The organism is Terrisporobacter petrolearius (assembly GCF_020748185.1).
GTDB lineage: Bacteria > Bacillota > Clostridia > Peptostreptococcales > Peptostreptococcaceae > Terrisporobacter > Terrisporobacter petrolearius.
On record NZ_JAHZMO010000002.1, the window covers coordinates 1 to 115,343 of the forward strand.

General features: G+C 27.5%; 115 protein-coding genes, 2 riboswitches and 1 other annotated feature (1 of these 118 running past the window's edge). Of the genes, 26 read left to right on the forward strand and 89 right to left on the reverse strand.

Annotation, left to right across the window (positions count from 1 at the left end; translation table 11 throughout):
- Positions 1-212: 212 nt before the first annotated feature.
- The 6 genes from K0040_RS01350 to K0040_RS01375 all read right to left on the reverse strand — a co-directional run bounded on the left by K0040_RS01350 (position 213) and on the right by K0040_RS01375 (position 7,259).
- Positions 213-1,106, reverse strand: a complete 894-nt coding sequence (locus K0040_RS01350) for an SH3 domain-containing protein (RefSeq protein ID WP_228107185.1) — start codon at positions 1,104-1,106, stop codon at positions 213-215.
- 140 nt (positions 1,107-1,246) lie between these two features.
- The gene (gene lysA / locus K0040_RS01355) at positions 1,247-2,542 is read right to left on the reverse strand and encodes a diaminopimelate decarboxylase (protein ID WP_228107186.1); all 1,296 of its coding nucleotides are present in this window, start codon (positions 2,540-2,542) and stop codon (positions 1,247-1,249) included.
- A 14-nt stretch (positions 2,543-2,556) separates the two neighbouring features.
- Positions 2,557-3,753, reverse strand: coding sequence for an aspartate kinase (locus K0040_RS01360; RefSeq protein WP_228107187.1), 1,197 nt, complete (start codon positions 3,751-3,753; stop codon positions 2,557-2,559).
- 84 nt (positions 3,754-3,837) lie between these two features.
- Positions 3,838-4,076: riboswitch (Lysine riboswitch) on the reverse strand.
- 82 nt (positions 4,077-4,158) lie between these two features.
- Positions 4,159-4,764 (reverse strand): hypothetical protein, encoded by a 606-nt coding sequence (locus K0040_RS01365; RefSeq protein ID WP_228107188.1) that lies wholly within the window; start codon positions 4,762-4,764, stop codon positions 4,159-4,161.
- Between the two features lie 131 nt (positions 4,765-4,895).
- Positions 4,896-6,578 (reverse strand): hypothetical protein, encoded by a 1,683-nt coding sequence (locus tag K0040_RS01370; protein WP_228107189.1) that lies wholly within the window; start codon positions 6,576-6,578, stop codon positions 4,896-4,898.
- 117 nt (positions 6,579-6,695) lie between these two features.
- A complete protein-coding gene (locus K0040_RS01375; protein WP_074916490.1) occupies positions 6,696-7,259 on the reverse strand; it encodes a hypothetical protein in 564 nt (187 codons plus the stop codon).
- A gap of 329 nt (positions 7,260-7,588) precedes the next feature.
- Here K0040_RS01375 and K0040_RS01380 point away from each other — a divergent pair, with 329 nt between their 5' ends.
- A complete protein-coding gene (locus K0040_RS01380; protein ID WP_228107190.1) occupies positions 7,589-9,253 on the forward strand; it encodes a glutamine--tRNA ligase/YqeY domain fusion protein in 1,665 nt (554 codons plus the stop codon).
- A 434-nt stretch (positions 9,254-9,687) separates the two neighbouring features.
- Here K0040_RS01380 and K0040_RS01385 read toward each other — a convergent pair whose 3' ends face one another.
- The 12 genes from K0040_RS01385 to K0040_RS01440 form a co-directional block, all read right to left on the reverse strand.
- Entirely contained in the window at positions 9,688-10,572 is an 885-nt protein-coding gene (locus tag K0040_RS01385; protein ID WP_228107191.1) for a YegS/Rv2252/BmrU family lipid kinase, read from the reverse strand.
- An 11-nt stretch (positions 10,573-10,583) separates the two neighbouring features.
- Positions 10,584-11,225: a lactate utilization protein gene (locus K0040_RS01390; RefSeq protein WP_228107192.1), complete on the reverse strand. Its 642-nt coding sequence runs from the start codon at positions 11,223-11,225 to the stop codon at positions 10,584-10,586.
- 121 nt (positions 11,226-11,346) lie between these two features.
- Complete coding sequence (locus K0040_RS01395; protein WP_228107193.1) at positions 11,347-11,562, reverse strand: hypothetical protein; 216 nt, start codon at positions 11,560-11,562, stop codon at positions 11,347-11,349.
- Positions 11,563-11,864: 302 nt separating this feature from the next.
- Positions 11,865-12,857, reverse strand: coding sequence for an ABC transporter substrate-binding protein (locus tag K0040_RS01400; RefSeq protein ID WP_228107194.1), 993 nt, complete (start codon positions 12,855-12,857; stop codon positions 11,865-11,867).
- Positions 12,858-13,098: 241 nt separating this feature from the next.
- Positions 13,099-13,407, reverse strand: coding sequence for a DUF4387 domain-containing protein (locus tag K0040_RS01405; protein ID WP_074916477.1), 309 nt, complete (start codon positions 13,405-13,407; stop codon positions 13,099-13,101).
- Between the two features lie 18 nt (positions 13,408-13,425).
- Entirely contained in the window at positions 13,426-14,799 is a 1,374-nt protein-coding gene (locus tag K0040_RS01410) for an acyclic terpene utilization AtuA family protein (RefSeq protein ID WP_228107195.1), read from the reverse strand.
- Between the two features lie 4 nt (positions 14,800-14,803).
- Positions 14,804-16,051, reverse strand: coding sequence for a methylaspartate ammonia-lyase (locus K0040_RS01415; protein ID WP_228107196.1), 1,248 nt, complete (start codon positions 16,049-16,051; stop codon positions 14,804-14,806).
- Positions 16,052-16,083: 32 nt separating this feature from the next.
- The gene (locus K0040_RS01420) at positions 16,084-17,541 is read right to left on the reverse strand and encodes a methylaspartate mutase subunit E (protein WP_265588775.1); all 1,458 of its coding nucleotides are present in this window, start codon (positions 17,539-17,541) and stop codon (positions 16,084-16,086) included.
- Positions 17,528-18,910, reverse strand: coding sequence for a methylaspartate mutase accessory protein GlmL (gene glmL, locus K0040_RS01425; protein ID WP_228107197.1), 1,383 nt, complete (start codon positions 18,908-18,910; stop codon positions 17,528-17,530). The genes K0040_RS01420 and glmL overlap by 14 nt, the downstream gene beginning before the upstream one ends.
- On the reverse strand, positions 18,888-19,328 hold the full coding sequence (gene glmS / locus K0040_RS01430; protein WP_228107198.1) for a methylaspartate mutase subunit S: 441 nt from the start codon (positions 19,326-19,328) through the stop codon (positions 18,888-18,890). The genes glmL and glmS overlap by 23 nt, the downstream gene beginning before the upstream one ends.
- A 12-nt stretch (positions 19,329-19,340) precedes the next feature.
- A complete protein-coding gene (locus tag K0040_RS01435) occupies positions 19,341-20,255 on the reverse strand; it encodes an alanine-tRNA synthetase second additional domain-containing protein (protein ID WP_228107199.1) in 915 nt (304 codons plus the stop codon).
- Between the two features lie 551 nt (positions 20,256-20,806).
- Entirely contained in the window at positions 20,807-21,016 is a 210-nt protein-coding gene (locus K0040_RS01440; RefSeq protein WP_148556709.1) for a cold-shock protein, read from the reverse strand.
- 175 nt (positions 21,017-21,191) lie between these two features.
- On the opposite strand from K0040_RS01440, the gene K0040_RS01445 reads away from it, so the two are divergent.
- Entirely contained in the window at positions 21,192-21,887 is a 696-nt protein-coding gene (locus K0040_RS01445; protein ID WP_228107200.1) for a CPBP family intramembrane glutamic endopeptidase, read from the forward strand.
- Positions 21,888-21,977: 90 nt separating this feature from the next.
- On the opposite strand, the gene K0040_RS01450 is transcribed toward K0040_RS01445, so the two are convergent.
- From K0040_RS01450 to K0040_RS01480, 7 genes are all read right to left on the reverse strand, one after another.
- On the reverse strand, positions 21,978-22,778 hold the full coding sequence (locus K0040_RS01450) for a TrmB family transcriptional regulator (RefSeq protein WP_228107201.1): 801 nt from the start codon (positions 22,776-22,778) through the stop codon (positions 21,978-21,980).
- Between the two features lie 295 nt (positions 22,779-23,073).
- A complete protein-coding gene (locus K0040_RS01455) occupies positions 23,074-23,286 on the reverse strand; it encodes a tautomerase family protein (protein WP_074916460.1) in 213 nt (70 codons plus the stop codon).
- Between the two features lie 35 nt (positions 23,287-23,321).
- A complete protein-coding gene (locus K0040_RS01460) occupies positions 23,322-24,308 on the reverse strand; it encodes an ornithine cyclodeaminase family protein (RefSeq protein ID WP_228107202.1) in 987 nt (328 codons plus the stop codon).
- Between the two features lie 548 nt (positions 24,309-24,856).
- Positions 24,857-26,032: a CD0519/CD1768 family membrane protein gene (locus K0040_RS01465; RefSeq protein ID WP_228107203.1), complete on the reverse strand. Its 1,176-nt coding sequence runs from the start codon at positions 26,030-26,032 to the stop codon at positions 24,857-24,859.
- A 383-nt stretch (positions 26,033-26,415) separates the two neighbouring features.
- On the reverse strand, positions 26,416-28,041 hold the full coding sequence (locus K0040_RS01470; RefSeq protein WP_206923581.1) for an ABC-F family ATP-binding cassette domain-containing protein: 1,626 nt from the start codon (positions 28,039-28,041) through the stop codon (positions 26,416-26,418).
- A 218-nt stretch (positions 28,042-28,259) separates the two neighbouring features.
- On the reverse strand, positions 28,260-28,985 hold the full coding sequence (locus tag K0040_RS01475) for a cell division protein (protein ID WP_228107204.1): 726 nt from the start codon (positions 28,983-28,985) through the stop codon (positions 28,260-28,262).
- A gap of 23 nt (positions 28,986-29,008) precedes the next feature.
- Positions 29,009-29,509, reverse strand: coding sequence for a QueT transporter family protein (locus tag K0040_RS01480; RefSeq protein ID WP_228107205.1), 501 nt, complete (start codon positions 29,507-29,509; stop codon positions 29,009-29,011).
- Positions 29,510-29,728: 219 nt separating this feature from the next.
- On the opposite strand from K0040_RS01480, the gene nhaA reads away from it, so the two are divergent.
- The gene (gene nhaA, locus K0040_RS01485) at positions 29,729-30,886 is read left to right on the forward strand and encodes a Na+/H+ antiporter NhaA (RefSeq protein WP_228107206.1); all 1,158 of its coding nucleotides are present in this window, start codon (positions 29,729-29,731) and stop codon (positions 30,884-30,886) included.
- A gap of 203 nt (positions 30,887-31,089) precedes the next feature.
- On the opposite strand, the gene K0040_RS01490 is transcribed toward nhaA, so the two are convergent.
- The 12 genes from K0040_RS01490 to K0040_RS01545 all read right to left on the reverse strand — a co-directional run bounded on the left by K0040_RS01490 (position 31,090) and on the right by K0040_RS01545 (position 43,372).
- A complete protein-coding gene (locus K0040_RS01490) occupies positions 31,090-31,401 on the reverse strand; it encodes a hypothetical protein (RefSeq protein WP_228107207.1) in 312 nt (103 codons plus the stop codon).
- Between the two features lie 133 nt (positions 31,402-31,534).
- Positions 31,535-32,479, reverse strand: coding sequence for an L-lactate dehydrogenase (locus tag K0040_RS01495; RefSeq protein ID WP_228107208.1), 945 nt, complete (start codon positions 32,477-32,479; stop codon positions 31,535-31,537).
- A gap of 200 nt (positions 32,480-32,679) precedes the next feature.
- Complete coding sequence (locus tag K0040_RS01500; protein ID WP_228107209.1) at positions 32,680-33,546, reverse strand: methionyl aminopeptidase; 867 nt, start codon at positions 33,544-33,546, stop codon at positions 32,680-32,682.
- 27 nt (positions 33,547-33,573) lie between these two features.
- The gene (locus K0040_RS01505; RefSeq protein WP_228107210.1) at positions 33,574-34,812 is read right to left on the reverse strand and encodes a peptidase U32 family protein; all 1,239 of its coding nucleotides are present in this window, start codon (positions 34,810-34,812) and stop codon (positions 33,574-33,576) included.
- 253 nt (positions 34,813-35,065) lie between these two features.
- Entirely contained in the window at positions 35,066-36,496 is a 1,431-nt protein-coding gene (locus K0040_RS01510; RefSeq protein ID WP_228107211.1) for an MATE family efflux transporter, read from the reverse strand.
- 224 nt (positions 36,497-36,720) lie between these two features.
- On the reverse strand, positions 36,721-38,097 hold the full coding sequence (locus K0040_RS01515; protein ID WP_228107212.1) for an NCS2 family permease: 1,377 nt from the start codon (positions 38,095-38,097) through the stop codon (positions 36,721-36,723).
- A 277-nt stretch (positions 38,098-38,374) separates the two neighbouring features.
- Positions 38,375-38,971, reverse strand: coding sequence for a TIGR04100 family radical SAM protein (locus K0040_RS01520; protein WP_228107213.1), 597 nt, complete (start codon positions 38,969-38,971; stop codon positions 38,375-38,377).
- A 23-nt stretch (positions 38,972-38,994) separates the two neighbouring features.
- Positions 38,995-39,528 (reverse strand): TIGR04002 family protein, encoded by a 534-nt coding sequence (locus tag K0040_RS01525; protein ID WP_228107214.1) that lies wholly within the window; start codon positions 39,526-39,528, stop codon positions 38,995-38,997.
- A gap of 144 nt (positions 39,529-39,672) precedes the next feature.
- On the reverse strand, positions 39,673-39,909 hold the full coding sequence (locus tag K0040_RS01530) for a hypothetical protein (protein WP_228107215.1): 237 nt from the start codon (positions 39,907-39,909) through the stop codon (positions 39,673-39,675).
- Between the two features lie 60 nt (positions 39,910-39,969).
- The gene (locus K0040_RS01535; RefSeq protein WP_228107216.1) at positions 39,970-41,223 is read right to left on the reverse strand and encodes a sensor histidine kinase; all 1,254 of its coding nucleotides are present in this window, start codon (positions 41,221-41,223) and stop codon (positions 39,970-39,972) included.
- Positions 41,195-41,875, reverse strand: a complete 681-nt coding sequence (locus K0040_RS01540) for a response regulator transcription factor (RefSeq protein ID WP_228107217.1) — start codon at positions 41,873-41,875, stop codon at positions 41,195-41,197. The genes K0040_RS01535 and K0040_RS01540 overlap by 29 nt, the downstream gene beginning before the upstream one ends.
- Positions 41,876-42,013: 138 nt before the next feature.
- Entirely contained in the window at positions 42,014-43,372 is a 1,359-nt protein-coding gene (locus tag K0040_RS01545; protein ID WP_228107218.1) for a M20/M25/M40 family metallo-hydrolase, read from the reverse strand.
- A gap of 270 nt (positions 43,373-43,642) precedes the next feature.
- On the opposite strand from K0040_RS01545, the gene K0040_RS01550 reads away from it, so the two are divergent.
- Positions 43,643-44,164, forward strand: coding sequence for a 2'-5' RNA ligase family protein (locus K0040_RS01550; RefSeq protein WP_228107219.1), 522 nt, complete (start codon positions 43,643-43,645; stop codon positions 44,162-44,164).
- A gap of 180 nt (positions 44,165-44,344) precedes the next feature.
- Entirely contained in the window at positions 44,345-46,177 is a 1,833-nt protein-coding gene (gene typA, locus K0040_RS01555) for a translational GTPase TypA (RefSeq protein ID WP_148556694.1), read from the forward strand.
- Positions 46,178-46,259: 82 nt separating this feature from the next.
- Here typA and K0040_RS01560 read toward each other — a convergent pair whose 3' ends face one another.
- Complete coding sequence (locus K0040_RS01560; protein WP_228107220.1) at positions 46,260-46,460, reverse strand: DUF1450 domain-containing protein; 201 nt, start codon at positions 46,458-46,460, stop codon at positions 46,260-46,262.
- A 550-nt stretch (positions 46,461-47,010) separates the two neighbouring features.
- Positions 47,011-47,236 (forward strand) — a binding site (T-box leader).
- A gap of 58 nt (positions 47,237-47,294) precedes the next feature.
- Here K0040_RS01560 and thrC point away from each other — a divergent pair.
- The 3 genes from thrC (at position 47,295) to K0040_RS01575 (ending at position 51,047) form a co-directional block, all read left to right on the forward strand.
- Positions 47,295-48,776, forward strand: coding sequence for a threonine synthase (gene thrC / locus K0040_RS01565; RefSeq protein WP_228107221.1), 1,482 nt, complete (start codon positions 47,295-47,297; stop codon positions 48,774-48,776).
- Positions 48,777-48,784: 8 nt separating this feature from the next.
- On the forward strand, positions 48,785-49,681 hold the full coding sequence (gene thrB / locus K0040_RS01570; protein WP_228107222.1) for a homoserine kinase: 897 nt from the start codon (positions 48,785-48,787) through the stop codon (positions 49,679-49,681).
- A 430-nt stretch (positions 49,682-50,111) separates the two neighbouring features.
- Positions 50,112-51,047: a magnesium transporter CorA family protein gene (locus tag K0040_RS01575; RefSeq protein WP_228107223.1), complete on the forward strand. Its 936-nt coding sequence runs from the start codon at positions 50,112-50,114 to the stop codon at positions 51,045-51,047.
- 109 nt (positions 51,048-51,156) lie between these two features.
- Here the strand turns inward: K0040_RS01575 and K0040_RS01580 are convergent, their stop codons facing one another.
- A complete protein-coding gene (locus K0040_RS01580) occupies positions 51,157-53,010 on the reverse strand; it encodes an SEL1-like repeat protein (RefSeq protein WP_228107224.1) in 1,854 nt (617 codons plus the stop codon).
- 248 nt (positions 53,011-53,258) lie between these two features.
- On the opposite strand from K0040_RS01580, the gene K0040_RS01585 reads away from it, so the two are divergent.
- Positions 53,259-53,411 carry a hypothetical protein gene (locus tag K0040_RS01585; RefSeq protein WP_228107225.1) on the forward strand — a complete coding sequence of 51 codons (153 nt, stop codon included), beginning with the start codon at positions 53,259-53,261 and terminating at the stop codon, positions 53,409-53,411.
- Between the two features lie 302 nt (positions 53,412-53,713).
- Here the strand turns inward: K0040_RS01585 and K0040_RS01590 are convergent, their stop codons facing one another.
- Positions 53,714-54,874 carry a ComEC/Rec2 family competence protein gene (locus tag K0040_RS01590; protein ID WP_228107226.1) on the reverse strand — a complete coding sequence of 387 codons (1,161 nt, stop codon included), beginning with the start codon at positions 54,872-54,874 and terminating at the stop codon, positions 53,714-53,716.
- Between the two features lie 214 nt (positions 54,875-55,088).
- On the opposite strand from K0040_RS01590, the gene K0040_RS01595 reads away from it, so the two are divergent.
- Both K0040_RS01595 and K0040_RS01600 read left to right on the forward strand, forming a co-directional pair.
- Positions 55,089-55,949 (forward strand): YitT family protein, encoded by an 861-nt coding sequence (locus tag K0040_RS01595; protein WP_228107227.1) that lies wholly within the window; start codon positions 55,089-55,091, stop codon positions 55,947-55,949.
- An 81-nt stretch (positions 55,950-56,030) separates the two neighbouring features.
- A complete protein-coding gene (locus K0040_RS01600; protein WP_228107228.1) occupies positions 56,031-56,333 on the forward strand; it encodes a PTS sugar transporter subunit IIABC family protein in 303 nt (100 codons plus the stop codon).
- A gap of 26 nt (positions 56,334-56,359) precedes the next feature.
- Here K0040_RS01600 and K0040_RS01605 read toward each other — a convergent pair whose 3' ends face one another.
- From K0040_RS01605 to K0040_RS01660, 12 genes are all read right to left on the reverse strand, one after another.
- Complete coding sequence (locus K0040_RS01605) at positions 56,360-56,584, reverse strand: hypothetical protein (RefSeq protein WP_316720050.1); 225 nt, start codon at positions 56,582-56,584, stop codon at positions 56,360-56,362.
- A gap of 23 nt (positions 56,585-56,607) precedes the next feature.
- Complete coding sequence (locus K0040_RS01610) at positions 56,608-57,189, reverse strand: TetR/AcrR family transcriptional regulator (RefSeq protein WP_148556685.1); 582 nt, start codon at positions 57,187-57,189, stop codon at positions 56,608-56,610.
- 98 nt (positions 57,190-57,287) lie between these two features.
- Positions 57,288-57,920: a thiamine phosphate synthase gene (gene thiE / locus K0040_RS01615; protein ID WP_228107230.1), complete on the reverse strand. Its 633-nt coding sequence runs from the start codon at positions 57,918-57,920 to the stop codon at positions 57,288-57,290.
- 10 nt (positions 57,921-57,930) lie between these two features.
- Entirely contained in the window at positions 57,931-58,548 is a 618-nt protein-coding gene (gene thiT, locus K0040_RS01620; protein WP_228107231.1) for an energy-coupled thiamine transporter ThiT, read from the reverse strand.
- Positions 58,548-59,210, reverse strand: coding sequence for a thiaminase II (gene tenA / locus K0040_RS01625; RefSeq protein WP_228107232.1), 663 nt, complete (start codon positions 59,208-59,210; stop codon positions 58,548-58,550). Before tenA ends, thiT begins: the two co-directional genes overlap by 1 nt.
- A gap of 16 nt (positions 59,211-59,226) precedes the next feature.
- The gene (gene thiM / locus K0040_RS01630; RefSeq protein WP_228107233.1) at positions 59,227-60,030 is read right to left on the reverse strand and encodes a hydroxyethylthiazole kinase; all 804 of its coding nucleotides are present in this window, start codon (positions 60,028-60,030) and stop codon (positions 59,227-59,229) included.
- A 17-nt stretch (positions 60,031-60,047) separates the two neighbouring features.
- Positions 60,048-60,842 (reverse strand): bifunctional hydroxymethylpyrimidine kinase/phosphomethylpyrimidine kinase, encoded by a 795-nt coding sequence (gene thiD / locus K0040_RS01635; protein ID WP_228107234.1) that lies wholly within the window; start codon positions 60,840-60,842, stop codon positions 60,048-60,050.
- Between the two features lie 106 nt (positions 60,843-60,948).
- A riboswitch (TPP riboswitch) is annotated at positions 60,949-61,043 on the reverse strand.
- A 38-nt stretch (positions 61,044-61,081) separates the two neighbouring features.
- A complete protein-coding gene (locus K0040_RS01640) occupies positions 61,082-61,387 on the reverse strand; it encodes a GIY-YIG nuclease family protein (RefSeq protein ID WP_228107235.1) in 306 nt (101 codons plus the stop codon).
- A gap of 100 nt (positions 61,388-61,487) precedes the next feature.
- Positions 61,488-61,676, reverse strand: coding sequence for a ferredoxin (locus K0040_RS01645; RefSeq protein ID WP_228107236.1), 189 nt, complete (start codon positions 61,674-61,676; stop codon positions 61,488-61,490).
- A gap of 83 nt (positions 61,677-61,759) precedes the next feature.
- Positions 61,760-62,275 (reverse strand): flavodoxin family protein, encoded by a 516-nt coding sequence (locus K0040_RS01650; RefSeq protein ID WP_228107237.1) that lies wholly within the window; start codon positions 62,273-62,275, stop codon positions 61,760-61,762.
- 61 nt (positions 62,276-62,336) lie between these two features.
- Positions 62,337-62,945, reverse strand: a complete 609-nt coding sequence (locus K0040_RS01655) for an NUDIX hydrolase (RefSeq protein WP_228107238.1) — start codon at positions 62,943-62,945, stop codon at positions 62,337-62,339.
- A gap of 128 nt (positions 62,946-63,073) precedes the next feature.
- The gene (locus K0040_RS01660) at positions 63,074-63,235 is read right to left on the reverse strand and encodes a hypothetical protein (RefSeq protein WP_228107239.1); all 162 of its coding nucleotides are present in this window, start codon (positions 63,233-63,235) and stop codon (positions 63,074-63,076) included.
- A 418-nt stretch (positions 63,236-63,653) separates the two neighbouring features.
- Here K0040_RS01660 and K0040_RS01665 point away from each other — a divergent pair, with 418 nt between their 5' ends.
- Positions 63,654-63,881 (forward strand): hypothetical protein, encoded by a 228-nt coding sequence (locus K0040_RS01665; RefSeq protein ID WP_228107240.1) that lies wholly within the window; start codon positions 63,654-63,656, stop codon positions 63,879-63,881.
- A gap of 78 nt (positions 63,882-63,959) precedes the next feature.
- Here the strand turns inward: K0040_RS01665 and K0040_RS01670 are convergent, their stop codons facing one another.
- The 3 genes from K0040_RS01670 to recQ form a co-directional block, all read right to left on the reverse strand.
- Entirely contained in the window at positions 63,960-64,682 is a 723-nt protein-coding gene (locus K0040_RS01670) for an EcsC family protein (RefSeq protein ID WP_272491575.1), read from the reverse strand.
- A 163-nt stretch (positions 64,683-64,845) separates the two neighbouring features.
- Positions 64,846-65,094: a hypothetical protein gene (locus K0040_RS01675; RefSeq protein WP_074916374.1), complete on the reverse strand. Its 249-nt coding sequence runs from the start codon at positions 65,092-65,094 to the stop codon at positions 64,846-64,848.
- A gap of 46 nt (positions 65,095-65,140) precedes the next feature.
- The gene (gene recQ / locus K0040_RS01680; protein WP_228107241.1) at positions 65,141-67,618 is read right to left on the reverse strand and encodes a DNA helicase RecQ; all 2,478 of its coding nucleotides are present in this window, start codon (positions 67,616-67,618) and stop codon (positions 65,141-65,143) included.
- 253 nt (positions 67,619-67,871) lie between these two features.
- Between recQ and K0040_RS01685 the strand changes: the two genes are divergently transcribed.
- Together K0040_RS01685 and K0040_RS01690 are read left to right on the forward strand one after the other, a co-directional pair.
- Positions 67,872-69,131 carry an ArsB/NhaD family transporter gene (locus K0040_RS01685; RefSeq protein WP_228107242.1) on the forward strand — a complete coding sequence of 420 codons (1,260 nt, stop codon included), beginning with the start codon at positions 67,872-67,874 and terminating at the stop codon, positions 69,129-69,131.
- Positions 69,132-69,147: 16 nt separating this feature from the next.
- Positions 69,148-69,612 (forward strand): hypothetical protein, encoded by a 465-nt coding sequence (locus K0040_RS01690; RefSeq protein ID WP_228107243.1) that lies wholly within the window; start codon positions 69,148-69,150, stop codon positions 69,610-69,612.
- A gap of 51 nt (positions 69,613-69,663) precedes the next feature.
- Here the strand turns inward: K0040_RS01690 and K0040_RS01695 are convergent, their stop codons facing one another.
- From K0040_RS01695 to K0040_RS01745, 11 genes are all read right to left on the reverse strand, one after another.
- On the reverse strand, positions 69,664-70,035 hold the full coding sequence (locus tag K0040_RS01695) for a NifB/NifX family molybdenum-iron cluster-binding protein (RefSeq protein WP_228107244.1): 372 nt from the start codon (positions 70,033-70,035) through the stop codon (positions 69,664-69,666).
- On the reverse strand, positions 70,032-70,403 hold the full coding sequence (locus K0040_RS01700; protein ID WP_228107245.1) for an ArsR/SmtB family transcription factor: 372 nt from the start codon (positions 70,401-70,403) through the stop codon (positions 70,032-70,034). Before K0040_RS01700 ends, K0040_RS01695 begins: the two co-directional genes overlap by 4 nt.
- A 168-nt stretch (positions 70,404-70,571) precedes the next feature.
- Entirely contained in the window at positions 70,572-71,462 is an 891-nt protein-coding gene (locus K0040_RS01705) for an NAD(P)/FAD-dependent oxidoreductase (protein WP_228107246.1), read from the reverse strand.
- 25 nt (positions 71,463-71,487) lie between these two features.
- Complete coding sequence (gene trxA / locus K0040_RS01710; protein WP_228107247.1) at positions 71,488-71,805, reverse strand: thioredoxin; 318 nt, start codon at positions 71,803-71,805, stop codon at positions 71,488-71,490.
- A 122-nt stretch (positions 71,806-71,927) separates the two neighbouring features.
- Complete coding sequence (locus tag K0040_RS01715; protein ID WP_228107248.1) at positions 71,928-73,157, reverse strand: sensor histidine kinase; 1,230 nt, start codon at positions 73,155-73,157, stop codon at positions 71,928-71,930.
- Positions 73,147-73,818: a response regulator transcription factor gene (locus K0040_RS01720; protein ID WP_018591104.1), complete on the reverse strand. Its 672-nt coding sequence runs from the start codon at positions 73,816-73,818 to the stop codon at positions 73,147-73,149. Before K0040_RS01720 ends, K0040_RS01715 begins: the two co-directional genes overlap by 11 nt.
- An 82-nt stretch (positions 73,819-73,900) precedes the next feature.
- Positions 73,901-74,731 (reverse strand): hypothetical protein, encoded by an 831-nt coding sequence (locus K0040_RS01725; protein ID WP_228107249.1) that lies wholly within the window; start codon positions 74,729-74,731, stop codon positions 73,901-73,903.
- A 37-nt stretch (positions 74,732-74,768) separates the two neighbouring features.
- The gene (locus K0040_RS01730; RefSeq protein ID WP_228107250.1) at positions 74,769-75,377 is read right to left on the reverse strand and encodes a DNA-binding protein; all 609 of its coding nucleotides are present in this window, start codon (positions 75,375-75,377) and stop codon (positions 74,769-74,771) included.
- Between the two features lie 183 nt (positions 75,378-75,560).
- On the reverse strand, positions 75,561-76,349 hold the full coding sequence (locus K0040_RS01735) for a metal ABC transporter permease (protein ID WP_228107251.1): 789 nt from the start codon (positions 76,347-76,349) through the stop codon (positions 75,561-75,563).
- Between the two features lie 2 nt (positions 76,350-76,351).
- Positions 76,352-77,038, reverse strand: a complete 687-nt coding sequence (locus K0040_RS01740; RefSeq protein ID WP_228107252.1) for a metal ABC transporter ATP-binding protein — start codon at positions 77,036-77,038, stop codon at positions 76,352-76,354.
- Positions 77,039-77,063: 25 nt separating this feature from the next.
- The gene (locus tag K0040_RS01745; RefSeq protein WP_228107253.1) at positions 77,064-77,996 is read right to left on the reverse strand and encodes a metal ABC transporter substrate-binding protein; all 933 of its coding nucleotides are present in this window, start codon (positions 77,994-77,996) and stop codon (positions 77,064-77,066) included.
- Positions 77,997-78,219: 223 nt separating this feature from the next.
- Here K0040_RS01745 and K0040_RS01750 point away from each other — a divergent pair, with 223 nt between their 5' ends.
- Positions 78,220-78,636 carry a Fur family transcriptional regulator gene (locus tag K0040_RS01750; RefSeq protein ID WP_228107254.1) on the forward strand — a complete coding sequence of 139 codons (417 nt, stop codon included), beginning with the start codon at positions 78,220-78,222 and terminating at the stop codon, positions 78,634-78,636.
- A gap of 52 nt (positions 78,637-78,688) precedes the next feature.
- Here K0040_RS01750 and cysS read toward each other — a convergent pair whose 3' ends face one another.
- The 13 genes from cysS to K0040_RS01815 all read right to left on the reverse strand — a co-directional run bounded on the left by cysS (position 78,689) and on the right by K0040_RS01815 (position 92,337).
- A complete protein-coding gene (gene cysS / locus K0040_RS01755; protein ID WP_228107255.1) occupies positions 78,689-80,107 on the reverse strand; it encodes a cysteine--tRNA ligase in 1,419 nt (472 codons plus the stop codon).
- 353 nt (positions 80,108-80,460) lie between these two features.
- Positions 80,461-81,228, reverse strand: coding sequence for an ATP-binding protein (locus K0040_RS01760; RefSeq protein ID WP_228107256.1), 768 nt, complete (start codon positions 81,226-81,228; stop codon positions 80,461-80,463).
- Between the two features lie 146 nt (positions 81,229-81,374).
- Entirely contained in the window at positions 81,375-81,683 is a 309-nt protein-coding gene (locus tag K0040_RS01765) for a nitrous oxide-stimulated promoter family protein (protein ID WP_228107257.1), read from the reverse strand.
- A gap of 12 nt (positions 81,684-81,695) precedes the next feature.
- Positions 81,696-83,369, reverse strand: a complete 1,674-nt coding sequence (locus K0040_RS01770; RefSeq protein ID WP_228107258.1) for an amino acid ABC transporter ATP-binding/permease protein — start codon at positions 83,367-83,369, stop codon at positions 81,696-81,698.
- The gene (locus tag K0040_RS01775; RefSeq protein ID WP_228107259.1) at positions 83,362-85,134 is read right to left on the reverse strand and encodes an ABC transporter ATP-binding protein/permease; all 1,773 of its coding nucleotides are present in this window, start codon (positions 85,132-85,134) and stop codon (positions 83,362-83,364) included. Before K0040_RS01775 ends, K0040_RS01770 begins: the two co-directional genes overlap by 8 nt.
- Positions 85,127-85,513 (reverse strand): DUF454 family protein, encoded by a 387-nt coding sequence (locus K0040_RS01780; protein WP_228107260.1) that lies wholly within the window; start codon positions 85,511-85,513, stop codon positions 85,127-85,129. Before K0040_RS01780 ends, K0040_RS01775 begins: the two co-directional genes overlap by 8 nt.
- Before the next feature lie 11 nt (positions 85,514-85,524).
- A complete protein-coding gene (locus K0040_RS01785) occupies positions 85,525-86,298 on the reverse strand; it encodes an ABC transporter ATP-binding protein (protein ID WP_228107261.1) in 774 nt (257 codons plus the stop codon).
- A complete protein-coding gene (locus tag K0040_RS01790) occupies positions 86,292-87,290 on the reverse strand; it encodes a FecCD family ABC transporter permease (RefSeq protein WP_228107262.1) in 999 nt (332 codons plus the stop codon). Before K0040_RS01790 ends, K0040_RS01785 begins: the two co-directional genes overlap by 7 nt.
- Entirely contained in the window at positions 87,280-88,158 is an 879-nt protein-coding gene (isdE, locus tag K0040_RS01795) for a heme ABC transporter substrate-binding protein IsdE (RefSeq protein WP_228107263.1), read from the reverse strand. The genes K0040_RS01790 and isdE overlap by 11 nt, the downstream gene beginning before the upstream one ends.
- Positions 88,159-88,196: 38 nt before the next feature.
- A complete protein-coding gene (locus K0040_RS01800) occupies positions 88,197-88,760 on the reverse strand; it encodes a class D sortase (protein WP_228107264.1) in 564 nt (187 codons plus the stop codon).
- A complete protein-coding gene (locus K0040_RS01805; RefSeq protein ID WP_228107265.1) occupies positions 88,757-89,383 on the reverse strand; it encodes an NEAT domain-containing protein in 627 nt (208 codons plus the stop codon). The genes K0040_RS01800 and K0040_RS01805 overlap by 4 nt, the downstream gene beginning before the upstream one ends.
- Positions 89,384-89,393: 10 nt before the next feature.
- Positions 89,394-91,418 (reverse strand): NEAT domain-containing protein, encoded by a 2,025-nt coding sequence (locus K0040_RS01810; protein ID WP_228107266.1) that lies wholly within the window; start codon positions 91,416-91,418, stop codon positions 89,394-89,396.
- A gap of 148 nt (positions 91,419-91,566) precedes the next feature.
- Entirely contained in the window at positions 91,567-92,337 is a 771-nt protein-coding gene (locus tag K0040_RS01815; RefSeq protein WP_228107267.1) for an arginase family protein, read from the reverse strand.
- A gap of 197 nt (positions 92,338-92,534) precedes the next feature.
- On the opposite strand from K0040_RS01815, the gene K0040_RS01820 reads away from it, so the two are divergent.
- The 3 genes from K0040_RS01820 to K0040_RS01830 all read left to right on the forward strand — a co-directional run bounded on the left by K0040_RS01820 (position 92,535) and on the right by K0040_RS01830 (position 94,942).
- Positions 92,535-93,578: a hypothetical protein gene (locus K0040_RS01820; protein ID WP_228107268.1), complete on the forward strand. Its 1,044-nt coding sequence runs from the start codon at positions 92,535-92,537 to the stop codon at positions 93,576-93,578.
- A gap of 104 nt (positions 93,579-93,682) precedes the next feature.
- Positions 93,683-94,093, forward strand: a complete 411-nt coding sequence (locus K0040_RS01825) for a hypothetical protein (RefSeq protein ID WP_228107269.1) — start codon at positions 93,683-93,685, stop codon at positions 94,091-94,093.
- A 102-nt stretch (positions 94,094-94,195) separates the two neighbouring features.
- Complete coding sequence (locus K0040_RS01830; RefSeq protein ID WP_228107270.1) at positions 94,196-94,942, forward strand: DUF6873 family GME fold protein; 747 nt, start codon at positions 94,196-94,198, stop codon at positions 94,940-94,942.
- A gap of 105 nt (positions 94,943-95,047) precedes the next feature.
- On the opposite strand, the gene abc-f is transcribed toward K0040_RS01830, so the two are convergent.
- On the reverse strand, positions 95,048-96,586 hold the full coding sequence (gene abc-f, locus K0040_RS01835; protein ID WP_331476262.1) for a ribosomal protection-like ABC-F family protein: 1,539 nt from the start codon (positions 96,584-96,586) through the stop codon (positions 95,048-95,050).
- A 454-nt stretch (positions 96,587-97,040) separates the two neighbouring features.
- Between abc-f and K0040_RS01840 the strand changes: the two genes are divergently transcribed.
- Together K0040_RS01840 and K0040_RS01845 are read left to right on the forward strand one after the other, a co-directional pair.
- Positions 97,041-97,430 carry a GntR family transcriptional regulator gene (locus K0040_RS01840; protein ID WP_228107271.1) on the forward strand — a complete coding sequence of 130 codons (390 nt, stop codon included), beginning with the start codon at positions 97,041-97,043 and terminating at the stop codon, positions 97,428-97,430.
- Positions 97,423-98,526 carry a DUF1648 domain-containing protein gene (locus K0040_RS01845; RefSeq protein ID WP_228107272.1) on the forward strand — a complete coding sequence of 368 codons (1,104 nt, stop codon included), beginning with the start codon at positions 97,423-97,425 and terminating at the stop codon, positions 98,524-98,526. The genes K0040_RS01840 and K0040_RS01845 overlap by 8 nt, the downstream gene beginning before the upstream one ends.
- Positions 98,527-98,571: 45 nt before the next feature.
- Here the strand turns inward: K0040_RS01845 and K0040_RS01850 are convergent, their stop codons facing one another.
- The gene (locus K0040_RS01850) at positions 98,572-100,167 is read right to left on the reverse strand and encodes a putative ABC transporter permease subunit (RefSeq protein WP_228107273.1); all 1,596 of its coding nucleotides are present in this window, start codon (positions 100,165-100,167) and stop codon (positions 98,572-98,574) included.
- Positions 100,160-100,870: an ABC transporter ATP-binding protein gene (locus K0040_RS01855; RefSeq protein WP_228107274.1), complete on the reverse strand. Its 711-nt coding sequence runs from the start codon at positions 100,868-100,870 to the stop codon at positions 100,160-100,162. The genes K0040_RS01850 and K0040_RS01855 overlap by 8 nt, the downstream gene beginning before the upstream one ends.
- A 236-nt stretch (positions 100,871-101,106) precedes the next feature.
- On the opposite strand from K0040_RS01855, the gene K0040_RS01860 reads away from it, so the two are divergent.
- Positions 101,107-101,880 carry a sulfite exporter TauE/SafE family protein gene (locus K0040_RS01860; RefSeq protein WP_228107275.1) on the forward strand — a complete coding sequence of 258 codons (774 nt, stop codon included), beginning with the start codon at positions 101,107-101,109 and terminating at the stop codon, positions 101,878-101,880.
- A gap of 75 nt (positions 101,881-101,955) precedes the next feature.
- Here K0040_RS01860 and dhaK read toward each other — a convergent pair whose 3' ends face one another.
- From dhaK to K0040_RS01885, 5 genes are all read right to left on the reverse strand, one after another.
- The gene (gene dhaK / locus K0040_RS01865) at positions 101,956-103,707 is read right to left on the reverse strand and encodes a dihydroxyacetone kinase subunit DhaK (RefSeq protein WP_228107276.1); all 1,752 of its coding nucleotides are present in this window, start codon (positions 103,705-103,707) and stop codon (positions 101,956-101,958) included.
- 106 nt (positions 103,708-103,813) lie between these two features.
- Positions 103,814-104,944, reverse strand: coding sequence for a glycerol dehydrogenase (locus K0040_RS01870; RefSeq protein WP_228107277.1), 1,131 nt, complete (start codon positions 104,942-104,944; stop codon positions 103,814-103,816).
- A gap of 390 nt (positions 104,945-105,334) precedes the next feature.
- On the reverse strand, positions 105,335-106,357 hold the full coding sequence (locus tag K0040_RS01875) for a PocR ligand-binding domain-containing protein (protein ID WP_228107278.1): 1,023 nt from the start codon (positions 106,355-106,357) through the stop codon (positions 105,335-105,337).
- A gap of 51 nt (positions 106,358-106,408) precedes the next feature.
- Positions 106,409-107,188 (reverse strand): M48 family metallopeptidase, encoded by a 780-nt coding sequence (locus K0040_RS01880; protein ID WP_228107279.1) that lies wholly within the window; start codon positions 107,186-107,188, stop codon positions 106,409-106,411.
- Between the two features lie 14 nt (positions 107,189-107,202).
- Positions 107,203-109,188: a GTP-binding protein gene (locus tag K0040_RS01885; RefSeq protein ID WP_228107280.1), complete on the reverse strand. Its 1,986-nt coding sequence runs from the start codon at positions 109,186-109,188 to the stop codon at positions 107,203-107,205.
- Between the two features lie 276 nt (positions 109,189-109,464).
- On the opposite strand from K0040_RS01885, the gene K0040_RS01890 reads away from it, so the two are divergent.
- The 3 genes from K0040_RS01890 to K0040_RS01900 all read left to right on the forward strand — a co-directional run bounded on the left by K0040_RS01890 (position 109,465) and on the right by K0040_RS01900 (position 111,982).
- Positions 109,465-110,187, forward strand: coding sequence for a helix-turn-helix domain-containing protein (locus tag K0040_RS01890; RefSeq protein ID WP_228107281.1), 723 nt, complete (start codon positions 109,465-109,467; stop codon positions 110,185-110,187).
- Positions 110,188-110,308: 121 nt separating this feature from the next.
- Positions 110,309-111,511, forward strand: coding sequence for a sodium/glutamate symporter (locus tag K0040_RS01895; RefSeq protein ID WP_228107282.1), 1,203 nt, complete (start codon positions 110,309-110,311; stop codon positions 111,509-111,511).
- Positions 111,512-111,673: 162 nt separating this feature from the next.
- Positions 111,674-111,982: a DUF1540 domain-containing protein gene (locus tag K0040_RS01900; protein WP_228107283.1), complete on the forward strand. Its 309-nt coding sequence runs from the start codon at positions 111,674-111,676 to the stop codon at positions 111,980-111,982.
- A gap of 32 nt (positions 111,983-112,014) precedes the next feature.
- Here the strand turns inward: K0040_RS01900 and K0040_RS01905 are convergent, their stop codons facing one another.
- Entirely contained in the window at positions 112,015-112,755 is a 741-nt protein-coding gene (locus K0040_RS01905; protein WP_228107284.1) for a lysophospholipid acyltransferase family protein, read from the reverse strand.
- Between the two features lie 147 nt (positions 112,756-112,902).
- On the opposite strand from K0040_RS01905, the gene K0040_RS01910 reads away from it, so the two are divergent.
- A complete protein-coding gene (locus K0040_RS01910) occupies positions 112,903-113,175 on the forward strand; it encodes a hypothetical protein (RefSeq protein WP_228107285.1) in 273 nt (90 codons plus the stop codon).
- A gap of 44 nt (positions 113,176-113,219) precedes the next feature.
- Here K0040_RS01910 and K0040_RS01915 read toward each other — a convergent pair whose 3' ends face one another.
- Positions 113,220-114,827 carry a Na/Pi cotransporter family protein gene (locus tag K0040_RS01915; protein ID WP_228107286.1) on the reverse strand — a complete coding sequence of 536 codons (1,608 nt, stop codon included), beginning with the start codon at positions 114,825-114,827 and terminating at the stop codon, positions 113,220-113,222.
- A gap of 369 nt (positions 114,828-115,196) precedes the next feature.
- Between K0040_RS01915 and K0040_RS01920 the strand changes: the two genes are divergently transcribed.
- Positions 115,197-115,343, forward strand: the 5' portion of a protein-coding gene (locus tag K0040_RS01920) for a hypothetical protein (RefSeq protein ID WP_228107287.1). It continues 45 nt past the right edge of the window; only the first 147 of its 192 coding nucleotides appear in the window; its start codon is at positions 115,197-115,199; its stop codon lies off the right edge, out of view.

The following is a 115,343-nucleotide window of genomic DNA, read 5'->3' on the forward strand; positions in this document are numbered from 1 at the left end:
AAGGTGTACTTGACATGCAATTAAATTGGAATTACATTCAAATTAAGGCATGGATACATAATTTTCATATCCATGCCTTAATAAACTTATCATAGAAAGCTATTTACAGAAAAAACTTCACAGTCTCTCCTAAAAATAAAAGGACTTTATTTAGTTAAAAACTAAGTAAGGTCCTTTTATTAACATTAATATTAATTTTTTTGTTTTATTGATTATTTAATCTCAAGAATAATCCCATCAATTACAGGACATAAATAAACACTTCTACCATCCATTTTAATTCTTTGTTCTTTAAATGAATTATTTACAATAGTATTGTACAATTCATTACCTTTAGTTGGTAGTAGTAAGTTTAAAGATTCTTTAATAGCTTTTTTAAAATTTCCTGAAACAGAGCTAATAGCGTAACAAGCTTCGTTATCTACAACTCTAACTCTCGCACTACTATTTCCATTTGCATCATAATAATATCCGTTACTGTTAAATCCATTTAACAATAACCATTTATTAAATTCTTCCATTGATATCCCTGTTGGGATATTAGTATTATCGTCTGGTTTAGTTGTAACCTTTAAGTAACTGCCACTAACATAGCCTGTTTTACCATTGTACTTAATTTGATACCAATTATTACTCATTTTTTTTAGTACATCTACTTTAGTGTTTTTCTTTAACTTAGCAACAATACTTTGCTTAGTAGAGTAACCTTTTCTCATGTTAAGAGAACTTGTAGTTGTAGTACCTGCTTGGTTTTTATAAGTCTTCACAGTTGTAACAGTATTAGTATTAGTGTTTGTGCTTGTAAGTTTTAAATACTTGCCACTAACATAACCTGTTTTACCTTTGTACTTTATTTGATACCAATTATTACTCATTTTTTTAAGTACATCTACTTTTGCATTTTTCTTTAACTTAGTAAGTACTTTGTGCTTAGTCGAATAACCTTTTCTCATGTTCACTGAATCTGTTGTTGATCCAACTTGCTTAACTGCAACAGATGTGCTAACTGTTTTAGCACTACTTGAAAATATAGTTGTAGAAAATAAACTAACCGATAGAAATCCAACTAATAATAGCGAGCCTATTTTTCTAGACTTATTTACCATATATTTACCTTCAATTTCATTTTATATAAAGGAATAATTTCCCATCAACTTCATACTATATTCTTTTAACAAATTAAGCAACCAATATATTTTTAATTTTATGTAAAAATATATTTAATAAGCATTTAACCTTTTTTATATTATAACTCTAAAGACAGTAGATCTTCATAACTTTGTCTTTTACATATTAATTTATCATTTCCCTTATTTACAAATACAACTGGGTTTTTAGGTATTTTATTATAGTTTGATGCCATAGAGTATCCATAAGCTCCTGTAGACGTTGTTATTAATACATCTTCACTTTGTATATCTAATATATTAGTATTTGATATTAAAATATCCCCACTTTCACAACATTTCCCAGCAATAGTTACTTTATGCTCAGATTTTTCATTATTCATTTTATTTACTATAGCACATTCATACCCTGCTTGGTATAAAGAAGGTCTTATATTATCTGTCATTCCACCATCTACACTTACATAAGTTCTTACATCTTTAATATTTTTAATTGATCCAATAGAATATAGCGTACTTCCTGCATTTGCAACTAAAGACCTACCTGGTTCCAATATAAGAGTAGGGGTATTTATATTTAATTGTTTGCATTTTTCATTGCATTTATTTATAATTTTCTCGCAAAACTCTTTAATGCTTCTTGGTTTGTCTTCCTTAGTGTAGTAAACACCGATACCACCACCAAAGTCTACTTCTTTTATTTCTATATCATAGTCATCTTTTAATTTTTTTACTAAATTTAACATAACATCAACTTCTTCTTCATAAGGTTCCACCTCAAATATTTGAGAACCAATATGAGCATGAATCCCAATTAGTTTTACATTTTTATATCCTTTTAACCTTTCTACTGCCATATAAAAATCCCCATTTGTCAATGCAAAACCAAATTTAGAATCTATTTGACCAGTTCTAATATATTTATGAGTATGTGCATCAATTCCAGGCGTTACTCTAAAATATATATCTTGTATCATATTTTTTTCTTCACAAAACTTTTCTAATATATCTAATTCATAAAAATTATCTACCACAAATACACCTACACCCAGGTCAACACCCATTTTTATCTCGTCTATTGTTTTGTTATTACCATGGAATAATATTTTCTTCGTTGGAAAATTAGCTTTGTAAGCTGTAAACAATTCTCCACCAGATACTACGTCTAAATATAACCCCTCTTCATCTATTAAAGTACACATATACTTAGGTAAAAAAGCTTTACCAGCATATGCAATTTTATTATTATTTTCTTTAACCTTAAAATACTTATTATATTCTTTGCAATTATTTCTAATTAACTCCTCATCAAATACATAAAGAGGTGTATCATATTTTCTTGCCAAATCTAGCGTATTTACACCACCTATGTATAAGCTATTATCTTTTATTCCCATTGTGCCATGTAGTTTCATATTACCCTCCTATTTTATAAATTAAATTCTTTCGCTATTTCTCTTATTGCCACTTCTTTACAAGAAGAATTTATTGCACATGTAATTCTTATTTCAGATGTTGTAATTAATTTTACAGCTATGTTGTTATCACTGAATATTTTAAATACTTTTGAAGCAACACCACTAGTATTTTTCATTCCAAGACCTACTAAAGAAAACTTTGTTATTTCTTCATCTATAATGATACTTCCTTTTGGTACAAAGCAACCTACGATTTCTTTACATTCCATTAAATCATCCTTTGGTATGGTAAATGACACATTTACCTTACTATTAAATGGAGCTGTCTGACTTATCATATCAATACTAACTCCATCTACGGCTATTTTTTCAAATAATTTAGATACATCTTCCATATTTATATCTACCACTGTTATGGCTGCATCTTCATCACAAGTGGCAAGGCCAGTAATAACTTTATCCTCTAATTTCATTTCTTTACTCCCCCTTATATATGTTCCTTCAATATCGCTACAAGATAAACCTACATATAACTCCACATTATATTTTTGTGCTAACTCCACACTTCTCGAATGCATTACTTGAGCACCTAAACTTGCTAACTCCAGCATTTCCTCATATTCAATTTCTTTTATTTTTTTAGCTTCAATATATTTTCTTGGATCTGTAAAATAAATACCATCTACATCAGTATATATCTCGCATATACCATCCAGTTTTACAGCTAAAGCCACAGCTGAAGTATCTGAGCCTCCCCTTCCTAAAGTAGTTATATCTCCTTCATCATTTAAGCCTTGAAATCCTGTTACTATTACAATCTTACCACTGTCTAAACTTTCATCAATTTTACTAACATCAATATCATCTATTAATGATTTCCCATGAAGTCCACTAGTTTTAATATCTAATTGATAAGCATTATAACTTACTGCTTCACATCCTAAAGATTTTAAACTCATTGATAATAAAGATGCAGATATCATCTCTCCAGTAGACATTAACACATCCAGTTCCCTTTTATCTGGAGCTTTAGTTATGTCTTTTGCTAAACTTATAAAATCGTCTGTTGTATCTCCCATAGCTGAGACTACAACAACAATCTTAGGATTTTTCTTTTTTCTTTCTATTAATTTACTTGCAATAAGCTTAATTTTTTCAGTACTAGATACAGAACTACCACCATATTTTTGAACAACTACTTCGCTCACTATTACCACCCCTTAAATTATGAAATTGCATAAAAAAAATAAAACGCCCAAAGGTATACTTTGGACGTTGAAATTAGCCATAGTAAACCTTGTAGCTCAACACTTAGAAAAAATTCGCTTAGTTCATGTGACCAACAGCCTTAAAAAACAGACCTGTTGATCCTCCTTCTTGCGAATAAAAGTGACAGCCTTATACATGTTTTGCATAAGTCCAGATAGCGTATATGCCTATATGCTACCTTCGGCTGCAATTCCTTTCCTAACATATAATTGCTCGCCAGCTATATGTTAGTACTATTAAGTACAGCGCCTCTACCTTAGGTTCTTATATTTTTTTATTAATAATATATTAATAACATAACATACTTTAATATGCAATAAAAATCATAAAACTATTTTTATATTTTACAAATAATTAAACAATTTATTCAAAGATGTATCTAAAAAGTATATATGCTCATTAATATTACATTTATTATACTTTTGTTCCCTAGAAGATATAACAATAACTTTTGGTACCATAAAAAATGGTATAGTCGAGTTATCAATATCATTATAAATATTGCTATACTTTGAACATCTAAAGTTTTCATCTAGTTCAATGTCTATTAATACTTGCAGTCTTTCTCCACAGAGATTTATATATTCTATAAATATATCATAAGTTTCATCTCCTACTTTTGCATTTCTATAAAATCTAACAGTTTCATATCCTGCACTATTTAATCTAATTGCAATTTCAGAACCTAGCAACATTTTTGTTAAACTTTTCCCCTTTTCAATATTACTTCCATTTAGATAATAAACTCCTGAATTATCTTTGAAATTTGTATAGTTAATATTACATGGAAACTTTCTCAAAGTATAATCATTACACATTTTTCTCAATGTCCTCTTTAGGGATTTTTTACCATTTCTTTTTTTACTATTAAATACTTTTCCTACTTGATTTTCTGTGACGCATCTTACTCTACTTACCAAATACAAAATATCTTTTTCTAATCCCACCATAGTCAATCTCCTTGAAGCTGTTTTTACCAAGTTGTACTATATTATATTAAAATCACTTAATAAAATTTACAAATAAAAAAAGGAAGATTAAAATTTTCTTCCTTTTTTTTATTAATATATTCTATTCTATATTACTTAGTTTTTTCTTTATTATCAATTTTTTCACTTTTTTCTTCTTTATCTGCAGTTCTTTCTGCTTTTCCAATATTAATATTATCAAAGGCTGCAATACTTATTATATTTGAATCTGCTTTCTCATAAGAAATACTTACTTTGTCTCCTACCATTGTTAAAGGTAATTCTGTAGATATTTTTGATGTTCCTGTAAATATTAGTTCTTTATTATCTTTTAATGTAATGTAATAAGTTGTGTTTCCACTTTTTACATCTTGATTTACTCTGGATACAGTTCCTTCTACTTTTTGTAAGTTCTCACTAGAGTCAAAATCTATATCATTCCCTTTAGATTCTAATGCTTCTTTGTAATTTCTATAAGCATCCTCTTTTGTGTCTCCCATTCCTATTATGCTATAATCTTCAACAGATACAAATGCTACCATTTTTACAAGGTCTGCTTTATCCTTTAAACCTAACACATATGTTGGCTTTCCAAGAATATTATAAGTAACTGGGAAAGTTGCTTTATAATTTTTCTCTTGTACTTTTCCTTCCGCAGTTGTCATAGCTGCAGTTTCTGTTGCTCCAGTTTGCATATACAGTTTTGATTCCTTTGTTCTAGAATCAACCAACATAAATCCTACTGTAGATTCATCTCCTCCTGCTGAAGTAATTCCTGTATACCAATATGATTTCCCATCTTTTCCATATACTAATGAAGTTCCTTCTGAAGGTAATAACACACCCTCTTCAGATATTACTGAGTTTAAAAATCCTTTAACATATAGTCCCCAGTTATTTATTTGATCTACTATAAAGCTTTCTGGTTGTATTCTATCTACCCACTTGGGTGTATCTTCAATTGAGTATATTTTAACCTCTCCACTTTGAGCATCAACAATAGCTGTTCCAACAGCATCTGATCCTCCATACCCTATAGCATGCTCATATAAAGTTACAACCCAATAAGGCTTTCCATTGTCATCGACTTCAAAATTAAAATCAGTCATACCATACTTCATACCACCATTTAGGTAAACATGTCTATGTAAATCTTGTAAGAAATATGCTTCTTCTTGATACACTATTTTAAGTTGTTTTCCATCAAGATTTTCAACTAATCTTACGTCTTGTGGGTCGCTTGCCGATACCATAATATAACCATTAGTACCCTCTAAATTAGTTATCCATTTTATAATATCTCTATGAACAAGAGGTGCAACCCAATATAATTCACCATTCACACTTTGTATTGAGTACTCACCAACTTTAGATATACTTCCTATTGCTGGTATTTCACCAAGTTTTTTTTCTCCCAGTTTTATTGCCATATCTTTGTCAACAATTCTTATTTTATCCACACTTACCGGACTTACATCTTCTGTAAAAACACTTTCCTCTACTTTCCCAAGCAAGTCTTTATAAGAACTAGCTCTAAAAATAGGAGATGTTACAAAGAATGGAATAATAATAATTACAACTAACAAAACCCCAGCTATTAAAAAGTTATTCTTTGCACTTTTAGATGTTCTCTCTCCTCTATCAAGCATCATGTCAAGAACACCAGCTAATACAAAGAATAGAATTAGCATTATAAATCCTGATGTGAAATCAAACCTCAGTACTGGTAATTTTACAAATGCATAAATAGCCGCTATTAATAGGGCTATCCCATAAGATTTAAATATTTTTTTCATATTTTCTCCTTTCCATTATACCTCTTATTACTATTATAACCTTTTTTTTACATGTTTAGATTAATAAATAATATATAATAGAAAATAAAAAATTACCATAGTAATATATGGTAATTTTTAACAAGTCATATGACTTAGCATATTTCTTCCACTTTTTATATTATAATTACATAATAATCCTTCGTATTCTAAATTAAGATTTGGGTTATTATAAAAATCCTCCGGCTTTACTAATGATGGTGACTTTTCAAATATGTCAATACCACTTTTATAAAGCATATCTGCCACAAAGTGCGAACATACATATCTATATTCTTTTTCTCTTGATTTATTAAATGATAAATATACTAAAGCTTTAACATCATAATTATATCTATTTCTATTGCTATTTACTTTCATTATATTTTGTACTAATTTTCCATAACTAGAATAATCAACATCTAATGAGTATACTCGGCATAATGCATTTTGCTTTATTTCATATAAGCCTTCATTTATGTGTTCTTCTACAAAACCTGCAAATATAGGTGTTTTAGGATTTAGTCTCCCAAATGAATACATGGGTGATAAATCTTCATTTAAAGATAAAGAAATATGAGCATAGGGACTTTTACTAACTTTTCTTATTAAATAAGATAGAAGAGTTCCTGTATAAGTTGTTACTATATAAATTTTTCTCATTTCTACACCCCCAATTTTCTTACCTTTTGATTTTATCATAATATTCAAATTCATTCAATTCATATTTAGATTTATTATTAATAATGGACAAGATATGTGTACTTTTATACATACTTTTTAAAAAAATTGGAAATATTATATAATTTTTTTTATATTATCTTAATAAAAATATTGATTTTGTTCAATAATGTTAAATATAATAGTTATTAACTAGTAAAATATATAAATATACTTTATTTTTTTTCCATATTGAATTAAAATTAATAATATGATTATGATAGAACTTATTACATATTAAAATTAATAAAATGAATAGAGAGGTAAAAAATATGTCAAACGAAACAATTTCAAATAATTTTATAAAAAACATAATAGTTGACGATTTAGAATCAGGAAAACACGATCATATAATAACTCGTTTCCCACCAGAACCAAATGGGTATTTACATATTGGACATGCTAAAAGTATTTGCTTAAACTTTGGATTAGCTAAGGAATTAAAGGGCACAGTTAATATGAGATTTGATGATACAAATCCATTAAAAGAAGATGATGAGTATGTTAATTCAATAAAAGAAGACGTAATGTGGTTAGGATTTAATTGGAATAATTTATACTTTGCATCTGATTATTTTGATGAAATGTATAAAAGAGCTGTCATTTTAATAAAAAAAGGTAAAGCATATGTGGACGATTTATCTGCTGATGAAATAAGAGAAACTCGTGGTACTTTAACAGAGCCAGGGTTTGATAGTCCATATAGAAATAGATCTATAGAAGAAAACTTAGATTTATTTGAAAGAATGAAAAATGGTGAATTTGAAAATGGTCAAAAAGTTTTAAGAGCTAAGATAGATATGTCTTCTCCTAATATAAACTTTAGAGATCCTGTTATATACAGAATTTCTCATGCATCTCACCACAACACTGGAGATAAATGGTGCATATACCCGATGTACTCATTTGCGCACCCACTTGAGGATGCTATAGAAGGAATAACTCACTCTATATGTACTCTAGAGTTTGAAGATCAAAGACCTTTATACGACTGGGTTGTTAGAGAATGCGAAATGGAAAATGTTCCAAGACAAATTGAGTTTGCTAGACTTAACTTAACAAATACAGTAATGAGTAAAAGAAAATTAAAATTATTAGTTGATGAAGGAATTGCTGATGGATGGGATGACCCTCGTCTTCCTACTATCTCAGGGGTTAGAAGAAGAGGATATACTCCAGAATGTATACGTAACTTCTGCGCTGAAATAGGTGTATCAAAAGCTGATTCTAAAGTTGATAGTAGATTGTTTGACCACTTCTTAAGAGAAGACTTACAACCAAAGGCTCAACTTGCAATGGGAATATTAAATCCTTTAAAATTAGTTATAACAAACTATCCAGAAGGTCAAAGTGAAATGATAGAACTTGAAAATATAGCTAAAAATGAAGAAGCTGGTACAAGAGAGGTTCCATTTAGTAGAGAAGTTTACATAGAGAGAGATGACTTTATGGAAGAACCAATACCAAAATACAGAAGATTCTTCCCAGGAAATGAAGTTAGATTAAAAGGTGCATATTTTGTTAAATGTAATGATGTTGTAAAAGATGAAGATGGTAATATAGTAGAAATCCATGGTACTTACGACCCAGAAACAAAATCAGGTTCAGGATTTACTGGACGTAAAGTTAAAGGTACAGTTCATTGGGTAGATGCTAAAACTGCCGTTCCTGCTGAATTTAGATTATTCGAGCCACTAATATTAGATGACGCTCCAGAAAATGAAGGTAAGCACTTCTTAGACCAAATAAATCCTAATTCACTTACAATACTACAAGGTTTTGTAGAACCAACTGCAATAAAGGATGCTAAACCTTTAGATAAATTCCAATTTGTTAGAAATGGATTCTTTTCAGTAGATACTAAGTATACTACTCCAGAGAAACTTGTATTCAATAGAATAGTTCCTCTTAAAAGTTCTTTTAAACCAGGAAAATAATTAAATATAATAAAAAGACTATGATTTTCATAGTCTTTTTTTATTAAATAATATATTACACAGATTTTAAATAAAAAAGAAAAAGCACTATTTTGGTGATTATAGTCTCCAAATTAGTGCTTTTCCCAGGACAAAAGTTTTCACTTAGGCCCTTACCTCAATTATTTCATCAAACATAGTTTGCAAACTAGTCACTGTTCCAATCCCTGGGTTTTGAATCATAACTATCTGCACGATAGTAGCTGAGGAATCTAGTATCTTCATTATATTTGATGGATATTAAAAAATATCAAATATACTTAAGCTCCCAAGGAAATCACAAACATACATATTTATGATTAGATTAAGTTGGATTGATCTTCATCAATCTCTACATATATATTAACCTTTTTCTTAATAATTATGCATTTTATCAAAACAACTTTACTTAAATTTTAATATCCTAATAATTGAATTCCATCTTTAATACACTCAATTTCCAAAGGAAAATCTGGACCTTTTTCTCCGTCAATATCAGTAATTAAGTTGTCTTTGCAATCTATTTTTAATTTATTTGTTTTAAAGTATAATATTTCGTCTTTGTTATATCCTTCAAGATGCTCACCTTTCAATATACTTCTAAGCAATGGCAAAATATTAGGAAACATAACATTTTTAACTATAATTACATCTAATAATCCATCATCTACTTTAGCTTTATATGCAAGATTAATATTTCCAGCTGTTTTTCCATTAAAAATTAACATTAAGTACATGTCTCCATCATAATTTACTTCCTTTGACTCCACTTCAATACTAAACTTTCTCATATATAAGGCTTCTTCAATACCTTTTAAGTAGTATGAAACTTTTCCAATGGAATTTTTAAAGTCTGGATTAATTTTTTGAGATACATCTGTAAACATTCCTGCACTTGCAACATTAATAAAATATTTATCATTAATTTTCCCAATATCAATTTTTTTAGGTCTTGTATTAACAATTCTTTCAATTGCATCCTTTACATCAAAAGGAAGATTTACGGCTTTTGCAAAATCATTGGCAGTTCCACATGGTAAAATTCCTATAGGGATGTTTATATTTAGAGCTTTTATAGCATTTAAAATCAAATCTACCGTTCCATCTCCACCTGAAATTAATATGTGGTCATAATTAGATTCTATGTCAAAAAAAGCATCGTTTACTGATCTGTTTTTGCAAAGTCTAAAAGGTACTACAACATAGCCGTAATGTTGATATACTTTTATTATCTTATCAAGTTCATGGGAAATTCTTCTTTCTCCTGAATTTGGGTTATAAATAAACTTAACTTTTTTCATATTTCCTCCAGTTAAAATCCTAAGACATCATTTATAAATATAACATACATTCTATTTTTTGTTCTTTGTCTTTTTATAATTGTATATTCACAGCATATTCTGTCATCGCTTTTGCAGTCCATACAATATCCTACTTTTGCACAAGGAGTAGCTGTATTTAGCCTTTTTGCATTTGCAGGACCACTTATATTTTTATTACGATTTAGAGCTTCTTCTATGTTTTTTACTATTTTATTTACTCCAACTACAAGTACAACTTTATCTGGACCATATAACATAGCAGCTACTCTATTACCATTTCCATCTACATTGAAAATTTCTCCTTCTTCAGTGATAGCATTTGTAGATGAAAAATATGTATCTGCATAAAAAGATTTTCTATAGATTTCTTTCATATCAGCAGGTGTAAGGTTTTCTTCATATCGATCTAAAAAATTATATCTTCCACTTCTAAGTAAATCTATTACTTTAGTTTCGAAAAGAGTCATAGAGCCCCCAACAGACACCATTTCACCTTCTTTAGCTATGTCTTTAATAATATTTATAACTTCTTCATTATTTTTAGCATAATAACCTTTAATATTATTTTTTTGTAAATTATTTATAGTTTTTTCTATTTTTTTTTCATTTACCCATTGTACACACTCATTCATATTAAACAATCTCCCTATTCTTATTTTCATTATTATTTTAGCACAAATCATTATACTAATATAAGCCAATTTAAAAATACTTTATTGAAGACAACAAAGTATTTATTTAATAACTTATATACTACTTATATTTATTTTGCTTAAATATAAATCCTTTTTTTTGTGGAAATGAGTACCTTTTGCTATTTTCATTTTCATAGTCATCATTAACTGGCGCATAGTCATCAAACATCATAATATCATCATTATTCCACTCATAATTACTAAAATTGTCTTCATAATCATTAGTCAAATAAGAGTGGTTTTTTTGATTAAAATTAATCATTTTATTATTCATCTCATCACCTCAAATTTATTATATTGTAATTATTTTCCCCAATACCCAGGTAAATTATTTAATAACAATTAATATATTCTTTTTTATACTTAAATAAGCATCTATCCTTAAATAAATGCTTATAGTAAATGACTACTTTACAATACTTTCTACGTATTTTGAATTTGCCGTAATAAAGTATCCTGATTTTAGTTTATACATATAACTATTTTCTACTTTTAACTTTAATCTACTTAAAATTAATAGGAAGTAAATAATAAAAAAATTCCTTACTATATATTAGAAAGGAATTTAAAATCTATTTATTTTTGTGTATAATATATATTTTCACCTGGCACTTTTCCACCTAAAACCTTAGGATTAAAAGAATATAAACTATTGTAATAATTAATATAGTCATCTTTACAATCATCTATAGCTATAAATTTTAGATTCGTTCTATCTATAGCTTTTTCTAGTAAAGTTGCTTTTACATTAACACCAAATTTTGCAGCAAACTCTCCTGCTTCTTTAGGGTTCTCATTTGTATACTTTATATTTTCATCTAGTGTTTTTATAAAATTTAATACAAACTCAGGATTTTCTTTTGCAAAAGATGATTTAACAATTAAAGTTGATTGTGGATATCCATTTTCATTTTTAAATACATCTTTCCAAGTATCATTTACACCACATATAACCTTTAAATCTGGATTTTTTGTAAGTAATCCACTAAGTGCTGGTTCTGGCACTATAGCTGTTGATAATTTATTTGCTGCTAATAATGATACTAAATCACTAGTTTCATTAGAATAATTAAATTTAATAGCTGATGAATCAACTTTTTGTTCTTTTAACAATGCTTGCACTGTTATATCTGGAGTCAATCCTTTACCTATGTTTCCTACTTCTTTCCCTTCTAATGATGAGTTTAATCCATTTACATCTTTATCACTACTTACTAGATAAAAAGATCCCATACCTACTGTTCCAGCAATTTGATAATTTGATGTTTTGTTGTAAGCAATTGAAGCCATATTCGATGGTACTATGGCAATATCTAGAGCTTCCTTCATTACATCAGTTGATAAAGCATCAGAAGTTGCTTCAAGAGTATATTTAGATTTGTAGCCTTCTTTTACTTCAGGATTTTCTTGTGACAATTTTGCAATTGCTATAGCCGGTAGTCCATCTGGTGCTCCAACATTTACTGTAACAGGTTCTTTGACCTCTTGTTCATTATTCTTAGAAGCACAACCTGCTGCAAGACTTAAAGTAATTAACGATGACATAAGTACTGCAAAAATTTTTTTCATAAATTTACCCCCAATAATATTTATTCAGCTGATAAATATTGACATTTTAGATGCCTTTTCATAAGAAAATACTTAAGAAATTAGAGATATTTAACACTAATCCCTTTCCCTTTAGACCATGTCTTTAGAGTCAGCTTATATGTAAATGTTAGCATATATGTATAAGATTATCAATTTCTATCTTATAGATAAAAAATAAAGACAATTACTTATAATATATAAATAATCGTCTTTATTTTAATTAAAATTCTATGCTTAGAAGTGGTGCATGTTGTTGAGCACCATAAACATCAGTTTCACCTAGGTCACCTGATGCAATAGGTCTTTTTATTGTTATTTTTATTGCATTAGCTGGCTTAAATTCTATAATATTAATAATATCTTCTTTGTTTATTTTGTATAATTCACAAATTAACTTTTCGTTAATTATCTTACTACTGCATACATTTTCATAGTCCTGTAAAGTTTTAAACATTATATCCATAGTTAATTCATAGGGACCAGAATTTTTGCTACGAATAATATTTGTAATATCAACTAACTTTGTCATTAATCATCATCTCCATTTTTATAATTCTTCATAGTCTATAGTAAATAAATCACATCCATTATCAACTTCCATCAAATGATAAACACTGAAATTATATACTTTTCCCGCATGAAAATCACTTGGAGAGTATGGAAAAGCTAAATTTCCGGCTGTGGCTTTTCTGTTTTCGTATCCAAAATGAAGCATAGATGAACGAGCAAATGCACATATTGTATCTGCTTTTTTTTGATCATTAGCTACTGCTTCAATTACCACTCCTATTTCATGAGAATTTTCTGTAGAAGGATTCGGCTCAATATTCCCCATTACACCATTTTTACCGTATATAGAAATATTAAGATAGTACTCCCACTGCTTTGATTTAAAATTATCTTCAACTCTTTCTTTTACACCTTCAATTATTTCATCAATTTTTTCAATCATAATAGGATCTCTCGCTCCTGCAATAGACACAGTTCTGTAGCCTATTAATTTTGCCCCTTCTAATTTCACCGTATATTTTGGTGACTCAATAAATTTGCTACCTGATACTTTAACAATATTTTCACTATCTTGAATAAATTTACACTCTGTTAGATTTAAATGACCTCCAGGACCAGGTAAAATATATGGATTTGTTTTTTCGTATAACGTATGAGCTGCCACAGAAACTGTAGTGCATTTCCTTATATGATTAAGTGGTTCTAGTCTAAAATAGTCTTCTCCTAAATATCCAAACATACAATCTGAACCGCTTCCTGGTGTGGCACATATAGCAGCACACTCTAAAATTTTGCCAAGATGAAGCGCAAGACCTTTATCATAACCTGCTTTAATAGCTGGAGCAGCAAAAACAGATGGGTCATAAGTTCGGCCGGCTAATATTATATCAGCACCTTCATTTAATGCTTCTATAAAAGGTTCAACTCCCATTTGGCCTACTATTCTTGTAGTTTGTTCTATATCTACTTCACTTAGCTGAGGCACTGGTCCAAGTGGTGAAACCTTTCCATTTTTTAGCGCTTCCTTCACTTTGTCTTTGGAAATTTCTGAATGTATTAGAGCTAGTTTAAAATTATAGTTGTTTTCTTTTGCTATTTCATATATTATTTCTTTGCACCAATTTAAATGAACTTCTCCTCCACTACCTCCTGCTGTTCCAATAATAACAGGAATTTGATTACTTAATCCACTTTTAATCATTATCTCCAAATCTCTTTTTACAGCATCTCTATCAGTAAATGATTCTCCTGCTCCAAGATAATAAGGACCTGGATCTGTTGAACCTGCATCTACTGCAATAACATGAGGCTTTCTTTTCATACCTTCTATAAATGATTCTTCTGGAAAACCATATCCAAGTATTGCTGTAGAAGATAATATTTTAAATTCTTCTTTCATCTTATTATCCATCCCCTTAATTATTTATTACTTTATTTAAAGCTAAAATTCTTTGCATTTCGTTATAAACAATCATGTAACCTTCGTCAACACCCATGCCTGGTTTTGCTAAAATTTGATCAGGTCCACTTGCCATAGCAATATGAGCACAAATTTTAGCCGAGTTATCTGTTTCGTTGCATGTTCCACCTTGATAAGCTCCTATATTTTTTTGCTTGCAATATAAAACAGCTTCAACTATATTATTTATTCCTCCTAAATCCGGAGTTTTAATCTGAATAATATGACCTGCTTTATTATCAGCAAAATATTTAATATCTTCCAGTGTATTGCACCATTCATCCGCTACAATCTCCATATTAATATTTCTTTCATCTATTAATTTTCTAATTTCTCTTAATGCTAACATTTGCTTTTCTCTCTCTTCCACATCTACAGGACCTTCTATACGAAGTTTAAATGGTTTAGCTATATGACATAATTTTTCCATATAACTTACTATTTGTTCATAATTATCATTGCCAAATGCAACACCTAAAGTTCCGTATACATCTATATGAATAACAGGATTATAAGAATTATCATCTCTTAAATTTATTATCCTATCTCTAAGCCAAGCAACATATTCTTCTAATTTTTCTCCATTATAACCTAATTTTTCGCTTACATTATTAATCAAAGCATGTGGAAGAACCTGTGCTCCTTTTATAATCATTTTATCAGCATTTTCATAGCGACTATCCCCACTTTGTGTGAATATTGGAACGATTTCATCTAGAACTTTAGTATTATATTCTTTTGCAATAACTTGACACATTAACATATTATTGGCTTTTGCCACAGTATCAAGTAGTGCTTGTGTTACTCCATATCTAATAGCTGTATGAAGCTTTTTATTATCAACCCTTATATCTTCTATTAAATCACAAAGTTCTTTAAAACTTGTTATTTCTCTTCCTATTAATCTTGGTGCTACTTCTTTTTCTATAATTGGAATAAAATCCTTAGCTAAAAAGAGAGGGTCACGTCCTCCTGCACCACTGTATTGTACTGCTGCACAATCACCAAGGGCGATTTGATCATCTTCCAAAATTATCATTACAGATATGGATTCTCCACTTTGTCTTACTCTAGTAAATCCTTTTGTGACAGGTTTTCCAATATAAGTTGAGCCGTCACTTATTGCTCCATTTTTTATTGCACGTTGATCATCAAAGTAAAAACCCGTACGACCTGCTGAGCAAACTACATTTTTTATTTTCATTGAAATATCCCCCTTGTTTTACTTTTGTAAAATTATTTATTTCTAGGACGACCAATAAGTGTTCCTTTACTTATGGCATAAACATCATCAATTACCATTTGGAAAGATTTTTCTCTATTTTCAAACTTAGCACGTTCTTCTATTTTCTTATTATTAAATTCTAGTATTTCAGGTGTAAACGGTAACTTTCCTGCATTAAGAATTCTTATAGCTCCATGATTGTCTCTTGCTGGTAACAATTTTCCTAAAGTATGAATGGACGGTGCAAAAGGAATATCTAAAATACCACTCTTAAAAGCTCTAATCACACCCACAGCAATGTCATTTTCACCTATTTCAAAACATTTATCTATTATGCAACGTGTTTCTCTTTTTATAATTTCTTTTTCTATATCAACCTCATTTGTTTTAAATTCTTGATCTTTTAACATTGCTAAAATTTGTTTTGTACAAAGTAATCCTTGTGCATTTGCTTCCATTGTTGGTACACCTATGGCTTCGTGTGGTGTTTTTACAATAACTTTAGTTGCTTTAGAAAGAGATGCTAGGGTACTTCCTAAAGAAATTACACTAAATGCTTTTGCTTCATCTTGAGGAAAGCTTCCCATCCATTGATGAAGTACTGTTGTTACAATAACATCATCATGTCCTGATTTTATTAAATATTCATTAGTAAGTTCTTCCAACGCTCTAATTGCTGCAATATCTTGAATAAAGTTTCCACATTGTCCATATCCTACAGAAATATTTTTTACACCTTGCTTTGCAGCTAATAAACTTTCTATAATTGCGACTGAGTGAGATATACATGGAGGTACTAAAGTTCCAGTTAAAGGTCCGTAAGGTTCACGATTTATTGATATACCCTCTTCTTCATATAGACCTGTCAGCCTATCAACATATTGCCAATCTCTAATAGTTTTTTCTAAAGATACGTTTTTTGCATAAGGTATATTATAAGAAATACCTCCACCTTCATAGCTAGTAAATCCTCCCGCATAAGTTATTTCACTTAGAAGTCTAGCATCTGGCGTTCCATGTCTTACTTGTACTGGTGTGTCTAGAGCATTTATAATCCTACGACAACTTTCTACTCCATGATTAACAGCTGGAAATCCATTTAACATAGATTTATTATTTTTTATTGACTCAACAATTCCTTTTTGTGCATCTTCATAACAATTTTGTCTTGTATAGCTATCTATGGTCGTAGGTAGTAAGTCTGCTTGACCTACATTTTGCAAATAAGTTAATAGCTTAATTTGGTCATCTACTAAAGCCACACCGGCTCTTGGTTGTATTAATGTTATTCCTTCTTCTTTTGCTTTTACAAGTTTAACCGAGAAAATCTTATTTTCGGGAAGAGATTTGTGAAATTCAAACGATTCTTCTAAGTTAACTTCTTTTCCTGTTGGCCATAAGGAAAGAACTTCTTCTCTAGTATGATTAAATTCCTCCTTAGAAATCTTTTTATTTCTAATTTCCACCATATTTTAACTCCTTTTTCATAATTCGAATTGCAATCTTTGGATATGATTTTGATAGTAGACCCATTGCTTGTAAGATATATTTTTTATCTACTAAAATTTCAGCTTCTTTAGGTTTCATAGATTCCTGACTTTTTTCGTTAAAGCATACATATTCTAAAATATTTTCTAAACAAGGTAAGTTAATCAAAGCACCTCCAGTTAAAATAATTTTTTTTACGTGGGTTAAATCTTTACCTTTTTGTAAATATGCTATTCCATTTGATGTGTATATTTTTTCTCTTTTACCACAATGTCTAGTTATTGCTATTTCAACAGCTTTTGCAGCAAGTGCAAAATCTAGGTCTTGGACACTTTTTTCATTTGGCAATGTTTGTGGATTAAGTTTAACATACTCAATTATCTCTCTTACTCTTTCTTCACTTAGATTAGATATTTGGGCAATTTCTTCAATTCCCACTTCATCAATAATTCCTTGAGCGCTATATCTCATTCCAATATCGCCTTCTACTGTTCTTTTTATAAAGGGTTCTTCAATTCCTTTATAAATAACATTTGACTCCTTTGGACTTCCATCTGAAGCAGAATATACATCAGTAGTTGCCCCACCTAAATCAATAGCAATGAGTTCTCCTATCCCTTTTTCATCTTCGTAACCGCTTGATAAAAGTTCAATACCACTCATTACAGCTGATGGCGTTGGCATTATTATTTCTGATATTAATTCACTTGCTTTAGTAATACCTTTTGCATTTATAATTTTTTGTAAAAATATTTCTCTTATTTTATTTTGTGCCGGTACTATATTTAATTCACCAAATACAGGCATTACATTTTCCACAATATATGCTTCTTTATTATTCAATATACTCATACACTTATGACTTACTTCTTTATTACCTGCTATTATTATAGGGAAATCTATCTTACACTTTGATAACATTTTTGCATTATGCAATATGCATCTTTTGTCTCCTCCATTAGTGCCACCTGCAAGTAAAAATATTTCTGGTTTATTTTTTTCTATTTCTGCTATATCTTCTTCATTCATTTCAAAAGAGTATACCTTTATAACCTTTGCTCCAGCACCTAAACAAGCTTCTTTTGCTGCAGTAGCCGTAACACCAGGAACTAAACCACTAGCTATCATTTTTAAGCCTCCTGCTGCTGAAGAACAGGCCAAGTACTGGCTATATTCTAACTTTCCTGTTCGTTTTTCTAAAGATTTTATGGCTTTATTGAGTCCTTCATTTATGTCTGTTCTTATAGTTGTAAAACTAGACTCAGTTCCAATAATAACTTCTCTTTCCACATCAACAGCAGTTATCTTTGTATAGGTACTACCAAAATCAATTAGTAGAACTACTTGCATTTTCTTCACCAATTTTCAAATCTTGCTTTAAACAAGCTATTGTAGTATCCGGGTCTGTTCCTGGTGGAAATACTCTATCAAAACCCATTTGTTTAAATCTTTTCTCAACTTCCTCAAAAGGTTGTTTGCCTACTACTATGTTCCCCCCCACATATAAAAGTATATTTCTTAACCCCCATTCTTCACATCTTTCTCTTAAACCTCTGCAATCGATTTCCCCATGGCCATATAAAGAAGAAACTAAAATTGCATCTGCATTAGATTCTATAGCTGCTTCTACATATTCTTCTTGAGAAACCATTACTCCAAGGTTAATCACATTAAATCCTGCTTCCACAAAGCAATGATATAGAATTTTGTTACCTATTGCATGCACATCAGCTCCTATAACACCAATAACTAATGTTTTCTTCTCCATATCAACTCTCCTTTAAATTTTATTTAAATCCTTATAGCTATGATCCATACTATCACCTACAAGTCCTACTAACATATATACTTTTTTGGTAGAATCATAATAAAACTCTGGTAATAATTTGAAGTTCTCAATTTTAGCTGTGCTCTCAACATGTATTCTTGGACCACTACAAGGATGTATATATTCCCCTATTTTTACATGCTTTTCATCATAGTATTGAATTGGTATATCTTTTTCTATTATTTTATTAACTTCTTCCTCTAAGATTTTAATATCAAAATTTGGTTTAGAATGAAATAATATTAAAAATCCATTTAAAACATCCCCATGCTCACAATTAAATCCAATATCTTCAGGTAAAAAATGTTCTACTAGATCTTCTGCTGAATGAGCCATTTTTCTTATACTTATAGAGTGAAACACTCTTTTTGCAATATCTCCTGGCTCTGGCCCAAAAATAGTTGGTCTTGTAACAATAATCTCTCCACCAACGCCAATTAATAAATCTGCATTTTTATTCATTAAAGGATAAATAAGCTCAAAATGTTCTACTATTACTCTTTTCCCATATTCAACAGCTTTATTTATTGCATTTACTAGTTCATACATTTGATAAAATGCTGACTCAAATCTTATGTCAATATGATAAGTATGAGGAGAAAAAAAACCTTCGTCATCCACATCCATAATCGGCAATGGTCTTACATTTAGCCCATCATCATCGTTAGTTAGTTCAAGTCCTGGAAACATACCTCTAATTAGCATGCTTTTTCCCGATCCTGGCTCTCCTATTACTCCAATTAATTTGTCTGTAGGAGTTAAATATTGTTGTGCTATTTTAATTCCAATTTCATACATTCTAACTCTACCTCTAGGAGCAAAAAAAACACTATAAAAATGATTTCTAACTACATAGTCAACTGGCATCTCAACCCACCCTTCATATTTGTTATTAGTCTAAAAATAATTCCTCCTATAATTTTATGTTTTTAATTATATTTCCTTATACCTAAATTATAGGTTCATTAAAATTCATTAGTCAATAATTTTCTTTCATTTTTTTTTATATTTGCAAGTTTTGTTTCATTGTATGTGTATTATACCAATGTGTTTATTATTCTAAAATTATTTTAATATTTATATTCGATTGAAATTTTTGTTATAATTTTAACTAAAGTGGATGCATTATAATTTATAAAAAGCTCCTTTAGGTTATAATTTTTCATTATAGCCATAAAGGAACTTTTTCATCTAAATTCATTTTATCACCACCTTTTAATTTTAAATAACAAAAAAAGTCCATTAAATGATTTTTCATTTACTGGACTGTGTTTACGATTAATGCTTTAGGCATCTAAATAAACATAGAAGTAATTTCTATTTTTATTTAGTTATATATTTTTATTATAGTTTAATTATTCAAAATAATCAATCATTATTTAATTTAAAATAATTATAAAAAATATATTTATTGCTAATTAAACTTTTCTAACATTGATAGCAGAAGGTCCTCTGTCTGCCTTTGCAATATCGAATGTAACACTTTCTCCTTCATGCAAATCTTTATTATTTCCTTCTTCTTTTACATTTGAGAAATGTACAAAAACATCTTCTCCATCTTCACTGCTAATAAAACCATATCCTTTTTCCACATTAAACCACTTAACTGTACCTGAATAATTTGCCATTACATAAGTCTCCTTTTATAAATAATTACCTCTTTATATTATTTCAATTAAGAATTTCTTTAATACTAAATTTTCATTATATTTTCTAATTATATATATTTATTTAAAAAGTAAAATTTCATATGGTATAATTTAAATAACTTTTTATTTAATTTGAAAGGAAATATTAATAAATATGAAAAGTAAAGAAGTAGAGTTTAAAGTCAATAATGTATTTTTAATTACCATAGTAATATCAGGATGTCTTATCATGGCTTTTGTGGATGGCGTTCTTTCTCCAAGTTATATGACAAAATCAATTTGTAAGTTACTTATTTTTTTGTTACTTCCCTATATATATTATTCTAAAAACTATTGTTCAATAAGTTTAAAAAGTTTATTTAAAATAAACAAAGATCATATTGTAAAATCACTTGCTTTGGGTATAGCTGTATATATTTTAATATTATCTGCATACTTTACCATAGGCAACCTATTCAATTTTTCTAGCGTAACAAAGTCTTTAGAAAATAATATAGGCGTAAATAGTAGTAACTTTGTATTTGTAGCATTATACATATCTTTTATAAATTCATTATTAGAAGAGGTTTTTTTTAGAGGGTTTGCATTTATAACATTGAAAAATATTTCAAGCAAAAAATTTGCTTATCTTTTTAGTTCTATTTCCTTCTCTATTTATCACGTTGCAATGATGTCTACTTGGTTTGATATATTGTTATTGTTATTACTAATTTTATCACTTTTTATTGCAGGAATATTTTTTAACTATTTAGATGATAAAAATAACAATATTTATAATTCTTGGTTTGTACATATGTTCGCCAATTTTGCTATCAATACTATTGGATTTATTCTATTTGGAATAATATGATTTTCCACAAAAAAATGATAAATATCAGTTATTAGACTGATTTTTATCATTTTTTAAACTTATTATTTTACCCTTATAAGCTATTTTTATCTAAAATATTTCTCTTATTTTTTCTAAATCATCACCAAATTGTCGTTTCATTTCATTTGGCAATGTAGTAGCACTCTTGTAGAAATAAACATCATGTCTAACATATTCTCCAGCCAACATAACCATTGGCTTACTTTCTGTCCAAATAACTTCAGCAATAGATTTACTAATAATTTGTCCAAAAACAACTTCTTTAGAGTCAGAGACAAGCGTAATCCATCTGCCACCCATTTCTTTCTTTTTTTCTGCACCCATTCCATGGAAATATAAATTTTTTAGCTCTGGTATTTCCATATCTTTAGGGGCTCCAAATATAACCACTGCAATATTATTACTTTTCTTTTGAAATTCAACTATTTCCTCTAAAATATTATTTAAATCTTCGTACCATATTTGAATAAGAATCTCCTTAGTACTATTTTTTATTATATTTCTGCACTTTTCAAAAATATTGTCATAGTTTTTTATATGCCATATGTTATCCATATTTGTTCTTAAAGGAAAAATACTAAAACTTTCTTCTAATTGTCCTAAGTTATTTGACATTTCCATTTTTATTTTATTTGATACTTCACTCATAGGAACTGCTACGTATTTATTATTGCTTTCATATTGAGTATATAATGCAAATCCCTTATCTATTAAGGATTGCAGTGTATTATATATTTTTGATCTAGGAACGTTAGCTATTTTGCTAGCCTCATAGCCTGTTAAGCTTCCATTTTGAGATAAAGTTAAATACACCTTAGCTTCAGCATCTGTTAGTCCTATTTTATTTAATAAGTTTAATTCATTATCCATTGTAGATCCCTTCTATATTAATATTATAAAAATTTCACTTTTATGTTTTTGATAGTTCGTATTTTATCATAAACATATTTAATTGTAAATCTTAACCATATCACTATATGAACAGTCTATATTCATTAAAAAGTGCAAAGGAAAAACCTTTGCACTTCATACTTACAATTATAATATTACCAAGGTTGCATTGCTCCACCTTCTTGTTCAGGTATTCCAAATTCTACAGGAACACCACCAGCTACCCATATACCTTGTTTTACCATTCCAGTAACTTTTACTCATTTTGACCTTCCTAGAAATTTGGTCTTTCGTATAATTCTTCATCTTTGATTTTATCCATAACTTCAGATTGCCAATTTTCTTTTTCTATTTCTTCAACAGAAACAGAAATAAACTTTTCTTCCATTTCTAGTTCTTTAATCATAAATTCTTTAGTATGTTTAGCTAATTTTGATTTTACTTCTTCACTTCTACCTGGATACATTTTAATATTGATATGTGGCATATTCCATTCCCCCATTTTTATAATTTAATTTTTTGTTACTCCCAATTAGTTCCTACTTCTGCTTCTACAGCTTTTAAATATATGGCTCTTGCTGTCATCAAATCTAAGACACCTATGCCAACGTTTTCATAAACAATAATTTCCTCATCATTTTCACGTCCAACAACTTTACCAAGTAACACATCTCCTATATCACCTGTAAAATCGTCTTTTGTTATTATCCCTTGTTCTAAAGGTATTAATATATCTCCTGCTTCTGATAAAACTGCTTCTTCTGAATCGAAGTATATTTTTGAAGCTCTTGGCAATATTGCAGGATCCATCTCTTGCATATGATGTTGATATGCTCCTACACAACTTACTATTGCACCCTTTTTAACTTTTGTTCCATCAAATACAGGTTTAGTTGAAGGTGTTACTGTAACTATTATATCTGCATTTTCTATGGCATTATCTGAAGATGTAGCTTCTACTATTTTAGTATTATAACATTTAAGTTCTTTTTGCATTTCACTTACAAATGCCTGTCTTCTCTTTTCATCTAAGTCAAATATTCTAACTTCATCTAATTCTCTAGCAACCATCATGGCCTCTAATTGTGTAGCTGCCTGACCACCAGTTCCTATCAAAGCACCTATTTTAGCATTTTTTATTGCAAACAAATCAAATGCCGCACCTGAAGATGCACCTGTACGTAATTGCGTAACATATGTTCCATCTAATATAGCTGTAACTATTCCAGTTTTTCCATCTATTAATAATACCTGTGCTGGAGCTGTAGGTAAATTTTCCTTAACATTTTCAGGGAATATATTAACTACTTTTAATCCTGCTGCATCTAACTCTTCAACATAAGATGGCATAAATAAAAACACTCCATTATGATTTGGTGCTTGTATAGTAGTTCTTAAAGGCACCTCACTTTTACCTTCTGAAAATAATTTAAAACATTCCTTGTTTGTTTCTATAGCATCTTTCATAGTAAACACTTTCTTTATGTCTTTTCTTGATAATAATAACATCTCATACCTCCATTTATATTTTTATAACTCCTTTTAGTAGCTCCCTTTAGTAACTATTGTATTTTGCTGTTATTATTTTGTCAATGCAATTAGTGAAATTTCCTATTTTATTTTAATTTTTATTGTTTTACTCTATTTTTATTGACATATGAATTCAAAAAAGATATCATGATATCACGTAGCTACTAAAGGTTACTACTACTCCTAATTTGTAACTCCCTAAACTACTTTTAGGAGTATAAATCTATGGTTTTATTTCTACGTTAGCCATTGTAGTCTGGTGTGGTATATTCATATTCTATTTAATTAAGGATTGTATAAATCATAAAGAAGATTTAAAAAAGGACATTTTGTTATTTATGGAATAATGGTGGGTATATTAAACTTTCTTAATACTTTAGATTTGGGAAGTAATGATGAAAATCAAGTACGAAACTAAGTAATATAGTACTTTAAATATAAATTAAAAACTGACTCCTAATTTTTTAGAAGTCAGCTTTTAATTTATATTTATTTATAATTTTTATTTCTAATTCTAATATTTATTACTAAGCAAGTAGCATAAATATAAAGTGTGCTGACATACCTGCACAAAGACCACCAATTGTATGTGAAAGAATCGCTTTCCCTGTTAAAGGTCTTGCATCTAATGCATCCATCATACCAACATGTGTACTTAAATATCCACTCCAACACATTCCCATTGCTGTAAATACTGCAATATCATTTGGTGTTACTATACCATCAGTTATAAATTTAGGAACTAAACTCATTGCTGCTCCAACTGCACCTAAAGATGTTATAGGGAATGCTATAGCTTCTGGAGAAGTAAATCCAAATAAAGGTTCTAATATGAAGCTTAGTTTATCTCCTAACATAGGAAGTAATCCTATACCTTCATAAGCAACTCCTGTATAAATAGCTTTTCCTGTTTCTGGATCAGTTGATGGTCCAAATGTTAAAATCATAACTAGCGTACATACAATTAACACTCCTGGAATTATTGCCATACCAAGTTCTACACCATTTTTACCACCTTCAAGCATTGCTTCTAATGATCTTTGGAATACATTTCCTGATCTAACTTGACGTACTTCTTCTATTTTTTCACTTTTGTGTAAAGCATCTTTTGTTCCATCATATTTGTAGTATTTTTTTGTAAAGTGAAGCATTATTCTAACACTTACAATACTTCCTACTATTGCACCTAAGTTACCTACAAGTGCTGGTAGAACAAATTCACTTCCTTGTGAAATCATAAACGTTGTAACTATAAGACCCATTCCAAATGCTGTACCCATATTACATAATGCAGGTATTTGATAATTTTTAAAGTATTTTGTGAAAGACTTATCTTTTGCGAAAGCAATTATAGCTGGGTTGTCAGATAAGTAAGTAGTAATAGCTCCTGCTATACTAGCTCCTGGCAAACCATATAAAGGTTTCATAAACATTGCAAACACCTTATTTAATAAAGATATAACTCCAAATTCAGATAAAAGTGCACTTAGAGCTCCTGCTAGTACTGCCATAGACATGATTAGGAATACAGTATTTAAAAGCAAATCATGAGCAGTGGCCATAATTACTTTAAACATAGTTCCTGCACCCATGATACTACCTACATATCCAAATCCTCCGATTAATATAGCTAAGAATACGAAGGTTTCTAGGCTTACATTTTTTTTCTTTTGATTTAATTCATTTTTCGATACAACTTCCATTTAGATGTTTCCCCCTCTAAAATTTATAAAAATTTAACATTTAACGTAATTATACCGAAAATTTGTTGAATTTGCAAATATATTAAAATATGTTTGAATTAAAAATAAATTTTAATTTTTCTAAATATTTACATTACAAGAATTAAATTTTATCTAATATTCAATTATCTCTATATTTAAGCCTCATATATTTTGTTTTTCTATAAATATATATAGTTTATACAATACTTTAAGTACATAATACAGCTATTTTTATTTTCATAATATTGCATATATTGACATTTATTTTTCATGTGATTCATATAATTTTTTCTAAAAAAAACATTTTTTTTATAAAAAAAAGAACAAACTAATATATTATAATTCGTTCTTTTTATTAAAAACTATCTTTCAACAGCATACATTTCTTTTAATTGTTTTTGTATATCTTTATTTTCTAAATACTCTTCTAAAGTAGTTTTTCTATCCATTATTCCACCAGGAGTAATTTCTATTATTCTATTAGCAAGAGTTTGTATCATCTCGTGGTCATGAGAACTGAATAGCATAACTCCAGAGAATTTTTCTAAACCTTTATTTACAGAAGTTATAGACTCTAAGTCTAAATGGTTAGTTGGATCGTCTAATACTAATACATTTGAGTTTGAAAGCATTAATTTCGATAGCATGCATCTAACTTTCTCTCCTCCTGATAAAACATGAGCTTGTTTTAAAGCTTCTTCACCACTAAATAACATTCTACCTAAGAATCCTCTTATGAATGATTCTGATTTTTCTTCTGAGAACTGTCTTAACCAGTCAACTAGTGAGTATTCACATCCTTCAAAGAAGTTATTGTGGTTCTTTGGAAGATAAGATTGAGAAGTAGTTACACCCCATTTGAATGTACCAGCATCTGCAGTTTCTTCTCCCATTAATATATTGAATAAAGTTGTTATAGCTATTTCATCTCCCATGAAAGCAACTTTATCTTCTTTATCAAGTCTAAAAGATACATTATCAAGAACTTTCACACCATCTACAGTTTTAGTTAATCCTTCAACTTCTAAAACTTCGTTTCCTATTTCTCGCTCAGGAGTAAATCCAACATAAGGATATCTTCTTCTTGATGGTTGTATATCTTCAACTTGTAATTTGTCTAATTGTTTCTTTCTTGAAGTAGCTTGTTTTGCTTTAGAAGCATTTGAACTAAATCTTGCAATGAACTCTTTTAATTGAGCTATTTTTTCTTCAGTCTTTTTATTTTGGTCTTTTTGTAATTGTAATGCTAATTGACTTGATTCATACCAGAAGTCGTAGTTACCTACATACATTTGTATTTTACCAAAGTCAACGTCAACTATATTTGTACATATTTGGTTTAAGAAGTGTCTATCATGTGATACAACTATAACGATAGAATCTTCTAAGTCCATTATGAAGTTGTTTAACCAGTTTATTGATTGGAAGTCTAAGTGGTTAGTAGGCTCATCTAGTAATAATATTTCTGGTTTACCAAATAAAGCTTTAGCAAGTAAAACCTTAACTTTTTCTCCACCTTCTAATTCTTTTAATTGCTTGTAGTGTAAGTCTTTATCTATTCCAAGACCCATTAATATTTTTTCTGCATTTGTTTCTGCATCCCATCCATCAAGTTCAGCAAACTCTCCTTCAAGTTCTGCAGCTTTTATACCATCTTCTTCTGAGAAATCTTCTTTCATATATAAAGCATCTTTCTCTTTCATTATTTGATATAATCTTTCATGCCCCATTATAACAACGTCTAAAACAGTTTCTTCATCGTATTTGAAGTGATCCTGCCTTAAAACAGACATTCTTTCTTTTTCTGTTATGCTTATAGATCCTGTGTTTGGCTCTATATCACCAGATAATATTTTAAGGAAAGTAGTTTTTCCTGCACCATTAGCTCCTATTATCCCGTAGCAATTTCCTTTAGTAAATTTTAAGTTAACATCTTTATATAATTCTTTATCACCGAATCTAAGTCCAATATTAGTAACTTGTAACATATATATCAATCCTTTCTCTTATAGTCATTTATAAAACACAACATTCTAATCTTATAATAAATAATCACTTTAGTCAATAAGTCTATGACTAGAATATATAATATTTTTTTATAAAACAACTACACTAATTTAAATACCATATAATTTTATTAAAATATAAAAATTGCAAACAAATTTATTTGCTTGCAATCTTATTAATACTACTTAAAATTTCAATATTATTTACTTATTAAACATATTTTAACTTTGTCATTGTTATACTTAGTAGCATTATATGAAAACATAATATCATAAGTATTTCCTAATATTTCATTTATTTTCATATTAACGTTATTTATAAATATTAATTCATTTTCTATTAAATTTTGAGACATTTCATAAAATACTAAAGCTTTCTTTTTTACCTCTTGGCCTTCAGTAGTATAAGTTTCTTCTGTAAGTAGTTTAGCTATTTCATCAACAGTTGCATCTTTTTCAAATTCTTCTATAGAATAAGATATAGCAGAATCTTTATCAAAAATTTCTTTTAAATCAGTATAATCTATGGCTAAAAATAAATTTTCATCAACAGCTTCTACTACTATGTTCATTAAGTCTTGCACTTTTTCACTATTGTATTTATTTATTTTTATTTCTTTATCTAGACCCATTTCATCTTTATTTTCTTTTAGTGAGCTGTCCAAACCTATACAAATTACTCTTCTTTCATTTGCCATAAAAGAAATAGCTTTTACTATATCTTTTACCTTTGCCTCTTCACTGTTATAAGATATAAATAAAATTTCTATACCATCTAATAAAGCTCTAACATATTCTTTATCCACATCTTGGTTTAAATTTATTTCTTCAAAACTAAAGTTTTTTTCTAATTTATTTTCAAATGAATTCAGAGTTTTTATCCCCTCAATACCTACTCCTATAAACTTAGAATATTTCTCCTCCATAAGTTGCCTCCTTGCAAAATTAATTATTTTAAATTTTTTATTCTATTGCCATATTTATTATTAACCATTTTGAAAACTGGTAAACCTACTATAGTTATAACTACAAATTCTCCAAATCCAACTTGAAGAAATCCTAGAACAAATGGCACTCCAAAGAATTTGTATAATTCCCATCCTATAATTAATGCATTTATTATTGTTGGCCAAAGAGATGCAATAAATAATGTATATTTATTGTTCTTTATAAGTTTTGGCGTGTAATATACTAAAATAGAACTTATTAAAGTTGCCAGCGTACCAAATATTATATCAGGAACTCCAAATGGTCCTACTACATTTGCTAAAAAACAGCCTAGTGTTAAAGCTATTATGTATTCTTTACCAAATAGAGGTAAAAACATTAATATTTCTGAAATTCTAAATTGAATTTGTCCATAACTAATAAATCCAAGCGCTAAAGTTATTACAGCATAAAGTGCTGCTATTAATCCAACTATAGCAATTTGTTTATTTTTATTTGTCATACTTCCCTCCTAAGCATAAGTTATACTTCTTTTAATTATTATGCAACATGAACGATTATATTATAAATCTATAAATATCTCAAGTAAGATAATTACTAAGATTTAATATTTATTTTATTTATTAATCATATAGATATATAAGTAATTTTAATTTCTACTCCTTTTTACTATTAAATTTATATAGTAACAAAAGATTAGTTTTAAATGTGAGGTGGTAATATGAAAAAGAAATATAGAACATTGTTTAAATTTGATATAGAGCCTATAACAAGTATATTACTTATCTTTTCTACAATTGTTGCTCTTTATATATGCAATAGTCCCTACAAATACTTATATGATAACTTATTTTATAATACTTACATTATAAATGACTTTAATTTACATAGCTTTGTTAATGACTTTTTAATGTCCATATTTTTTTTATTAGCAGGGTTAGAAATAAAAGATGAAATTTTATATGGAAGTTTATCTTCTTATAAACAAGCATCTTTTCCTGTAATTGCATCTATAGGTGGTGTAATAATGCCTGCAATAATTTTCACATATTTTAATTTAAATACAAATTATATTAATGGAATTTGCATACCCATATCAACTGATATCGCCTTTTCTATGGGTATTTATTTTTTGTTTAACAAGTATTTAAATCCATCAATAAAAATGTTTTTATTATCTTTAGCTGTAGTAGATGATTTGGTTTCCATAATATTAATAGGCACAGTTTATTCATCAAAAATTAATTTATCTTTTTTTATTTTCTCTCTTTTTTGTTTAATTATAATTTGCATTGCAAATAAAGTTTTTAAAGTTGAAAACATATTTTTCTATCTACTAATAGGACTATTTTTATGGTATTTTATTCATCTTAGTGGTATTCATTCAACTTTAAGTGGAATACTTTTAGCTATAGGAATTCCTGCAAAATCATATAAACGAAAACATTCAGTATCTCATTTAACAAGAAGACTTTTTAGTATTTTTAATAATTTTATTATAATACCATTGTTTGCATTTGCTAATACAGGAGTAAGTATTGACTCTAGTTTAAATTTATCAAAATATCCAACTATATTTTTAGGTATATATCTAGGCCTTTTAATAGGAAAGCCACTAGGAATAATGCTTTTTACCTATATTACCAATTTAATAGGATTATCAAAAAAACCTAAGGAGTTAAACTGGACATCCGTATTTATTGTATCTCTAATTTCTAGTATTGGTTTTACTATGTCAATATTTGTTTCAGAGGTCGCTTATATTGGCAATGCAGAACTTATAAGTATATCTAAACTTTGCATATTGATTAGTAGCTTAACCTCTATAATACTTTCATCTTTATTTATAAAAACATTTAAAGAATTACATATTATATAATAAAAAATTTGCTTCCCTTAAGCCACTGCGTGGGCGCCATGAAATTTTAGGCAACGACCTTGCTCAAAAACACATTTTTTACATTTTCTAAATAAATTGATAAAACTTAATTACAGAGCTATCAACAGCGCAAATCAAACTATGATTTCCTAACATGCAAAAAATAGCTATTCACAAATTTAATGTGATAGCTATTTTTATTTTTAGTCTATTTTCTCTTCTTCTGATTTAACCTCTTCTTTATTAATAGTAGTAGGATTTAAGTTATTTAATCTATTAATTATATATCCTATGGCCCAAACTACTATTGCATAAAATACATATGGCATTGAAGTACTTACATAGTAACTTATAACGTCTGCTAATTGATCTTTTATAACTATACTACCTGCTGCTACAAGACTAGAAATATATGTATGTGAAGTATATATTGTAAATATAGAATATACTGCTATAAGAGCAGCAACCACATATAATACTATTGGTATAATAGCTTTTTTGTTCCCTTTTTTCATTTAGTTGTCTCCTTTTCATTTTTTCTACAATAAAATATTACCAAATCCATATGAATTACATATGAATTAATCATGTACTTTGTATGTATTAATTATATTATAACAAATAAGATACTTAATCATATCCTATTTGTTATATATCTAATTTTTCTATATTTTCTTTCATTATTTCTATTGAATCATCAAGCTTAACTTTTTCTTTCTTCTCCAAAGGAAGCTCTATCACTTCTCTAACTCCGGTTTCATTTACAACACTTGGCACAGCTATAAATACATCTATATGCCCATATTTATTATCTAAGTATGATGATACTGTTAGTATACTGTTTTCATTTTCTAATATTGCTTGTGTAATTCTAGCTAAAGCCATACCTATTCCATAATAAGTTGAATTCTTGCACTCTATTATTTTATAAGCTATGTTTCTAACTTCATCTTCTATCAGTTCTAAATCTTCAAATTTAACCTTTGCATCCTTCTTTGAGGCTACTTGATATATTGGTTGAACTCCCATTAACGCATAGCTCCATGCTACAAATTGAGAATCTCCATGTTCTCCCATTACATAGGCATGTATAGATTTTGGGGTAACTCCCAATCTTTCACCTAAGCCAAATCTTAGCCTTGCTGTATCAAGAGTAGTTCCTGATCCCATTATTTTTGATTTATCATATCCTAATATTTTCCAAACAACATAAGTCATAATATCTACTGGATTTGAAGCAACTATAATTATTCCATCAAAACTAGTTTTCTTAATTTCTCCCACTATTGATTTCATTATTTTAGTATTTTTATGTAATAAATTAAGCCTTGTTTCTCCAGGTACTTGAGTAGCTCCTGCTGTTATACAAATTATATTTGCATCACTACAGTCACTATAATCACCTGAATATATTTTCATTTTTCTAGGTGCATAACTTAACCCATGATTTAAATCTAATGCCTCACCAACAGTTCTATTTTTATCTATATCTATTAAAACCAACTCTTCACATGTTCCTTGGTTTACCATTGAATAAGCATAACTCATACCAACCATTCCTGCTCCAACTATAACTACTTTATTCTTTTTCATATTGTCCCTCCTGAAGTCTGTTATATTTTGTAAAATATATTATATATATTAATTTTTATCAACGTCAATATATATTTATTATATATTATTAATTTTTATATTTATTTAATTCACTTAACAATTAATTATTATTTGTTATACTTATAATATTTAATCATTTAACACATAAAAAAGAACACCCTTAAAGGTGTTCTTTTTTATTAATAAGCTAAAATTTCGTATCCATCTTCAGTTACAAGTATCATATTTTCCCATTGTGCAGAAAGTTTTCCATCTTCTGTGTATGAAGTCCATCCGTTATCTGCATCTATATATAATTCATGATGACCTTCATTTATCATAGGCTCTATAGTAAATATCATTCCAGGTACCATAAGCATTCCTTCATTTCTAGTTCCATAATGGAATACAAATGGATCTTCATGGAACTCTAATCCTATACCATGACCACCAAATTCTCTAACTACAGAATATCCATTTGCTTTTGCATGTTGTTCTATTATATATGCAACATTGCCAAGTCTAGTCCAAGGTTTAACAGCTTCTATACCTTTTATCATACACTCTTTTGTTACTTCTACTAATTTCTTAGCATTATCGCTTACTTCACCTATCATATACATTCTAGATGCGTCTGAATAATATCCATTTAATATTGTAGAAACATCCACGTTTATTATGTCACCATTTTTTAAAATATATCCATCTGGTATACCATGGCATATTTGGTCATTCACTGAAGTACAACAACTCTTAGGAAACCCACTATATCCAAGAGGTGCTGGTATAGCTCCTTGTGATACTGTATAGTCATGTACTATTTGATCAACTTCTTCAGTAGTCATTCCTGCTTTAATTTTTTGTCCAACTAAATTTAAAATTTCATTATTTATTTTAGCACTTTCTTTTATTTTTTCTATTTGCTGTGGAGTTTTTATTAAACTTCTATGTGGCACCTCATAACCTTTTGACTTAAATTCTTTTATTTTTTCATCAAAATTCATATGGCACTTTTTATATTTTTCACCACTACCACACCAGCATTTGTCATTTCTTCCTATAATCATTTATACTCTCACTTCCTTAATATATATCTATAATATTCTTGTTTTTTCTATAGGCTTTCTTAATATATAATTTTTCTCTAACTTTATTCCAACCTTCATTTTCACTATTTGTCTAGCATGAGGTGCTGACTCTATTGGGTTACCTTCTTCATCATACATTTCTTCTATTGTAGTAAACATCGTATCTTTGAAAGGCCCTATAACTTCAATTTTATCTCCCACATACATTTTATTTCTCTGCTCAACTATATATAATCCCGTTTCTTCTTCATAATCTTTAACTAATCCTATAAAGTCATAATTTCTTATATAAGAAGCTGATTCATAGTTATTAGAATTTTCATCAGGTCTATTTAAGAAGAACCCCGTTGAGTAATCTCTATGACTTCCTTTTTTTAGTTCTTCTAGCCATACTGGATTGAATTCCCAGTTTTCAGGGTCTTTGTAATACTCATCTATTGCCATTCTATAAGCTCTAACTGTTGTTGCTACGTAATATGCTGTTTTCATTCTTCCTTCTATTTTTAATGAAGTTATTCCACTTTCAAAAATTTGTGGGATATATTTTATCATACATAAATCTTTTGTATTAAAGAAGAACTCTGGATCAATATCTTCTACGACAGGAGTATATTCACCCTTATTTTCTTCCATTAAAGTATATTTCCATCTACAAGATTGAGCACATGATCCTTTGTTTGCATCTCTTCCTGTTGTATAGTTGCTTATTGTACACTTTCCTGAATAAGACATACACATTGCACCATGAACAAAAGCCTCTATATCCATATCTTGTGGAATATGTTCTCTTATCTCTTTCGTTTCCTCAAAGGACAACTCTCTTGCTGTTACTATTCTTTGAGCTCCTTTGTTATACCAAAAATTAGCAGCAACATGATTTGTTGTACTTGCTTGTGTACTAATATGAACTTCCATGTTAGGTATAGTTTCTTTTACTATTTTAAATACACCAGGGTCTGATACTATTACAGCATCCACTCCTATTTCTTCTAATTCTATTAAGTAATCTCTAAGTACTTGTAAGTCTTCACTTCTTGGTATTATGTTACAAGTAACAAAAACTTTTTTACCTTTTTCGTGTGCAAAGTTCACACCTTCTATCATATTGTCTTTAGTGAAGTTTTTTGCTGCTGACCTCATACCAAAAATTTCTCCACCTATGTAAACAGCATCTGCTCCATATTCAAAAGCTATTTTTAGTTTTTCTAAATCACCAGCGGGGGCTAATAATTCTACTTCTCTCATTTCGTCTCCTTTGTTTTTATATATTTCTAGTAATATATACAATTAATATATTTTAATTATTAAATTAAGATATTATAAATATGTTCTATTTGAACTTTTACATACTTATTATACCACAATATCTTTCTTATAAATTAAAATTACCCTTAGAAATTATTTTTAAGCATATTTTAAGCATATTAGTCTAATGTAATATAACCTTAAAACAATAAAAAAGAGCAATGATATAAAAATATTACTGCTCTTTTAAATATTAATTTTCATTTGTGCATTCTATAATTTTAACACTGTTATTTTCCTCATTTAAGCTTTCCTCTTTTTTAGTTAATGGCAGTATTTCCTTTTTGTATACATATTTAAACCCTATAATACTTAACGAAACAGATGCTAATTCTGCAATAGGAAAAGCCCACCATACAAGATTTAAATTGTTTGTTTTGGATAGTAAGTATGCTACAGGAAGCAATACAACTAACTGCCTACCTATTGATACAATTAAGCTCATTACCCCATTGCCAAGGGCTTGAAACATGGAGGATACAACTATACAGTACCCTGCAAATAAAAAGCTAAGACTAATTATTCTAAGAGCTGGAATACCGATATTTATCATTTCTTGTGATGCACTAAATAAACTTAATAATTCTTTTGGGAAAATTTGAAATATACATAAACCAATAATCATTATTATTATTGCATAAATAATACTTATTTTTACAGTTTTCATCAACCTATCTTTATGTTTGGCTCCATAATTATAAGATACAATTGGAACCATACCGTTATTAATACCAATTACAGGCATAAATATGAAACTTTGTAACTTGAAATATACTCCAAATACTGCAGTTGCTGTGGAGGTAAATACAAGTAAAATCTTATTTATACCAAAAGTCATAACTGAGCCTATAGATGCCATTACAATTGAAGGTATGCCTACAGAATAAATATCTTTTATTGTTTTGAAATTAGGCCTGAAGCCTTTAATTTTAACTTTAATCTCTTTATTTTTAGTACTATTTAAGTAAATTCCTAAGGTCATACCACTTATTTGCCCTATTACTGTGGCTATAGCCGCACCAGCTATTCCCATTTTAGGAAAGCCAAGCAATCCGAATATTAATATAGGATCTAATATAATATTTATTATTGCTCCAGTTAATTGAGTCATCATAGAATATATTGTTTTTCCTGTAGATTGCATTAGTTTTTCAAATACTAATTGACCATACAAGCCAAAAGAACAAGTGGTGCAAATAATTAAATAATCATATCCACCTTCTACAATTTCTTTTATATCTGTTTGCCACTGAAAAAAAGATTTACTAAATAAAATACCTATGACTAAAAAAGCTAAATAGCTTAAGACTGCCAAGAATATTCCATTGTTTGCTGCATTATTTGCTTCTTCATAATTTTTCTCCCCTAAAGATCTAGATAGTAGAGCATTTATACCTACTCCTGTACCCACTCCAACAGCTATCATAAAATTTTGAACAGGAAAAGCTAGCGATACTGACGCTAAAGCATTTTCACTAATTTGAGAAACAAAAACACTATCTACAACATTATATAATGCTTGAACTAACATGGACACAATCATTGGAAGGGACATTGTTATAATTAATTTATTTACAGGCATAGTACCCATTTTATTTTCTTGAATTACACTTTCACTGGACATATGTTTAATCTACTCCTTTCATAACTGCAATAGTTGCGTTGACAACTATCATCAAATGAATAATGGGTATTATAACTATTGTATAGTTAAGAATACCCATTAATTTAAGTGTATATATAGTAAAATATATTGTCAATATCTTCATATTATATTATGCTTTTTATTATTTAATATTTAATAAACAAAGAGAAATTAGCTACGAGCTAACTTCTCTTTTATTTTTACTATAAGTAAATAAGTTTTAAAACAAATAATCCTGCAAGAACTACCATCACTACCGAAATTTGTTTTCTTTCTTCTTTTGGAGAAATTAAGTTATGTAATACATTAATCACTACATATGATAAAACTCCAAGCGTTAAGCCATCACCTATTGAATAAGTAAATGCCATAGTCCCTATTGTTATGAATGCTGGAACACCTTCAGTTATATCAGAAAAATCTATATCTTTCACTGTACTAAGCATTAAATATCCTACATATATTAATGCTGGTGAAGTAGCACATGATGGTATTGCTATAAATATTGGTGAGAAAAACATAGCTACAAGAAATAATACTCCTACTGTTATAGCTGTATATCCTGTTCTACCACCTTCAATTACACCTGTTGAACTTTCCACATAAGTAGTAACTGTGGAAACTCCAAGTCCTGCACCTATAGTAGTTGCAAATGCATCTGCAAGCAAGGCTCTACCTACATGAGGTACATTTCCATCTTCATCTATCATATTTGCCTTAGAAGCAACACCAACTATAGTACCTACTGTATCAAAAAAGTCAACAAATAAGAAAGTACAAAGAACTAAAATAAAGTTAGTTAAATTTGCAGGATTTGTAGCATAGCTAAAATCTAATTTGCCTGCTATTGGTGCTAAACTTTCAAACTTGAATATTCCACTCGGTAAGTATATTCCAAGCTCTGCTGCAGCTGTTGGGCTAGATAAAGCATAACCCCAAGCAACTAATGAACAAATAACTATGCCTATTAATATTGAACCTTTAACATTTTTCTTTGACAGTACTGCTATTATTACAATTCCGACACAACTTATTAAAACCGCTGGAGTAAAATGACCCATCGAAATTAATGTGGCATCACTATTTACAACAAGACCACAGTTAATACATCCTATAATTGCTATAAATAAACCGATACCTCCAGATACTGCTAATTTCATATTCACTGGAATTGCATTTACTACTGCTTCACGCACTTTAAACAATGATAAAAATATAAAAATAATACCTTCCACGAAAACTGCAGCTAAAGCAATCTCCCAAGATACTCCCATACCTAAAACTACTGTGTAGGCAAAGTATGCATTAAGACCCATGCCAGATGCTAAGGCAAATGGTAGGTTTGCAATAACCCCCATTAAAAAACATCCTATTGCTGCCGCTAAACATGTTCCTGTTACCAATGCTCCTGCAGGCATACCAGCTTCTGATAATATACTTGGGTTAACAGCTATAATATATGCCATAGTTAAAAATGTTGTAACCCCTGCCATTATCTCCTTTTTCATATTTACTTCCTGATTTTCAAGAATAGGAAATAATTTTGTCATAGTATTTGATTCTTGTTTCGCCACTTGCATTAATCAAAACACCTCCGTAATTTAATAATAAATTAATCCCCAAATTTTACACTCTGATATTCATATGAAATAGTATCTATATAAATGTGGTTATATGAGCACATTTATATTTTCCATATAATACCATTTCATAAGTATAATTTTAGAATACAAATATTATAATGTCAAGATAATTACGAATATATTTTATTAAATCTAAATAATAATTCGTAATTATGTTATGTAAATAATATTTTACAATAAAAAATAGCTTATTTTTAAATAAGCTATTTTTTACCTAGTTTTTATGTCTTACTCTAAGGACAATATTCATTTTATCAGCCAGTTTTTGTGCTTCTTCAATTTCATCATTATTAATTTCATCAACTACGGAAAAGTTCACTTCTTCAATATACTCTTTGCAATCCTCAGCAAAATTCAATAATGCATCAAAGGATCTTTCTCCAAATTTAGGCCTTGTAACTTCATTGTATCTTATTTTATTAGGTGCATTTAAACTAATAGACACAGAATCTATATTGTCTTTTAATAGGATGGCTGTTTTTTTATTGTGAATCAAGTCAGATAAACCATTAGTATTGACCCTTATTTTTAAATCAGAAAAACTTCTGATATATTTTGCAATTTCTATAACTTCATTTATTCTTACTAATGGTTCGCCATATCCACAAAATACTATTTCATCATAATTTTCTAAATTAAATTTTTTAAATTCATTCTTTACTTCTTCTACTGTAGGTTCATGGTCTAACCATAAACTATCACTATTTCCCACATGGTCCGTTTCTTTTCTTATACAAAAAACACAAGAACATGGACACTTATTTGTTATATTAACATAAAGACTTTCCTTGTAATCATATAAAATTGTCATTTTCAATTCCCCCATTTGTATGCTTATTTTATCATTTCTTTTATTTTTAATTTATCAAATACTAAACCTATAACTACAAATACTATAAAACTTCCTAAAGGTTGAACAAAACCTACTAATGATAACACAAAAGCACTAACAAAACTTCCATACATTATTCCTTCTGCTATCATATATAAAGCTGTTCCCACTATTCCTGCTATAATTGCTGCAAATATATTTCTTGTATTAATAATTTTTTTACTTCTATTTGTAAAAAATAAAACAAGTATTGGTTTTATTATTATTGTTGCTAAAGCCCAGTTTGCAGATCCTGTAAGTATATCTGCCATACCAGCTCCTATTGCTGCTGCACAAGCTGCATAAGGTGTAGGAAGAAGTACCGCTGCCAAGTATATAAAAGCATCACCTACATGAACAAAACCACCATTCCCCCCTACTGGTATATGAAGAAAATAAGCTATTGTAATACATATAATACCTGCAAATAAGGCTGCAGACACCAATGTTCTAGTTTTAGATGATACATTTGTTTTTTGCTGTTTTGTATTTTCCATTATCTCTCCTCCAAATTCAATACTCTATCAAGATAATTATAATACACTTTTGCATATTTATTATAACTGTGTATATTATTCAAACATTGTATTAGTACAATTATTTATGAATAATAAAAAGGAACCTTAAAAGGTTCCTTTTTATTATTTTTTCATTTCATCTTCTATTTTGTCTTTTATGTCGTCAGCTTTATCAGTAACATCAGACATCATACCAACCATATCGTCTTTAAGGTCCATAGTAGTATGTTTTACTGCATTAGTAAGTTTTCCAGCTGCATGGCCTATATTACTAACAGTATTTTTCATGCCATTTCCTACTTTATCTAAACCTTTCTTTAAATCATCTTTCATATTTCCCATGTCATTTCTTAAATTCATATTCATGCCTCCTATTTATTTCTTAGATATATTTTTCCTTAATTTATGAAAATTATTTATCTAAAAATAAATAGTAAATAAAACAGAATTTTTCTTACTTTCCATTTTGTAATAAAGGTTATGACTTTTTAGTATTTTGCTTACTATATAAAGACCTAACCCACTACCACCTGTTTTTCTATTCCTAGACTTTTCCACTCTATAGAAAGGATTAAAGACTTCACTTAGATACTTCTGTTCAATGCTAACTCCTGTATTTTCTATTTCTAGAACTACTGTTTTACTTGCTTTTGATTTAAATGCTTTCACAATTATTTTTTCGTTTTCGGGAGAATACTTAATCGCATTATTTATTAAATTATTTAAGACTTTTATGATTTTTTCTTTGTCTGCTTTTATAACTAATTTATCCTCCACTTTATATATAAGATTTAAATTTTTATTTTCAATTAAATAACTTTGCCTATTTACTAATTGTCCTAACATCTCACTTAAGTTAATAACTTCTATTTTTAAATCTTTTTCTTGCAGTTCATTTTTTGATATTTCCATCATTTCATCTACTAACACTTTTAGTTCTTGAGTAGATTCATATGATTTTTGTAAGTAGGTATCACGATCTTTATATTTGCCTACATTATATATCATTCCCTCTAATTGACCACTTATTATTGTTATTGGCGTTTTCAATTCATGAGAAATAGTTGCAATAAACTCTTTTCTTTTTTGCTCTTCTTCTCTTTCTTTATTAATAATTTCTATTAATGGTTTTGTTATTGTCTTAGAGTAAATATACGCTCCAAGTAGAGCTATGAAAAAAGCTGAAAATATTATAAATGGCAAGATATTTCTAAGTACTGTATTTGCCTCATCTATTGGTTGAAGAGGCATTGCAATTTCTAGATGATACAAATCAGAATTTTCTTTTATTTTTATAGTTGCCCTTATTGTATATTCCTTTATCTGATTAGACATAGGAATGTCTCCATTATACTTATTAGTAATATGTTGTTCATTCTTACCAAAAATAATAAATCCTTTATCATCTGTTAATATCATTGCAACATTTTGTTTTTTACCTAAAAAATAAAGCCTCTGTTGTAACTCTTCTAAGTCATAAAACTTAGAATCTTCCACAATGGAATTTACACTATTTTTTAATAGTTCAATTTTATATTGGTGATAATATGCTGGCATAAAAAAATATAAAGTTAAATAAACTATAAATGCTAAGAATAGAAGAAGCCCTGATGTAATAGTAAATAACTTATATTTTATATTTAAGCTATTCCAAAGCTTCAATATCTTTTTCAAGAGTATATCCTATTCCTTTTACAGTTTTAATATATGGTAGGCTTATTTTTTTTCTAAGATTTTTTATATGAGCATCTACTATTCTTGTATCACCATAATAATCATATCCCCAAATACTATCCAATAAACTTTCTCTTGTTATTACTTGAGGATATTTTTCAATTAATGTTTTCAAAATATTAAATTCTTTTAAAGTTAACTCTATATTATTATCATCTAATTGTACTGAGTAAGTATTTAAATCTAACTTTATTTTTTCGAAGGTTAAAAAATCATTACTTAGATTACTTTTACCACGTCTTAAAACTGCTTTTACCCTCTGAATTAAAACATTGAATGAAAAGGGCTTTGTTATGTAATCATCACATTCTAATTCAAACCCCTTCAGTTGATTACTTTCTTCATTCATTGCAGTTAGAAATATTATTGGTACATTAGAACTTTTTCTAATCATTTTACATACAGAATAACCATCTAAATTTGGCATCATTATATCTAACAATACTAAATCATATTCTTTTTTTTTAAATAATTGTATTCCTTCTATACCATCACTGGCATAATCAACATCATATCCCTCTACTTTTAAAAACTCCACTATTAATTCTTGTATATTCACATCATCTTCCATAACCAAAATAGATGTATTCATTTAATCACTCCTATAATTTTATATACCTTAAATACCTATTATTTTATTTTTTATTAAAAAAATATAAATATTTTTACTTATATATTATAATACAGATGTGAATTTATGGTGAAATTTTTATACAATCAATATATTTTATTAAATATTATTTCCTACTAGGTATTCATTGTATTGATTAATAAGATTATAGAAAAACTCTATTCCAATTTTTAAATCTTCAAAAGTCATAAATTCATTTACTCCATGAATAACCTTTCTGTCTTCACTATTACATCTAAAAGGACCAAATTTATATATATGATCACTTAAATCATTGAAGTGTTTAGAATCTGTTCCACCTACCATAATAAATGGAACAACTTCCGAAACATTTCCGTATGCTAACTTAATACTTTTACTTACTAGATCAAACTTATCATCAATTTTAGACAACTTAGAAGGATTTTTAGTAATTAGTGCTTCCAATTGAAATTCTTCTCCAATAACATTTTTAATATGAACTAATAATTCGTCTAAACTATCACCTGGCAATAACCTAAAATTGACTATTATATAAGCACTATTTGGTAAAATATTAGTAGCTTCAGCTCCCTTGGCCATTGTAAGAGCCGTTGTAGTTCTTGCTAATGCATTTGATTCAGGCGATTTAGATAAAATGCTTTTTAATGCGGGCGAAAATGCTTTATTATTTTTTAAGGCAACTTTTCTAATACCATTTGTATATTTACTAAGTCTAGTTAACATTTCACTTAAAGGTTCTGTAATTTTAAGTGGCATTTGGTTTTGTTCTAATTTATAAGCTGCTTCACATACTTTCCCAAGTGCAGTATTCTTTGGTGGCATGGAGGAATGTCCTCCTTGTGCATTATAAGAAATTTTTATATCTGCATATCCTTTTTCACAAGTGCCTACTAAAGCAATCTCTTCTTTTAGGCCCAATATACCATCTGATATCATTCCACCTTCATCAATTATCATAGCAAATTTTATGTTTTTTTCTTTTAGGTAGTCTGCAACATATTTTGCACCATTTCTTCCCCCTACTTCTTCATCATATCCCAGTGAAAGGTATATATCAAAATCAAGTCGCTTATTTTCATTTAGCATATATTCCGTTCCTTCAAACATAGCAATTAGCTGACTTTTCATATCTTTAGCGCCGCGACCCCAAACTATGTCATTTTCTATTATTCCAGCGAAAGGTTCATGTTTCCATTTATTTAATGTATCCTTAGCTGCAGGAACTACATCCATATGAGCCATGAATAGTATTGGTAGTTTGTCAGATTTTTCCCCTTTAATTTTATATAAAAATGCACCTTCATGTATTATTTCTATATGTGCTTTTTCATGTATTTTAGGGTAAAATTCTTCCAAGTATTTTTTAATTTGAAAAAAAGGCTGAAAATCAATTTTAGAAAAATCTTCATTTGACAATGATTCAATTTTGATTAGCTTACTCAAATTAATCGCAGCTTTCTCAATATTTATTTCCATATAAAACCCTCCAATTTAGTATTATTTTTTAATTTGAAAATCATTGTTTTATTTTTCCATCTATTTATTTTAATTATGCATTCAAAAATAATTAGCAAATATTAATTATTCAAATATTTTAAATTTTCTTAAATATTTCACCAATGACTCTAGTTTTTGCCCATGGCCCTAGATAAAAATTTATTTTAATTTTGCTTCTAATATTTAAATATCTGTATAATCTTTGCAAAATCTTATATTATAATAATAAAAAGTTGTGGAGGTATAAAATTGAGATACGTAATTGTTAGCGTTGTAAGGGGAGATGCCGGAAATTTTAATAATAAATTAAGAAAAGAAGTATATGAAATATTTAAAGCAAAATCTTCAAAATTACCAGCACATTTTACTATTAAATCTCCTTTTGAAGAAGATGACATTAAATTGGTTGAAGAAGTTTTAGAAACTTTTGTAAAAAATAACAAGAAAACTAATTACACTTTAAATGGGTATGACCATTTTGATGACAGAGTAATTTTTATGAAAGTAAATATGAGTGATGAGGCTAAAAAGTTACATGATAAATTAATTGATGAACTAAGCAAAATTAATTATATTAACTTCACTGAAAAAGACGGAAAAAATAAAATTTTTCATGTAACTGTAAGTTCTAAAAAAATCCAAAAGATATATAAAGATTTATGGAACTATGTTAATCAATTTCCTTTTAAATTCCATTGTGAATTTGATAATATTTGCATATATAAGTGGGAAGATGATACTTGGAAACTACATAAAGAATACCTTTTTTAATATAATAATTTATCTGTTATACATGTTCTCATAAAATATAATTTTTATTTATGATTTTCTTTTTTGAATTAAGTTAATAATAATAATAATGATGTAAGAATTTGACTTTAATTTATTTTACTTTTTTACTGCGGTATGATATACTATAAAAGTTATTTTTTAGAAAGGAAAATTAAATAAATGACAACAAAACATAAAATTATCAATATAGCTGTTATTGCCCACGTTGATGCTGGAAAATCAACTTTAGTTGATGCTTTCTTATCTCAAAGTGGTGTATTTAGAGCCAACGAAGTAGTTAAAGACTGTGTAATGGATAGTAATGACCTTGAAGCAGAGAGAGGTATAACAATATATTCTAAAAACTGTTCTATAAACTATAAAGATTATAAAATAAATATTGTAGATACACCAGGTCATAGTGACTTCTCTTCTGAAGTTGAGCGTGTTATTAAAACTGTTGATACTGTTGTATTACTAGTTGATGCATCTGAAGGACCAATGCCTCAAACTAGATTCGTGTTACAAAAATCTTTAGAATTAGGTTTAAGACCAATACTATTTATAAACAAGATAGATAAGTCAGATCAAAGAGCTGAAGAAGTTGTTGATGAAGTATTCGATTTATTCGTAGACTTAAATGCAACTGATGAACAATGTGAATTCCCTATCATATATGGTATAGCTAAACAAGGTATAGCTAAGAGAGAAATGGATGATGATTCTACAGATTTATCTCCTTTATTTGAAACTATAGTTGAACATGCTTCAGCTTACCCAAATTATGATGATAAACACCTTCAATTACAAATATCTGCACTTGCATATGATAACTTTGTAGGAAGACTTGGAATCGGTAGAGTTTACAAAGGAACTGTAAAAAGCGGAGAGCAAGTTTCAGTATGTAAAGCAGGAGAAGTTGTAACTAGAGGAAAAATCTCTAAACTTTCTGTTTATGAAGGACTAAAGCAAATTGACGTTGATGAAGCCCATTCAGGAGACATCGTAGTAATAGCAGGAATACCTGATATATCTATAGGTGAAACAATTTGTGAAGTTGGACATCACTTACCAATGGAAATGATACATATAGAAGAACCTACTCTTTCTATGAACTTCTTAGTTAATGATTCTCCATTTGCTGGTAAGAGCGGTAAATTTGTTACTACAAGACACTTAAAAGACAGATTAGACAAAGAATTAGAAGTTAACGTTGGTTTAAAAGTTGAACCTATGGATACAACTGACGGATATAGAGTATCTGGTAGAGGTGAACTTCACTTATCTATACTACTTGAAAACATGAGACGTGAAGGTTATGAAATAGGTGTTTCTAAACCAGAAGTTTTAATGCACAGAGATGAAAACGGAAAATTACAAGAACCAATTGAAAAAGTTATAATAAACTGTCCAGAAGTTTACTCTGGTACTGTTATAAACAAAATGAACTTAAGAAAAGGTATGATGGAAGCTATGTCTATAGAAGGAGATTTCGTTAAAATAGAATTCTCTTGTCCTACTCGTGGACTTTTAGGATATAGATCTGAATTTATAAATGATACTCGTGGTGAAGGTAATATGGTTCGTTCATTTGCTAGATACGAGGATTACAAAGGTGAAATACCATCAAGAGCTAATGGTGTATTAATATCTCAAACTAACGGTTCTACTATGGCTTACGGATTAGCTGCTTTAAGTGAAAGAGCTACTATGTTCGTAGATCCAGGTGTAGATGTATACGAAGGTATGATAATAGGTATGAACTCTAGAAAAGATGATATGATAGTTAACCCAACTAAAAATAAAAAGTTAACTAACGTTCGTGCTTCTGGTTCAGATGATGCCATAAAGTTAAATGCTGCAAGAACATTTACTCTTGAAGAAGCATTAGAGTTTATAGATGATGATGAATTAGTTGAAGTAACTCCAGATTCTATAAGACTTAGAAAGAAATATTTAAATGAGCATGAAAGACTTCAATACAATAAAAGAAGAAGATCTTCAGGACAATAATAAAAAAACAGAGATTATATTTAATCTCTGTTTTTTTATTTTAACTATCAAAAAAACTTTTTTAATAAGGGTCTAATTAATACTACTCTTTACATTGATAAAAAAAATCTTCTTCAGTTTTTGCCATAACATAAACTCCATTAATTTTACCAAAAAAGTGTGATTTTTCTTTTCTACAAGCACTTACACAACCTACTTTTACATTCTCTTCACCTATTATTTTTTTTAATTTATCAACATCAATATTTGAACAAAAAGGGCATACTCTTACTAACTTACTCATTTTTATTCTCCTTATTTTATATATATTGTATAACATTAATACCCTTGTATTTAATTTCAAAACTTTTTAATTTAACTATTTGTTATTTAAATAAGTAACACACATTTTAATATATAAAACTAAAAAAAGATTGATTAGAAATCAATCCTTTTACATATATTTAAATAGATAAAACTATTTTATTCTTTTATGCTCAGAGTTATTCTTCTATTAAACTTGACTCTGATAAGTATGATAAAAATGATAATCCAAGCATTATAACTACTAATACTGCTGTTATAAGTACAATTGCCATATTAATTCCTCCTTTTGTTAATATTATAATACCCCAATATGAATAATTTATGAATTTAATAGGAATTCTAATTGTTTTTATATTAAAATACTAATTGATTTCTTTTAAAGATAATAATATAATACCATATTTCTGCTTTATAAACAGTTAAGACTTTGTAACATTCTAGTACAAATAGTATTATTTCCCATATTTTTTATAATTTTTTCTTGACATACCTAAATACATTAGTTAAAATTTATAATAATTTAATATAAATAAGCTATGATTAGGAAGAGTAAATTTTAATCGATTACCAGAGAGGGAAATTCATCGGCTGTAAGATTTCCTTAATTAGAAATATTGAAAACTACCTAGGAGCTTCATTCTGAAGTTATCTTTTGATTTTAGTAAGAATAGACGGTTTACATACGTTATATGTAACAAGTGGATTTTTTAATCAATTTGGGTGGAACCGCGGGAGTATACTCTCGTCCCTTTTTTTAGGGACGAGGGTTTTTTTATTACAAAAAAACATAATTTTATGAGGAGGTACAAATATGCACTTTGTAAGTACAAGAGGATGTAGAGAAAAAATAAAGGGATCAAAAGCTATAGTAAACGGACTTTGCTGTGATGGTGGATTATATGTACCAACAGAGTTTCCTAACTTAAAAGATAAACTTAATAAATTTATTAAGCTTACCTATAAGGAACTATGCTTCGAAATTTTAAAACTGTTTTTAGATGATTTTACAGAGGAAGAATTAAAGTCATGTATTGATAAGGCTTATAATGATAAATTTGACACAAAATTAATTGCACCTACTAAAAAAATTAATAATAATTACTTTCTAGAATTGTATCACGGCCCAACATGTGCCTTTAAAGATATGGCCTTAACATTAATGCCACATCTTCTACAAATGTCTCTTAAAAAAAATAATATTAAAGAAAAAATAGTTATTTTAACTGCAACATCAGGTGATACAGGTAAGGCAGCTTTAGAGGGGTTTAAAAACTTGGATCAAATTAAAATAATTGTTTTTTTCCCAGAAGATGGCGTAAGTAATATTCAAAAACTTCAAATGAGAACTCAAGAAGGTAATAATACTTATGTTGTTTCAGTAAACGGAAATTTTGATGATGCCCAATCTGAAGTAAAAAATATATTTAGCAATGATGAATTTAATAAATTGTTATTGAAAAATGATTATATACTATCTTCTGCCAACTCTATAAATATTGGTCGATTATTACCTCAGGTTGTTTATTATTTTTATTCTTACTTAAATTTATGTAAAAATAATCACATTAACCTAGGTGATAAAATAAACTTCGTAGTACCTACAGGTAATTTTGGTAATATTCTAGCAGCATATTACGCCAAACTTATGGGATTACCAGTCAATAAATTAATTTGTGCTTCTAATGAAAATAATGTACTTTATGACTTTTTTAATACTGGTAAATACGATAAAAATAGAGTTTTTCATTTAACAACGTCTCCATCCATGGATATATTAATATCTAGCAATTTAGAAAGATTATTATTTGAAGTTACTAACCGAGATTATAATAAAGTTAATTCTCTAATGAGTGACTTAAAAAACAAAGGATTTTATGAGATAGACGATAATATGAAATTAAACTTAAATACGTTTTACGGAGAGTATGCTACTCAGTCTGAGGTAAAAGATAATATTTGTAAAGTTTTCAAAGAAAATAATTATTTAATAGATACACATACATGTGTAGCTTATACTGCCTACGAAAAATACAAAAAAAATAATTTTGAAAATGTAGCTACTATCATAGTTTCTACTGCAAGTCCTTATAAGTTTAGCAAAGATGTATTAACTTCTTTAGATAAAAATGTTGAAAATCTAGACGAGTTTCTTATTTTAGAAAATCTTAGTTTAGAAACTAATACAAATATTCCATTGCCAATAAAAAATTTAAAAACTGCTAAAATTTTACACAATAGAAACTGTGATATATCTGAATTAAAAAAAGAAATTGAAAATATTTTAAAGGTGTAGGTGATAATATGCTAGAAGTAATTGTTCCAGCTACTAGTGCCAATATTGGACCAGGATATGACTGTCTTGGGGTAGCTTTAAGTTTATATAATAAATTTTATTTTGAAGAAATAGACGAAGGTATTATAATTGAAGAAAAAGAAAAAGAATATATTAATAAAGATAATTTGGTATACAAGTCAATGCAGTATTTTTTTGAAAGAGTAAAACCTAATATTGTTCCTAAAGGCATTAAAATAAAAATTGTAGACGAAATACCTATATGTAGAGGCCTAGGAAGTAGTGCCACATGTATTGTAGCAGGACTTGTAGGGGCCAATTACCTTAGTAAGTCAAATTTAAATAAAGAAGAAATATTAAAGTTAGCAACAGAAATTGAAGGTCATCCTGATAACGTTGCTCCTGCTATATATGGAAATATGATCGTATCATTTATGGAAAAAGAAAAAATATACTATGATACTATTAACGTTCCTAAACACTTACGATTTTGCGCCCTTATACCAGATTTTAAGCTTTCAACAGAAAAAGCTAGGTCTGTACTTCCAAAAGTAATAGAACATAATGATGGAGTTTTCAATGTATCAAGGGCCACTCTTTTAGTTACAGCCTTCATGAATAATAATTTAGAATTACTAAAAGTAGCATGCAAGGATAAATTTCATCAAGAATATAGAAGCCCTCTAATAAACGACTATGATAAAATTGTAAGTCATTCAAATAAATTAAATTGCTTGGGTACTTTTTTAAGTGGTGCAGGTCCAACTATAATGTGTCTAACTTCTGATGATAATAAGAATTTTTTACCTCATATGAAATCATATTTAAAAACTTTAGAAAATAAATGGCAAGTTAAAGATTTGCATTGTGATTTTGAAGGTGTAATAATTAATATAATTGAATAGTCCATTTTATTATGTATTTTAAAGGCCTACACATTTTTGTGTATACCTTTATCAATTAAAAGGTATAATTTTTAAGATTATATCTTTTTTCTATTTAATCAAATTTATTTTGTCAAATATTAAATTTTTATAAAAAGGATTTTATATTTTTTTTAAAAGGTTTATAATATAATATAGTTCTATTATATTTAATTGTATTTTTTTCAAGTATTGATTTATTTCAAAAAAATCATTACTATATTATATAGATGTTTAATAATAAAGGAGAGTGATGAAAAATGGACAGTATTCCGATACTCTTGTTTCGGACTGTAAAACTTTTTAATCACTTAATAATATCTATTTATGACTAATACCCTTTTTATATATTGGTCTTTTAATAGATATCATTAAGTGCCAATATATAAAACTGAATAAAGGATGTGTTGCCATGATAAGATATTACAAAACAATTGAGACTAAACTAGAAAAACTTAACGACTTTGAAGAAGGTTGTTGGATAAATCTTGTTGAACCAAGTCATGAGGAAATAAGATATATTTCAGATAGATTTGATATAGATGTTGATAGTATAAACGCAGCTCTCGATGAAGAGGAACGTTCAAGAATCGATGTGGAGGATAATCATACATTAATTTTAATTGATGTTCCCATAGATGAGTCTGACTCTGATTCTGCTCACTACTCTACTATTCCTCTTGGAATAATACTAACAAGTAATTCAATAATTACTGTATGTACTGCTCAGAGTAAAATTTTAAATGACTTTATTGCTGGTCATATAAAAGAATTCTATACTTATAAAAAACCTCGTTTTATACTTCAAATTTTGCACAAAAATGCTACTTATTATCTATTATATCTTAGAAGAATTAACAGGATGACAATAACAATAGAACGTGAAATACACAGATCTATGAAAAATAAAGAACTTGTTCAATTATTAGAACTAGAAAAATCTTTAGTATACTTTTCAACATCATTAAAAGCTATTGAACTAGTTTTGAACAAGATGCTTCGTACTTCTACAATAAAAAAGTATTCTGAGGATGAGGATTTATTGGAAGATGTTATTATAGAAAATAGACAGGCCCTTGAAATGGCATCTATTTATGGAGATATTCTTAGTAGAATCATGGATGCTTTTAGTGCTATCGTTAATAATAATCAAAATAATGTAATGCAACTACTAACTGTTGTAACTCTAATTTTATCAATACCTACAATGATTTCAGGATATTTTGGTATGAATGTGGAGGATCTTCCATTTTCAGAGGATCCAAATGGGTTTTGGATCATATTATTTTTATCAGCAATTATTTGTTTAATATTATCAATACTATTATCAAAGAACAAGTTACTATAAACATGCTTTTAATATTGAATTTCTAACTTAAATATATAAAAGCATAAAATAATTTATTACTAATACAAAAAGGTGCTTATATGAATTTTTATTTAAGCACCTTTTATTTTTAATATTCTATTTTCATTTCATATTCAATATCTTCAAACTCATTTTCTAAATTCTCATTTACTTCTAAAATATACTGAGGTATATATTCTTCTTCCCCTTCCTCTAAAACCTCTTCAAAGGCTGCAACTAGTCTTTTATTTTTGTCTACATCTAGCTCTAAAAGTTCATTATAAATTTTCTCACTATTTCCATGATCACTTTCACTTAACTCTTTAAATATACTTTTACTTTTTTCATAATATAAATAAGCTAACATATATTCACAGTTTTTATCTTCTCTTTTTAAACCTTCCATAAAGTATTTTTCACTTTCATCAATTTCTCCTAGTTTAAGAGAGAGCTGACCTAAATTATAAATTGATTCAACACATTCCTGTTCTTTAGACTTTTCATACCAATATTTGGCGTTTATGTAATCATTGTAATAATTTTCATAGATTAAGCCTAGCATATGTTGAGAATATGTATTATTTTCATTTGCACTTATGTCAAACATATTCTTAGCTTCTTCATAATTTCCCTCATTATAATATATTCTTCCTAAATGGATACGGCTATTTAAGTGATTATTTTCAACAGCAAAAATAAAATATTTTTTAGCTTCTTCATAGTCTTCTAGCTCCTCATATATTAATCCTAAAGAATAAGCCGAATAAATATCATTATTTTCAAATGCTTTTTGATACCATACTATAGCTTCATCCACATTATCAATTCTTCTAAAAATATCTCCCAGTTTTACTTGACAAGATATAAGTGTGGAATTCCTTTGATAGTAAGAAATAGCTTTTTCAATATCTCCAATTTGATCATATAAATCACCAATATTTTCTATAGCTATTTTACATCCATCTACTATTGCCTCATCATAGTTTTTTATAGCTTTATCATAATTTTTCTCTTCAAAGTACAGTCCCGCCAAATTATTTTTAGCCTCTACCATGTTATTAGAAGCCAAATCATAATACATCTTAGCTCTTTCTATTTCATTTTCTCTATTACATAAGTTAGCTAATCTAAATTTACATAAAGGATTATCATGCTCAATACCTTTTTCGTAGTATTCAATTGCATTGTCTCTTTTGTCTTGTCTATCATATAAGTATCCTAACCTATATTGTGATTTGGCAAATTCACTTTTGCAGCTTTTCAGATAATACCTTTCGCATTCGCTTTCGTCCTTATTAATTTCCATTATTAAGCCCATATTATAACATCCCTTTGCATGAGCTGAACGATATAATTGTTTATACATAGAAATGGCATTCTTTTCATTATCATTTTTTCTATATAAAACAGCTAAATTATATTTACAATCATCGGAAAGTAACACTGACCCTTTTTTAAAGTATTCTATAGCTTCTTCTTCTTTTTCCAAACTAAGATATAAAATACCTAAATTAAAACATGCACTACCTAAATTATCATCTACTGCAATTTTTAACCATTTCTCACTTCTTGAATAATCGCCTAATTTATAGTGAACTACGCCTAAATTATTTTGTGCCTTTACATTTCCTTCCATTGCGACTTTTTCATACCAATAAAGTGCATATTCATATCCTTCTAAGTCGTAATACATGTTACCTAAATCATAAGCAGCACCCTCATGGCCATTTTTAAATGCCATAGAAAACCATCTTTCTGCTTCATGATATTGCTTTTTGTTTAAAAATATTCTCCCTAATGAATATTGTGATTTTACATTTCCTTCCTCTGCTGAGACTTTATATGATTCAATCGCTTCATCTACTTTTCCCATCTTTTCTAAGATAACAGCCTTTTTATGTGCCAACGAAGATTCCTTAGGTAAGTCTTTAATTTTTCCAAAAGAAAATTTTGAACTCATCATCTTTTAACTCCTATTTATTTTAATATAATAATTCCAATAATAGATATTATATTACATTGTGTATACTTCATGAATAATTTTTCAAAATTGTAATAAAGATGTAATTTTATGTTTGCATTATCCATCTACTATATTATTTTTATAATTAGTTTTATTATGCAAGAAATGAAAAACTTGATTAATTAGTAAAAAAAATATATTATATATACATTGACAATATAATATTCTATATTACAGGAGGAATACACATGGATTTAAATTTATTATTAAAAATTTGTCTTTTAGTAGTTGTCATAGGAATTGGGTTTAAACTATTAAAAGTTTTCACATCTATAATTTTTAAAGTAGCATTATTTATTTTAGTATGTTTATTGATTTTTAAATTTTTCAACCTATTTTAACTATAAAACCTCTTAAAACTTATTTTATAAATTAAGTCTTAAGAGGTTGATTTAAATAGTTATTATTACATTTCATCAGCATTATTTTCATAAATAACTTTGCCAATTATTTTTTCTTCATCTTCAATAGATTTTCCTACTTTGAAATTTATTGCTTTAATAAACATATTTATAAAGTTTAATAAAACGAAGATGTATTTGACTTTTTCATGATAATCATAAAAAATATTTATGATTATCTTGTAATACCATGTAAAAATATTATCATACTATTTTTATAAACTACGACATTATACATTTTATTAACGGCCATAATTATAACTTCCTTTTTCACAGTTGATTACTAAACCATTTCCTGTTGATTTAAATAAAATATTACCACATTCATCATTTCTATGAACTTCTATATTTTCTTTTTTTAAAGTTTGCATAGTTTCTTTGTTAGGGTGGCCATATCTATTGTTTTTTCCAACAGTTATTACTGCATATTTAGGATTAATTTTCTTTATAAAATTCATGTCAGAACTAGTATTAGAACCATGATGACCTATTTTAATTAAATCAACTTCTTTTGCATCTATAATCCTTTCAATATCTGTGCCAGCATCCCCCATAAGTAGTATTTTGTCATTTCCATTTGTATATTCTAAAACTATTGAATTGTCATTAGGATCATTTAAATTTGCTGCTGATAATACCTTAAACTTTGATGTACCTAAATAAAACTTCGCACCCAATAAAGGCACACTAGGATATAAATTTTTATTAGACATTGCATTAATAAAATCTGAATAAGTTTTTGTATTAGCATCACCATTGCTTACATAAACAGTTTCTACAGGTATTGAATTAATTACAGCATCTAATCCTCCTATATGATCAGCATCTGGATGTGTAGCTACAACATATTTTAGTTTTTTAACACCTATATCTTTCAAATAGTTGACAACAGTTTTTTCATCATCATTGTCTCCTCCATCAATAAGGGCTGCTTCTCCTCCTTGTCTAATAAGTATGGCATCTGAATTTCCCGTATCTATAAAATGTAGTTGGGCTTCATAAACATTAGATATCGAGTCTTTGACTTTTTCTTTACTTGATTTTATTTCTTTTTTATTTGTCCTTAAGGAAATTCTATTGATTGTCTCTGGTAACAACTGTGACTGCGCTATTGTTTCATTTAAGACAGGTGTTGAAGTTATGAAAACACACAAAATTATTAAATAACACATTAAAATACGTAAAAATATTTTTCTTTTACTTTTATTTTTTATTTTTTTGATAAAAATTTTAAAATTACAAACTAATGATGGTGTCATCAAAAGAAGTAAATAAAGTGATATATCACTTATATCTTTGGATGTTCCTAAAATAAAAAGCAATGTAATTAAAAAATAATATATACTAGCTTTCTTTTTCTTCTTAGAATTATTGCTCCTAAACCCTGCAATATACTTTTTCATATTATTTCTCCCCTTAAATTTTATACTTAAGTATGATTATAACTGAAAACTTTGAGTATTTATGTAAATTTTTGTAAATTTATTATGTTAAAATACCTCTTTAATCTTTTATATGTGTTCTTATTTTCAGAATAAAGTTAATATTACATATTATTTCAAAATATTAGTAAAATTCTATTTTACTTGTTATAATATACCTTATGGAGGGATATACATGAAAAATAATTTTAAAAATATGATTACAGAAGTTTTAGGTATGATTGTAGGATGTGTACTACTAAGTTGTGGTATAAACATATTCTTAGGTCCTCATACTATTGCACCAGGTGGCCTAAGCGGTCTATCTGTGGTTTTAAGTAAAGTTAGTGGTTTATCTGTATCAACAATAATGTTAATCCTAGGTGTACCACTAGTAGTTTTTTCAATTAAGATTTTAGGGAAAAGGGATTCATTAAAAACTTTATTTGGGATGTTACTACTATCTGGATGTTTAGAAATAACATCTTCATTTTCTCAAATTTCAGTAACAAACGATGTTTTATTATCAGCAATTACAGGAGCTATATTTAACGGTCTTGGACTTGGAATTATATTTAGTGTTGATGGTTCCACTGGTGGAACAGATTTAATAGCCTTAATGATTAACAAAGCAATACCAAGCATTCCAATATCAAAATGCCTAGTATTTTTAGACGGGCTTGTTGTACTATCATCTGGTATAGTTAATAAAAACATAGAGACAGCTTTATATTCTGCAATTAGCTTATATGTTATAGTAAAAATGGTAGACTTTATTGTTGCAGGATTTAATTATTCTAAGAGCTTTATGATAATAACAAATGAAGAAGAAGCTCTAAAAAATGCTATTGTAAATGACATGAACAGAGGTATAACAATTCTTGATGGAAAAGGTGGTTATACTGATAGTAATAAAAGTGTATTAATAGTTGTTGTAAATAAAAATCAAGAAATTCATCTAAAAAAATTAATTAAACAAGTTGACAAAAACGCCTTTATTATAGTTAGTGATGTCCACGAAGTGTTTGGAGAAGGATTCTCACCTATAAGTGCATAAATTTATACAAATACAAGACTTGTAATTTTTTTACAATATATTATAATTATACTTACTTTATAAAAAAAGAGGTATAAATTAATGAGTATAAAAATAGCAGCAATATGTGATAGTGAATTAAGTGGAAAACTTCTTAAAGAAGCTGGAACTAAATTTGGAATAATTGTAAATTATGAAATACAAAGGGAAAAAGGTATAATAAATAAACTACCTGACCATATTATACAAAATTCAAATATAATATTATTTGTAACTGAAAAAGAAGTGGAACAAATTGAAGAAATAGAAAGGTTTATAGATAGAGAGTACTATGAAGTGTTGCCTCAATTTGTTATAAAAAATCCTGATAATGTAATTTCGGAAATAACCTTAGACTTAAATTAAAAGAGAGAGAATAAATTCTCTCTCTTTTAATTTATTTTATTTAGATCAATATACGCCTCAATTTGAGGAATATAAATCATACTCTCCTTTAAATGAGTATTACCAAATTCTTTTAACTCATTGCCCTCTTTATCTTTAGTGATTTTATATTTTACAACTTCACTATTGCCATTTATTTCAGCATGAAAATACATACCTTCATATTGTTTAAATTTAAAATCAAAATTTTCTCTAGTGAGTTTAATACTAATATTGCTCATATTTACCATCCTTATTAACCTATTCTAATATCTGTTAAAAACATTTCTAAAAGTTCAATACCATAAGAAGATAAAGGATAATTGCCTTCACAAATGCACCAATCATATAAAACTGCTCTTTCTTGCATAGCATAAATTTTAGCTAATTCCCAAAATGATTTATCATTTTTTATTTGATTTCTACTTTGACCTTCACTTATTATCTGTTGTAAAACTTTATAATATACTCTTTGCTGATCGAGTAAATGCCTTTTGCCTTTTTTAACAATTTGTGATGAATATAAAATAGACAATAATTCAACAGGTACACTTTCTTCTATAAAACGAAATAAATGCCTACTCGTTGCTATAAGCTTATCAAAGCTATTCATATCCTCATCTAATGTATTCATTATTTTTGTGTATTCTTCGTCAAATATATCTGATAATGTATTCAATAAATCATCCTTTGCACTAAAGTAATGATAGAAATTTCCTTTTGATATGCCACATTCATTTATTATTTGATCCACTGTTGTTGCTTCATATCCCTGTTCATAAAATAATTTCCATGCAACAGAAGATATTCTATTTTTTGTTGAGTTTAATTGATCCATTTACTTTCCCCTTTATAACTTATTACTAAAACATACATCCTTTTTCAAGTTCATTATAACATAAAGAAATGACCTATTTCTAGGTCATTTCAATATATCTATATTTTATCATTCCACAGTTTAACTCTTTTATTTATGTCTGTTGCTGACAATATTCCTGAAACAAGAGCATACCCATCTGGGTTAAATGTTCTTAGCTTGTGTACATTTTCCAAACTTATTCCTCCAATTAAAACAAATGGCAGATTAACTTCTTTTATTATTTCATTTAAAGTATTAAAAGAAACTTGCTTAGCATCTAATTTTGTGTTTGTTGAAAACATAGAACCAATGCCCAAATAGTCAGCTCCATCCTTTTTAGCTTGTTTAGCCTCTTCAACAGCCCTAGCTGACACTCCAATAATTTTATTTTCACCTATTAATCTTCTTACTGATACAGCGTCAATATCACTTTGACCAATATGAACACCATCAGCATCAACTAGCAACGCAATATCTATCCTATCATTAATAATAAATGCTACATTATATTTTTTAGTAAGTTCTCTAAGTTTTATTGCTTTTTCTAAAAATTCCTTACCATCGGCATCTTTTTCTCTAAGTTGCACCATAGTAACTCCGCCTTTAATAGCCTCTTCTATACATTTATAAAAATCTCGTCCTTTTAATAAATCTGAATCTGTTACTAAATATAATTTAAGTGATTTTTTCAACTTATTCTTATCTATCATAATAATCTCCTTAACTTGCCTTATTTAGTGTAGTTATATTAGCCATTTTTATAATTTTTCCTATAGGAATTATTGTTATAACTACAGAACTTAAAAATGCTTCTATTCCTTCTCCTGTTAAATTGTATACTAAAGAATACACTAATGGACTCTGTCCAACAGGCGCATATTCATAAAAGTACACACACCCAGATATTACATGAACTGTAACTTTAAGCGCCACTGCTATTAAACATCCTAAAAATATCTTACTTCTCTTTTCTGAACCACATATTCCACTTAAACCTAATAATATTGTTGGTAATATATAGTCTAATAAAAATTGAGCTGGATGAACTATAAATAGTTGTCCACCTATTAAAGTTATCAATCCTGACACTAAACCACAAGTCATACCTATTGTAGGTCCATATAATACACCAACTAGTAGTACTGGTAAGGATGCCAGTAAATTAAATCCTCCACCTTGAGGATATTGAACAAATTGTATTTTTGATAAAACAAAATGAACACCTGCAAATAAAGCTATCATCACCATTGTTTTTGTATTTAGTTTAAAGTCCTTAAGTTTAAGAATATAATAAATTATAGGTATTAAACATAAACCTAGTATAAATGTATTTAACATTATTTTATCTCCTTATAAGCCATATCCCAAAATGCCATTTCATATAAACTCCCCTTTATAAAAATATCTTTTAGCTTTTCTTTTTTATTATCATCTATATTTTTACAAAGTTCATTTGCAAAATCTATATTTTCCTTGGCGCACATTCTATATTCTTCACAAGAATATGACTCTATCCATGCAGCATAATAATTATTTTCTAAATTATTCTTATATATTTCTTTCATTTCTTTAGCTATATAATAATAACTCCACGCACATGGAAGTACTGCTATTATTAAATCTTGAATATCTCCTGTTAATGCTATACTTTTCATAAAATTAGTATAGTTTTCATTTTCCAACTTAATCTTATGTTTTTGAAGTGTTTTAATATCTTCACCTAGCTCTTTTAAATAAGCTATATGTGTAGCACTTTCATCTTCCATAATTCCATTTACACTATCTTTAAAAAACTTCATATACCTTACGTCATCGCTTTTTATAAGCCCCATGGCATAAACCTTTGCATAATCCAAAAGATATAAATAGTCTTGTACTAGATAATTCTTAAATTTCTCCTTATCTAAAGTCCCTTTTCCCATTTCTATTATAAAAGGATGTTTTAAATATTCATCCCATATTTTCTTACTTTCATTAAATAAATAATCTGTTAATAACATAGTTCCTCCCTTTTTGCTATAATGAACAATTAAGTTGTGCTAACTCTACTTTTCCATATTCATTGCAAGTATCTTCATTCAATACAAATATTTCATCAAATAGTCTTGTTTTAAAACTTCCTATAGATGGATTTTCTCTATTAGCTAATTCTCCACAAAGAGACATAACTAAAGTGCCCATTACAGCTGCATCTATTCTATCTTCTGTACAGGGTAAGAAACTACCTATTAAAGATGTGCTCATACACCCTGTCCCTGTTATAAATTTAAGTTTTGGTGTACCATTACTTATTTTATAAATTTTATCTCCATCACTAACTACATCAGTTTTTCCTGAAGCAACAACAATACACTCAAGTTTTTTAGCCACTTCTTTAACAATAAATGATGTGTCACTTCCATCATCGAAAGAATCCACACCTTTACCTTTAACATCTAGTCCACCTATAAACTGAATTTCAGATATATTTCCTCTTATCACATCAAATTTAACCTCATTTAATAATCTATTAGTTAAATCTGTTCTTGCCTTTGTAGCAAATACTCCTACTGGGTCTAATATAACTGGTTTATTGTACTTATTAGCAGTTTTTCCAGCTAATATATATAAATCCAATAACTCACTATTCATTGTTCCTATATTAATAACTACACTACTAGCAACTCTAACTATGTCATCAACTTCTTCATAAGAAAAACTCATTAGTGGACTTGCCCCTATAGCTAGTGTTGTATTAGCACAATCTGTTATAGTAACGTTATTTGTGTAATGTAATACAAGTGGATTTATTTCCTTAACTTTTTTTAATAATTTGTACATAATATATCCCCCTATGTTTAATCGAATTTATAAAAATGATGCACTGGTCCTACACCTTCACCTATATCAAAGCTATATCTAATAGCCCCTGTAATATATTCTTTGCTAAGTTTTACTGATTCTTTAATGTCATATCCTAAAGCCAAATGAGATGTAATGGCGGAAGATATAGTACAACCTGTTCCATGTGTATTTTTTCTATTTATTCTTTCACATTTGAAAACTTCAAAAGTATCTTCACCCATTAGCACATCTATACAATCTCCATCTAAATGGCCACCCTTCATAAGTACAAATTTAGGTCCTAGTTCAAGAATTGCTTCACCTGCTTTTTTCATATCTTCTATTGTATCAATTTTTATATTACTTATTTCTTCAGCTTCAGGAACATTTGGTGTCACTATATATGCCTTAGGTATAAGATATTTAATTAAATTATCTTTAGCTTCTGGTCTAAGTAGTGAATATCCACTTTTAGAAATCATAACTGGATCCACAACTAAATATTTACAAGGATACTTCTCCAATGATTCAACAATATCTTTAATTATCTCTGGAGAAGATACCATTCCTACTTTTATTGCTTTTGGTGGTATATCTTCACATACAGCTTTTATTTGTTCCTTAATTATTTTTGAACTAAGTTCTTCCACATAGAAAACCCCTTTTGTATTTTGAGCTGTAATTGCTGTAATCACACTCATTCCATAGGTTCCCAGAGCGGAAAACGTTTTTAAGTCAGCTTGTATTCCTGCTCCTCCAGATGAGTCTGATCCTGCAATTGTTAAAGTTGGTATTTTGTAATTTTTCATATCTTTACTCCCTCTATCTCATAAGAATATATAATTTTTGAACATAAAAAATGCTACACCCGTAGGCATAGCATAATATAAACAAATTTAAAACCCTTATATGGTTATAAAATTCATAGTGCTTTCCTACGCTGGCATTATCCAGATCAGGTACAAGGGTTGGTATAAACCTCTCAGCCAATGGCGCCCCTAGCAATTTATTTACTTTCAACTTCATTATAATACTTTTATAAAAATTGTCAACTTTTATTTATTCTTCCAATTCTTATTTGAAATTTATCCTTAACTTCCTCTATAAATAATTTTGGATTATTTATTATCCATAATTTTTTAGATTTACTTTGTTTTTTAATATAATATTCTAATTTCATAGCTTGACTTTTATTATTACTTTCAAAGAATATTTCTAATCTATCAAAACCTTTAGCTTTAGTATATTTAGAATTAATACCTCGCTTATGTTCTTCCATACGCCTTATTATATCTGTAGTATAACCTGTGTATAGAGTATTGTTTTTACATCTAATTATATATGTATAGCACATGAATATCCCCCAATAATTTTATATTTTTAATTATAGCTCTAGTAAACAAAATTTTCAAATTAAAAAGAGTTATCAAAATTTGATAACTCTTAAATAAGTACTATTCAACTTTTATTGCATCTACTGGACAGCTTTCTTCTGCATCCTTAGCATCATCTTCAGATCCTGATGGAACAGCATCAACTATTACATGAGATAAACCATCATCACCCATTTCAAATACTTCTGGACATACAGATGGACAAACACCACATCCTATACATAAGTCTTTATCTACATATGCTTTCATTTCTTACCTCCAAATATAAATTTCAATATCGTATATATTATTATCAGTTTATAATAAAATAATACATTAGACTATGTATATTTTTAGTAGGTTTTATCTAAAACATAATTAATTATTGGTGTTATAGTTTGCTTATTGCTTCTATCAATACTCATATATTTTTCTAAATTTATCATTTTAAAAGATTGATTATTATTTATACTTTTTTTTAATTTTACTTTATCTATTCTACTTAAATCATTAAGATTAATACACCCTTGTAGGAAAAAGAATTTTATTTTTTTTTTAATTTCTTCATCCTCAAAATTGTATTCAACTATATCTTCTCTACTTTGTAAATTCATACTAACACAAAATAGAACTATATTTTTATTTTTTATAATATTGTATTTTTCTTCCAAATAATCTCTTAAATATATTTTAGAATTATATATGGGGCTACCAAATATAATTGTTTTATATTTTAACAAATCCCATCTTCCAACATCTGATATTTCATACAAGTCTGCATTTAGTTTTATAGCTAACCATCCAGCATATTTCATAGTACATCCATATTTAGTTTTATACACAATGGCTATTTTTTTATCATAAGGCACAATAATCCCTCCATATTTTTATATATTAAAAATATGGAGGGATTATGAGTTCTTTAATAAATTATAAAAACATTTTTTCTCCTAAAATCGAAAATGACTGTAATGCCAAATATGCTCTAATATCTAAAGAAGTTTGATTATTTTTAATTATTTCTTTTGCTTCTTCTTTTGAAACTAATACAGCTTCAATATCTTCATCATCCTCTAAATATTCACTACTTATCTCACCTTCACATATACAATAAACAAAGGCTGCAGATTCATCTGTCATTCCTGGTGATAAATATACTTGATTACAGCTAAGATCTTTTTTTATTTCAGTTACGTCTAAGCCTGTCTCTTCCTTTAATTCTCTTATTACAGCACTTTCAAAATTTTCATCATCACTATCTACAAGTCCTGCAGGCAACTCATAAATATATTTATTTATTGGAACTCTAAATTCTTTTATTAAAACTAACTTTTCACTTTCTTTGTGATATGCACATATTATTACTGCATCTACTTTATCTTTTTCATTTTTAAGGTAAATGCCTTCTAATACCTCTTTTTTCTTTCTTGATGCAACCGTCCAGTTTTTCTCTTTGTTATTTTTATTTAAATATTTAACATTGTATAAACTTATAAATTTTGTTTCTACTAATGATGTAATATTTTTTATTCTGCTCATATTTACCTCCTTATAATATCTCGTGCTCACTATCAGACAAGACTTTATTTTACTTATTTTATACATAGACTACATATAGTCAAATACTTCTTTGTGACGCATATTATAAATACTTAATCAAAATAAGTCTACTTGCAGGATTCACAATAAATATTTATTGACTTTTTTTCTATTATAGTATCTAGTCTACCTACAGGCATAGACATCTTAGTAGGCATTTGAAATTCCACAAAAAACTTATCTCCTTTCTTTACCTCTTTATTACATTTACTACAATTAATTTTACTCATTTATGAACCTCCATTTTATATCTAGTGTAGTACACATTACACCTTGTAATTTATTATTTAATCATAGGCTATATTGGTCTATAATTTTCATATAATTTACCTCTAAGAACTTTAAGTCATTAAACTATATTTTCCCTTGACTTTCCGTTTTTATGAATCAATTTATGTTCTTTAATTTTTTCTAATGTTTGCCTTAATATATTTAAATATTAATCATTGTCATCATATCTAATTAACAGAACCATAAATATTTTAATTTAATTATACTATAAGCACTGTATTTTTAACAATTACTACCAATTTATTTATTTCAAATAAATCATTTAATTCATTTTTTCTTTTTATAGTGAATATATTGTCATAAATATTTAATAATATTACTATATATACATTTTATTACTTAAAAGGAGTGAAAATAATGGATAATAATAATTCATATAATGATTTTTTACAAAAACCTGTTGAAGTAAATACTTATTTAAGTTCAGTTCCTATAGTTGGAGAAATAGTTGATTCTGACGATAATTCAATTACTATAGCACCAACTTTATCAAACTCAGGTTCTGACTATCACAAAAGTAATTATGACAAGGAAAATACTTATTATTTACCTAATAACTCAATTATTTCACTTAAAGAAATTTAAAGAATCGCTGAATAATAAAATCGTCAAACATTATTTAATCACAATATGTTTGACGATTATCTCTTAAATATATATAACTTATTTAAATTCTTCTAATCTCATACGATATGCATTTATTGCTACTTCTCCTAATTTATCAAGTAACTTTCCATTAACGTAAAAACCAACAGCTGCACCTATTACTGGCATTAATTGAAGCAACTTAGCCAAATCTAAATAATCTCTATATTCTTGTTGAAATGATTCCCAATCAAAATCATTAATATCACCTGGTAAATGATTTGAATACTCATCCCAACTTTCCATTTTGTTAAAAACATCTTTACTATAACTTTGAGAAGAAAAAGCCAACTGAATAATATTAAGTATATATAATCTTTCTTTGTAATCCCTCACATCAAATCCATAAATTGCAGCAATATCATATAATAATTTTACCTTTATACTAAGAAGTAATGGAAAATCAGTCAATCCTAATATAAACCCACCTGCCCCTGTAGCAAAACCTTCCGCCATAGCAGTCTTTTTATAAAAATCTATTTTGCTTTTAACAATTTTTTCTCTTTCTTCTATGGAAATATTATTCAGAGGCTCTTTAGTAATATACTTATATCCAAACAATACTGTTTTTACCATAGTTTTTACTGCATTAGTTAATATTTCATGATATTTTCGAGGCAACATGCTATTAAATTTTTTTTGTGTTTTTGATGTTATCTTATTTATTAAGGATGCTTTCTTTTTCATTTCTCTTTTCCATAATTTATGTTGGACTTTTGCATCAATCATATAATCATCCATATAAACCTCCTAATTTAAAACATATAATAATTCTATTCTTCATACATATTATTGATATATGTACTATATATTTCCCAAGAAATGCATATATATTTTTTATACTCTAACTTAGTTATATAAAACATAAAGCCATAGTAGTAATATACTATGGCTTTATAAGCAATTATCTTTTTCTTTTCTTTTTTTGCTTTTTATTTTTTACCACGTTTTTATCATAAGGGTTTGATACTTTTTCCCTATTAGGTGGATCCACATTTTTATAAATGTTCTTAAAACCCTTCCATGCAACGCCTAACCCAAATGCAGCCAAGCAAAATATTAAAGGATTGTATTTAACAAATAATAAACTAACTAAAAAAAATGCTAAACCTCCTACGCTTACAAGTACATTGAGTTTTTTCCATCTCTCCATATTAAGCCTCCACCTAAATATAATTAGATAGTTAATTCTATAATACTTAACATAATTCCTTCTTTTTATTTGACAAATTCAAATTATTTTCAATTATTACCGCCATAATACTTTCATATTTAATAGTAGATGGAAGTATTTTTTTGATTAAGTTTAAACTTTGACTTTTACACTCATCTATGGCCTTTAATATTTTATTTTTTTCATTTTCATTATAGTATTCACACAATTCTAAATCAAAGTTTATACTATTACCTTCTATAATATAGTCATTAACATAAGTCAATAAAGTTGCAGGAGATACTTCAACTTCTAAACTTACATCATTTAAGTCTTTACCTTGATTAAGAAGGTCTAATGCTATTTCGTTATTTTTACGATTGTCTCCGTCTATAACTATATGAAGCTTCTTTTTTTCTTGCCAAACAGGATTCATATTTTTTTCTTCTAAGTATTCCTTTACAACTTTAATAATATCTTCACCATATTTTTTGAATTTTACTGAGCCTATTCCACTAATATCTAACAGCTCTTTTTCACTAACAGGATATCTTCCACTAATTTCTTTTAATGTATTTTTAGATAATATTTTATAGAAAATAGTATTTTCTTTTTGTGCATAAAAAGCACGAAGCTCTTTAAGTCTATTATAAAGTTCTGTGTTGCTATTTACATATAAAAATTCATCGTATTGTTTTAAATTACAATTTTCTTCATTTGTCTTACTTATTTTTATATTATTTTCATCTGTATATTTTATTATTTCTTCAATAAACATTTCACCATATTTATCAAACTTAACTTCTCCTACACCAGATATTTCTAGCATTTCTTCTTTGTTTATTGGATACTTCTTGCTCATCTCCATTAAAGTAGAGTCTGAAAATACCATATATGGTGCAATATTATTTGTCTTAGCCATAATAAATCTTATATCTTTTAATTTATCATATAAGTAATTAATTTCTTTTTCATCTTCTTGTGAATAAATTTCATATAACATTACTTTTTTATTACCCTTAATTACATCTTTTGACATATTGTTAATTCTTATAGTTGCAAAAGAAGTATTATTTGAAACACTTTCTACCATATCTAAGTAACCATGAGAAATTAAAGTGTTAATAAATATTTTTAAATCTTCACTTTTGTAGTTTTTCATAATACCATATGTAGATAAACTATTAAAACCTAAATTAATCACTTTTTTGTTTTTAGATCCTCTAAGTACATCCACAATCATATTTATTCCATAACTTCTTTTCATTCTGATAATACATGAGATTACTTTCATAGCATCCTCACTCTTATCAACCATAGTACCTCTATTTAAACAATTACTACAGTTGTCACATTTATTTTCGAACTCTTCTCCAAAATAATTTAAAATACTTTTTCTATAACAATCATTGCTATAAACTAAATCTATTATCTGTTGTAATTTTGTATAGTGACTTTGTTTTCTTTCCATATTAGGTATTCCAGAATCTATAAGTAGTTTTTGTGTCTGAATATCTTGTGGTGAAAATAATAAGGTACATTTACTTTTTTCTCCATCCCTTCCTGCTCTACCAATCTCTTGATAATAGTTTTCTACACTTTGCGGCATATTATAATGAAGGATCCATCTAATATTACTTTTATCTATACCCATTCCAAAAGCATTTGTTGCTATCATTATATTTTTTTCATCCTTTACAAATAGCTCTTGATTATGCTGTCTCTCTTCATTATTTAAACCACCATGATATTTGGCAACAGAATAATTTCTTCTTTTTAGACTTTCATATATGGCATCTACAGATTTTCTAGTAGCAGCATATACTATTCCACTATTGTCTTTATTTTTTTCAATATAATTTAATATATATTCTTTTTTGCTACAGTTTTTAACTATGTTTATTTCCAAATTATCTCTATCAAATCCTGTAATATACTCCTTATAATCTTGTAGATTTAAATTCTTTATTATATCTTCTTTTACTTTAGTAGATGCAGTAGCTGTAAAGGCAGTAACTATTGGTCTTTTTTCTAAGTCATAAATAAAATGTGATATTTTAGTATAACTTTTTCTAAAGTCATGACCCCATTGTGAAATACAGTGAGCCTCATCTACTGCAATTTGACTTATATTTGTTCTTTTAATAACATTTAGAAAATCATAATTATCTAGTCTTTCAGGGGCAACATATATAATCTTATATTCCTCATTGCATATGCCATCTAATATATTTTTTATTGTATTGTCTGATAAAGAACTATTTATATATGTAGACTTTATATTCATTGAGTTTAAAGTGTCTACCTGATCTTTCATTAATGATATTAGCGGTGATATAACTATGGTAATACCATCTAGTATAAGTGCCGGAATTTGATAACATAATGACTTCCCACCACCTGTTGGCATTATAGCTACCACATCTTTTTTATTTAATATAGAGTTAATTATCTCTTCTTGCCCTTTTCTAAATTCTTTATATCCAAAATACTTTTCCAGTATTTCTATAGTTTTTTTATACATATTTAATCTCCTATATACGAACTTGTGTTTGTTAATAATTATATCCTAATTTACTTCCTTAATACAAGTTTATTATCTTAATTTAAAATTCCTCTACATGAAGTAAAGGTCTTCTCATAGCAATTTTTTATTTTTTTAATTAATATATTAACAATATAAAAATTTCTTTTATTGTCAACTTTTGGGAAATTTATGCTAATATTAATATTATGGCTAGTTTTTCTATTTATTCAATGACTATGGAGGTGATTTTATGAGTAATCAAATTATATCAGTTTTAATCTTCGCTGCAGTAATACTATTTATTGTAACAGAGAAAATAGATAGAACTGTAGCTGCTATTAGTGGTGCTGTTCTTATGATAATTACCAATGTTTTAACTTTAGAGAAAGCTATTTCACATATAGACTTTAATACTATTGGGGTACTTATGGGTATGATGATTGTAGTATCAATAGTTAAAAATTCTGGTTTATTCGAATATATTGCTATTTATTCAGCAAAAAAATCTAAAGGAAATCCTTGGAGAATAATGATATATTTTATTGTTATTACAGCTGTGTTATCTGCATTGTTAGATAACGTTACAACTGTATTATTAGTAGGTCCTATGACAATTGTAATATGTCAGATTCTTAATGTTAATCCAGTCCCATTTCTTATGACAGAAATAATTGCTTCTAATGTTGGAGGTACGTCTACTTTAATAGGTGACCCTCCAAATATAATGATTGGTAGTGCTGCAAATTTAAGTTTTTTTGATTTTATTGTTAATGTTGGTCCTGTTGTTGTAGTTATTTTATTTGCCATAATTTTATGTTTTAAGGCAATATATAAAAATGACATTTCAAACATGGCTAATGAGGCATGTATTACATCTTTAGATGAGGAAAAAGCTATACAAGACAGACCTCTACTTTACAAAAGTATCTGTGTTTTATTTTTAATTTTACTTGGATTTATTTTCCACAGTAGTTTAAATTTAGAATCTTCTATGATTGCTTTGTCTGGAGCATGTGTTATGCTTATAATAGGAAAACAAGATACAGACGAAATAATAAGTAGCGTTGAGTGGAGCACAATATTATTTTTTATAGGTTTATTTATAGTTGTAGGTGGACTTTCTGAGTCAGGTGTTATAGATAATCTTGCACAGTTTTTAATAAACTTAACAAAAGGAAATACTACATATACAATGTGTCTTATATTATGGATTTCAGCTATAATATCTTCTTTCCTTGATAACATACCATTTGTAGCCACTTTAATTCCATTAATACTTACTATGGAATCTCAAGGAATGGATGTTATGCCACTTTGGTGGGCAACGTCTTTAGGCGCTTGTCTTGGTGGAAACGGAACTTTAATAGGCGCTTCAGCCAATGTGGTTTTAGCAAATATTGGTGAGAAACACGGATATGATATTTCTTTTAAAAAATATTTTAAACTTGGCTTCCCAGTCATGTTACTGACAGTTTTTATTTCAACCATATATTTATTACTAAAATATTAACTAGGATGGTGATATAGTGAAAATCATAGATACTTATAGCACAAAAGGTGATTCTATTGAAATACTACTTAGACAAATTGGAGCAACTAAAATAACTCGTGTTAGAGGATATTTATATTTTATTAAATTCAAAATTGATGATTTAGATATTACGTATACGTATAATATAAATCATAAAAATCAATATTTCTTACAAAGAATTGAGCCTTATCCACTGGGTAAGGGTATATTTGATAAAGAAATTGAAATAGTTTCATTTATACAAAAAGATTTAAGTAAATTTAAAAAAGCTAAAAAACTTGATAATTTTAATAATTTTTTAAAGTTGAACAATGCAATAACTTCTTTAACAACAGACGTAGAAAACTTATTTTTAAACTATGATATTTCTGACGTTAATATTAGTCAACTTGAAGAAACTTTAAATGCATTTTCAGACAAAATCGAGGAATGTAAAAAAAATATAAACAATATAGAATAATAAGTAAAAACATCTTGAAGATAATAGTAGCTTCAAGATGTTTTTTATTTATTAGTGATTTCCACAATCATGGTGATTGCAACCATTATTTACAGTGAACTCAACTAATTTATTTTCTTTTAGTAGTTGGATATTTTCTTTTACGTTTCCTTCAACACCTCTAAATACTTTTGTTCCCATACTATTTAATTTAGATATTGCTCCAGCACCTATTCCTCTTACTATAACAACATCTACAGATTTGTTAGCTAATGCCTTCATCGGTTGACATTTTCCATGCTCATGATTCAAATCACCATTATTTATTACTTCAACTTCTTCTCCATCTAAATTAACAACTAAAAATTTTGGAGCTGACCCAAAGTGATTGTATGGAGTACTTTCCATCCCTTTATTTTCTACTACTGGTATACAAATTTTCATATTAAATCCTCCCTTTTCCTACAACATTTTGACTTGCCTTTACAGGTATTTCCACAACAGTTTTTACTTGTTTCTATATTTGTCATATGTATAAAATTTTGATTATCATCATTTATAAGTTTCATAAAAGATATACATTCATTAAAAACTTCTTCATTAATTTTATAAAAAACATAATATCCTTCTTTATATCCTGTTAAAATATTTGCTTCTTTTAATATTTTAATATGCTGAGAAACTGCTGAGTCTGAAATCTGCAAATGCTTTGATATGCCTTTTTGGCAAATAACCTTACTAGATATAATCATTAAAATCTTCAATCTAGTTTCATCACTTAGTGCTTTAAATACTTTTACTAAAGTTTCCATGGGCACCTCTTTTTACTTAAGTATTTACTTAACTAAATAATAGTACACTTAATTAGTTTTATCAAGTATTATTTATTATTTTATATATAATAAATATTTATCCAACAAAAAAGAGTTAATATATAATTAATTTTTAGTTAAAAATCATTTATATTAACTCTGAAAATTTTACTTAATATTTTTTTCTTTCACTTTTAATTGATCTATATATGACACTGCATTAATAGCGGCTATTTGTCCTTGGCCAGCTGATTTAATATAAGAATAAGGTTTCCCAGCTATATCTCCACATGCAAAGCATCCAGCAATATTAGTATTCATATTTATATCAACTATAACATGTGACCCATCAACTTCAAGCCCTGGAACTAAAGTTTTTGGTGATGCACTATCTTTTATTACAAAAACTCCATCTACATCTATAGAACTATTTTTAAAAGATACTTGATTTACTAACATTTCTCCTTTTATTTCAACTGGTCTTTCATTTATAACTTCTATATCTGTATCTAAATTATTTCCTCTCATAAGGCCTTCATTTTTGTACATTGGTATAAAATATGTTTTAGAGGCTATTTCATTTAAGAAATTTGCTTCTTCTTCAGATTCTTTATTGTAACCGATAATCGCTACAGTTTTTTTTCTATATAAAGGAGCATCACAAGTAGCACAATATCCTACACCTTTGCCTAAATATTCTTCTTCACCTTTAATTGGTTTGCCATATTGAACACCTGTTGCTAATATAACTGTAGTAGCTTCAAACATATTTTCACCACTCATTAAAGCAAAATAGTCACCCATAGCATAAATATTTGTTATTTTATTATTGGATACTTTAATTCCCATGCTATCTATATGATATTTAAATTTGTTTTTCAAGTCTTCTCCACTAATTTCGTGAAATCCTAAATAGTTGTTTATTTCTGGAGCTTTTTTTAGTTTGTTGCTTAAATTTTCATTTCCAAATACTATTATATTTTTATTTCTAATTTTTGCGTTTATTGCCGCTGAAAGGCCCGCTGGCCCACTTCCTACAATTGCTATATCATATCTCATTATTATTCACCACAATTCACAGCTCTTATAAATGAGCCTTTATTTTAGATTTTATTTGTTCCTTTGGAACGAACCCCACCATTCTTTGAACTTCTTTTCCATTTTTGAATATTATCATTGTTGGAACAGAAACTATTTTATATTCCTCTACTACTTCAAGGCTTCTATCAATATCAATTTGGGCAAAGTCAACTTTATCAGACATTTCATTACTTAATGATTCAAATATAGGTGCTAACATTTTACAAGGTCCACACCAGGTTGCAAAAAAATCCATTACTACTAATTTATCTGACGTTCTAATCTTATTATAAAATTGAGAGTTATTTACTAATTTAGCCATTATTTCTCCTCCTAATGTATCACTATATAATATTAATTTTTTACAATAAAGGTTAACATTATATGAATAGATATGTATATTATATTTCATATATAACCATTTTATAATGGCAAAAACTTTATCTATGAAATTTCTCTAGGTATTATTATTTCAAATTTAGATCCTTCATTTACGACAGAATAAGGTTTTATTTTGCACTTAAGATTTACACTTATCATTTTTGCAATTGATAAACCAATTCCTGATCCATCAATATCTTGATTTCTCACGTTATCACTTCTAAAGAATCTGTCAAAAATATGTTTTAAATCACTTTCCTTAATTCCAATACCTGTATCCAATATTGTACAAATTATTTTATTATCTTTTTCCTCTAACTTAAATCTTATCTCGTCATTTGTATCCGTGTATTTAAATGCATTATCTATAAATATTAGTAATAATTGTTTAAGTTTATTTTTATCACTTAAAATCAATTGGTTTTTAAGGTTGTTTTCGTACTTCAAATCTTTATTTTGAATATTTGCTATATCAACATAATCTCTGTATATTTCTTCAACTAGATCTACCATATTTATTTCTTCAATTTTTAATTTTGTTATAGAGTCTTCTTTTGAAAGAGATAATAAATCTTTAATCATCTTTTTAAGTCTTCTTGTCTCATTCATAGCATCTGCAATTGTTTCCACTTCATCATTTATTGTGCTATTGGGAACAGTTAAAAGACTTTGCAATTTGGATGATACTATGGTAATTGGAGTTCTTAGCTCATGAGAAGCATCTTGAATAAATTTAGCTTGTGTATTCCACGCATTTTCTATTGGTAGTAAGGCTTTTCGTGTCAAATATAGGGCAACAAAATATGTAATAATAATGGAAAATACTATTCCAATTCCTAAGACAAAAAGTAATTGTTTTAGTGAAAAAAGCTCAGAATCAATATTTCTTATTATTCTAATTTTCATATTATTTATTGTTATTGATAATTCTCTAAATGTATAATTACCTTTTTTATAAGTAAAGCATATATTTGTTTGATTAGTTTCTTCTGAAGGTACGTATTCATTAAAATAATCACTCTTTGTATAATATATAAGCCTACTATTTTTATAAATATATACTAAATCCCTAGGATCATTTAAAACTATAGGATTTAGATATGAACTCCTATTTATTTGCATACTAATATATTCGTATTCCTCTTTTAACTTATCATCTATACTATTATAAGTTATGCTTTGAAAGTAAAAAAATGTAAAAAGAGAAAAAATAATTAAAAAGCTAGATACTACTAAAACATTAATTTTAATCAGTTTATCTTTAGTATCATTAAAAACTTTTTTATTTATCATCAAACATATACCCCACCTTACGCTTAGTTTTTATGCATTTATCATATCCAAATTTACTTAATATTTTTCTCAAATTACTTATATATACTTCCACAATTTCAATAGTTGCGTCGGATTCCATGCCCCATATTCTGTCATATATTTGTTCTTTTAATAAAATAGTACCTTTATTCAATAAAAAATATTCTAACAAGTTAAACTGTTTGTTTTGCAGTTCTATTTCTTCATTTTTATAAAATACTCTTCTTTTACTCAAATCAAGATGCAAATCATAAAAATCTAATGTGTTTTTTGTTTGCAATTTACCTGTTGTTCTAAGCATAGCATATATTCTTGCAACTAGTTCTTCCATATAAAATGGCTTTGTTAAATAATCATTGGCTCCAATAGAAAAAGCTTCTACTTTTTCATCAAGACTTTCTTTAGCCGTTAAAATAAGAACAGGTGTGTCTATATGATTATTTCTTATATTTTTTAAAATATCTATTCCACCTAAACTTGGTAACATTAAATCTAATACAACTAAGTCATATATTCCTTGTTTTATAAGATAAAGAGCTTCTTCTCCATCTTCGCAACATTCAACTTCAAAGTGTTTTTTTAGTTCTTTTTCAATAGTTTGTAATAACTTTTTATTATCTTCTACTACTAATATTTTCATTTTTTTCTCCTATTATTACCTGTTATTTCTTATATATAAACAAAAGGAATACCCCAAATAAGATTTGAAATATTCCTAATTATTATTGTCCATTCTCAACTATATTTACTTTATTTGTAATTAAATCAATATCTACATTGCTCTTATTTTCCATATCATCATATGTGTAACCTAAAATTTTAATATCATAATTGGAATCATATAAAGAACTTACTATCTTATCCTGTTGTTCTGGCTTTAAAATAGAGTTGTATATTATATGATCAATTTTTACTATTTCTTTATTTTTGTCTATTTCTGCAACTTTCAAAACAATATTTCCTAAATTTTTATTTGATACATTCTTTATTTCTATAGTGAAATTTAAATCATCTTTTTTAGATTTAGCGTTGCCTTTACTTATTGACATTACATCATAGTTTTTGCTGTTTTCTAAATACTTATTATTCTCATATGTTTTTGTTTCATTATCCTTTAAATTTACAACCACGCTACAATCTTCTGCTATATATGTATAACCTGTAATTTCTATGGAATCAGTGTAATCTTTCGGTGTAAATTGCACCTGCATTACATCACTTGGGCTTAATGTTATATCGATATCAGTTTTAGATTGAGATATGATATTATCATTTTTATCTAGTTCATCATAAAATAATACTATTTGACTTAAATTCAATTTAGAGATATTTTTTATCTTAGTCATAGCAGTAACATCATTTCCAGTTCTATCTGATAAATTAGTAATTTTATTATTATCAATTTGTAATGTTTTTGCATTACTACTATTTATAGTACCTGTTTCGTATTCACTATATTTTGTTTCTTTAACACTTGTAATAATATTTATACCTATTATTAAAACTATTAATATAAGAATAAGTAAAATTGATTTTTTCATAATGTTATTCATATACTTGCACCTCATTTTCATTCTAATAGGTCATTTCTTAAAGAAGGTTCTTATATGCTTTCATAAAATCTTTTAAGGCTTGTGTTAAGATTTCTTTCTTATTATAAGATGAGTTACTACATAGTCTCTCAAAGTCTTCCCAAGTCTGCTTATCAACTCTAATATTAGCTGATTTTACATCACCAATTTCTTCAGTGTCTAACACAATGTCTTTTTTATTAGACACCTTCTTAGGTTTAAAAACTTTATTATCTTTTACTTCTATGTACCAATCATAAACTTCACACAATTTATCTATGTCATCTTGACATATATTTATCTTTTTATCCTTCTTAGGTATAGTAGATTTCTTTTTATTTACTTTTTCTTTAGTTTTTATAGTTTCTTTAGTTTTACTTTTTTCTTTCGTATCCTTTGTCTTTAACTTGCTTTTAGAACTTTTTTTTGTACTATTAACATTGTCAAATGATAATTGTGACTCATCAATAGATTTTACATATATTCCTTTTTCTAATTTATATCCATTTTTGTTTAAATTTCTTCTAAGTGTAGCAGGTTTTATTTCTAACTTTTTAGAAATATCTTCAAAGGACATATTTTGATTTTGATATTTTAGAAATAATTCTATTCTGTCTTTAGAATTCATAATTGCCTCCGTCATATTCCTTTTTTATAATTGTACCATAAATTTCTTTCAACACATATATTTTTCAAGAAATCTACTCCATATTATTATTTTTTTCTTCTTATTATATAAGTAAATTACATAATAACATATATAAATATATTATTTTGTGGAAATAAAAAGCAAGTGAAGTATTCACTTGCTTTAATCTTTTTTTATTATCATTGTCAATATAAGGAATAAAATTCCAGTTAAAACAATAGTACCTCCAGGCTTCAAACCTATGTAATATGATATTGTTAGTCCTATGATTGTAAAAATAATAGCAAACAGTATTGATAATAATACTGTATGTTTATAACTTTTTCCAAATTTCATTGCACAAGCAACTGGTACCACCATCATAGATGAAACTATTAACGCACCCACTGTTCTAGCAGCTATAGATACTGTAAAAGCTGTTAATATAGTGAAAATAAAGTTAACAGTTTTTATTGGTATACCTACAAGTCTTGCCCCTTCTTCATCAAAGGCAATATACATTAATTCCTTATATAAAAATATAAAAGCAATTATAACTAATAAACTTATTCCTATTACCATAAATAATTCAAAATCTGTTATTGCAACAATGCTACCAAATAAGAAGCTATTAAATGATGCTGAATCTTTTACAAATCCAGATAATACACCGGCTAAGCCAACTCCAGCTGACATAATAATTGCTATGGACATTTCCGAGTACTTAGGTATTTTTTTTCTTATAAATTCTATACTAAAAGCAGATGCCAAAGATGCAATCACAGCTGCAAGTACAGGGTTAATATTAAATACTAAACCAGCTGCAATACCTGCAAGAGATGAATGAGATAGTGCATCTCCTATCATAGATAATCTTTTTAGGACTACTATAATGCCTATACAAGGTACAATAATAGCAAGTAATATTCCTACTATAAATGCCCTCCTCATAAAATCATATTCAAAAATCATGTCTACACCTCATTCTCCTTACTCATTAAAGATACCTTATTGTTTTCAACAACAAATATTTTATTTGTATATTTTGATATTTTTGCAAAGTCATGGCTAACAATAACTATTGTAATTTTAGATTCTTTATTTAATCTTTCAAGAAGAGTATAAAGTTGCTCCTCTGAATCAGCATCAATACCTGTTGTTGGTTCATCTAAAATTATAATTTTAGGATCACTAACTAAGGCTTTCGCAATCATTACCCTTTGTTGTTGACCTCCAGATAAGTTACCTATTAATCTTTTTGAGTAGTCCTCCATATTTACAATTTTTAGAGCTTCTTTTACCTTTTGTTTATGTTCCTTTTTAGGAAATTTCATAAAACCAACTTTAGAGTATAAATTTGCCATAACAATTTCTTCTACTGTAGCTGGAAAGTTTGCTCCACTAGATAGTGATATTTGTGGTACATATCCTATTTTATTTAAATTATTACTTTTATCTAAATCTTCACTAAATAATTTTATTTTTCCCTTTGATGGATTTAACTGTCCTATTAAAAGCTTCATAAGTGTACTTTTACCACTACCATTACAACCAATAATACCGACAAAATCGCCTTCATCTATAGATAAAATAATATCTTCTAGTACATTTTCCTTATTATAAGCAAAGGATACATTTTCAATTGATATTATATTTTTCATATATGCCTCCCAAATTTAGCATGAATTATTTCATTGATTCATACAATACTTCTAAATTCTTTTCCATTACACTAAAGTAATCTTCACCATTATTTATTTGCTTTTCACTTAAACCTTCTAATGGATTTAATACTTCTGTTTTTGCATTTATTTCTTTTGCTATTGTCTGCGCAACTTTTGGGCTTACAAGTTCTTCAAAGAATATGGTCTTTACATTATTTTCTTTTGCAAATTTGATTATTTCTCTCATTCTTGCAGGGTCTGGTTCGCTATCAGGTGTTAATCCTTCTATCCCCTCTTGATTTATATTATATTCTGAACATAAATATCCAAAAGCTTCATGAGCAACTATAATTGTTTTATTTTTAATTGGATCTAATGTATCAGCGTATTTTTTATCTAGTTCATCAAACTTTTTAGCATATTTTTCATAATTATCTTCATAATACTTAGCATTTTCAGAATCGTGCTTTATTAGAGCATCCTTAATATTTTCCATTTCCTGTTTTGCATTTTTTATACTTAGCCATGTGTGAGGATCCAAATTTCCGTGGTCATGTCCATCATCTTTACTACTATTAGATTTTTCCACTGCCTTATGTATGTCTAGTCCTTCACTAGTTTTCACATATACTATATCTTTGTTTTCTAAGGTATCTATAACTTTATCCGTCCAGTTTTCAATACCTGCTCCATTATAAATAAGCATATCTGCTTTTTCTAGATTTACAATATCACTTGTTGATATTTCCCAGTCATGTGGTTCTGTTCCTGCGGGAACTAAGTTTGTTACCTCAACTTTATCTCCTCCAACTTTTTTAGCAAAATCGTACAGAGGGTATATACTAGTATATATTTTTATCTTCCCCTTTGAATTCTCATCAGTTTTATTTTCTTTACTACAACCTATTGTAAACAACATAGGCACAACTAGTAGCAAGGATATTATTTTTTTCATACTTATTTTCAACTCCTTTTATTATAGATTTATTAAATTATTTTTAAATGATAACACCTCTCATTTGCATTACTAAATAAATAATACTACTTATATATATATTAGTCAAGTGCAAATCATATGCATTTATATTTTATTGACAAAGTCATATAATAAGTTTATCCTTTTCTTAGTATTACTATAAGAAACATATTATTTTTTATTTTTTAAGGATGTGAAAACTATGAATAATGAAGATAATATTTTAAAAGCAGCAAATTTAAAAACTACTAAAAAAAGAATGATAATACTTTCCGTATTAAATAACTCTAATAGCCCTCTTACATCTGAAGATATATTAGAACAAGCTTCAAAGGAAGTTAATATAAATCTATCTACTGTTTATAGGGCATTGAATGCTCTAACTGAAAAAAATATCTTATTAAAACAATTGAGCAATGATGGAAAAACATATTTTCAAATTAATAATAGAGAACATAAACACCAATTAATATGTTCTTTGTGCAATAAAGTTGTATTAGTGAATTGTTGTCCTTTAAAAAAATTCGAAAATGATTTATATGATGAAACAGGTTTTACCATCACTAGCCATAATTTAGAATTTACAGGAATATGTCCTGAGTGTGCGAAGAAACTATAAAAAAAGTCCTATTCTAGATTATATCTAGTTAATAGGACTTTTATTTTTATAATTATATTCTGACTTTCCAAGTTGTATTATCTTTATTATCCATTATTTCAATATTATTTTGTAACAAATAATCTCTAATCTCATCAGACTTTTTATAGTCTTTATTTTTTCTAGCAGCTTCTCTTTCTTTTATTAATAAGTTGATTTTATTAACAAAATCTTTATCAAGTTTTTCTTTGTCATCACTTAATTCATTTAATTTTAAACCAAATACTTTATCAAAATCATCTATTATTATTTTCTTTTCTTTATTATTTAAATTCTCACTTTTTATAACTTCATGGAGTAGGGTAAAACCATTTGCTATATTTAAATCATCATTTACATATTTCAAAAACCTATTTTTGTATTCTTTAATTATATTTTCATTTATTAATATTTCATTGTCCACATTATCATTTATTAATTTTATTTTATTTTTCAATATTTCAAAGGAATTAGATGCATCTTCTAATCTATCATAGCTAAATACCAAAGGTTTTCTATATTTTGATTGTAGTACATAATATCTATATACTAATGGGTCCACATTGTTTTCTATTAAATTTTTTAATGTAATAAATGATCCACTAGATTTTGACATTTTTCCTTTATCAAGAATTAAAAACTCACCATGTAGCCAATAGTTTACCCATTTGTGTCCAAGAGCTCCTTCAGATTGTGCTATTTCATTAGTATGATGCACTGGTATATGATCTATTCCTCCACAGTGAATATCCATATACTCACCTAAGTATTTTATTGCCATTGCTGAACATTCAACATGCCAACCAGGAAATCCTACTCCCCATGGAGAGTCCCACTGCAATATATGATTTTCAAATTTTGAATTAGTAAACCATAAAACAAAATCAAGAGGATTTTTTTTATAGATATCTACTTCCACTCTATTTCCTGCATTCATTTCTTCTAAGCTTAAATTTGCCAGTTTGTTATAATCTTCAAATTTATCAATAGAAAAATATACATTATTATTAGCTATATATGTGTATCCTCTTTTTTCTAATTTTTCTATTAGATCTATCATTTCTTTTACATGATCTGTTGCTCTTGGAATATGATTTGCTACTTGAATATTTAAAGCCTTTAAGTCTTTTAAAAACTCACCTTCATAAAATCTTGCAATATCTAGAACGCTTTTATTTTCTCTTTTAGCACCCATTTCCATTTTATCTTCACCAGTGTCTCCATCTGATTGTAAATGCCCCACATCTGTTATATTCATTACATGATTAACTTCATATCCATTGTATTTAAGAGTTCTTTTTAATACATCTTCAAATATATAAGTTCTTAAATTCCCTATGTGGGCATAGTTGTATACCGTCGGTCCACAAGTATACATTTTAACCCTCTTCTCTTCAATAGGTATAAATTTTTCTACATTTCTGCTTAATGTGTTATACAGTTTTAAATCCATAATAAATCCTCCTTAAATAAAAAAACTGCAAGCATATGAAGTTTCTCTACAAAAAGAAAAACTCCAGATACACCTGCAGTTTAGTATTATTAATTATTTACAATATGAGTTATAGTTAAATATTAAAATAAACACAGGTATGCTGTTTTTTTGAAATTTTTTAATTTTTTCAAACAACAGCAACAACAAGTTTTCATTTTAATATCCTCCTTTAATAAATTATATGATTTAATTATATGTAACTATAATTCATTTTGCAACTAGTTATAACTAATAAATTATTTTTAGAACTAATAAATTATAATATTAAATAGAAAAACAGTATAAAATAAATTTATACTGTTTCTTTTATATTAAACATTTAATTTTTCAAAAATATCTTTCATAGCTACTCTAGCTTTAGAAGTCTCTGGTAATTCAACTAATGGTTTTCTATTACAGTCATATTCAAATATCATTTCATCCATAGGAACTACTCCAAGTAAATCTAAGTTAAATCTTTCAATTTCTCTTTTTACACCATCATTTAACTCTCCATTAGGTGCTTTATTTATTATTAAAGATGTTCTTCCAACTCTTATTCCCATTTCTTTAGCTAAATCTCTTATTCTTGCAACAGCTTCTATACTTCTAGCTGAACAATCACTTATTAATAATAAATCATCTATTTCTCTAAGTGTTTTTCTGCTTAAATGTTCCATCCCAGCTTCATTATCCATAACAACATAGTCATAGTGATTAGACATTAATTGAATTTGTCTTTTTAAAATAGAATTGACAAAACAATAACAACCTTCACCTTCTGATCTACCCATTACAAGTAAATCATATCCATTTCCCTCTTCCACAATAGAATTTAATTCATATTCTAAATATTGAGATTTAGTCATTCCCCCTGGATATTGTTCTCTTCTTTGCTCCATTTGATTTGCTTTTTCTTTTATTTCTCCTATTGTACCATTCAATTCCATTCCTAATACATCATTTATATTAGAGTTTGCATCTGCGTCTACTACTAAAGTTTCACCCTTTTTTTCTTTAGTAAGATAATCAATAAGTATACCTGTTAAACTAGTTTTTCCTGTACCACCTTTACCTGCAACTGCTATATTGTATGACATAGTTACTTTCCCCCTTATGCCTTTAGATTTTTTTGTTAACTATCTATCTAAATTATAGCAAAGTTCTACCAGATTAAACATTTTTTTATATAAAAATTTGCTTCTTCGAAACAACTCCATTGTAAAAGAGAAAAAACTTCTAAAAATCAAGATTTATTTTTATTTTCAAATATATGTTTTATAAATTGAATCGGACTGTAAATTATAAGTCTCGGTCCTGAAAATTTCATAACATCTTTTACTTTAGCTTTCATATCCTTTTTGTAACAATGTATGGGACACTTACTACAAAAGCTTTTTTCTTCCCCAAACTTACAAAAATCCAGCCTTTTATGAGCATATTCTAATAATTCTTGGCACTGTTCACATAATTTATCTTTATGTTTATGTTTTTTCTTACAATAAATATTTATCATAAGAGTTATTGTATTTTTTTCTTTTTCTATTCTTCCCATTTCATTACCTTCTTAAGCTAAGTTTAGTGTATTGTTTTTTACGTAAATCTTTTTATCACAAATTGATACACTGGATTTTCTGTGAGAAACCATTACTATGGATTTGTTTTTACACTCATTATTTATTGATTTTAGAATTTGCGCTTCGCTTAAAGTATCTAGGTTACTTGTAGGCTCGTCCAATATTAGTATATCTGCATCATGTAAGAAAGCTCTAGCTATTCCTATCCTTTGTTTTTCTCCTGATGAAAAATTTGAACCAAGTTCACCTGCATTAGTTTTATAACCTTGTGGTAGCATAGTTATAAATTCATGAATAGATGCTTTTTTACAAGCTTCTATTACTTCTTCTTCACTGGCATCTTTTTTACCTATTTTTATATTATTTTCTATACTATCGTTAAATAAGAAGGTCTCCTGTGTAACTAAGGACTGAGATCTCCTAAGAGTTTTAGTTGGAATATTTTTAAGATTTTTATTGTCTAAAGATATACTTCCTTCATTAACATCCCAAAATCTCATTAATAATTTTAAGAATGTAGACTTTCCACATCCACTTTCTCCAAGAATACCTATTTTATCTCCTGGTTTAATTTCTAAGTTTATATCTTTCAAAAGATTTTTGTCTCTGCCTGTATAAGCAAAATTTACGTTTTCTATATTTATGAGAGAAGAACTTAACTTCATATCACCATCAACTTCCTCTATTGCTGGTACTTCATCTAATATATCAAATAATCGACCTGCACAAGCAAAAGTTTGAAGTAAGTTATTTGATAAGTTACTTAAAGCAACAACTGGACCAAAGGAACTTGAAAGAACAACTATGGCAACTAGGCCTTGACCTATATTCACACTTCCTTCATTGTATAATTTTATACTTATAAATAAAAATGTAAGTATTGCAATCATTATAGTTACATCTGTAAAAGCTCTGATTATTCCTTCATGTTTTTTAATTCCATCCATTTTTTCATCTAATATATCACTATTTTTATTTATTTGATTTAATCTATTTTTACCTTCATCAAATAATAATATTTCTTTTATACCGTTTAATGATTCTAATAAATAAGAGTTTGTTTTTGCAAATTCCTCTCTATATTCAACACCTGCATCTTTTCCAAATTTAGAAGATATAACAGGTATTAAATATCCTACTATTATATAAAATATAGCTGATGTAGCACCATAAATAGGATTAATACTCCAAAGTATTATACTCATTATTATTGAAGTAATTATTGCTATGGCAATTGGAGCCACTGTATGAGCATAAAATACTTCTAATAATTCTATATCACTTGTTATTACAGAAATTAAATTTCCTTTTTCTTTACTTTCAAGCTTTGCTGGTGATAATTTTCTAAGTGCTTTGAAAACTTTATCTCTAAGTATGGCAAGTATGTTAAATGCTATAAAATGTCCTGAGTATTGTTCTATATATCTAAGTATTCCTCTAAGTATTCCACATGATATTATTACCATCATGCAAGTTTTGAAAGAAACTCCCATGTCTATATTTAAAGCAGTGGCAGTTGCTATCATTCCAAATGATGTTATTGCTATGGCTGCTAAAAATCCAAGTACACCAAATGATATAGTAATCATCATGATAGGCGCTAGTGGTTTTAAAACTTTTATAAGCCTTGTCATTATTTTAAGTCCCGATTGTCTATTATTCATTTACTGCCACATCCTTCATTTCATTATCTACTTTATATATATTTTCTAGATTTTGTTGTTGAGTTACTAATTCGTGATATTTACCTTTTATCATTAACAATTCTTTGTGTTTTCCACTTTCAACTATGTTACCTTTATCTAATACATATATCATGTCTGCCTTTGTAACATTGGCAAGTCTATGAGATATAACTATTACAGTTTTATTTTTAGCTAACTTATAAATACTTTCCCAAACTTTTTCTTCACTTTCCACATCTATGTTAGAAGTAGCTTCGTCAAATATATATATTTCAGGATCTGTTATTATTATTCTAGCTAATGCTAATCTTTGTTTTTGACCACCCGATAAAAGTGAACCACTTTCACCCACATTAGTTTTTAATTTGTTTGGTAAACTTATTACAAACTCATATAAATTTGCTTTTTTAAGAGCATCATATATTTCTTCATTAGTTGCATTATTTTTACCCATTCTTATGTTATCTTCTATACTTCCATTGAAAACATAAGCACTGTGATTTATAAATCCTATTTTTTTATTTAATATATCAAATGGTATTTCATTTAAATAGATTCCATTAAATAATATTTCTCCACTCTCAACTTTATTTTGTTTTAGAAGTAAATTGGTAATTGTACTTTTACCGCATCCACTTTCTCCAACTAAAGCTATCATTTTATTATTTTTCATTTCTATATTTATATTTTCTAAGACTTTTCTTTCTTTGTCATAACTAAAGTCCACATTTTTTAATTCTATATTTATATTATTTAACTTATTTATTTTTTCTTCATGTAAAGCATTTATCTCTTCAACCTCTGCATCTAATAATTTAAACATTCTTTCACTGGCAGATATACCGTTCATTGCCACGTGGAAGAATGACCCTAATAGTCTCATTGGTATGAAAAATTCTGCAGATAAAAGTATTATTATTAGAACGTCTCCTGCACTTAATACTCCTGCTCTAAATTCAAATATTGCTATAAGTATACCAAGTGCACAACCGCCAAAAGCTATTATATCCATTACTATTATGGAATTTAATTGCATTGATAATACTTTCATAGTTATTTTTCTAAAATGCTCTGCATTATCATTCATTTCTTTATTTTTATCTTCGTCAATATCAAATATTTTTAAAGTTGTAAGTCCTTGAAGATTTTCTAAAAATGAATCTCCTAGATCTGTATATACACCCCAGTACTTGCTAAGTAGCTTTTTAGCTATTTTCATAACTACCATTATTGTAATAGGTATTAATGGTACACATATTAAAAGTATTATTGCTGTTTTCAAACTTATAAAGCTCATTGCTGCAAATAAGGTTAATGGCGCTACCAAAGAATAAAATAATTGTGGCATAAATCTACCAAAGTATATTTCTAACTGTTCCACTCCATCTACTGCTATTTGAACTGTAGAAGATGTAGATATAGTATTTGTATAATTCACTCCTAAGCTTAATAGTTTTTCATATATTGTACTTCTTAGAGTTTTTTTAACTTCACTTGATGAGTAAAGAGAAAATTTAGTAGATAAAAAGTTTGCTACAAATCTTATTCCTAACATTACTATTATAAATATAGATGTACTAATCATATTTAAGTTTAAATTTCCATTTATTAATTTATCCACAGTAGTTCCTATAAATAAAATCAACGTTATATTACAGATTATAGAAATCCAGTTCATTAAAACTGTAAGTCCAATCCATTTTTTTGAACTATCACATATTGATAGTAATCTTTTATTAAACATTGTTTGCCTCCACTTTGATTGTCTTCATTTTTGTGAATACTATAACTTTAGCTAGCCACATGACAACAATAATTATTCTCATCACAAGACTATCAATAGTTATAAACATAAATAATAATAGTAATGATACAGGTATAGTTAAAGTTAATTTCGCTCTTAAAGTCATTCCACCTTGTTCTTGGAATTTCTTTACATATTTTTCATATATTTTAGTTTGCATAAATTTTTCGTTTAATTTATCGCTGCTTTTTAATAAGCAGTATGATGTTAATAATAATAATGGCGTTGTAGGCAATAATGGTAAAAATATACCTATAATACCAAGTATTAAAGAAATTAATCCTACTATTAAAAATAAAGCCTTTTTTGCTATATTCATTGCTATTCCTCCTAACATGCTTTTATTGGAACAAAATACATTTCTTCTTTATCTACATTGCAAATTATGCCTTCCACATTGTAAACATATTTTATCGTATTTTCATTTATAACCTTTTGTGGATTTCCTTCTTCTATTATTTTTCCATCTTTCATAATCACAATATTATCACTGTATTTTATTGCTTGGTTTATATCGTGAAGAACCATAATTATGGTTATACCATGCTCTTTATTTAATTTTTTCACAAGTTCAAGTATTTCTATTTGATGATAAATATCAAGATAAGTTGTAGGCTCATCGAGAAGTAGCACATCTGTCTTTTGAGCTAGAGCCATAGCTATGAAAGCTCGTTGTCTTTGCCCACCAGATAAACTCATAACTTTATTATCTTTTTTATCATCTAAATTCGTTGAATTAATTGCCCAGTTCACTATTTTTTCATCTTCATTTTTGTCCTTACAATGTTTACTGTGAGGAACTCTACCATAGCTAACTAGAGTTTCCACATCTAAGTCAGCTGGTGATTCATTATGTTGATGAACTGTGGCTATAAGTCTTGCAATTTCTTTAGTTTTTATTTTCTTTAAGTTTTTATTTTCAAAAAAAACATTTCCTTTTGATGGTTTATTGTAAGTTGATAAAATACTAAGTAATGTGGATTTACCACTTCCATTTGGACCTAAAATAGTAGTTATTTTCCCTTTTGGTATATTTATATTTAAATTTTCTATAAAAGCTTTGTCTTTATTATAAGAAAAGCTTACATTCTCTCCTCTTAACATTTTTTCATACTCCTTCTTAATAAGAATATAAAGAATGGCCCACCTATTACTGACATAACAAGACCAACTGGTATTTCATAAGGCACAAATAAACATCTTCCTAATGTATCAGCTATTAAAAGTAAAATAGCGCCCATGATGAAAGAAAATGGTATTAGATATTTATGATCTGATCCTATTAGAAATCTGCCTATATGAGGTACTATTAATCCTACAAAGGAAATAATTCCTGCTACACCTGTGCTTATACTTGCCAAGAATACGGCAACGGCTGATACTAGAATTCTCTGTTTATTAATATCCACACCTAAACTTTTTGCTGTTTTATCTCCAAGACTCATTAAATTACAAGTTTGCCTTAAGGTAAATGATATTAATACACCTATCAAAGAATAAATAACTAGTATTTTTGCATCTGACCATGTAACTGTGGCTAAACTACCATTTAACCAATTTGTAACTGATAATGCTCCCGTTGAGTTCACAGTTGTAAGTATGGAAGACATGGCAGAGAACATGGCATTTATTGCCACACCTGCTAGGATTATTCTAAGAGGTGAAAATCCTTTATCATAAGCTATGGAAAATACTAATAATGCTGAGATTAACCCTCCACCAAATGCTAATAATGCTTTAAAATTACTAAGTCCAGGGAAAAGTACAATTATTAATACTGCAGCTAATGATGCTCCTGCAGAAATTCCTGTTATACCTGGATCTGCTAAAGGGTTTTTTACAACAACTTGTAAAAGCACACCACATATGGCCAAGTTTCCTCCAACTAATATGGCAATTATAATTCTAGGGAATCTTAACTCCCTTATTATAGACATATTACCTTCACTGGAATTTGTAAATAGTCCTTTTACTAATTCACTATATGATATGTCTAAAGAGCCAAGTTTCATTGATATTAAAGATAGGGCAAATAAAAATATTATGCATGATAATATGTATAATGTTTTTTTCCTATCTAAACTTTTATTGCTCATTTAAGATTTCCCCCATCTTATCTAGTGCTTCTATAACTTTTAAGTTAGCACTCATTCCAAAATATCCATTTTCCAGATAATACACTTTGTTATTTTTTATCGCATCTAATTGTTTCCAGGTTTCTTTGGTGAATTCTTCTTCAACAGTTTTCTTTGCTTCTTCAGGGACAGCATGTGTCATTATTAAAATTTTATCAGGATTTCTTTTTATTATTTCTTCCATATTTACTTGCATGAAAGATGAAGTTTTACTTTCAAAAATATTGTTACCACCTGCAATTTTTACTAAATTACCTACATAAGATAAATCCGTTGAAATCATTACAGATCCAGGTGCTCCAAATAATATAAGAACTTCCTCATCATTTTTTTTATTATTTAAAGTTAATTCTTTTTCTTTCTTTTCTAGTTCCTCTATTATGGCCTTGGCTTTTTCTTTTTTATTAAATTCTTTGCCTAAATCTAGAATTGTTTTTTTAAGCCCATCAACATTACTTAAATTAACAAACTTACTTGGTATATTATTTTCTGTAAATTTCTTTTCAAAATCCGATCCTAATGTATCTACAGAAACTACACAAATTGGATTTAGAGATTTTATTATTTCTAAATCTGGACTCATAGGATTACCAACTTTCGTTGCATCTTTTACACTTTTGGGTAATTCATAGGAAGTAGTTGGAACACCACTTACTTCAACACCTAATTTATCTAAAATTTCTGTTACAGCAACTGATGTTGCAACTACTACTTCTTTATCACTGTTATTTGTAACTTTGTTTTCATTACTCTCATTACTTGAACAACCAGCCATTAAAGCTAAAGTTGCCACTGAAAGTAATCCAACTAATTTCATCTTTAAGCTCATCTTTCTCTTCCCTCTCTTTGTCATAACAATAATTTCTTCTATTTAATTACGCCTTTTACTATAAACCTTTGTATCCCACCACTAGTACAAGTTACTAATGTAATTTCTTTCTTAGTCATATCTTGATCTAGCACATCTACTTCATCTGACTCAACAACTCTTGTTTGGGTTATTGTATAAATAAATTCATCATCTATTGTTGTTATTTTTATTTTGTCTCCTACTTTAACCTTGTGAACTTCGTTAAATACTTGATTGTAATAATAGGTACTACTATGACCAGCTAGTGCAAAATTACCATCTTCCCCTGGCATTGCACTTTCCTCAAAATGAGTTACATGATGATTTAAATATTCTTTGTCTGTGGACTCTACTATTACATTTTTCAAATTTACAGATTCTATTTCTATAATTCCAATTTCATCTCCAGAATTTAGTTTAGGTTTTACTTTTTTATTTTCACTTTGTTGGCTTTCTATTTTTTTTTCAAAAGAAGTTAAAGCTTTTTTATCAATGTATTTGGAGTAAGCAGTTAGAGTTAAAGAGCCTATTATAATTAATAGGCCCATAGAAATTAAAAGTTTCGAAATTTTATTTTTCATAAACTATTTTTTAATTTTCTTAAAACTAATACTATAATCATTACTGCTAATACTACTCCAACACCCACAACAATTGTTTTATTTGAAGTATTTTCACTTACTTCTTTTGTTTTTTCTTTATTTTCATTTTTTATACTTTCTGCTTTAACTTCTTCTTTTGGCTCTTCAATAGCTTTTACTAATTTTAAAGTATCTTCTTTAGGAATTATGTCAAACTCCACATCTCTTTCCATTGCATCCACATATATTTTAGTGTTTAAATTAGGAGTTATAGAGTCTGTTTCAAATTTAAATTCTACTGTGTTTTTATCTGTATTTTCATTTATTACTTCAGTCTCAATCTCTTTATCATTTAGATATATCCTATGGTTTTTCATATAATTAGTGCCGCTGAATTTTATTGCATAATACCATTTGCCTTCATTTTTTTCTAATGTCATATTTTCATCTAAGTATTGTCTAGCCATATTCATACCAATTTCTTGTTCATGGTAAACGTCATTACTTATTTCATAAATTCCACTTTCTAACTCATTAAGCTCAGCTGCACTTGCCACTAAAACTTGAGCACTCATAATTAATGAAAATATGGCCACAATAAATATATTCTTAATTTTTTTCATTTATTTTGTCCTACTTTCTTCTTCTAAGTAGTGCTCCACTTGCAGTTAATAATCCACCAAGCCCTAATAATATTTCACTACCAAAAGCACTACCTGTTTGTGGAAGAGTACCACTTTTCACATCAAAATCTTTTACAAGTGTTAATGTATCTTCTAATAATTTCACTCCAAATGTTACTGTGGAGTTCATTGGAATTATGTAAACTTGAACTTTTATATCTGCATTTATATCAGGTATTGCAAATCTTATAGATTTTGAATTCGAGTCACTAGTAGCTACAGTATAATTTACTAAACTTCCATTTACGTAAATTTTATGATTACTCATTAAATCAACACCTGTAAATGTTAAAGTTGCATACATTTTCCCATCTATTTCTTCTATTTTTGTAGTAGAGTTTAAGTATTTTCTTGCCATTTCTCTACCAGTTGCACTATCTGATACTATTTCATTTTTTATAGTATATAATTTACCTTTTATAGTGTTGTTTTCTACTACTGTGTTATTTGAACCACTATTTGAGTTATTTGATGATGAGTTGTTATTCCCACTATTATTTGTGCTTCCATCATTGGAACCTGGAATTGTTGGCTCTTCATTTGAACTTATAAACTTAACTGTGCTTTTATCAAAAGATACTCCAAAGTCTACGGTTTTATTCATTGCTGTTACAAACATACCCATTGTTATTTTTGCATTTAGATTTGGAACTTCTACTGTGAACTCAACAGTATCATTATTTATTAGTTTTTTAGTGAACTTAGCTGTTTTATTATTAACCTTCATAGTAATATCACCCATTAAACTATATGATGACATTCTTAAAGTTACATATGTTTTTCCATTTTTTACTTCCATATTAGTAGTTTGACTTAATAAGTTTCTTACCATTTGATATCCTACTGCATTATCACAGTGAAGAATGTTTTTTAATTGATAATATCCATTTTTATATGTATTGCTTGAATTGGACGAGTTTGAATTAGACCCATTCCCCGAATTATTATTTGCCCCATTTCCTGATCCATTGTTTGATCCACTTCCTGAACCGTTATTTGAACCTGAACTATTATTATCCTCTTTATCTTCTTCATTATTACTTGGTGGAGCTGTTTCTCCTTTGTCTTCTGATCCTGCTATTTTAGATTGAATTCTAGCTGAATGCGTCATACTCCCTATTGGTGTGTTATATGTAAAAGTTAATAAAATTTCATCTTCTATGGAAGATATTTCAAATTCCACTGTTGCTATATCACTTTTTTCATCATATTCAAATTTTGTTTCAACTTTTTTTCCATTTACTGAAGCTTTCATCGCTGTAAACATATTACCACTATTAAAATTAATTACCATGTATTTTTTATTATCTACTACTTTTAATTTACTTGATTCTAAATATCTATTTGCTGATGAATCTTTATCTTGTGTTTCATGTTTTAGTACAGTTTCTAGACTTTTTTCATTATCTTTTACATCTTCCTTATCCTCTTTATCTGGAACTTCTGGCGTTGGTGAAGTAACTGCATCATCCTCTTCTTTTGAAGTTGTTGGTTGTGTAGGTATTTCCGCTTTTTCTACTTTTACCCTACAATGTGCATCTACCACAAAACTTCCAAAAGGATTTATTTTTATACCTAATGTTACATTGTCATTTAAAGAATTTATTTCAAACTTTACAGTTTTAGTATCATCTGAACTATCTGTAGTTATAGTCCCTTTAACTGCCTCTCCATTTACACTAGGATTTAATTCCTTTAACAAGCTTCCACTAGTAAATTTCATTATCATATATATCTTATTATTAGAGATTTGTATCTTAGTAGATTCTAAATATCCATTGGCCATAGAGTCTTCATCCGAAGTATCTTTTATTAATTTTGCATTTATATCGTATATTCCTTCTACATATTGAGTAATTGATGTTGAATTTTTCATTATCTGTGCAGCACTCACTGGCGTTATACTACTCCCAAATACCGATATTATTGCTAAAGCTATTGCTGTATTTTTTACTAATTGATTTTTTCTTATCATAGTATTTCCTCTCTCCCTGAATCATTTTTGTAATATAAGTCTATCATTATTGAGAATTATTGTCAATAGATAACCATTCTCAATTTTATTAATATATATACGAAAAAAAGCTAAATATATTAATAATTCAATATATTTAGCCCTTTATCTATATGTTTACTTCTAATTCATTTGTAAACTCTTCTTCTATTATATGTAGTATCTCTTTATTACTTTTGTTATTTACTTTATTGTAATTGTTAAGTAATAGTTTATTATCATGAGAGGAATCACCACAAATATCAATTCCTATTATTTCATGTTCTTTGCATATGCCCATATAAATTTCCTTTAATTCATTTAATGTAAGATTTCCTTGATCCCAATCAGTTTTTGCTTCTTTAGGATTTATAATATCTTTATCAATAGAAATATATATGGGAAAATCAATATATTTTTGAGAGAAGGCCTCCCAGTTATGCTTTTCTTCAATAAACTCATCACTAAAACAAATTATTTTATCTCTATATTTTTCTTCAATTAAATTAATTTGTTTTTCCCTTGCTCCAATAATTATAACTCTTTGGATATATTTATTTTCATCCAACACCTTTTTCACCCAACAACCACAAGACATTAGCTCCTTAAAAAATGAAGGTTGCATATCTGTATGGTGATCAAATAAAACTAAAATAAATGGTTGCTTAATTTTTTCCAATAATAAATATGTCACATAGTGATAATTACCAGAATCAGTAAACTTTATCTTTGAATCATAAAATTTACTAAGCCTTTTCCGTATCAATTCTAAAGACTTTTCGTCACAATATCTACTAACATTTTTTAAATCACTTAAATCAACTATTTCGTAATTTTTATTTTTGTAAAAATCTTGATTTTTATAAGTATTATTGAAATTTAATATACATATTTCTTCCATAAATACTTTCCCCCTTTGTTCATAAATTTTTCTCCCTAACTTAATTCTATTACATTTTATACATGTATTTACCATAGTTTTTCTTAATTATTCCTACAAATAGTATTCTAAATTGACAAAATATGATAGAATATCATTTATAATAAATTTTTAAATATTTATTATTAAATTCTTTGTTTAAATAAAAGGAGAGAAAAATGAATAAAAAAATAATTAGTCTTATAATTGCTCTAAGCCTTCCATTAGCTTTTTTAGTTGGATGTAATAAACCTAAAGATGAGGAATTTGTAATGACTGAAGATACTACAGCTTTAGATGGAAGTGTTGAGTACAGCGCAAAAACTTATAAAGATGCCTTTTATTCAACAGAAAACTATTCTGATGAATATTTACAAAAGGAGTTTGAAACTATTGTAAAAGAAATCACTTCTAAGGAGGATAAAGAAGAATTAGTAGAGCTATTAAAATCTTATTCTAGTTCACAAGACGGAAGTCTTGATGTTGTCAAATCATGTTTCGAAAAATATGGTAAGCAAAGTGGCAATTCTCAAGACGTTACTTTAGATAGTAATGGAATGCATGAGATTTCGACTAGACTTTATAAAGCTACTTTAAATGCTACTAAGAAATACTACGACATTAACGATTTTTACATATACTATAAAGATCAATTATCAACTTCTTCTAATTCAAAAGATGATGATTTTGAAAATGAAGTTAAGATGACAACAATAAAAGAATATACTATTGCAAATATTTATAAAAATGCTTATAATGATTCATTTATTTCTAAAATAATAACTTCAATTGAAAAGCCTTCAAGCAGTGATGAATCTACAAATGGCACAACTGAAGATGTTGCAAAACCAGAAACAAATAAACCAATTGTTGATAATAATAATAACAACAGCAATAACAATAATAATAACAACAGTAATAACACTAATAACAACAATAATAACAACAATAATTCTTCTAACAAGGATGATTCAGATGATACTTATCCTGAATACTTAGAATTATCAGAAGCTGTAAAAAGTCAAATATATGATGCGGGAGTTAATGCTGCTATAGAATATATAGGCCAAAGCGTTTCTACATCATCATCAAGCTATTGTAGAGAAATATACGATGCTTTAGAAAATGATAATCCTCTTGGTAAAAACAAAGAAGAAGGATATAAATCTTTCTTAAAAGGATTTAAAACTACATTACAAAACAATAACGTTGAATTCAAATAATAAAAAAACTATGCATTTTTATATGCATAGTTTTTTTTATTTCTTTTTATGATTTATGTATTTTATATAATTTTCAACTATAATATTTATAGGGGGGTGTTATTATGAATTTTGGAGATAGAGTATTATATAAAAACGATGACAATATATTAAAAGGCGTTTTTATAAAAGAACTAAACCAAGTAGAAGTATTAATAAAACTAGATGATAAAAAAGAAAAAAGTATAGTTTCAAAAAATGATATTAAATTTGTAAGTAATATGGATAATATGGACTTAAGTCATGCATTAGCTGTAGCAGATTATATATCAAAAGAAAAATACGATGGCCACTTCACTCTTCTTTGCTTTACGTCTGGGTGTAGATTTTGCTTTGGCACACTAGATAAAATCAATTATAATACAACAAGTCTAATGGCTTGTGGGAAAACAATTGAAGATGCTATAAAAACTGCTATTGACAAAAAAATAGATGCTGACAAAATTTTAGATAATGAAGATAAAATGTATAAATAAAGCTACATAGTTTAAATTTTAGATAATCCATTAAATATTTAATGGATTATTTTTTTTATTTGTTTTATATTATAATTAGAAAAAAATCAAGGAGAATTCATAATGAAGTTTATAAAATCATCATTTATTCCAAATAAGAAAATAAGTTTAGCATTAATTGATAATAGAGCAGATGAAGATATTATTAATAATCTAAATAAACTTAATATAAATGTAATTAAAAGTGTAAAATGTAAGGAAACTTATAATGCCATAAGTTGTCATCCTGATATATGTGTTGTTAAGTTAAATGATAATAATATCTTAGTAGCTCCAAATGTTTATGATTATTACTATGAAATTTTAACTCCTCTAGGTTTTAATGTAATTAAAGGCAGCTTACCTATAGATAGTAAATATCCTAATAATATTCCATATAACCTTGTTATATTAGGAAATAAAGTAATACATAATTTTAAATATACAGATAGTATCCTACTTGATTATATAAAGAAAAATAACATGGAGAAAATTAATGTGAAACAAGGATATTGTAAGTGTTCCACATGTATAGTTGACGAAAATTCAATTATCACTTCTGATGAGGGAATTTATAAAGAAGTTATTAAACATAATATTGATTGCCTATTGATTGATAAGGGCCATATAGATTTGTTTGAGCTAAACTATGGTTTTATTGGAGGATGTAGTGGATTAATAAGTAATGACACCCTTGCTTTCTTTGGAAACATAGAAAACCATCCAAACTTTAAAGAGATCAAAAGCTTTGTTTATGGACGAAATAAAAAAATACTTTCTCTTAAGGAAGAAAAACTTACTGATTTAGGTTCTTTAATTCCTTTGCTTTAAATAAGTTTACTTTAATCTAGAAGTTTTTTCAAGGGAAAAGAATATTGCAATATATCAGTAAATAAAAAGGCATATTTAATAAAATATGCCTTTTTGACTTATAATTTATATATTAACTATCTTTGTTGCTATTTTTTCTCCAAAGGAAATATCATGTTCTACAAATAGCATAGTTGGATTTTCACTAAGTATTAAATCTTCTATTTGCATACGAGAAATAACATCTATAAAGTTTAGTGGCTCATCCCAAATATATAACTCTGCTTTTTCACATAAGCTTTTGCTTATAAGTAGTTTTTTCTTTTGTCCCTCACTCCACTTATTAATATCTTTTTCAAATTGAACATTATTAAGACCCAATTTTACTAAAGTCCTTTTAATTGACTCTACATCTATATTCAAGGATTTTGCAAAATCATTTAGATTACCTTTTAAATGAGATGTATCTTGACAAATATAGGATATATTCTTTACTGTTTTCATATATCCATCATGAGAAATATTTTCACCCATTATTAGTTTAATAATACTTGATTTTCCAGATCCATTCTTGCCACATAACCAAACTCTTTCCCCAGGTTTTATATTAAAACTTACATTTTTAAATATGTCCTTTTCACCATAGTTAACTTTTAAGTTATGAACTTCTAATACATCTATATTTGATGACTTTGATTTTGATAAGTCCAACTTTTCAGCCACATCTAAATTTTTTAGTAGTTTTGATTTTTCCTCTATAGCTTTATTTTGCCTTGTTTCTATACACTTAGCTCTTTTCATCATTTTTGCTGATTTATGTCCTATAAAACCTCTATCACAAGGTCCATTTCCCTTCTTTTTTGATTCAATTTCATAAGACCAATTTGATTTTTGTTTTGCTGTCTTTTGTAATCTTTGTATATCCTTTTGTAGTTTTTCATTTTGAGCTTTTTCAAACTCATCTTCTCTATCTTTATTAAAATGATAAGTTGAAAAGTTTCCCTTTTGTATTTCTATATTTGCTTTGTTAATAGAAAGTATATGATCAACTACTATATCTAAAAAAGCTCTATCATGAGATATTACTATAAATCCTTTTTTACTTGCTAAGTACTTTGCCACAATTTCTCTTCCATCCACATCTAAATGGTTTGTTGGCTCATCTATTAATAAAAAATGATTTTTTCTTAAAAACAAGCCTACTAGAAGTAACTTTGTCTGCTCACCTGAGCTTAGTGTAGCAAAGTTTCTAGTAAGTATATTTTTATCTAAGCCGATTAAGTTCACTTCTTTTTCAATTAATTCATTTATTACATATCCATCATTATATATATATTTTTCTAAAATTTCTCCGTAAATATTTAGCTTATCAGGTAAATTACAATATTTCTCCATATCTTCTTCGTATTTAGAAAAGGGGGCTATAGAATTTCTTACAACTTCCAAGGCCGTATCATTTTTGTTACCCCCTTTAATTGGAAAGTATTCAAACTTGACTGTGCTACTAATTATTCCACTATATTCATATTCTCCCATTAAAAGTTTTAAAAAAGTTGTTTTACCTCTACCGTTTCTACCAATTAAACCCAGCTTCCAATCAGTATCTATACTAAATGATACATTTTTGAATATATCTTCTCCATGTGTATCATATTGAAAACTCAAATTATTAATATTTATTTGTGCTATGACAATCATCTCCTATCAAAAGGAAAATTCATTCATATATGATTACATAAAAAAATCTTCCTCAAATTTAAGTATTTTTCTACCTTAAATCAAGAAAGACATAATTATTCTAAGTATTTACGCACAGAAATAAAGCTATTTTTAGCTTGTGTTTCAGGTAATTAGAGTATTTACATTAATCTTATCCTCAATTTAAAGTAGTTTTAGGCTCAATAAACAGAGTATTTGTAAACACTCTAAAAAACCTATTAAACTATCTATTTTGAATAAGATTATTTTCTCACTTTACCTGATCACCTCCCATATTTAATGTAATCATTATATCTCCATAATAGTAAATAGTCAAATTTTATTTTGAATTTAGTTGTAATATATTTATTTTATGTTATATAATATATAGAACAAATATATTATAGTCTGGAGTGATAAAATGATATTAAATTTGGATTTTAACAGTGATGTTCCCATATATACACAGATTAAAGAAGAAATAATAAAGTCAATTGCCCGTGGAGATTTAACCATCAATGAATCTCTACCTTCTGTTAGAAATATGGCTGAAGAAATTGGTGTAAACCTTCATACAGTAAATAAATCTTATAATCTACTTAAAGATGAAGGATATATTAATATTGATAGAAGAAAAGGTGCTGTGGTAAATACATTGCCATTACCTAAAAAAGATGATAATACACAAAAAATAAAATCTATGCTTGAACTTTTGACTGCCCAGAGTTACCTTTTAGGTATATCCAAAGAGGAATTTATAGATTTTAGTAATAAATTCTTTGACGATTATGAGGTGAAAAATTATGAATAGTACCATGGCAGTTATTATAAATGTTCCAACATTATTTTTATTGTATATTATGATATATTTTACTCAAGCTTTAAGCGGAAAAAGACAATTCTATGGTGTTAGTTTGAATAGTGATTATTTTACTAAGGATGAATTTAAAGCCTTAGACAAGAAGTTTAAATTTCTAGTTACCATAGGATTTATTGCATTTGCAATAATTACATTAGTATGTATTTATGTATTTAAAGCTTATGAGTTTTCATCTATATTTCCCATATTAGCCTTTTGTTTATATCAATTTGGTGTATTTGTCTATATCCATAATAGGGTAAAAGCTTTGAAAAAAGAATTATCAATAGAAATAACGGATTTAGAATTAGAAAAAACTCGTCTAGTATTAGACACGGATTTTATTAATGAAAAAAATAGAATTATAAAAAAGTATTCCATATTATTTATAATTCCTGTAATTGTTACTGTGCTAATGGGAATTTATACTCTTACACAATATAATTCTATGCCTGATATTATACCTACTCATTGGGGTATAACTGGTGCACCTGATGCTTTTTCACAAAAATCCCCTACATCTGTTCTAGGACCCATAATTATGAGTGTTGGAATTGGAATAATTATTTGTATTAGTTCTATATACTCTCTAAAAACTAGAGGTAAATTAAATATTGATGATATTGCAAAAAGTAAAAAACTTCATTTAAATTACTTAAAGAAATTTGCACTTACTTTTTTCGTCCTAAATTTATCTTGTCAGGTTTTATTTATTACTATATTGATTGCTACTGCTAATGCAAGTAGAGTTAATGTTTTTGTCATGTGGACTTGTACAATATCACTAATTCTAGCTGCAATTTACCAAACCTATTTATATTATAAATCACCTAGTAAATCAAAATCTGCTGTTTATTCAGTAGATGATGATGATAATAACTGGTTATTAGGTACTTTTTATAATAATCCTAATGATCCTTCTTTATTTGTACAAAAAAGATTTGGTGTGGGATGGACTGTAAATATAGGAAATACTAAGGGAAAAATATTATTTATTTCTCCTTTTATAATAATAATATTTGTGCTTTTTATAGCATTTAATATGTAATAAAAATGGAGTAATGTAAAATAAATTTACAATACTCCATTTTTATTACAGGTTTCTAAACATGCTAACACCTTTAGTTTTTAATAATCCATATAATAAGAAAACTCCTATAAATGTTATTATATTTCCTATAACTAAGAATATATTAATATCATCTATTTTAAATATATATCCTATACCACAAAGAACCGCCAAGTATAATACATCTGAAATCATAGTAATTATTACACTTGCTCCTCTTTTTACAACTGCCACATCACTTGTGAATTCAAGTTTGGGATATAATAAATTTATTATTATTCCTAATGTTGCACTAAATATTGAAAGTAATATAATAGCAACTATTATGAGTAAAGTGGCTATTATGGGAAACTCCAATTTGAAAGATAAGGCAATGAATGAAACAAGAGATATAGGTATAGTCAAAATTAAGTTTAATAGAATTTTACTTTTAAAAATATCCATTTCTTCAATGGGAGAAGATTTTAATATCCATAAATTTTTTCCCTCCAAGGAAATAGATACACATGTTGTATTAGTAAGCATTAAGCAAAATAATGTAATTCCTAATACTTGAAGTAATATCATATCCTTAAACATATTTATTTCTAATATTTGAGCTATTTTGTCGTATCCAACAAATAATATTGCTATTGTAAAAATAGGTAACATTATCATACCAATAGATGAATTCATAACATAAATATTTGATGAGAAAAATCTCTTTGTTTCTTTATTAAGTAATGATCTTACAGGAGCAGATAACTTTAATTCTTTAAATTTGTAATCATTAGTTTTATAAGTTTCACTTAATTTACTATTGATTTGATTAAAATTCTTTGCAAATAAAAACACAAGTACAATTGTTGGAATAATAGAAACTAGGGTAAATATTAATAGTGAGGCTATATTTCCCATTTTTAGTGCATCTACAAAATAATATGCTAATGGATATAATTTTTTCGTTCCATCTATAATAGAAGTACTATTTTGTATAATAGTTGTCATTACATTTTGTAAATTAAAAGATAAAATTAATACAATTACTACTAATGATAAGTTTAATATAATTGACACTAAGTTACTTTTTTTAGTCTTTGTTGAAATATTAGTAATAAAAAATGCCACTATATAAGAAAACGTAATTGGTATTAATGGCGCTACTAAAGTTAAAATTATTAAAAATGGGAAATATAATACAGTAGTTTCAACTTTAATAAAATATACAATTCCTGGTACTATTAAAAATGCTGCTGCAAATAAATAATTACTTATAATAAGTGTTAATATTTTACTACTTAAAATTGTTCTCTCTTTTATTGGCAAGCTTGATAATATCTCATAATCTTTACTTTGGAAAAGATATGATGGTGACTTATAAAGGGAAGTGAAGAATGTTGTAATAGTACATCCCACAATCCCTAATATAAGAAGTAGTTCCATTTGGTTTATTTTTATTAAAAAATCAGATAAATAAAAACATAGTATAAACCCATAAATTGATAATATGATTATAGTAAAAATTATTAATAAGGCCATTGCAAAACCTTTTGATTTTTCTTTTTTATCAACATATTTTAATTTATTAATTCCACTTTCGTTTATTAAATTATTTTTCATTAACAAAGCTAAATTACTCATTATCAATCATCTCCATAAATATATTTTCAAGGGATTTATCACCTTTAACTTTCTCAGTTTCTCCACAAGTTACTAATTTTCCATCTTTTATTATGGCAATTTTATCACATATTTTTTCTGCTACTTCTAATACATGTGTAGAGAAAAATATACAACCACCATGTTTACAAAATTCCTTCATAATTACTTTTAAAGTAAATGCTGCTTTCGGATCTAATCCTACAAAAGGTTCATCTAATATTAATATCTTGGGACTGTGTATTAATGCTGATATAATAGCTAACTTTTGTTTCATTCCATGGGAATAAGATGAAATTAAATCTCCTAAAGCCTTATCTATTTCAAATTCTTTTGCGTAGTATTTTATTTTTTCTTCCCTTTCTTTTTTTTCTACTTTAAATATATCTGCAATAAAGTTTAAATATCCTATTCCAGTAAGACTTTCATACAAATCTGGATTATCAGGAATATAGGCTATCTCTTTTTTACATTCTATTGGATATTTTTTTATGGATTTTGAATTTATTAATACATCTCCTTCTTCAAAGTTGTGTATTCCAACTATGGATTTTATTGTAGTTGTTTTACCTGCTCCATTATGACCTATAAATCCAAATATTTCTCCTTCTTTAACTTCCATAGATATATTATCTATGGCCTTTTTATTTTTATATGACTTAGTTAAATTTATTATTTTTAACATTTTATCTCCCTCTTTATATATTTTATAGTTTTACTATCTGTTATATATAATATATAACAGATAGTATATTTGCGCAACATTTTTATAATAGTTTTTTTATTACAATAAATCATAATTCAATGTTTCTAATTTTATGTTTTGTATATAACATTAAATGCTCTACTTTCTATTCACAAATATATAAACTATAATTATAATTAAATACAAAAGTAAATTACTAATTGGAGGAATACATATTGGAGTCACTTACTATTTATCTAATCGTTTGTCCCCTTGTCTTTCTTGGTGGATTTGTTGATTCAATTGCTGGGGGTGGTGGGTTTATTTCACTTCCTGCTTATATGATGTCTGGTTTACCTGTTCATATGGCAATTGGAACAAATAAATTAAGTTCAGCCATGGGAACTTCCCTAGCCACATATAGGTTTGCAAAAAAGGGATATATTAATTTAAAAACAGCCATATACTGTGCTATTTGTGCCTTAATTGGGTCTATTATGGGCGCAAAAACAGCCTTGTTGATTGATGATAAAATTTTCAAGTTAATTATGCTTGTTATTTTACCTATAACAGGTTTATATGTTATTTTTAATAAAAGTTTAGAGAGAAATAAAAAACAATGCAATGATGAATATGATTTTTCATATAAGAAAATTTTGATTATAGCTATAAATGTAGCTTTGTTTATAGGTTTTTATGATGGGTTTTATGGACCTGGTACTGGAACTTTTTTAATGATAGCTTTAACTAGTCTTGCTCATATGACTTTAAATGAGTCTGCTGGAATTACTAAAGTTATTAATTTAACCACTAATATAACTAGTTTATGCGTCTTTCTTTTAAATGGGAAAGTAATGTTTGGCCTAGGCCTTGTTGCAGGTTTCTTTGGAATTGCAGGAAATTATATTGGCACTAATCTATTTTCAGATAAGGGAGTTAAAGTTGTAAAACCCCTTATGATTGTAGTATTATCCATATTTTTTATAAAGCTTCTTATGGAGACAATATAAAAATACTATAGGTAAATTTTTCTCATCTAAAAAGAGTATTAAAATTATTATTTTAATACTCTTTTATTTATTTTACTACTTTATGCAATTAGATACTTCTGTAAAAATCACGCCTAGTCCATATGCTCCTGCATCTGGATGACCTAAACTTCTCTCACCAACTGTTCCTGCACGTCCCATACGTGCTACTATTTTTTCTGTAGATTTGGCACCATCTACCGCAGCTTTTGCGCCAAGCTCAAAGGCTTTTTTAAAAGTATGATTTTCTTTTACACTTTTAGTCCAAGTATCTGCACAAGGAGCTAAGGCATCTATAAGAGTCTTATCGCCAACAACTGCACCACGTCCAAATGATCTCTCACCTGTAGCTTGAATTCCTTTAACTGACGCTTGAATCATATTTGCAAAATCTTCTATATTTAGCTCTTGTTTATTACCTACTTCTCTAGAAGCTGCCCTAAAAGCAGATCCCCATATAGGACCTGACGCTCCTCCACAATGCTCCATTATAACCATAGAACAGTCATCTAGGAATTTATTTATAGTTAAATTATCCTGTGATAATATTTCCTTCCACTCTCTTTTTAATTGTTTAAATCCTTTTGCAACACTCATACCAAAATCTCCGTCACCTGCAAAAGAGTCTAGTTCGCAAAATGGAACTTCATTTTCTATTATTACTTCACTCATTTTGTCCACTATATATATCATATTATCTAGTGTTATTTTTTCATCAACTACATGTGCCATTTCTTCTTTTGATTCAACTTCAAAAGATGTAAGTGCAAGTTCTTCATTTACGTCTAAAGTAGAATACTCAACATTGTCAACTGGTCCACTAACTTTAAATGCAGGTGTATCACTTTCACATGATAATAATTCTTTTAGCTCTTCATCAAGCTTCATTATAGACACAGATGCTCCTGCCATATCTATACTTGTCATGTAATTTCCTACAAAAGTTCTGTTTATTTTTATATTTTTCTTTGATAATTCACCTGTAACAGAGTTATTAAATAAATATAATTCTTGTAAAGGTGTTCCCCCAAATCCATTTATTAATAAGGCGATTTCATTATTTTCATTTAACTGCATATCATTTGATAAGGCATACACAATTCTTCTAGCTAGATCATCTGCTGTAGTAATTTTTTCTCTTTTTATACCTGGCTCACCATGTATACCCACACCAAATTCCATCTCGTCTTTTGCTATTTCAAATGTTGGAGTTCCTTTTGCTGGCACTGTACAAGAAGTCAGTCCAAAACCTAAACTTCTAACATTGTCAGCTGCCTTTTGTGCTACAGTTTTTACTTCTTCTAGTGACATACCTTTTTCTGCTGCTGCACCTGCAATTTTATGAACAAAGACAGTTCCTGCAACTCCACGTCTTCCTACTGTATATAAGCTATCTTCAACTGCTATATCGTCATCTACTTTTACATAATCTACAGTTATTTTATCTTCGCTTGCTAAATGAGCAGCATTTTTGAAATTCATCATATCTCCACTGTAGTTTTTTATTATAAGTAAAGTTCCTTTTTCACTGGCAGTAGCTTTTATTCCTTGATAAACTTGAATTTGAGAAGGGGAAGCAAATACGTCTCCACATATGGCTGCATCTAGCATTCCTTTTCCTATAAAACCTGCATGAGCTGGCTCGTGGCCACTACCTCCACCACTTATTAAGCTTACCTTATTTTTATTTATTTCTTTTTTCTTTATTATTTTATACTTTTTTACAAACTCTAACTCAGGGTGAGCTAAGGCTATTCCGTTACACATTTCCATAACAACATTTTCTGGTTTATTTATGATTTTTTTCATCTATTCCACCTCATAAGCTATATTTTAAATTTAAACTACTATAAACTGCATAAATATAAGTACCTGTTTTATAAAGTACTTATATTTATGATTTATTTTTTATATCCTATTTATTATTTTTATAGTTTTTTCCAAGTCTATCAGCAGTTATAATTGCAGCTGCCACAGCTTCTACGCTTATAGGGAATGGCATAGAATGTACTGATTCTTCTGGTATACAAGATTTTGCTGCAACTTCCATTAACTCTTCTTCACTTATTTCATTTACCCCTATATCTTCTAAACAAACTGGTAAACCTACTTCCACACAGAAGTCTAATACTTGATTTATTTCTTCTTCAGATGCATTTTCTAGTACTAACTGAGCTAAAGTACCAAAAGCAACTTTTTCACCATGGAAATACTTATGTGTTCCTTCTAATATAGTAAGACCGTCATGTATAGCGTGGGCTGCTGCAAGTCCTCCACTTTCAAAACCAAGTCCTGATAAAAGGATATTTGTTTCTATTATATTTTCAAGGGCTGGAGTAACTAAATTGCAATCACAAGATACTTTCGCCTTAGGTCCATCAGCAAGTAAAGTTTCGTAACATAATTTTGCAAGGGCAAAAGCAGTATTAGTACCTTTTGCTGGAGATGTTAAGTTTTCTCTTGCTCCACAAGGAAGACCAGCATTTACATTTGAGTATGATGCTCTTGTTGCTCTAGCTTCAAAATAAGTTGATAAGGCATCACCCATTCCAGATACTAAAAATCTAGTAGGTGCTTTAGCTATTACAGTTGTGTCTATTAATACAACACTTGGACTTTGTTTAAAATATGCATAATCATCAAAAGATCCATCTGGAGTGTATAGTACTGCTGAATGACTAGTAGGTGCATCTGTTGCTGCTATTGTTGGAACTATTATTAAAGCTTCACCTTCAGCCACACATTTTGCAGTATCTATTGCTTTACCTCCACCAAGTCCTATTGTACAATCACAGTTATTTTCTCTTGCTACTTCTTGTAATCTTGCTACTTCTTGTCTTGAGCACTCTCCTGTAAATCCACTTTCCACAAAAGTAATATTAAACTTCTCACAAGTTTTATCTAGTTTCTCTTTTACACGATTTACATCATCTGGATGCGCTATAAGTAGAGCTGATTTTCCGAAAGTTTTCACGAAATAACCTAAATTTAATAATTCATCTTCACCTTGAACATATTTTGTTGGACATATTAATGCTTTTCTCATCTTTTAATTACTCCCATCTATTTTAGTTTTATTTTGTTGAAATTTTATATTTTAATTATAATATCGTTTTCCTTTTTAATCATGAGGCTTACATGTCATAAAATTACAATTTATAATCGTAATTTTATTAACTAAAATAATAAAATTGTATTATTTCTACTTTTCGTTAAGTACTTAACCATATTTTTAGACATAAAAATTTATTGCTCTTCGTAAAAAAAAACTTGATTTCCCCTCTTGTTTAAGCAAATTCTTACTAAAAAAAAGCTATAAATAGAAAAGAACTGAACTCTTTTCTATTTATAGCTTTCTTAATATTCTCATTAAATTGTTAATCTTTTATTTATAAATGAAACTTACATATAAAATTCACTGTGAAATCCTTTATTTTTACATGTTTTTATAATATTTTCTATAAACAGAAGGTGTTACTCCTTCATATTTTTTAAAAATCTTAATAAAATAACCAGGTTCATTAAATCCAAGTTCATCACTTACTTGACTTACACTCATATCACTTTCTTCCAAAAGTTCTTTAGCCCAATTTATTTTCAATTTTGATATATAATTAGAAAAACTATCTCCCATTTCCTTTGAAAATAGTCTACTAAAATAACTTTGGCTTATATGACAAACTTTCGCCATACTTGCAACAGTAATATTTTCACTTTTATTTTTGTATATATAATCAATTGCTGGCTTTAAAGTTGAACTAACCTTTTTATCACATTCATACTGTGAAACATAAGCATCAATCATAGCATTAGATATTCCTTTTTTTAACTTCTCAATATTATCTACACTATAACCTTGGAAAAAATCTTCATCTATTTCTTTATTGTTACCTATGGATTTTTTGTACATTTCCAAAATCAAATTTTTATCTAATGCTTCCTCCACTAAGTAATTACAAAGAGAAGACAACATATTAGCTATATTTTTCACTTCTTCATAAGTAAGTAAAGGTAGCTGTTCATAATATTTTTTAAATTTCTCCAAAACTTGACCTGATACTGAGTCGTTAGAAGTATCTACTATTTTTTCCATATCTTTAGTAGAATTATCACTTAATTTAACTTGCCCTGCCATTATTGCCCCCATATATCTACCATCAATAATTATAGGCACTGCCACATCTACTATATTGTAGTGGCACAAGTAAATATAAGGTTCATTTGATCTAACCGCTTCTAGCCCACCTCTTGAGTCACATTTTTGACAATATTTCACCATTTGAGGATGATTTCTTACAGATTCGCAAAACCTAGAACATTTACTATGTTTGCTTATGGGATTTCCCTTATAATCAACTGTTATAATAGCCATGTTTGTGACTAAAGATAAATTATCTTGAAGAGTTTGCCATTTTTTAAAATCTATTACTTTGTCCAAATTTATTTTCTCTTTTTTCAATCTGTAACCCTCCTCTATAGTACGATTATTGATTTATTACAAAAATGAAAATTACAATGTAAGTTTGTATGAATTTTCTTTAAGCCACTTTTCACTTTTCCTAAAATCAGGTAATATTTCTTCTACAAGATTATAAAAATCCTTTGAGTGATTCATATGAGCCAAGTGTGAAAATTCGTGAACAATAATATAATCTATTACATGAACTTTTGCCATGGAAATTCTTGAATTAATATAAATAGTTTTTTTAGATGTACAACTTCCCCATCTTTTCTTTTGTTCTTTAATTTTAATTATGTTAGGGACTAGCTTATTCATCATTGGCTTTTCAATTTTTAATTCTTCAAGTCTTTTTAAAACTATTTTTTCACTTTCTATTTTGTACCACTTTTTAAGTTCCTTTTTAATATACTCACCTTCATTATTATTAGTAGTAATAATTAAATTTTTCTCCTTTATATCTATATGACAATAATTTTTTTTATTATTTTGAGTATTTTTATCTTCAACTATTTTTAGTTTGTATTCCTCTCCTAAGTAATAAAAAACCTCATCATTTACATATTTTCTTTCCTTAAAACTTTCATCCACATTTTCAAATTTATCTAAAGTCTTCATTATCCAAGATGATTTTTCCTCAAGTACTTTTTTTAAAAATAAAATAGATACAGATCTTGGACTAATTATTTCTATAGTATTTTTTGGAATTATCCTAATTGAAATATTTTTTCTTTTTCTATATTCAACTTTAACTCCTATATTTTCTTCTTTATATAAAAAACTAATAGAGTTATTTTTATTATCTAAAAGTACTTCATATCTTTTTATCATTTTTCTCTCCCAAGCTATATATTTATTTCACAGTGCATGTGATTTTTCACATCTTCACCTTTCACAATATAACCTTGTCCTTTTGAACAAAATATAGAATTAGACGTATAAAGCATATCACTATTTTTATCGTAATTTCTTTTTTCTAAAACATCTTCACTATTATGGCATTGATTATATCCATCATAATTAAAAGTAATTCGCCCTCTTCCCTTAGTAAAGGATATTAGCTCTAATGGATAATTCATAAACTCACTTACAGGACCTCTTCCACTTATTACTGACTTATTATTACTAGAATCTTTAATATCAAAACTTCCACTCATTTTTTGAATATCTGAAATTACGCTTCCCAAATAATCATTGTCTATTTCTATTTTAAATTTATAATAAGGCTCTAGCAATATGTTTTTCACTTGTTCTAGTCCTTGTCTTAAAGCTCTAAAGGTGGCCTGCCTAAAATCTCCACCTTCAGTATGCTTGTTGTGTTCTTTTCCAGTTAAAAGAGTTATTTTTACATCTGTAACTTCATATCCACCAAGTATACCTCTATGACTTCTTTCAAATATATGAGTTTTTACTAAATTTTGATGACCAACTGTAATATTATCCACATGAGCTAAACTTTCAAAGCTTATGCCACTATTTCTTTCACCTGGTTCAATTTTTAGCACAACTTCTGCATAATGTCTTAGTGGTTCAAAGTGACCTATACCTATGGCTGTATCCTTTATAGTTTCTTTATATAAAATTTCACAAGGACCAAAATCCACATTTAAATTAAATCGTTGTAAAACTATTTCTTTTAATACTTCCAATTGGATTTTGCCCATTATATTTATCTTAATTTCTTTAAGCTCTTCACTATATATGGGATTTAGTGAAATTTCTTCTTCTCCTAAAATTTTAAAACATGAGTAAACATCTTTAATATTTATCTTTTCATCAAATAATACTTTTGTACTAAGTGTTGGCACTATAAAGTTATTATCTTCAGTGTTTAGCTTAGAAAGTTTATCCTCTTCTTTACTTAATACTATAAAATTAGAAGGATAAGTTTGGCTTAGCCCTTTTATAGCTACTATTTCTCCAGCATAAGCTTCATCTCTATTTATAAATTTATCGCCCTTATAAATTCTTATTTCATTTACTTTTTCTCTTAATATATGCTTTTGACCCATGTAACATAGTTCATCTTTAATTTTCAACTTACCTGACATAACTTTTATATATGTTAATCTTTGTTTGTTTTCTTCACTTTTTATTTTATATACTTTTCCAATAAAATTTTTGTTTTCATCATAATTTGTTACACTTAAACGATCCAATATTTCTAAAAGATTGTCTACATTTTCATCAAATAAAGCTGAACCAAATACACAAGGATAAATATTACAACTATTAAATAAAGATTTGATTTTTTCAAACCATAAATCATAATCATATTTTTCATCTAAAAATCTTTCTAATAATTCTTCATCTTTTTCTGCAATAAATTCTATTAATTCTTCACTCATTTTATTATTTAGTTCTTTTGTAAAATCAAAAATGTCCTTAGATAAGTTTTCTTTTAAACTTATATTTATCTCATCTTTATAAGATATATCTCTATCCATTTTATTTACAAAAATAATAGTTGGAATATTATGTTCTCTTAAATAGTTAAATATAGTTTCACTATGAGACTGAACTTTTTCCACACCACTTACTATTAAAATAGCATAATCTAGCATTTTCAAACTTCTCTCCATTTCAGGACTAAAATCCACGTGTCCTGGAGTGTCTATTAAATAGTAATTTGAGTCTTTGTAGTTAAAGTAGCCTTCCTTTGAAAATACAGTAATACCTCTTTGTCTTTCTATATGATTATTATCAAAGTATGAATCTTTATGATCTACCCTTCCTCTTTTTCTTATGGAATTTGTATGATAAAGTATTTGCTCACATAAAGTAGTTTTCCCACTATCAACATGAGCTAAAATACCAATTATTTTATTCATCTTACACCTCATTTTTTATAATATATAAACTTATCTTATCATATTGCATTATCATTAGTAAAATAGATTAGTAATATAAATGACTAGCATATTAACTTAGTCCTTTACTACCTGTTTTCATTGACAAATTTATTATTTTTATTTAATATTATATATGATAGCCATTCTCATTTGTGAATTAATTATAATTGAAAATAGTATTCTATCATGTCCGTATTTTTTATTTATTAATATATTGGCATTAAATTTATACTATAATTTAAGGAGTAAAATAAGATGTTAAATATAAATTATATCTCAGAAACATTTTATAATTGCTGTAATATACCTATTAAAGCAATATCTAAAGAATATAATGAAATCTATAAATTTGGATACAATGATTATTTAGATCAGCTGTACCCAAAAAATAAAATAAATGACTTTATATTAAATGAAATGAATAGTAATAAAGATATTTACACTCTATCTATTGATAATGAAATTCAATATATTATTACAGATGCTTGTAATGTTTTGTTTATCCTAGGTCCCATATCAACAAATCCTTCTAATAAGTTAGTTTGCTATAAGCCAGCTACTTGTTTTGAATATATAGAGTGTATGCTATGCAAAATAATTGAAAACAATCTTATTTATGATGTTAACAGTCGTTCATATAATATATATGTTAGAAAGGCAATACATTATATACATAAGTATTACAATGAGGATATATCCATAGATGATTTATGTGAAAAATTAAATATAAATAAGTCATATTTTTGTAACTTATTTAAAAAGTCCACAAGCCAAACCTTTTCTAACTTTTTAAATTATTTTAGAGTTGAAAAAAGTAAAAAGTTACTTGAAGATCCTAAACTATCTTTATTAGAAGTTGCTTTAGAAGTTGGGTTTACAAATCAAAACTATTATACAATTGTTTTTAAAAAAATAACAAATCAAACTCCTTCAGCTTATAGAAAAGCTATTGTTTCTCTTAAAAATCAAGTATATTAGCATTATCTCTAGAATATAATCTATAAATATTCCCTTTTAATTGCATACAATAATATTTTAAACTTAAAGACGTTGATCTATCAACGTCTTTAAATAGTTTCATATAAAGGTAGGTGAAAAGATGTATAACCTGGATTTAAATATAGTAAGTACTTTAATATTATCCATTGTCTTATATTTGTTTGGGAATTTTCTTACTAATAAAATCTACATCCTTAATAGATTATGTATTCCCCCTCCTGTTGTAGGTGGTCTCACATTTTCATTATTTGTTTTTATTTTAGAATATTTTAAAATAGTAAATTTATCTATGAATACTCTACTTATGCCATATTTTATGTCATTTTTCTTCACAATAGTAGGATTAAATGTGAGTTTTAAGTTGTTAAAAAAAGGGGGAAAAGTTTTAATTATTTACTGGTTTCTATGTGCACTTTTAGGATTTTCTCAAAATATAATAACTTTTGTTTCATCAAAACTTTTAAATATTAATCCTCTTTTAGCTTTAATGTGCGGCAATATATCTATGGAAGGTGGACATGGTTATTCTTTGGCTTTTGGAAGGACGCTAGAATCTTTAGGTATAACTAATGCTTGTAGCGTAGGATTTGCTTCTGCTACTTTAGGTTTAATTATGGGTGGAATAATTGGAGGTCCTGTTGCCAAGATTTTAATTGAAAAGCATCATTTAAAGTCTGCCAATATACATAAAAAAAATAAATCTTCTGTAATAAGCAGTAACTCTTCTATATTAGACATTAATGACACTTTATTCTTTGAACAAATTTTAATTGTTTTAGTTTCTATGAGTATTGGTAGTGCTTTAGCAAATATTATTAATTTATATTTTCATATAGTTGTACCTAGTATTGTCGGTTGCATCTTTATTGCAGTACTATTTAGAAATTTTAACGATAAGGTTAAAATAATGACAATGGATTTTAAACTACTAAATTTTTTACAAGAATTATCCCTTGGTATGTTTTTGACTATGGCTCTTATGAGTATTGACTTTTTCACTTTGTCTAGTTTATTTGGACCTATAGTTTTTATAGTAATTTGCCAAGTATTATTTATTGTTATATTTACTACTACAATTGCATTTAGGGCACTGGGTAAAGATTATGACGCTGCTGTAATGATAAGCGGTATGTTAGGTCATGGCCTTGGGGCGACTCCTAATGCTTTGGCTAATATGGGTTCAATAACAAATAAATATGGGCATAGTCAAAGTGCCTATTTAGTAGTCCCCTTAGTTGCAGCTTTTTTGCTAGATATTTTCAGTATCCCATGTATTCTATTTTTTATTAATATTCTTACATAAACAAAATTTCCACAAGAGATCTTATCATACTATTTAGTTAATTCTTTTACTAATTAACTTTATTTTTAATTATAAGATACCTTAAATTATCATATTTGTATTAAATTTATAAAAAATATCATAATAATAATAGTAAAGTAAATATTATGAAGGAGGTACATTATGAATAGCAATTTAAATTGCCTTGTTTCAAATTGTGCTTATAATAAATCTGGTTATTGTTATGCTTCACATATAAAAATAGAAGGCTTTGAGGCTACTGTTACTCCAGAAACTTACTGTGAAAGTTTCATAAGTAAAGCAGAAGCTAATTTTACAAGTAGTGTGAGTGATAGTACATTAACTAATACTCAAAACATTTCTTGTAGCGCCAAAAACTGTACATATAATATTCAAGGTGCTTGTAATGCAAATCATGTTCTTGTTAATATGAAAAATGCGGTTTGTGATACATTTAGACTTAAGCATTAGTATATAAAAAAGAGAGGTTACCCTCTCTTTTTTTAATTTATCTTCTTTTCCATGGCTGCAATCATTTTTTCTTTTATTATTTCTGCCAATACTACTGTTTTAATTCTTGGATTTTCAATATGATCATATATAGGGTCTAAGTACTCAACTTCTACACTTCCCGAATGAATTTTACCCACTGGCTCATAGCCTTCATAAGTACTTCTAGAGTTTTTTATTACCATGGGAACTATAGGGCATTTAGCCTTATATGCTATTTTTAGAGATCCAGCTTTAAAATCAGAAACTAAAGCATTAGGGTCTTTTACCCAAGTCAAATCTCCTTCAGGAAAAACAGCCATGCTTTGACCGTTCTTTATATTTTCTGAAGCTTTAATTATACTTTTCATACCTTCTCTATTATTTTCTCTATTTATAAAAACACACTTTATTATGTTTAGCCAATGACTAACAATTGGTATATGTCTCCACGTAGGCACGTCAGCAATTAAAACACCTACTGGTTTTTCTATGCTAGATACCAAAATATAACTATCTAACATACTGGCATGATTTGATACAAATAAGACCTCTTCTTTAGGTACTTTTTCTTTACCTGTAATTTTTATCTTTATTTTAACTAAATTAAGAGATCTTTTTGCATGATTTTTTACAAATCTAAATTTTTCAATACTACTGTATTTTTTTTCATTGTACTTTATTTTTATTAGCTCTGGTATAGATAATATGAATCCCAAAAATTGATATAATGCAAACTTAATATAATTAAACACTAACTCCACCCCTTAAAAAATGTTAACAATTAATTCTAGCACACTTTGATTTATTTTTTAAGTATTTATATTTTGTTATAAAGTCAGTAAGTCTATGAATATAAATTAATAAATAGATAAAGCTTTTCTATGTAAAGGAGGATAAATATGGCATCTACCATAAAAAACTATAATGATAGATTAGTTATCATAAATATAAACTCTCATACAGGTGATAAAGTTAAACTAAATCTACCTGTAGAGTTTGTAAAAAAACTAATAAAAAACAATGCTTTGAATTTTTTTATATTTGAAGAAGAAATAGTTGATACACAGAAGATGATAAAATCTCTTTTAGACTCTTTTAATTACAATCTAACAGGAGAAATTCTTAATTTAGAAAGATATAATGGTGATTTAGTAAAAATTAAAATTCAATAAATTAATATCCTAATTAAAAAAGTTGTCTCTAAGAGACAACTTTTTTAGTTTGCTTCAACTTGATTAGCTATATTACATGCATGATCTGATACTCTTTCTAAATTTGTTAATAAATCTAAGAATAGTACTCCAGAATCAATTGTACATTTTCCTTCATTTAATCTTTCCATATGAGTTTTCTTATAAAGCTTATTAAGAGCATCTACTTCGTCTTCTACTTTATATATTTCAGCTAAATCTTTTTTATTATTATCTGCTAAGCAACTTAATGAAGACTTGAAGTTTCTTTGCGCTTTATTGTATATGTTAGTCATTTCTTCAATAGCACTTTTAGAGAATTCTAAGTCTTTATCTATAGCTATTTTAGATAATTCAGATATATTTTCAGCATGATCAGATACTCTTTCAATATCATTAACTGTATTAAATAATAAGTCAACTTTATTTCTTTCATCATCATTTAAAGATGACTTAGAAAGTTTTAATAAATAGTTTAATATTTCTTTTTGTAATGTATTTACAGTTTCTTCATGTTTTTCTGTTTTATTAACAGATTCTATTGATTTATTTAATAAAGAATCCATAGAAGATTCTAATGCATAATTTGCTTTTTCACCCATTCTTAAAACTTCTTTTACTGTGTTTCCAAGAGCTATAGATGGAGTTTGAAGAATTCTTTCATCTAAGTATTTAGTTTTAACAGATGCTTCACTTTCTTCTTCTGTTATTGGCATAAGTTTTAGTACTATTTTTACTATATATTTTGCAAATGGTAATAAAATTAATACATTTACTACGTTGAATATTGTATGTGCATTTGCTATTTGTCTAGCTGCATCATTTGGATCTAAGTACTGAACAACCATACTTATTGGTTTACCTAATATTAGCATAAATATTATTGTTCCTATTACGTTAAATGTTAAATGCATTGTTGCTGCACGTTTGGCATTTCTAGAGGCTCCTATACTTGATAGTAATGAAGTAACACAAGTTCCTATATTATCACCATAAAGTATTGGAAGTGCTGCACTAAGTGGTATTAAACCTTGTGATGCTAAAGCTATAAGCATACCCATAGATGCGGAAGAACTTTGTATAATTCCTGTTATTGCAAATCCTGCAAGAATTCCTAGTACTGGATGTTTACCAAAATAAATAAATGCATCTCTGAAACCTTGGTATTCAGCTAAAGGTTTGACAGCATCTTTCATAAATTCCATACCTGTAAATAAAATACCAAATCCTAAAAGTATAGTTGCTAATTCTTTAGTTTTTTGTTTTTTACTAAATAAATATAGTATTATACCTATTCCAAGGGCAATTGGTGCTATTGCTTCTAAGTTAAATGATACTAATTGAGCTGTAACAGTTGTTCCTATATTTGCCCCCATTATTACACCTATTGCTTGGCTTAAACTCATAATACCAGCATTAACAAAACCAACAACCATAACTGTTGACGCTGATGAACTTTGTATAATTCCTGTTACTACTGTTCCTACTAGAACACCCATAACTACGTTGCTAGTTAACTTTTCAACTATTTTTTTTAGTTTTTCTCCTGCTGCTTTTTGTAGACCATCTGCCATTAAGTTCATTCCGTATAAGAATAAACCTAAGCCTCCTAATAGACTTATTGCTATTTCCAAAATAATTTCCTCCTTAAGTTATACCTAGTGATTATTATCTGCTTTTATGTACAATTTTATCTTGCCATACATATTTAACAATTATCTTTGCCATTTAGCAAATATTTAATAAATATTTAAGTTCCTATGAAATAATAATATATTTTTCGACTAATTTGGTTAAGGATAGGTTAAATAATTGTTAAGAAAATGTTAAATTATATATTAATTTTTAAAACACATTGTTATTTTTTACAGTTGAAATGAAATTATTATATTATTTTGCTACTATTTTCCCTTCCATATTCCTACTAATTTATTTAATAAAGTTTAATCTTAATTTATTAGATTAGTAAAATATTGGGTATTTATATTTTAGGAGGTGATTTTGTGGAAGAAATAATGGCGCTAATAAATAGAAAGTTTTTAAAAGATAATGAGTTATTATATTTAGAAGATCATGATTTAGTTAAGTCTTGTGAATTTTTGAAACCACATAATGCCCATTATAAAGAGTATTTAGTAGTAATTAATAAT

What these genes read in the sequence shown, in the direction of transcription:
- K0040_RS01350 (WP_228107185.1), bottom strand. Translation starts at nt 1,106, where the DNA reads ATGGTAAATAAGTCTAGAAAAATAGGCTCGCTATTATTAGTTGGATTT.
- lysA (WP_228107186.1), bottom strand. Translation starts at nt 2,542, where the DNA reads ATGAAACTACATGGCACAATGGGAATAAAAGATAATAGCTTATACATA.
- K0040_RS01365 (WP_228107188.1), bottom strand. Translation starts at nt 4,764, where the DNA reads ATGGTGGGATTAGAAAAAGATATTTTGTATTTGGTAAGTAGAGTAAGA.
- K0040_RS01370 (WP_228107189.1), bottom strand. Translation starts at nt 6,578, where the DNA reads ATGAAAAAAATATTTAAATCTTATGGGATAGCCCTATTAATAGCGGCT.
- K0040_RS01375 (WP_074916490.1), bottom strand. Translation starts at nt 7,259, where the DNA reads ATGAGAAAAATTTATATAGTAACAACTTATACAGGAACTCTTCTATCT.
- K0040_RS01380 (WP_228107190.1), top strand. Translation starts at nt 7,589, where the DNA reads ATGTCAAACGAAACAATTTCAAATAATTTTATAAAAAACATAATAGTT.
- K0040_RS01385 (WP_228107191.1), bottom strand. Translation starts at nt 10,572, where the DNA reads ATGAAAAAAGTTAAGTTTATTTATAACCCAAATTCAGGAGAAAGAAGA.
- K0040_RS01390 (WP_228107192.1), bottom strand. Translation starts at nt 11,225, where the DNA reads ATGAATGAGTGTGTACAATGGGTAAATGAAAAAAAAATAGAAAAAACT.
- K0040_RS01395 (WP_228107193.1), bottom strand. Translation starts at nt 11,562, where the DNA reads ATGAATAATAAAATGATTAATTTTAATCAAAAAAACCACTCTTATTTG.
- K0040_RS01400 (WP_228107194.1), bottom strand. Translation starts at nt 12,857, where the DNA reads ATGAAAAAAATTTTTGCAGTACTTATGTCATCGTTAATTACTTTAAGT.
- K0040_RS01405 (WP_074916477.1), bottom strand. Translation starts at nt 13,407, where the DNA reads ATGACAAAGTTAGTTGATATTACAAATATTATTCGTAGCAAAAATTCT.
- K0040_RS01410 (WP_228107195.1), bottom strand. Translation starts at nt 14,799, where the DNA reads ATGGATAATAAGATGAAAGAAGAATTTAAAATATTATCTTCTACAGCA.
- K0040_RS01415 (WP_228107196.1), bottom strand. Translation starts at nt 16,051, where the DNA reads ATGAAAATAAAAAATGTAGTTTGCTCAGCAGGTCGTACGGGTTTTTAC.
- K0040_RS01420 (WP_265588775.1), bottom strand. Translation starts at nt 17,541, where the DNA reads ATGGTGGAAATTAGAAATAAAAAGATTTCTAAGGAGGAATTTAATCAT.
- glmL (WP_228107197.1), bottom strand. Translation starts at nt 18,910, where the DNA reads ATGCAAGTAGTTCTACTAATTGATTTTGGTAGTACCTATACAAAGATA.
- glmS (WP_228107198.1), bottom strand. Translation starts at nt 19,328, where the DNA reads ATGGAGAAGAAAACATTAGTTATTGGTGTTATAGGAGCTGATGTGCAT.
- K0040_RS01435 (WP_228107199.1), bottom strand. Translation starts at nt 20,255, where the DNA reads ATGCCAGTTGACTATGTAGTTAGAAATCATTTTTATAGTGTTTTTTTT.
- K0040_RS01440 (WP_148556709.1), bottom strand. Translation starts at nt 21,016, where the DNA reads ATGGCAAATTATTCAGGTACAGTTAAGTGGTTTAATGTGGAAAAAGGA.
- K0040_RS01445 (WP_228107200.1), top strand. Translation starts at nt 21,192, where the DNA reads ATGAAAAGTAAAGAAGTAGAGTTTAAAGTCAATAATGTATTTTTAATT.
- K0040_RS01450 (WP_228107201.1), bottom strand. Translation starts at nt 22,778, where the DNA reads ATGGATAATGAATTAAACTTATTAAATAAAATAGGACTAACAGATGCT.
- K0040_RS01455 (WP_074916460.1), bottom strand. Translation starts at nt 23,286, where the DNA reads ATGCCACATATCAATATTAAAATGTATCCAGGTAGAAGTGAAGAAGTA.
- K0040_RS01460 (WP_228107202.1), bottom strand. Translation starts at nt 24,308, where the DNA reads ATGTTATTATTATCAAGAAAAGACATAAAGAAAGTGTTTACTATGAAA.
- K0040_RS01465 (WP_228107203.1), bottom strand. Translation starts at nt 26,032, where the DNA reads ATGGAAGTTGTATCGAAAAATGAATTAAATCAAAAGAAAAAAAATGTA.
- K0040_RS01470 (WP_206923581.1), bottom strand. Translation starts at nt 28,041, where the DNA reads ATGTTACAAGTTACTAATATTGGACTTAGATTCGGTGATAAAGAATTA.
- K0040_RS01475 (WP_228107204.1), bottom strand. Translation starts at nt 28,985, where the DNA reads ATGGAGGAGAAATATTCTAAGTTTATAGGAGTAGGTATTGAGGGGATA.
- K0040_RS01480 (WP_228107205.1), bottom strand. Translation starts at nt 29,509, where the DNA reads ATGACAAATAAAAATAAACAAATTGCTATAGTTGGATTAATAGCAGCA.
- nhaA (WP_228107206.1), top strand. Translation starts at nt 29,729, where the DNA reads ATGAAAAAGAAATATAGAACATTGTTTAAATTTGATATAGAGCCTATA.
- K0040_RS01490 (WP_228107207.1), bottom strand. Translation starts at nt 31,401, where the DNA reads ATGAAAAAAGGGAACAAAAAAGCTATTATACCAATAGTATTATATGTG.
- K0040_RS01495 (WP_228107208.1), bottom strand. Translation starts at nt 32,479, where the DNA reads ATGAAAAAGAATAAAGTAGTTATAGTTGGAGCAGGAATGGTTGGTATG.
- K0040_RS01500 (WP_228107209.1), bottom strand. Translation starts at nt 33,546, where the DNA reads ATGATTATAGGAAGAAATGACAAATGCTGGTGTGGTAGTGGTGAAAAA.
- K0040_RS01505 (WP_228107210.1), bottom strand. Translation starts at nt 34,812, where the DNA reads ATGAGAGAAGTAGAATTATTAGCCCCCGCTGGTGATTTAGAAAAACTA.
- K0040_RS01510 (WP_228107211.1), bottom strand. Translation starts at nt 36,496, where the DNA reads ATGTCCAGTGAAAGTGTAATTCAAGAAAATAAAATGGGTACTATGCCT.
- K0040_RS01515 (WP_228107212.1), bottom strand. Translation starts at nt 38,097, where the DNA reads ATGCAAGTGGCGAAACAAGAATCAAATACTATGACAAAATTATTTCCT.
- K0040_RS01520 (WP_228107213.1), bottom strand. Translation starts at nt 38,971, where the DNA reads ATGACAATTTTATATGATTACAAGGAAAGTCTTTATGTTAATATAACA.
- K0040_RS01525 (WP_228107214.1), bottom strand. Translation starts at nt 39,528, where the DNA reads ATGGAAAATACAAAACAGCAAAAAACAAATGTATCATCTAAAACTAGA.
- K0040_RS01530 (WP_228107215.1), bottom strand. Translation starts at nt 39,909, where the DNA reads ATGAATTTAAGAAATGACATGGGAAATATGAAAGATGATTTAAAGAAA.
- K0040_RS01540 (WP_228107217.1), bottom strand. Translation starts at nt 41,875, where the DNA reads ATGAATACATCTATTTTGGTTATGGAAGATGATGTGAATATACAAGAA.
- K0040_RS01545 (WP_228107218.1), bottom strand. Translation starts at nt 43,372, where the DNA reads ATGGAAATAAATATTGAGAAAGCTGCGATTAATTTGAGTAAGCTAATC.
- typA (WP_148556694.1), top strand. Translation starts at nt 44,345, where the DNA reads ATGACAACAAAACATAAAATTATCAATATAGCTGTTATTGCCCACGTT.
- K0040_RS01560 (WP_228107220.1), bottom strand. Translation starts at nt 46,460, where the DNA reads ATGAGTAAGTTAGTAAGAGTATGCCCTTTTTGTTCAAATATTGATGTT.
- thrC (WP_228107221.1), top strand. Translation starts at nt 47,295, where the DNA reads ATGCACTTTGTAAGTACAAGAGGATGTAGAGAAAAAATAAAGGGATCA.
- thrB (WP_228107222.1), top strand. Translation starts at nt 48,785, where the DNA reads ATGCTAGAAGTAATTGTTCCAGCTACTAGTGCCAATATTGGACCAGGA.
- K0040_RS01575 (WP_228107223.1), top strand. Translation starts at nt 50,112, where the DNA reads ATGATAAGATATTACAAAACAATTGAGACTAAACTAGAAAAACTTAAC.
- K0040_RS01580 (WP_228107224.1), bottom strand. Translation starts at nt 53,010, where the DNA reads ATGATGAGTTCAAAATTTTCTTTTGGAAAAATTAAAGACTTACCTAAG.
- K0040_RS01585 (WP_228107225.1), top strand. Translation starts at nt 53,259, where the DNA reads ATGGATTTAAATTTATTATTAAAAATTTGTCTTTTAGTAGTTGTCATA.
- K0040_RS01590 (WP_228107226.1), bottom strand. Translation starts at nt 54,874, where the DNA reads ATGAAAAAGTATATTGCAGGGTTTAGGAGCAATAATTCTAAGAAGAAA.
- K0040_RS01595 (WP_228107227.1), top strand. Translation starts at nt 55,089, where the DNA reads ATGAAAAATAATTTTAAAAATATGATTACAGAAGTTTTAGGTATGATT.
- K0040_RS01600 (WP_228107228.1), top strand. Translation starts at nt 56,031, where the DNA reads ATGAGTATAAAAATAGCAGCAATATGTGATAGTGAATTAAGTGGAAAA.
- K0040_RS01610 (WP_148556685.1), bottom strand. Translation starts at nt 57,189, where the DNA reads ATGGATCAATTAAACTCAACAAAAAATAGAATATCTTCTGTTGCATGG.
- thiE (WP_228107230.1), bottom strand. Translation starts at nt 57,920, where the DNA reads ATGATAGATAAGAATAAGTTGAAAAAATCACTTAAATTATATTTAGTA.
- thiT (WP_228107231.1), bottom strand. Translation starts at nt 58,548, where the DNA reads ATGTTAAATACATTTATACTAGGTTTATGTTTAATACCTATAATTTAT.
- tenA (WP_228107232.1), bottom strand. Translation starts at nt 59,210, where the DNA reads ATGTTATTAACAGATTATTTATTTAATGAAAGTAAGAAAATATGGGAT.
- thiM (WP_228107233.1), bottom strand. Translation starts at nt 60,030, where the DNA reads ATGTACAAATTATTAAAAAAAGTTAAGGAAATAAATCCACTTGTATTA.
- thiD (WP_228107234.1), bottom strand. Translation starts at nt 60,842, where the DNA reads ATGAAAAATTACAAAATACCAACTTTAACAATTGCAGGATCAGACTCA.
- K0040_RS01640 (WP_228107235.1), bottom strand. Translation starts at nt 61,387, where the DNA reads ATGTGCTATACATATATAATTAGATGTAAAAACAATACTCTATACACA.
- K0040_RS01645 (WP_228107236.1), bottom strand. Translation starts at nt 61,676, where the DNA reads ATGAAAGCATATGTAGATAAAGACTTATGTATAGGATGTGGTGTTTGT.
- K0040_RS01655 (WP_228107238.1), bottom strand. Translation starts at nt 62,945, where the DNA reads ATGAGCAGAATAAAAAATATTACATCATTAGTAGAAACAAAATTTATA.
- K0040_RS01660 (WP_228107239.1), bottom strand. Translation starts at nt 63,235, where the DNA reads ATGAGTAAAATTAATTGTAGTAAATGTAATAAAGAGGTAAAGAAAGGA.
- K0040_RS01665 (WP_228107240.1), top strand. Translation starts at nt 63,654, where the DNA reads ATGGATAATAATAATTCATATAATGATTTTTTACAAAAACCTGTTGAA.
- K0040_RS01670 (WP_272491575.1), bottom strand. Translation starts at nt 64,682, where the DNA reads ATGGATGATTATATGATTGATGCAAAAGTCCAACATAAATTATGGAAA.
- K0040_RS01675 (WP_074916374.1), bottom strand. Translation starts at nt 65,094, where the DNA reads ATGGAGAGATGGAAAAAACTCAATGTACTTGTAAGCGTAGGAGGTTTA.
- recQ (WP_228107241.1), bottom strand. Translation starts at nt 67,618, where the DNA reads ATGTATAAAAAAACTATAGAAATACTGGAAAAGTATTTTGGATATAAA.
- K0040_RS01685 (WP_228107242.1), top strand. Translation starts at nt 67,872, where the DNA reads ATGAGTAATCAAATTATATCAGTTTTAATCTTCGCTGCAGTAATACTA.
- K0040_RS01695 (WP_228107244.1), bottom strand. Translation starts at nt 70,035, where the DNA reads ATGAAAATTTGTATACCAGTAGTAGAAAATAAAGGGATGGAAAGTACT.
- K0040_RS01700 (WP_228107245.1), bottom strand. Translation starts at nt 70,403, where the DNA reads ATGGAAACTTTAGTAAAAGTATTTAAAGCACTAAGTGATGAAACTAGA.
- K0040_RS01705 (WP_228107246.1), bottom strand. Translation starts at nt 71,462, where the DNA reads ATGAGATATGATATAGCAATTGTAGGAAGTGGGCCAGCGGGCCTTTCA.
- trxA (WP_228107247.1), bottom strand. Translation starts at nt 71,805, where the DNA reads ATGGCTAAATTAGTAAATAACTCTCAATTTTATAATAAGATTAGAACG.
- K0040_RS01715 (WP_228107248.1), bottom strand. Translation starts at nt 73,157, where the DNA reads ATGATAAATAAAAAAGTTTTTAATGATACTAAAGATAAACTGATTAAA.
- K0040_RS01720 (WP_018591104.1), bottom strand. Translation starts at nt 73,818, where the DNA reads ATGAAAATATTAGTAGTAGAAGATAATAAAAAGTTATTACAAACTATT.
- K0040_RS01725 (WP_228107249.1), bottom strand. Translation starts at nt 74,731, where the DNA reads ATGAATAACATTATGAAAAAATCAATTTTACTTATTCTTATATTAATA.
- K0040_RS01730 (WP_228107250.1), bottom strand. Translation starts at nt 75,377, where the DNA reads ATGAATTCTAAAGACAGAATAGAATTATTTCTAAAATATCAAAATCAA.
- K0040_RS01735 (WP_228107251.1), bottom strand. Translation starts at nt 76,349, where the DNA reads ATGATTTTTGAATATGATTTTATGAGGAGGGCATTTATAGTAGGAATA.
- K0040_RS01740 (WP_228107252.1), bottom strand. Translation starts at nt 77,038, where the DNA reads ATGAAAAATATAATATCAATTGAAAATGTATCCTTTGCTTATAATAAG.
- K0040_RS01745 (WP_228107253.1), bottom strand. Translation starts at nt 77,996, where the DNA reads ATGAAAAAAATAATATCCTTGCTACTAGTTGTGCCTATGTTGTTTACA.
- K0040_RS01750 (WP_228107254.1), top strand. Translation starts at nt 78,220, where the DNA reads ATGAATAATGAAGATAATATTTTAAAAGCAGCAAATTTAAAAACTACT.
- cysS (WP_228107255.1), bottom strand. Translation starts at nt 80,107, where the DNA reads ATGGATTTAAAACTGTATAACACATTAAGCAGAAATGTAGAAAAATTT.
- K0040_RS01760 (WP_228107256.1), bottom strand. Translation starts at nt 81,228, where the DNA reads ATGTCATACAATATAGCAGTTGCAGGTAAAGGTGGTACAGGAAAAACT.
- K0040_RS01765 (WP_228107257.1), bottom strand. Translation starts at nt 81,683, where the DNA reads ATGGGAAGAATAGAAAAAGAAAAAAATACAATAACTCTTATGATAAAT.
- K0040_RS01770 (WP_228107258.1), bottom strand. Translation starts at nt 83,369, where the DNA reads ATGAATAATAGACAATCGGGACTTAAAATAATGACAAGGCTTATAAAA.
- K0040_RS01775 (WP_228107259.1), bottom strand. Translation starts at nt 85,134, where the DNA reads ATGTTTAATAAAAGATTACTATCAATATGTGATAGTTCAAAAAAATGG.
- K0040_RS01780 (WP_228107260.1), bottom strand. Translation starts at nt 85,513, where the DNA reads ATGAATATAGCAAAAAAGGCTTTATTTTTAATAGTAGGATTAATTTCT.
- K0040_RS01785 (WP_228107261.1), bottom strand. Translation starts at nt 86,298, where the DNA reads ATGTTAAGAGGAGAGAATGTAAGCTTTTCTTATAATAAAGACAAAGCT.
- K0040_RS01790 (WP_228107262.1), bottom strand. Translation starts at nt 87,290, where the DNA reads ATGAGCAATAAAAGTTTAGATAGGAAAAAAACATTATACATATTATCA.
- isdE (WP_228107263.1), bottom strand. Translation starts at nt 88,158, where the DNA reads ATGAGCTTAAAGATGAAATTAGTTGGATTACTTTCAGTGGCAACTTTA.
- K0040_RS01800 (WP_228107264.1), bottom strand. Translation starts at nt 88,760, where the DNA reads ATGAAAAATAAAATTTCGAAACTTTTAATTTCTATGGGCCTATTAATT.
- K0040_RS01805 (WP_228107265.1), bottom strand. Translation starts at nt 89,383, where the DNA reads ATGAAAAAAATTAAGAATATATTTATTGTGGCCATATTTTCATTAATT.
- K0040_RS01810 (WP_228107266.1), bottom strand. Translation starts at nt 91,418, where the DNA reads ATGATAAGAAAAAATCAATTAGTAAAAAATACAGCAATAGCTTTAGCA.
- K0040_RS01815 (WP_228107267.1), bottom strand. Translation starts at nt 92,337, where the DNA reads ATGGAAGAAATATGTATATTAAATTTCAATAATACTTATAAAAATCAA.
- K0040_RS01820 (WP_228107268.1), top strand. Translation starts at nt 92,535, where the DNA reads ATGAATAAAAAAATAATTAGTCTTATAATTGCTCTAAGCCTTCCATTA.
- K0040_RS01825 (WP_228107269.1), top strand. Translation starts at nt 93,683, where the DNA reads ATGAATTTTGGAGATAGAGTATTATATAAAAACGATGACAATATATTA.
- K0040_RS01830 (WP_228107270.1), top strand. Translation starts at nt 94,196, where the DNA reads ATGAAGTTTATAAAATCATCATTTATTCCAAATAAGAAAATAAGTTTA.
- K0040_RS01840 (WP_228107271.1), top strand. Translation starts at nt 97,041, where the DNA reads ATGATATTAAATTTGGATTTTAACAGTGATGTTCCCATATATACACAG.
- K0040_RS01845 (WP_228107272.1), top strand. Translation starts at nt 97,423, where the DNA reads ATGAATAGTACCATGGCAGTTATTATAAATGTTCCAACATTATTTTTA.
- K0040_RS01850 (WP_228107273.1), bottom strand. Translation starts at nt 100,167, where the DNA reads ATGAGTAATTTAGCTTTGTTAATGAAAAATAATTTAATAAACGAAAGT.
- K0040_RS01855 (WP_228107274.1), bottom strand. Translation starts at nt 100,870, where the DNA reads ATGTTAAAAATAATAAATTTAACTAAGTCATATAAAAATAAAAAGGCC.
- dhaK (WP_228107276.1), bottom strand. Translation starts at nt 103,707, where the DNA reads ATGAAAAAAATCATAAATAAACCAGAAAATGTTGTTATGGAAATGTGT.
- K0040_RS01870 (WP_228107277.1), bottom strand. Translation starts at nt 104,944, where the DNA reads ATGAGAAAAGCATTAATATGTCCAACAAAATATGTTCAAGGTGAAGAT.
- K0040_RS01880 (WP_228107279.1), bottom strand. Translation starts at nt 107,188, where the DNA reads ATGATAAAAAGATATGAAGTACTTTTAGATAATAAAAATAACTCTATT.
- K0040_RS01885 (WP_228107280.1), bottom strand. Translation starts at nt 109,188, where the DNA reads ATGAATAAAATAATTGGTATTTTAGCTCATGTTGATAGTGGGAAAACT.
- K0040_RS01890 (WP_228107281.1), top strand. Translation starts at nt 109,465, where the DNA reads ATGTTAAATATAAATTATATCTCAGAAACATTTTATAATTGCTGTAAT.
- K0040_RS01895 (WP_228107282.1), top strand. Translation starts at nt 110,309, where the DNA reads ATGTATAACCTGGATTTAAATATAGTAAGTACTTTAATATTATCCATT.
- K0040_RS01900 (WP_228107283.1), top strand. Translation starts at nt 111,674, where the DNA reads ATGAATAGCAATTTAAATTGCCTTGTTTCAAATTGTGCTTATAATAAA.
- K0040_RS01910 (WP_228107285.1), top strand. Translation starts at nt 112,903, where the DNA reads ATGGCATCTACCATAAAAAACTATAATGATAGATTAGTTATCATAAAT.